96 protein-coding genes, 2 tRNA genes and 9 pseudogenes (1 of these 107 running past the window's edge) are annotated in these 115,343 nt (G+C 39.4%); 52 read left to right on the top strand and 55 right to left on the bottom strand.

The window, feature by feature from the left end; translation table 11 throughout:
- On the bottom strand, positions 1-906 hold the 5' portion of the coding sequence (locus tag ACP69Y_RS10140; protein WP_425918278.1) for a pirin family protein. 42 nt of this gene lie to the left of the window's left edge; only the first 906 of its 948 coding nucleotides appear in the window; the start codon lies at positions 904-906; the stop codon falls past the left edge of the window.
- A 330-nt stretch (positions 907-1,236) separates the two neighbouring features.
- Between ACP69Y_RS10140 and ACP69Y_RS10135 the strand changes: the two genes are divergently transcribed.
- Positions 1,237-2,505, top strand: coding sequence for a GGDEF domain-containing protein (locus ACP69Y_RS10135; protein ID WP_425918277.1), 1,269 nt, complete (start codon positions 1,237-1,239; stop codon positions 2,503-2,505).
- A gap of 80 nt (positions 2,506-2,585) precedes the next feature.
- On the top strand, positions 2,586-4,973 hold the full coding sequence (locus ACP69Y_RS10130; RefSeq protein ID WP_425918276.1) for an AAA family ATPase: 2,388 nt from the start codon (positions 2,586-2,588) through the stop codon (positions 4,971-4,973).
- A 118-nt stretch (positions 4,974-5,091) separates the two neighbouring features.
- On the opposite strand, the gene guaA is transcribed toward ACP69Y_RS10130, so the two are convergent.
- The 3 genes and pseudogenes from guaA to ACP69Y_RS10115 form a co-directional block, all read right to left on the bottom strand.
- Positions 5,092-6,660, bottom strand: coding sequence for a glutamine-hydrolyzing GMP synthase (gene guaA, locus ACP69Y_RS10125; RefSeq protein WP_131217742.1), 1,569 nt, complete (start codon positions 6,658-6,660; stop codon positions 5,092-5,094).
- A 267-nt stretch (positions 6,661-6,927) separates the two neighbouring features.
- Positions 6,928-7,326: a NirD/YgiW/YdeI family stress tolerance protein gene (locus ACP69Y_RS10120; RefSeq protein ID WP_425918275.1), complete on the bottom strand. Its 399-nt coding sequence runs from the start codon at positions 7,324-7,326 to the stop codon at positions 6,928-6,930.
- Between the two features lie 146 nt (positions 7,327-7,472).
- Positions 7,473-7,891: pseudogene (locus ACP69Y_RS10115) on the bottom strand (DoxX family protein).
- 191 nt (positions 7,892-8,082) lie between these two features.
- Here ACP69Y_RS10115 and ACP69Y_RS10110 point away from each other — a divergent pair.
- Positions 8,083-8,715, top strand: a complete 633-nt coding sequence (locus ACP69Y_RS10110; protein WP_425918274.1) for a DedA family protein — start codon at positions 8,083-8,085, stop codon at positions 8,713-8,715.
- A gap of 27 nt (positions 8,716-8,742) precedes the next feature.
- On the opposite strand, the gene ACP69Y_RS10105 is transcribed toward ACP69Y_RS10110, so the two are convergent.
- The 5 genes from ACP69Y_RS10105 to ACP69Y_RS10085 form a co-directional block, all read right to left on the bottom strand.
- Positions 8,743-9,333, bottom strand: coding sequence for a LysE family translocator (locus ACP69Y_RS10105; RefSeq protein WP_425918273.1), 591 nt, complete (start codon positions 9,331-9,333; stop codon positions 8,743-8,745).
- Positions 9,334-9,548: 215 nt separating this feature from the next.
- Entirely contained in the window at positions 9,549-9,941 is a 393-nt protein-coding gene (locus ACP69Y_RS10100; RefSeq protein ID WP_425918272.1) for a hypothetical protein, read from the bottom strand.
- 8 nt (positions 9,942-9,949) lie between these two features.
- Positions 9,950-10,792, bottom strand: coding sequence for a ParA family protein (locus ACP69Y_RS10095; RefSeq protein WP_425918271.1), 843 nt, complete (start codon positions 10,790-10,792; stop codon positions 9,950-9,952).
- 82 nt (positions 10,793-10,874) lie between these two features.
- Positions 10,875-11,267 carry a SirB2 family protein gene (locus ACP69Y_RS10090; protein WP_425918270.1) on the bottom strand — a complete coding sequence of 131 codons (393 nt, stop codon included), beginning with the start codon at positions 11,265-11,267 and terminating at the stop codon, positions 10,875-10,877.
- A 13-nt stretch (positions 11,268-11,280) separates the two neighbouring features.
- The gene (locus tag ACP69Y_RS10085; RefSeq protein WP_131217750.1) at positions 11,281-11,592 is read right to left on the bottom strand and encodes a BolA family protein; all 312 of its coding nucleotides are present in this window, start codon (positions 11,590-11,592) and stop codon (positions 11,281-11,283) included.
- Between the two features lie 235 nt (positions 11,593-11,827).
- Between ACP69Y_RS10085 and ACP69Y_RS10080 the strand changes: the two genes are divergently transcribed.
- A tRNA-Gly gene (locus tag ACP69Y_RS10080) sits at positions 11,828-11,900 on the top strand.
- Positions 11,901-11,941: 41 nt separating this feature from the next.
- A tRNA-Gly gene (locus ACP69Y_RS10075) sits at positions 11,942-12,017 on the top strand.
- A gap of 234 nt (positions 12,018-12,251) precedes the next feature.
- Here ACP69Y_RS10075 and ACP69Y_RS10070 read toward each other — a convergent pair.
- Positions 12,252-12,521 carry a helix-turn-helix domain-containing protein gene (locus tag ACP69Y_RS10070; RefSeq protein ID WP_425918325.1) on the bottom strand — a complete coding sequence of 90 codons (270 nt, stop codon included), beginning with the start codon at positions 12,519-12,521 and terminating at the stop codon, positions 12,252-12,254.
- 43 nt (positions 12,522-12,564) lie between these two features.
- Between ACP69Y_RS10070 and ACP69Y_RS10065 the strand changes: the two genes are divergently transcribed.
- Both ACP69Y_RS10065 and ACP69Y_RS10060 read left to right on the top strand, forming a co-directional pair.
- On the top strand, positions 12,565-12,696 hold the full coding sequence (locus ACP69Y_RS10065; protein ID WP_425918327.1) for a hypothetical protein: 132 nt from the start codon (positions 12,565-12,567) through the stop codon (positions 12,694-12,696).
- Positions 12,697-12,757: 61 nt separating this feature from the next.
- Positions 12,758-13,207, top strand: a pseudogene (locus ACP69Y_RS10060) (transposase); the annotation flags it as partial.
- A gap of 129 nt (positions 13,208-13,336) precedes the next feature.
- On the opposite strand, the gene acnA reads toward ACP69Y_RS10060, so the two are convergent.
- Positions 13,337-16,093 (bottom strand): aconitate hydratase AcnA, encoded by a 2,757-nt coding sequence (gene acnA, locus ACP69Y_RS10055; RefSeq protein ID WP_425918269.1) that lies wholly within the window; start codon positions 16,091-16,093, stop codon positions 13,337-13,339.
- A gap of 236 nt (positions 16,094-16,329) precedes the next feature.
- On the opposite strand from acnA, the pseudogene ACP69Y_RS10050 reads away from it, so the two are divergent.
- The 16 genes and pseudogenes from ACP69Y_RS10050 to ACP69Y_RS09975 form a co-directional block, all read left to right on the top strand.
- A pseudogene (locus ACP69Y_RS10050) lies at positions 16,330-16,799 on the top strand (HipA domain-containing protein); the annotation flags it as partial.
- Between the two features lie 630 nt (positions 16,800-17,429).
- Positions 17,430-18,545 (top strand): bifunctional 3,4-dihydroxy-2-butanone-4-phosphate synthase/GTP cyclohydrolase II, encoded by a 1,116-nt coding sequence (gene ribBA, locus ACP69Y_RS10045; protein WP_425918268.1) that lies wholly within the window; start codon positions 17,430-17,432, stop codon positions 18,543-18,545.
- 18 nt (positions 18,546-18,563) lie between these two features.
- Entirely contained in the window at positions 18,564-19,034 is a 471-nt protein-coding gene (gene ribH / locus ACP69Y_RS10040) for a 6,7-dimethyl-8-ribityllumazine synthase (RefSeq protein ID WP_004649641.1), read from the top strand.
- Between the two features lie 4 nt (positions 19,035-19,038).
- The gene (gene nusB / locus ACP69Y_RS10035) at positions 19,039-19,488 is read left to right on the top strand and encodes a transcription antitermination factor NusB (RefSeq protein ID WP_131217754.1); all 450 of its coding nucleotides are present in this window, start codon (positions 19,039-19,041) and stop codon (positions 19,486-19,488) included.
- A gap of 20 nt (positions 19,489-19,508) precedes the next feature.
- The gene (gene thiL / locus ACP69Y_RS10030; RefSeq protein WP_425918267.1) at positions 19,509-20,441 is read left to right on the top strand and encodes a thiamine-phosphate kinase; all 933 of its coding nucleotides are present in this window, start codon (positions 19,509-19,511) and stop codon (positions 20,439-20,441) included.
- Positions 20,419-20,940, top strand: a complete 522-nt coding sequence (locus ACP69Y_RS10025) for a phosphatidylglycerophosphatase A family protein (protein WP_425918266.1) — start codon at positions 20,419-20,421, stop codon at positions 20,938-20,940. Before thiL ends, ACP69Y_RS10025 begins: the two co-directional genes overlap by 23 nt.
- 22 nt (positions 20,941-20,962) lie before the next feature.
- Positions 20,963-22,327, top strand: a complete 1,365-nt coding sequence (glmU, locus tag ACP69Y_RS10020) for a bifunctional UDP-N-acetylglucosamine diphosphorylase/glucosamine-1-phosphate N-acetyltransferase GlmU (protein ID WP_425918265.1) — start codon at positions 20,963-20,965, stop codon at positions 22,325-22,327.
- A 12-nt stretch (positions 22,328-22,339) separates the two neighbouring features.
- Positions 22,340-24,178 carry a glutamine--fructose-6-phosphate transaminase (isomerizing) gene (glmS, locus tag ACP69Y_RS10015; protein ID WP_425918264.1) on the top strand — a complete coding sequence of 613 codons (1,839 nt, stop codon included), beginning with the start codon at positions 22,340-22,342 and terminating at the stop codon, positions 24,176-24,178.
- Positions 24,179-24,330: 152 nt separating this feature from the next.
- Positions 24,331-25,134, top strand: a complete 804-nt coding sequence (locus ACP69Y_RS10010; RefSeq protein ID WP_425918263.1) for a TnsA endonuclease C-terminal domain-containing protein — start codon at positions 24,331-24,333, stop codon at positions 25,132-25,134.
- Entirely contained in the window at positions 25,118-27,268 is a 2,151-nt protein-coding gene (locus ACP69Y_RS10005; protein ID WP_425918262.1) for a transposase, read from the top strand. Before ACP69Y_RS10010 ends, ACP69Y_RS10005 begins: the two co-directional genes overlap by 17 nt.
- 33 nt (positions 27,269-27,301) lie before the next feature.
- Positions 27,302-28,984: an AAA family ATPase gene (locus tag ACP69Y_RS10000; protein WP_425918261.1), complete on the top strand. Its 1,683-nt coding sequence runs from the start codon at positions 27,302-27,304 to the stop codon at positions 28,982-28,984.
- A gap of 2 nt (positions 28,985-28,986) precedes the next feature.
- Positions 28,987-30,519, top strand: coding sequence for a TnsD family Tn7-like transposition protein (locus ACP69Y_RS09995; RefSeq protein ID WP_425918324.1), 1,533 nt, complete (start codon positions 28,987-28,989; stop codon positions 30,517-30,519).
- 114 nt (positions 30,520-30,633) lie between these two features.
- Positions 30,634-32,226 carry a Tn7-like element transposition protein TnsE gene (locus tag ACP69Y_RS09990; protein ID WP_425918260.1) on the top strand — a complete coding sequence of 531 codons (1,593 nt, stop codon included), beginning with the start codon at positions 30,634-30,636 and terminating at the stop codon, positions 32,224-32,226.
- Positions 32,227-32,897: 671 nt separating this feature from the next.
- Positions 32,898-34,424 (top strand): hypothetical protein, encoded by a 1,527-nt coding sequence (locus ACP69Y_RS09985; RefSeq protein WP_425918259.1) that lies wholly within the window; start codon positions 32,898-32,900, stop codon positions 34,422-34,424.
- 68 nt (positions 34,425-34,492) lie between these two features.
- Positions 34,493-35,584: a hypothetical protein gene (locus ACP69Y_RS09980; RefSeq protein ID WP_425918258.1), complete on the top strand. Its 1,092-nt coding sequence runs from the start codon at positions 34,493-34,495 to the stop codon at positions 35,582-35,584.
- Between the two features lie 169 nt (positions 35,585-35,753).
- On the top strand, positions 35,754-37,124 hold the full coding sequence (locus tag ACP69Y_RS09975; RefSeq protein WP_425918257.1) for a phosphomannomutase CpsG: 1,371 nt from the start codon (positions 35,754-35,756) through the stop codon (positions 37,122-37,124).
- A gap of 75 nt (positions 37,125-37,199) precedes the next feature.
- Here ACP69Y_RS09975 and galE read toward each other — a convergent pair whose 3' ends face one another.
- The 23 genes from galE to tviB all read right to left on the bottom strand — a co-directional run bounded on the left by galE (position 37,200) and on the right by tviB (position 62,363).
- Positions 37,200-38,219, bottom strand: coding sequence for a UDP-glucose 4-epimerase GalE (gene galE, locus ACP69Y_RS09970; RefSeq protein ID WP_425918256.1), 1,020 nt, complete (start codon positions 38,217-38,219; stop codon positions 37,200-37,202).
- Positions 38,212-39,885, bottom strand: a complete 1,674-nt coding sequence (gene pgi, locus ACP69Y_RS09965) for a glucose-6-phosphate isomerase (protein ID WP_425918255.1) — start codon at positions 39,883-39,885, stop codon at positions 38,212-38,214. The genes galE and pgi overlap by 8 nt, the downstream gene beginning before the upstream one ends.
- Positions 39,885-41,141 (bottom strand): nucleotide sugar dehydrogenase, encoded by a 1,257-nt coding sequence (locus tag ACP69Y_RS09960; RefSeq protein WP_425918254.1) that lies wholly within the window; start codon positions 41,139-41,141, stop codon positions 39,885-39,887. The genes pgi and ACP69Y_RS09960 overlap by 1 nt, the downstream gene beginning before the upstream one ends.
- 15 nt (positions 41,142-41,156) lie before the next feature.
- Positions 41,157-42,032, bottom strand: a complete 876-nt coding sequence (gene galU, locus ACP69Y_RS09955) for a UTP--glucose-1-phosphate uridylyltransferase GalU (RefSeq protein WP_425918323.1) — start codon at positions 42,030-42,032, stop codon at positions 41,157-41,159.
- A gap of 14 nt (positions 42,033-42,046) precedes the next feature.
- The gene (locus ACP69Y_RS09950) at positions 42,047-43,921 is read right to left on the bottom strand and encodes a polysaccharide biosynthesis protein (RefSeq protein ID WP_425918253.1); all 1,875 of its coding nucleotides are present in this window, start codon (positions 43,919-43,921) and stop codon (positions 42,047-42,049) included.
- A 37-nt stretch (positions 43,922-43,958) separates the two neighbouring features.
- Positions 43,959-44,483, bottom strand: a complete 525-nt coding sequence (locus tag ACP69Y_RS09945) for an acetyltransferase (protein WP_425918252.1) — start codon at positions 44,481-44,483, stop codon at positions 43,959-43,961.
- Positions 44,476-45,489, bottom strand: coding sequence for an MraY family glycosyltransferase (locus ACP69Y_RS09940; RefSeq protein ID WP_425918251.1), 1,014 nt, complete (start codon positions 45,487-45,489; stop codon positions 44,476-44,478). Before ACP69Y_RS09940 ends, ACP69Y_RS09945 begins: the two co-directional genes overlap by 8 nt.
- 7 nt (positions 45,490-45,496) lie before the next feature.
- The gene (locus ACP69Y_RS09935) at positions 45,497-46,450 is read right to left on the bottom strand and encodes an NAD-dependent epimerase/dehydratase family protein (protein WP_425918250.1); all 954 of its coding nucleotides are present in this window, start codon (positions 46,448-46,450) and stop codon (positions 45,497-45,499) included.
- Between the two features lie 14 nt (positions 46,451-46,464).
- Positions 46,465-47,691: a glycosyltransferase family 4 protein gene (locus ACP69Y_RS09930; RefSeq protein ID WP_425918249.1), complete on the bottom strand. Its 1,227-nt coding sequence runs from the start codon at positions 47,689-47,691 to the stop codon at positions 46,465-46,467.
- 63 nt (positions 47,692-47,754) lie between these two features.
- On the bottom strand, positions 47,755-48,867 hold the full coding sequence (locus tag ACP69Y_RS09925) for a polysialyltransferase family glycosyltransferase (RefSeq protein ID WP_425918248.1): 1,113 nt from the start codon (positions 48,865-48,867) through the stop codon (positions 47,755-47,757).
- Positions 48,868-48,978: 111 nt separating this feature from the next.
- Complete coding sequence (locus ACP69Y_RS09920) at positions 48,979-50,097, bottom strand: hypothetical protein (RefSeq protein WP_425918247.1); 1,119 nt, start codon at positions 50,095-50,097, stop codon at positions 48,979-48,981.
- Positions 50,098-50,190: 93 nt separating this feature from the next.
- Entirely contained in the window at positions 50,191-50,895 is a 705-nt protein-coding gene (locus ACP69Y_RS09915; RefSeq protein ID WP_425918246.1) for a cytidylyltransferase domain-containing protein, read from the bottom strand.
- Positions 50,895-51,953 (bottom strand): nucleotidyltransferase family protein, encoded by a 1,059-nt coding sequence (locus tag ACP69Y_RS09910; RefSeq protein ID WP_425918245.1) that lies wholly within the window; start codon positions 51,951-51,953, stop codon positions 50,895-50,897. The genes ACP69Y_RS09915 and ACP69Y_RS09910 overlap by 1 nt, the downstream gene beginning before the upstream one ends.
- Entirely contained in the window at positions 51,950-52,588 is a 639-nt protein-coding gene (locus ACP69Y_RS09905) for a sugar O-acyltransferase (RefSeq protein ID WP_425918244.1), read from the bottom strand. Before ACP69Y_RS09905 ends, ACP69Y_RS09910 begins: the two co-directional genes overlap by 4 nt.
- Positions 52,589-53,683, bottom strand: coding sequence for an N-acetylneuraminate synthase family protein (locus ACP69Y_RS09900; RefSeq protein ID WP_425918243.1), 1,095 nt, complete (start codon positions 53,681-53,683; stop codon positions 52,589-52,591).
- The gene (gene neuC / locus ACP69Y_RS09895; protein ID WP_425918242.1) at positions 53,673-54,809 is read right to left on the bottom strand and encodes a UDP-N-acetylglucosamine 2-epimerase; all 1,137 of its coding nucleotides are present in this window, start codon (positions 54,807-54,809) and stop codon (positions 53,673-53,675) included. Before neuC ends, ACP69Y_RS09900 begins: the two co-directional genes overlap by 11 nt.
- A gap of 3 nt (positions 54,810-54,812) precedes the next feature.
- Positions 54,813-55,964, bottom strand: coding sequence for a LegC family aminotransferase (locus ACP69Y_RS09890; protein ID WP_425918241.1), 1,152 nt, complete (start codon positions 55,962-55,964; stop codon positions 54,813-54,815).
- The gene (locus ACP69Y_RS09885; protein WP_425918240.1) at positions 55,964-57,145 is read right to left on the bottom strand and encodes a UDP-N-acetylglucosamine 4,6-dehydratase; all 1,182 of its coding nucleotides are present in this window, start codon (positions 57,143-57,145) and stop codon (positions 55,964-55,966) included. The genes ACP69Y_RS09890 and ACP69Y_RS09885 overlap by 1 nt, the downstream gene beginning before the upstream one ends.
- Positions 57,138-58,409, bottom strand: a complete 1,272-nt coding sequence (locus tag ACP69Y_RS09880; protein ID WP_425918239.1) for a lipopolysaccharide biosynthesis protein — start codon at positions 58,407-58,409, stop codon at positions 57,138-57,140. Before ACP69Y_RS09880 ends, ACP69Y_RS09885 begins: the two co-directional genes overlap by 8 nt.
- A 4-nt stretch (positions 58,410-58,413) precedes the next feature.
- On the bottom strand, positions 58,414-59,493 hold the full coding sequence (locus tag ACP69Y_RS09875; protein ID WP_425918238.1) for a DegT/DnrJ/EryC1/StrS family aminotransferase: 1,080 nt from the start codon (positions 59,491-59,493) through the stop codon (positions 58,414-58,416).
- A gap of 2 nt (positions 59,494-59,495) precedes the next feature.
- The gene (gene wbpD / locus ACP69Y_RS09870) at positions 59,496-60,077 is read right to left on the bottom strand and encodes a UDP-2-acetamido-3-amino-2,3-dideoxy-D-glucuronate N-acetyltransferase (protein WP_425918322.1); all 582 of its coding nucleotides are present in this window, start codon (positions 60,075-60,077) and stop codon (positions 59,496-59,498) included.
- 14 nt (positions 60,078-60,091) lie between these two features.
- Positions 60,092-61,036 carry a Gfo/Idh/MocA family protein gene (locus tag ACP69Y_RS09865; RefSeq protein WP_425918237.1) on the bottom strand — a complete coding sequence of 315 codons (945 nt, stop codon included), beginning with the start codon at positions 61,034-61,036 and terminating at the stop codon, positions 60,092-60,094.
- A gap of 28 nt (positions 61,037-61,064) precedes the next feature.
- Positions 61,065-62,363 (bottom strand): Vi polysaccharide biosynthesis UDP-N-acetylglucosamine C-6 dehydrogenase TviB, encoded by a 1,299-nt coding sequence (gene tviB / locus ACP69Y_RS09860; RefSeq protein WP_425918236.1) that lies wholly within the window; start codon positions 62,361-62,363, stop codon positions 61,065-61,067.
- Between the two features lie 343 nt (positions 62,364-62,706).
- Between tviB and ACP69Y_RS09855 the strand changes: the two genes are divergently transcribed.
- The 13 genes from ACP69Y_RS09855 to ahr all read left to right on the top strand — a co-directional run bounded on the left by ACP69Y_RS09855 (position 62,707) and on the right by ahr (position 74,915).
- The gene (locus ACP69Y_RS09855) at positions 62,707-63,765 is read left to right on the top strand and encodes a polysaccharide biosynthesis/export family protein (RefSeq protein ID WP_425918321.1); all 1,059 of its coding nucleotides are present in this window, start codon (positions 62,707-62,709) and stop codon (positions 63,763-63,765) included.
- Positions 63,765-64,193 carry a low molecular weight protein-tyrosine-phosphatase gene (locus ACP69Y_RS09850; protein WP_425918235.1) on the top strand — a complete coding sequence of 143 codons (429 nt, stop codon included), beginning with the start codon at positions 63,765-63,767 and terminating at the stop codon, positions 64,191-64,193. The genes ACP69Y_RS09855 and ACP69Y_RS09850 overlap by 1 nt, the downstream gene beginning before the upstream one ends.
- 18 nt (positions 64,194-64,211) lie before the next feature.
- The gene (locus ACP69Y_RS09845; RefSeq protein ID WP_425918234.1) at positions 64,212-66,410 is read left to right on the top strand and encodes a polysaccharide biosynthesis tyrosine autokinase; all 2,199 of its coding nucleotides are present in this window, start codon (positions 64,212-64,214) and stop codon (positions 66,408-66,410) included.
- A gap of 327 nt (positions 66,411-66,737) precedes the next feature.
- The gene (locus tag ACP69Y_RS09840) at positions 66,738-67,442 is read left to right on the top strand and encodes an FKBP-type peptidyl-prolyl cis-trans isomerase (protein WP_425918233.1); all 705 of its coding nucleotides are present in this window, start codon (positions 66,738-66,740) and stop codon (positions 67,440-67,442) included.
- 136 nt (positions 67,443-67,578) lie between these two features.
- Complete coding sequence (locus ACP69Y_RS09835) at positions 67,579-68,961, top strand: RNA-guided endonuclease TnpB family protein (RefSeq protein WP_425918232.1); 1,383 nt, start codon at positions 67,579-67,581, stop codon at positions 68,959-68,961.
- 52 nt (positions 68,962-69,013) lie between these two features.
- Positions 69,014-69,715, top strand: coding sequence for an FKBP-type peptidyl-prolyl cis-trans isomerase (locus ACP69Y_RS09830; RefSeq protein ID WP_425918231.1), 702 nt, complete (start codon positions 69,014-69,016; stop codon positions 69,713-69,715).
- Between the two features lie 354 nt (positions 69,716-70,069).
- Positions 70,070-70,810 (top strand): dienelactone hydrolase family protein, encoded by a 741-nt coding sequence (locus ACP69Y_RS09825; RefSeq protein ID WP_425918230.1) that lies wholly within the window; start codon positions 70,070-70,072, stop codon positions 70,808-70,810.
- 73 nt (positions 70,811-70,883) lie between these two features.
- Positions 70,884-71,246 carry an HIT family protein gene (locus tag ACP69Y_RS09820; RefSeq protein WP_131217901.1) on the top strand — a complete coding sequence of 121 codons (363 nt, stop codon included), beginning with the start codon at positions 70,884-70,886 and terminating at the stop codon, positions 71,244-71,246.
- Positions 71,247-71,364: 118 nt separating this feature from the next.
- Entirely contained in the window at positions 71,365-72,399 is a 1,035-nt protein-coding gene (mutY, locus tag ACP69Y_RS09815; protein WP_425918229.1) for an A/G-specific adenine glycosylase, read from the top strand.
- A gap of 62 nt (positions 72,400-72,461) precedes the next feature.
- Complete coding sequence (locus ACP69Y_RS09810) at positions 72,462-73,004, top strand: M23 family metallopeptidase (protein ID WP_425918228.1); 543 nt, start codon at positions 72,462-72,464, stop codon at positions 73,002-73,004.
- Positions 73,005-73,021: 17 nt separating this feature from the next.
- Entirely contained in the window at positions 73,022-73,267 is a 246-nt protein-coding gene (locus ACP69Y_RS09805; RefSeq protein WP_425918227.1) for a hypothetical protein, read from the top strand.
- A 21-nt stretch (positions 73,268-73,288) separates the two neighbouring features.
- A complete protein-coding gene (locus tag ACP69Y_RS09800) occupies positions 73,289-73,861 on the top strand; it encodes a DNA-3-methyladenine glycosylase I (protein ID WP_425918226.1) in 573 nt (190 codons plus the stop codon).
- Positions 73,862-73,892: 31 nt separating this feature from the next.
- On the top strand, positions 73,893-74,915 hold the full coding sequence (ahr, locus tag ACP69Y_RS09795) for an NADPH-dependent aldehyde reductase Ahr (protein ID WP_425918225.1): 1,023 nt from the start codon (positions 73,893-73,895) through the stop codon (positions 74,913-74,915).
- An 83-nt stretch (positions 74,916-74,998) separates the two neighbouring features.
- Here the strand turns inward: ahr and ACP69Y_RS09790 are convergent, their stop codons facing one another.
- Complete coding sequence (locus ACP69Y_RS09790) at positions 74,999-75,889, bottom strand: LysR substrate-binding domain-containing protein (protein WP_425918224.1); 891 nt, start codon at positions 75,887-75,889, stop codon at positions 74,999-75,001.
- A 112-nt stretch (positions 75,890-76,001) separates the two neighbouring features.
- Here ACP69Y_RS09790 and dkgB point away from each other — a divergent pair.
- The 3 genes and pseudogenes from dkgB to ACP69Y_RS09775 form a co-directional block, all read left to right on the top strand.
- A pseudogene (gene dkgB, locus ACP69Y_RS09785) lies at positions 76,002-76,121 on the top strand (2,5-didehydrogluconate reductase DkgB); the annotation flags it as partial.
- Positions 76,081-76,919: pseudogene (locus ACP69Y_RS09780) on the top strand (IS4 family transposase); the annotation flags it as partial. The pseudogenes dkgB and ACP69Y_RS09780, both read left to right, overlap by 41 nt.
- 171 nt (positions 76,920-77,090) lie before the next feature.
- Positions 77,091-77,273 (top strand): hypothetical protein, encoded by a 183-nt coding sequence (locus tag ACP69Y_RS09775; protein ID WP_425918223.1) that lies wholly within the window; start codon positions 77,091-77,093, stop codon positions 77,271-77,273.
- A gap of 367 nt (positions 77,274-77,640) precedes the next feature.
- Here ACP69Y_RS09775 and ACP69Y_RS09770 read toward each other — a convergent pair whose 3' ends face one another.
- Both ACP69Y_RS09770 and dapB read right to left on the bottom strand, forming a co-directional pair.
- The gene (locus ACP69Y_RS09770) at positions 77,641-78,285 is read right to left on the bottom strand and encodes an START domain-containing protein (RefSeq protein ID WP_425918222.1); all 645 of its coding nucleotides are present in this window, start codon (positions 78,283-78,285) and stop codon (positions 77,641-77,643) included.
- Between the two features lie 57 nt (positions 78,286-78,342).
- Positions 78,343-79,164, bottom strand: a complete 822-nt coding sequence (gene dapB / locus ACP69Y_RS09765) for a 4-hydroxy-tetrahydrodipicolinate reductase (RefSeq protein WP_425918221.1) — start codon at positions 79,162-79,164, stop codon at positions 78,343-78,345.
- 84 nt (positions 79,165-79,248) lie between these two features.
- On the opposite strand from dapB, the gene ACP69Y_RS09760 reads away from it, so the two are divergent.
- The 3 genes and pseudogenes from ACP69Y_RS09760 (at position 79,249) to ACP69Y_RS09750 (ending at position 80,819) form a co-directional block, all read left to right on the top strand.
- Entirely contained in the window at positions 79,249-79,416 is a 168-nt protein-coding gene (locus ACP69Y_RS09760) for a hypothetical protein (protein WP_425918220.1), read from the top strand.
- Between the two features lie 123 nt (positions 79,417-79,539).
- Positions 79,540-80,549: pseudogene (locus tag ACP69Y_RS09755) on the top strand (RNA-guided endonuclease InsQ/TnpB family protein).
- A 21-nt stretch (positions 80,550-80,570) separates the two neighbouring features.
- Complete coding sequence (locus ACP69Y_RS09750; protein WP_425918219.1) at positions 80,571-80,819, top strand: hypothetical protein; 249 nt, start codon at positions 80,571-80,573, stop codon at positions 80,817-80,819.
- A gap of 67 nt (positions 80,820-80,886) precedes the next feature.
- On the opposite strand, the gene dnaJ is transcribed toward ACP69Y_RS09750, so the two are convergent.
- The 4 genes from dnaJ to ACP69Y_RS09730 all read right to left on the bottom strand — a co-directional run bounded on the left by dnaJ (position 80,887) and on the right by ACP69Y_RS09730 (position 86,873).
- Entirely contained in the window at positions 80,887-81,993 is a 1,107-nt protein-coding gene (dnaJ, locus tag ACP69Y_RS09745) for a molecular chaperone DnaJ (protein WP_425918218.1), read from the bottom strand.
- A gap of 107 nt (positions 81,994-82,100) precedes the next feature.
- A complete protein-coding gene (locus ACP69Y_RS09740; RefSeq protein WP_425918217.1) occupies positions 82,101-82,478 on the bottom strand; it encodes a hypothetical protein in 378 nt (125 codons plus the stop codon).
- A gap of 133 nt (positions 82,479-82,611) precedes the next feature.
- Positions 82,612-85,770, bottom strand: coding sequence for an efflux RND transporter permease subunit (locus ACP69Y_RS09735; protein WP_425918216.1), 3,159 nt, complete (start codon positions 85,768-85,770; stop codon positions 82,612-82,614).
- Positions 85,767-86,873, bottom strand: a complete 1,107-nt coding sequence (locus ACP69Y_RS09730) for an efflux RND transporter periplasmic adaptor subunit (RefSeq protein WP_425918215.1) — start codon at positions 86,871-86,873, stop codon at positions 85,767-85,769. The genes ACP69Y_RS09735 and ACP69Y_RS09730 overlap by 4 nt, the downstream gene beginning before the upstream one ends.
- 146 nt (positions 86,874-87,019) lie before the next feature.
- On the opposite strand from ACP69Y_RS09730, the gene ACP69Y_RS09725 reads away from it, so the two are divergent.
- The 4 genes and pseudogenes from ACP69Y_RS09725 to ACP69Y_RS09710 all read left to right on the top strand — a co-directional run.
- Positions 87,020-87,643, top strand: a complete 624-nt coding sequence (locus ACP69Y_RS09725; RefSeq protein WP_425918214.1) for a TetR/AcrR family transcriptional regulator — start codon at positions 87,020-87,022, stop codon at positions 87,641-87,643.
- Positions 87,644-88,108: 465 nt separating this feature from the next.
- The gene (gene ppc / locus ACP69Y_RS09720; RefSeq protein WP_425918213.1) at positions 88,109-90,793 is read left to right on the top strand and encodes a phosphoenolpyruvate carboxylase; all 2,685 of its coding nucleotides are present in this window, start codon (positions 88,109-88,111) and stop codon (positions 90,791-90,793) included.
- Between the two features lie 301 nt (positions 90,794-91,094).
- Entirely contained in the window at positions 91,095-92,396 is a 1,302-nt protein-coding gene (locus tag ACP69Y_RS09715; RefSeq protein ID WP_425918212.1) for a solute carrier family 23 protein, read from the top strand.
- Between the two features lie 104 nt (positions 92,397-92,500).
- Positions 92,501-92,830, top strand: a pseudogene (locus ACP69Y_RS09710) (LysR family transcriptional regulator); the annotation flags it as partial.
- 139 nt (positions 92,831-92,969) lie between these two features.
- Here the strand turns inward: ACP69Y_RS09710 and ACP69Y_RS09705 are convergent.
- Both ACP69Y_RS09705 and ACP69Y_RS09700 read right to left on the bottom strand, forming a co-directional pair.
- Positions 92,970-94,124 carry an RNA-guided endonuclease InsQ/TnpB family protein gene (locus tag ACP69Y_RS09705; protein WP_425918211.1) on the bottom strand — a complete coding sequence of 385 codons (1,155 nt, stop codon included), beginning with the start codon at positions 94,122-94,124 and terminating at the stop codon, positions 92,970-92,972.
- Complete coding sequence (locus ACP69Y_RS09700; protein WP_425918210.1) at positions 94,121-94,735, bottom strand: IS607 family transposase; 615 nt, start codon at positions 94,733-94,735, stop codon at positions 94,121-94,123. Before ACP69Y_RS09700 ends, ACP69Y_RS09705 begins: the two co-directional genes overlap by 4 nt.
- Positions 94,736-94,747: 12 nt before the next feature.
- Between ACP69Y_RS09700 and ACP69Y_RS09695 the strand changes: the two are divergent.
- A pseudogene (locus ACP69Y_RS09695) lies at positions 94,748-95,177 on the top strand (LysR substrate-binding domain-containing protein); the annotation flags it as partial.
- 35 nt (positions 95,178-95,212) lie between these two features.
- On the opposite strand, the gene ACP69Y_RS09690 reads toward ACP69Y_RS09695, so the two are convergent.
- Positions 95,213-95,950 carry a sulfite exporter TauE/SafE family protein gene (locus ACP69Y_RS09690; protein ID WP_425918209.1) on the bottom strand — a complete coding sequence of 246 codons (738 nt, stop codon included), beginning with the start codon at positions 95,948-95,950 and terminating at the stop codon, positions 95,213-95,215.
- 505 nt (positions 95,951-96,455) lie between these two features.
- Between ACP69Y_RS09690 and ACP69Y_RS09685 the strand changes: the two genes are divergently transcribed.
- Positions 96,456-96,947, top strand: coding sequence for a hypothetical protein (locus tag ACP69Y_RS09685; protein WP_425918208.1), 492 nt, complete (start codon positions 96,456-96,458; stop codon positions 96,945-96,947).
- Between the two features lie 79 nt (positions 96,948-97,026).
- Here ACP69Y_RS09685 and ACP69Y_RS09680 read toward each other — a convergent pair whose 3' ends face one another.
- The 4 genes from ACP69Y_RS09680 to ACP69Y_RS09665 all read right to left on the bottom strand — a co-directional run bounded on the left by ACP69Y_RS09680 (position 97,027) and on the right by ACP69Y_RS09665 (position 101,793).
- Complete coding sequence (locus ACP69Y_RS09680; protein ID WP_425918207.1) at positions 97,027-97,314, bottom strand: chorismate mutase; 288 nt, start codon at positions 97,312-97,314, stop codon at positions 97,027-97,029.
- Positions 97,295-98,605: a hypothetical protein gene (locus ACP69Y_RS09675; protein ID WP_425918206.1), complete on the bottom strand. Its 1,311-nt coding sequence runs from the start codon at positions 98,603-98,605 to the stop codon at positions 97,295-97,297. Before ACP69Y_RS09675 ends, ACP69Y_RS09680 begins: the two co-directional genes overlap by 20 nt.
- 70 nt (positions 98,606-98,675) lie before the next feature.
- On the bottom strand, positions 98,676-100,361 hold the full coding sequence (gene ilvD, locus ACP69Y_RS09670) for a dihydroxy-acid dehydratase (protein ID WP_425918205.1): 1,686 nt from the start codon (positions 100,359-100,361) through the stop codon (positions 98,676-98,678).
- Positions 100,362-100,485: 124 nt separating this feature from the next.
- The gene (locus ACP69Y_RS09665; protein ID WP_425918204.1) at positions 100,486-101,793 is read right to left on the bottom strand and encodes an RNA-guided endonuclease InsQ/TnpB family protein; all 1,308 of its coding nucleotides are present in this window, start codon (positions 101,791-101,793) and stop codon (positions 100,486-100,488) included.
- A 154-nt stretch (positions 101,794-101,947) separates the two neighbouring features.
- Between ACP69Y_RS09665 and ACP69Y_RS09660 the strand changes: the two are divergent.
- Positions 101,948-102,322 (top strand): annotated as a pseudogene (locus tag ACP69Y_RS09660) (IS4 family transposase); the annotation flags it as partial.
- 56 nt (positions 102,323-102,378) lie between these two features.
- On the opposite strand, the gene ilvD (ACP69Y_RS09655) reads toward ACP69Y_RS09660, so the two are convergent.
- Positions 102,379-104,208: a dihydroxy-acid dehydratase gene (gene ilvD / locus ACP69Y_RS09655; protein ID WP_425918203.1), complete on the bottom strand. Its 1,830-nt coding sequence runs from the start codon at positions 104,206-104,208 to the stop codon at positions 102,379-102,381.
- Positions 104,209-104,637: 429 nt separating this feature from the next.
- On the opposite strand from ilvD (ACP69Y_RS09655), the gene fmt reads away from it, so the two are divergent.
- A complete protein-coding gene (gene fmt / locus ACP69Y_RS09650) occupies positions 104,638-105,597 on the top strand; it encodes a methionyl-tRNA formyltransferase (RefSeq protein WP_425918202.1) in 960 nt (319 codons plus the stop codon).
- On the top strand, positions 105,597-106,904 hold the full coding sequence (rsmB, locus tag ACP69Y_RS09645) for a 16S rRNA (cytosine(967)-C(5))-methyltransferase RsmB (protein ID WP_425918201.1): 1,308 nt from the start codon (positions 105,597-105,599) through the stop codon (positions 106,902-106,904). Before fmt ends, rsmB begins: the two co-directional genes overlap by 1 nt.
- Before the next feature lie 78 nt (positions 106,905-106,982).
- Here the strand turns inward: rsmB and zupT are convergent, their stop codons facing one another.
- From zupT to ACP69Y_RS09625, 4 genes are all read right to left on the bottom strand, one after another.
- A complete protein-coding gene (gene zupT, locus ACP69Y_RS09640; protein ID WP_425918200.1) occupies positions 106,983-107,792 on the bottom strand; it encodes a zinc transporter ZupT in 810 nt (269 codons plus the stop codon).
- 95 nt (positions 107,793-107,887) lie between these two features.
- A complete protein-coding gene (locus ACP69Y_RS09635; protein WP_131217930.1) occupies positions 107,888-108,031 on the bottom strand; it encodes a methionine/alanine import family NSS transporter small subunit in 144 nt (47 codons plus the stop codon).
- 10 nt (positions 108,032-108,041) lie between these two features.
- Positions 108,042-109,520, bottom strand: coding sequence for a sodium-dependent transporter (locus ACP69Y_RS09630; RefSeq protein ID WP_425918199.1), 1,479 nt, complete (start codon positions 109,518-109,520; stop codon positions 108,042-108,044).
- A gap of 420 nt (positions 109,521-109,940) precedes the next feature.
- Positions 109,941-111,386 carry an aldehyde dehydrogenase family protein gene (locus ACP69Y_RS09625; RefSeq protein ID WP_425918198.1) on the bottom strand — a complete coding sequence of 482 codons (1,446 nt, stop codon included), beginning with the start codon at positions 111,384-111,386 and terminating at the stop codon, positions 109,941-109,943.
- A 146-nt stretch (positions 111,387-111,532) separates the two neighbouring features.
- On the opposite strand from ACP69Y_RS09625, the gene ACP69Y_RS09620 reads away from it, so the two are divergent.
- A complete protein-coding gene (locus ACP69Y_RS09620) occupies positions 111,533-112,225 on the top strand; it encodes a TIGR04219 family outer membrane beta-barrel protein (protein ID WP_425918197.1) in 693 nt (230 codons plus the stop codon).
- A 303-nt stretch (positions 112,226-112,528) separates the two neighbouring features.
- Here the strand turns inward: ACP69Y_RS09620 and ACP69Y_RS09615 are convergent, their stop codons facing one another.
- Both ACP69Y_RS09615 and ACP69Y_RS09610 read right to left on the bottom strand, forming a co-directional pair.
- Positions 112,529-113,890: an MFS transporter gene (locus ACP69Y_RS09615; RefSeq protein WP_425918196.1), complete on the bottom strand. Its 1,362-nt coding sequence runs from the start codon at positions 113,888-113,890 to the stop codon at positions 112,529-112,531.
- A 543-nt stretch (positions 113,891-114,433) separates the two neighbouring features.
- On the bottom strand, positions 114,434-114,757 hold the full coding sequence (locus ACP69Y_RS09610; RefSeq protein WP_425918195.1) for an ankyrin repeat domain-containing protein: 324 nt from the start codon (positions 114,755-114,757) through the stop codon (positions 114,434-114,436).
- Between the last annotated feature and the right edge of the window lie 586 nt (positions 114,758-115,343).

The following is a 115,343-nucleotide window of genomic DNA, read 5'->3' as shown; positions in this document are numbered from 1 at the left end:
CAAGCGTGGTCCTGGATAATCAGGAATATTACCAAAGCGTTCGTGTTGTTCAATCCAGTGATCACGTGCCTTGCAAAGTTCTTCCTGAGTACGGCCGACAAAGTTCCACCACAGAAGTATTGGCGACTCAAAAGGTTCACCACCCAACAACAAAATACGACTACCCTTATGCAGCTGGATTTCAATTTCAGTAACACCCGGCTCCAGAACCACCATATTGTCTTCAGTCAGTTCATGACCGTTCACTACAGCAGCCCCATCCAAAGCCATGAAGCCGTATTCAAATTTTGGATTAAGTTTAATTCGGGTAGTGGTCGATTCTTTTGCGGTTAAATCCACTCCGAGTAATTCTGTATGCACGGCTACCGGTGATCTGGTTTTTAAAAACTCACCCACCAATACAGTAAATTCGACCTGATCTTTTTCTATGACTGGAAGCTCTGGATAATGCTCAAAACAGGGTGCCATATTTATTTTATCATCTGGCAATGCAATCCAGAGCTGTGCAGCATGCATATGGATTTCAGTTTCCGGGGCAACTTCAGTATGTGAAATACCGTAACCTGCCGTCATTAAATTGACCTGCTTCGGGCGAATCAATTGTTTTGTACCCAAACTGTCAGTATGCATCATGGTGCCTTCAATCATCCAGGTGAAGGTTTGTAAACCTATATGCGGATGAGGTCCAACATCTAGGCCATCACCTTGCGGAAACGTCACGGGACCGGCATGATCTAAGAAACACCATGCCCCAATTAAGCGTTTATGGCGACTTGGCAAAGCGCGTTTAATCACGGTTCCCTGACCAATTTCCGCGCTACGTAAAGGAAATTCCTGAATAAATTGATTCACATATTTTTCACAATCGTCTGAATCCGAAAGCTCTGTATAGTTGCTATTGGTCATTTTTCTATCCTGAATCGTACGGCCTAACCGTTTTTTAATGTCCTGAATCTATTGTTATGATCATATAGGCTCTTACGGATTCAGCCTATAGCTAAATTAATACGCTGAATACTATGTAGAGGACAATATGAGTTTTGAAATTTTCCTTCATAAAACAATCCCTTCACTTTTTATATAGGTCACTATTTATCTCCTATTCATATGAATTTTATACATAAACAAAATTTTGTCACAATTGTCTGCTCTATTGATTGTTTAAGTTATATACAAAGTCTATTCCTCTCCCTATTATTCTTGCTCTATGAATCCCACACAGAAAGGGGTATCTCCATGTTGAGCGGAGATCAACAAAATTCTTATAACAATGATAAAAATCCTCATCAGATTGGGGTAAATGAGGCTCAAAATTCAAATCATGAAACTGCTTATATTCTACCAAAGCAGCTGTGTACGATTGAAAATCGAAAAGTGATAGAAAAAGAATTACAAGATCCAACCACACGCATTCCAGATCAATTTCAACAGTATTACTTGGACTATCAAAATAAACACCAACGACAATTTTTAAAATGTGTCAATTTTATTGGCCAGATTACATTTTTAAGTTATTTCTTTGTAGACTGGTTGCTCATACCGGAAATTGGCATGCTCTCAGGTATTTCGCGGCTCATTCTTGTGGTGTGTGCCCTATTAATCAACTGGCTCGCCTTCCGTTACTGCAAAAATATTAAAATTCTAGATAGCTTGCTTCCCATATACGTCGCGGCAGCAGCTGCACTGTGGTTAAGTCTTCTGGTTTTGTCACATAGTGCATTTGTAACCACATATATATATGCTGCTGTAATTTTTATTTTATTGGGCAATTTATGTGTACAAGTCTCGTTTCGAAATTCAATCTTTACTTCCTTGCTGATTAGCGCCGTCATTTTTCATGGCGTATTTCAGTTGATCAGCTTAGAAGAAATTGTTTTATTTTCGCTCATATATGCCCCTATTTTATTACTCAGCATGTATATCAGCTGGAATAATACTTTAAATTCAAAACGCAATTTTTTACGGGTTGTATTAAATGATTGGAACTACTATGCCCTAACTGAACTGGCGCATACAGATGAGTTAACACAACTCAATAATCGTCGACAGTTTTTGCAGGTTGCTGAACAAGCCATTCAGAAATGGCCAAAATATAATTTAGCCTGTTTATTGATGCTGGATATCGACTTTTTCAAAAACATTAATGATACCTATGGACATGATATAGGGGATGAAGTCCTTCGAATACTTGCTGAAATTGCTCGTAAGGAAATGCGACACACCGATGTGTTAGCACGTTTTGGTGGGGAGGAATTTATTGCATTACTGCCAAATACCACACTGGAGGATGCGGTGGCGATTGCGAATCGATTGTGCCGCACCATTGAAAGTCATCAAATCTGTATTAAAGATAAGTTCTTTTTCAATTTTAGCGTATCTATTGGAGTATCCCATTTACAGCCAAATCAAAATGATTTGAATTTACTGATTAAAAATGCAGATATTGCCCTTTATCAAGCCAAAAAAAATGGACGCAATCAGGTAGCGATTTATACGTGTGAATGATTAAAAACCAATAAAAAATTGAATAAAAATAAAACAAATCTGTATAGTTGATTTTTTTAGACTTTGTCTGCGGGAAATTAATGAAAATCAAAAGAATAAGTGAAATAAAGAACTTTTCAATTTTTAAAAATTTTGATTGGTCGCAAAGCCTTTCGCTGGGAAATAATCAATTTTATGACTTTAAAGATATCAACATCTTTTATGGTCGGAATTACTCAGGAAAAACGAGCCTTTCAAAAATTATTCGTTGTTTAGAAACACATAAGTTACCACCTAAGTATGAATCACCGAATTTTAGTATTGAGTTAAAAGCTTCATCCCCAATCACTCACAATACCCTATCTGATTTTAATCACCCAATTCATGTATATAACTCTGACTTTGTAAGGGAAAATTTAAAATTCATACATGATGATACTCAAAACATCCAATCTTTTTCAGTTACTTTAGGTGGCGAAAACCAACAAATATTGGATCGAATTAAGGAACTAGAAACTGAACTCGGTTCAAATACAGAAGATGCTGAAACTGGTATCTATTTAGCAATTAAGAATACAAAAGCAGTAGTAGAGTATGCTGAAAAAAATCTTAATTCCAAAGTTAAAGCTCTTGAGGACTGTCTTACCGATAAAGCAACGAAAAAACCAAATTCCATAAAAAATCAGCATCTCCAATTTGGTGACATTAACTATAATATTAGTAAATTAAAAAGTGACATCGCATCTGTCCAAAATCTCAAGTATGTCCCCTTAATAGATAAAGAAAAAATTGAGTTTGAATCATTAATAAAGCAGCGTGACTTACCTGATCCACCACTACCACCAACCTATAATTTAAATTTTTTAGACCTTATTCACTCCACTGATTCGACATTGAAAACAATCGTAAGTGGTTCTGAAAAAATTGAAGAATTAGTCAAAAACAATGACCTTAATACATGGGTTCAAACAGGTCATGAACTTCATCATGACCGAACTAAATGTGCTTTTTGTGACAATCAGATCTCTGATCAAAGAAAAGAAAAATTAAGAAATCACTTCGATCAGGAAACTCAGAACCTCCAAAATCGAATTTCAAAAGGTATACATTTTCTAGAAGATCAATTAGAAAATATTAGCTTGAACATCAATTTCGACCTGAATCTTTACTATGAACAACATCATGATGAACTTTCTAAACTAAAAGATGAATTAGAATTAAATCTAGCCAAACAAAAGACTTCAATTCGCCAACTGAAAGTCCTTTTAGAACAAAAGAAAGGGAAGCTTTTTACTGAGTTAAAAGTTGAATACCCTCTAGACCACTCAACTGAAATCCAATCTACTATTACTAAAATTTCTAAGATTCGAACTAGCTGTATTCAATTCACAACTGACCTGAGTGAAAAGCAAACTGAAGCAAAAAAAGCATTGCGCTTAAACGAAGTTTATCATTTCCTACAATATATTAATTTCAATATTCTAAATTCTGACATTGAAACTTTAAGACTATCAGCTACAACACCAACTCAAGACCTAACAATACTTAATGTAAAAAGGAATAAAATACTTGCAGAAATTCAAATTGAAGAAAATAAGCTCAAGACAGAAGAAGAAGCCTGCAAGCGAATTAATACTATCCTTAATCATGACTTCGGACATCAAGCTTTAAGCTTAGAACCTATTGAAAATCTACATGCACAAAATATTCATTTCGAAATTCAACGTAATGGCTGTAAAGCCTACAACTTGAGCGAAGGAGAACAAAGCCTGATTTCTTTTTGCTATTTCTTAGCAAAAATTCAAGATTCTCTCGATCAAGATAAGAAACCAATTATTTGGATTGATGATCCTATTTGTAGTTTAGATAGTAATCATATTTTCTTCATTTATACCTTAATCAATGAAAAAATATGCTTACAAGGAAATTTTTTACAGTTATTTATATCTACTCACAATTTAGACTTTCTCAAATATTTAAAAAGATTAAATACCAAAGTTAAGCGAAGCGATCAAAATATTACTTTAGAAGCTTGCAAGTATCTAATCTCAAGGACAGAAAATAATTCCCACATATCAAAAATGCCAAAATATATGAGTGAATATGCAACAGAATTTAATTACCTGTTCAATCAAATTCATACTTGTGCTACTACAAATCTAATTAGTGATCACAATTTTAGTAGTTTTTACAATTTCAGTAATAATGCTAGAAAATTTATAGAAATATATTCCTTTTATAAATTTCCTACTTATATGAAATATGATGATGACCGCCTGAAAGAGTTTTGGAATGATGATATTTATAGATTATTTATAGGAAGAATAAATAATGAATATTCACATTGTTCAGGAGTATTAGAAAGAGGTATGAGCATAATGGATGAACCTGAGATGCAACGTGCTGCCCAAGCAATTATAGAAAAAGTTCAAAAAGATACTGATCAGTATAATTCTCTGTTGGAAAGTATCGGTATCACCGCTTCATAAATAAACTCAATAAAAAAAGAGCGCCTAAGCGCTCTTTTTCAAATAGTTTTCTTCACTGCCGCGCGCAGAGCGCTTGGCGTAATTTAGGCAAGAAGCTTCGCTTCTTGAAACCCCTAAATTACTCCCATTCAATCGTTGCAGGTGGCTTAGATGAAACGTCATATACAACACGTGAAACATCTTTAATTTCGTTCATGATACGAGTCGAAATCTTATCAACCAGTTCATATGGAAGATGAGCGAAACGTGCTGTCATGAAGTCAACCGTTTCAACCGCACGAAGCGCAATTACCCATGCATAACGACGACCATCACCTACTACACCAACAGATTTAACCGGTTGGAATACAGCGAATGCTTGTGCAGTTTTGTCATACCAACCGCTGGCACGAAGTTCTTGCATGAAAATATCATCAGCTAAACGAAGGATGTCAGCATATTCCTTTTTCACTTCACCCAAAATACGCACGCCCAAACCTGGACCCGGGAATGGATGACGGTAAAGCATCTCGTGTGGCAAACCTAAAGTGGTGCCTAAACGACGTACTTCATCTTTAAACAAGTCACGAATTGGCTCAACCAATTCAAAAGCTAAATCTTCCGGTAAACCACCCACGTTGTGGTGTGATTTAATCACGTGTGCTTTACCGTTTTTAGTCGCAGCAGATTCAATTACGTCTGGGTAAATCGTACCTTGAGCCAAGAAGTTTACGCCATCTAAACCGCGTGCCTCTTCAGCGAAGACTTCAATGAATTCACGGCCAATGATTTTACGTTTTTTCTCAGGATCAACTTCACCTGCAAGCGCAGTTAAGAAACGCTCTTCAGCATCAGCACGAATCACACGGATACCCATGTTTTTCGCAAACATATCCATCACTTGCTCGCCTTCGTTCAAACGAAGCAAACCGTTGTCTACAAATACGCAAGTCAACTGATCGCCAATCGCGCGGTGTAACAGTGCAGCCACAACAGATGAATCTACGCCACCTGAAAGACCGAGCAATACTTTTTGATCGCCGATTTGAGCACGCAATTGTTCAACACGTAGGTCAATAATATTTTCAGAATTCCAAAGATTACGACATCCGCAAATGCTATGGACAAAGTTAGATAATAACTCTGCGCCTTTGGCCGTATGCGTTACTTCTGGATGAAACTGTACACCGTAGAAACGACGTTTTTCATCGCTTACCGCAGCAAATGGACAGCTTGGTGTGCTGGCAGTCACAGAAAACCCTTCTGGAATTGCACTTACTTTATCGCCATGGCTCATCCAAACATTCAGTTTGTTTTCACCATCGTTTAAATCGCCTAGAAGTTGGTCACGGACTAAAACGTCAACCGCAGCATAACCAAATTCATGCACTGTACCTGGCTCTACTTTACCGCCAAGTTGTTCAGACATGGTTTGTAAGCCATAGCAAATACCCAATACAGGTATACCCAAGTTAAATACAACTTCAGGTGCGCGTGGACTACCTTCTTCATGAACACTTTCAGGACCACCAGACAAGATGATACCGTTTGGATTAAATGCGCGAATGTCTTCTTCAGACATGTCATAGGCATACATTTCAGAATATACACCAGCTTCACGTACACGACGTGCAATAAGCTGACTGTATTGAGAACCGAAGTCCAAGATCAGGATGCGGTCTTCAGTGATTTGAGTATTGGTAGTCATGACAAACAACTATGTAAGGCAAACGAAATAAGCGCTGCATTCTATCATTTTTCATCGCATTAAGCACACTATTCGCACAAGGCTTGCATTCAATTGATTGCATTATATTTCGATCATAAAAAAGCACCCTTTCGAGTGCTTTTTCATTTTTCTATTTTAACTGCATCTATATCTGTTGGTTCATTACGATGAGTGTCAAATTTATCCCTTACTTTAACTTTATCAACTAAATTCAAGTCTATCGGTTTGAAAAACTCATCTTCCTCATCACTGCTGGTTATACCAAGTCCATTTACCAGATTGATTTTCCATTTTTCCAATTTGAACCACATCGATATCCGTCGCTTGACCAGTATTGGCATCCACTTCACCAATCACCTTAACCTTATCACCTGCTTTCAAGCCCATCGGACTCCATAAGTCAGAATCCACTTCTATACCAATTTTGCCCGAGCTATCTTTCAGTTCAAAATGATCCTTATGGGTTTTTCTAACAATTACGCCAGAGAGCGTGACCGCAGTTTCATCAGGGAGTTGTTTTGCTTCTGCAACAGTCACCATGTTTTGAGCAGCTTCAGTCATGATCACCTGATCACTTTTACCTGCCCACGATGTTGTAGAAAACATTAAACCAGAGACAAAAAGTACCAATAACATTTTCTTCATGATTGACTCCACTAGGGTAGCTTCATCAATCTTTATTGAAGCAAAATTCGAGTAATTTGTACGCAGCTTTTATGTACTGTGCATAGGTTTTATGTAATTACAAAAATAAAATAACCGGGCTAAAGTCATCTCATTTTTAGATTCGATCATGCTTTCTCAATCATGTAATCTATACTAAATTTTCCTGCGCCATGCAGCATCAGAAACAATAGTCCGCCGGTCATGGCCATGTTTTTCATAAAGTTAATCGCATCTTCAGCCCCACCATGGAACAGCAAAGCAGTGATTAAACTAAATCCGGCTAGACCCAATGCTGCAAAACGGGCCTGAAAACCCAACAACAAAGCCAAGCCTCCACCAAACTCAACCAAAATCGTTAAAGGTAACATCATCCCGGGTACACCCACCGATTCCATATAACCCACCGTGGCATTATAAGCCATGATTTTCCCCAGCCTGCCATAATAAAAATACAAGCCATAAGGACACGTGCTATCAGGCTAATCAAAGCATCACTTTGTGAGCCTTGAACCAGATTTTTTACCGCAACATTCGGATTGAACATGAGACCACCTATTCGATATTTTTTAATGCTGAATTCATACTAGGGTGATTTTATTGCCAAATAAAGCAGCAATTTATAGATACATCGTTGCAAATATAGAATGATAAAACCGGAATTTATTTACTTTTTTATACTGACTTTCCTACCTTAGACTGCTAGGATTTCAGCACATTTTCGCTGTCTGTGACCCCATGGAACTGATTGATTTTATATTACATGTTGATGACCATCTGCTCGAATTTATCACCAATTATGGCGTCTGGATTTATGCCATTCTCTTCCTCATTATTTTTGTGGAAACCGGTTTGGTGGTTATGCCATTTCTACCGGGGGATAGCTTATTATTTGCTGCGGGCGCATTAGCGGCTTCAACTGGGGCAATGGATCCTGTGGTGTTGATGATCCTGCTCTTTATTGCTGCCGTATTAGGCGACACGCTGAATTATCACATTGGTAAATTTGTCGGACCACGTGTTTTTGAAATGGAGTCGCGTTTTATTAACAAACAGCATTTAACCTATACGCAAAAATTCTTTGAAAAACATGGTGGTAAAACCATTATTTTTGCGCGCTTCGTACCTTTTGCACGTACCTTTGCTCCATTTGTGGCAGGTGCCGGCAGCATGAATTACAAATTCTTTCTGACTTATAATCTGATTGGTGCATTCTGCTGGGTGGGTTCATTTATTACTTTGGGCTATTTATTTGGCAATATGCCGATTGTAAAAGACAATTTCACTCATCTGATTTTTGGCATCATTATTATTAGCGTACTGCCCGGTATTATTGGTTTTATTCGTCAAAAGCTGAAAAAGGCAAATTAAATTAGTGTATTACAACGTTTATAAAAGTTAAAAGAAACGAATCACCACAGGTAACATACAGGTAATTAATAACATGGCCGATCCTTTATATAAAAGATCGGCTTTTATTTGCTTGGATTGGCCGGCCAAAATTGCACTTCCAAACGACATCCAGAACATTACCGTAGGTAATAACACCAAACTGAATGCTGCAAACACCAAAACAAAATTGGTTGGATTATTCCAGGTTTCAATCGGTAAAATGCCCGTGGCAAATAATAAGGCTTTAGGATTTTTAAAGGTGGAAAAGAACAGTTGTCGAGGCCGGATAGAAGGATGACGTTGATTATGCTTTTCTAAATCTGAAGCTTTCCATAGATGGAAAGCCATCCAAACCACATAAAGAGCACTAAAAAAATGCACAATGTGAATAAAGTTAGGCCAGACTGGACTACATAAATGAATCAGCAATGCCCATAAATTAATCGCATAAAAATATCCGAGCAACTCTGCTGGAATAAATAAACTGGTCTTGGCAATGCCTTGTTGATGTGCCGAGCTTGCAAGTAATGCGTTAGTTGGACCCGGGATCATCAGAACCGCAATCATTGCCAACACAAAAAGCCAACTCTCAATCATAAAGACCTGATATCACCACTAGAAGAGTGGCACACCTTATACGAAAGTCATAAAAAGTGACAAGTATTTCGATCAGAAAATCATAACCTTATACGTTTAAATTTCATTCTCAAAAAACCAAGTATTTGATATTAAAATTATTTTCTTGAAACATTTTGCTAAAATTTTATCACTCTGCTGTATCTTTAATCCACACAACAGAGTGATTATTCAAATCATTTTTGTACTTTATTACGAATAATAATCGGACAATTTTTGAATTGAGCCGCCTGAACCACAGCTTCCTGTTCGCCTAACAGACGTGATAATTCAGTTTTTTTGGTATTTGAAGACTGTCCCATATTGACTGAAACACTTGGGCCAATACCCCAGCCACCACGACTGCCCCAACCACCGCCAACACCGACACCCACGCCTACACCAGTGCGCTTCGGTGTCTGTACACCATTGTCGACATATTGCTGAATGCGGTTATATTCACTTTGTAATTGTTGACAGTTCAATGCCTGATACTGCGTTGGTGATACATAAGTCGGTTTGACCGTGGTCGCACATGCAGCTAATACAAGCGTACTACCCACTAACAGGCTTAAATACATTGTTTTCATGTAAAACCTCAAATCTTATTTTGCTCAATTTCATTGAACAATGATTGATAGGCTTGCGTCAATTTATGATCAGTAGCCAAATGAATTAAAGGCTGATTTTTAAGATGTGATTCTTTCATTAAAATTGACGGCGGCAACATACTTTCTAAAACAGGCAAACCTTCATCTTTCAATTGCTGTACCACTTCACGTGGCAATTTTGCCTGAGCTTGAAACTGATTCACCACAATGCCTTCAATTTCCAGACGGTTGTTATGATCATCTTGGGTTTCGATGACATTTTCAATCAGGGTTTTTAAAGCACGTTTCGAGAAAACATCACAATCAAAAGGAATCAGTACTCGCTCTGCGGCAATCAGTGCAGATAAAGTAAAGAAGTTGAACGCGGGTGGCGTATCAATATAAACCCGGTCATATTGTCCAGCCAACTGTTGCAAGGCATCACGTAATTTATAAATTTTATGTTTCGATTCTAAAGCATGTGCTAGTGCACCCAAGGTCGGACTGGCAGGAATCACATCCAGATTCTTAAATGGTGATTGATGAACATAGCTTTCCAGGCCTTTGGAACGATTCTTTAAAATTGAACCAATCGCATTGCTTAAAAGCCCTTTACTTTGGGTGTTGCCCAGGACTTCTTCAAAATAATTTTCAACATTCGGCTCCAATGCAGGTTTATCAACCGAGTAAGTCGCATCATCCCCCAACAAATATTGACTGGAATTGGCTTGTGGATCGAGATCAATCAGCAAAGTTTTAAAACCTTGATGTGCACTGATTGCCGCTAAATTTACGGCAATACTTGACTTGCCTACCCCACCTTTTTGATTAAAAACCACACGTGTCCGCATTGCAGCCCTCTATGCTTTATATTTATGTATTACTTACAGTTTAACCTACCCGCCTTGCTTCAAAAACAATTATGTCTAACAATTAACCGAAATTTGGCTTAATAATAACTAGGCCAATAATCCCAATCAGTGAGACCACAGCAATGGCTAAGCCTGCACGACGTTGTGCCAATAAAATACTGTCATCTTTTTTATACGCTTTGATTAAAGATGAAAACAAAACCAAGAATAAAACCACTTTGGCATAGAACCATGGTTGCACTTCAAAATTTTTAATTACTAAAGAGGTTACACCAGTCAATATAATTAAGGTCATCGACAAATGTTGAAGTGCCACCAAGAGTTTCCGTGCTACAGGATTAGGCTGATTCCCTTGAACCCCGACAAACAGAGTAAAAGCTCGAGCAATCAGCACACCAATCAGCAATGCCACAATGCTCATATGTATAATTTTAACAGTCAGCTGCATGTCCATTGTTCAATATCCCTTATTCAGATTTAGGTGCATGGGCACAGTCAGGACTCGGCGTGGCTTGTCCTTCCCATTCCGACGGAACAAAAGCGTGGATTGCCAGTGCATGAATACGGCTTGGGCTCAGTAAATCACCTGCAGCAGCATAAATTTTTTGATGACGTTGCACTAAACGTAAACCCTGAAAAATATCACTGACCACAATCACTTTAAAATGCGATTCTTTACCCGGGAAATAACCGCCATGACCTGACGATTCATTTACCACTTCTAAATGTGTCGGAGATAAATCCTGAAGGCGTTGAATCAGTTGTTGTTCTAAAGTCATAATCATATTCCCAAATTACTTAAGCGCTGGGTTGATTATAGCCTGTTCCGCTTCAATCTTTACCCTAAACCCGCTAAATCATTCAACAGTTTTAATGAGTGATCATTCTGATTTAGATTATTTTTGCTTACAAAATCATCAAAAGCCTGGAAAATGGTTTTATTTTATGCAATTGATACAAGTTTTTTCACAAAGTTATTGACCCTGTTTTTGCATACTGTATTATACACGGCATGCGGGAATAGCTCAGTTGGTAGAGCATAACCTTGCCAAGGTTGGGGTCGGGAGTTCGAGTCTCCTTTCCCGCTCAAATTTTTAAGTGTAAGTTTTTTATAAAACTGCTCAATTTGCGGAAATAGCTCAGTTGGTAGAGCATAACCTTGCCAAGGTTGGGGTCGAGAGTTCGAGTCTCTTTTTCCGCTCCAAATTCAAAAAGCCCTTATCGGAAGATAGGGGCTTTTTTTATATTGATTTTTAAGTATATTTTATATATTTCATTCAATATATCTCAGGTAACTTTATTATTTCTCATCGCAATATAATTTAGCTTTGTGACCAAATCGTGCCCAACTTTTATAAATGATCTTAAATTACATTAAATTTTCTTAAACTATTTACAAAATATCCAGTCATGTCATTTCGCTTTCTTAAAGTCTATTTTAAGCAAAAAATTGTGACCATGGCCATTTTTTTATGACCAAATAACTATTCAACACCATGATTATTAATAATTTTATCAAAAAAAATAAATCTCCGACTTGGATATCTAAATGCTCACACATACGATCAATTGTATCTAAGTCGATTCGGGTCAACTCTCCATCATAAAGTTTATGCAAAGTCGTTTTATTAATTCCAGTACCACCAATTAAATCAGCAACCCGCATTTTTCTTTCTGCCAATAAAATTGGTAATTTGCAAATAACCAATAAAAATTCTACCAATCCAATGAATTCTTACAGGAATACAATTATGACATCTACCTACCTTGCCGCCCAACAACTGGCTGAAAAAATTCAGTACGACGCTCGTACTATTCGCAACCAACTTAAAGACAGTATCTTTAATGAAGGTGTTCACTACATCCGTCCTTTTGGTGGTTAATGTGTGCTGATAAAAACATAGGCTTGAACTTGGTAAATAACCATATTCATGAGGAGTTTACATGAGCAAAAAACAAAAGATTTATAACGATCAATTCAAAGCTGAAGTCATTAAATTGATTGAACATAAAGATGACAATGTCAGTGCTACTGCACTTGAACTTGGCATCTCAATGCGGACACTTTCAAATTGGTTCAACAAGGCCAAAGCCGGAAAGCTAGCAGGGACAAAACAAGATAATCCAAATTTTATTGCCCCTATTAGAAGAAAAAAAATTGAAGAATCTGCTTAAACTTTCTGAAATGGAGCGAGAATTCTTAAAAAAAGTGGCAGCGTACTTCGCCAAAGAAAATCAGTGAGGTACGCACTAATGAAAAAGTATAAATCTTCTTTCCCGATTAGTTTCATGGCTCGTCAATTGAGTGTTTCTATTTCAGATTTCTATGAGTGGTTGCGTAACGGATTGAGCCGTCGAGCTATACGATTTAATCAAAAATCAATCCTCGTTAAATGAGTGCAGCTAGAAACTCAAGAAATTTATGGGCAATTTACTTGGCGCTATTTTACTGATTTTCTCCGCAGCCATCTTGTCTTTACAGACACAAAAAACCCGGCAGGTGTCGGGCTTTTTTCATTAAATTTAGGAAGCGAGCAAATTGCGCAAGACATAGTGCAAGATACCACCGGCCTTAAAGTATTCCACCTCATTCAAAGTATCAATGCGACACAACACTTGAAAATGGCTACACGTACCATCGGTATGTTGCACATCGACTTCCAGCATTTGATGCGGATGAATATCATCCGACAAGCCTAAAATTGACAGTGTTTCATGTCCGGTTAGGTTCAATATCTGCCGATTCTGACCCTCTACAAACTGTAAAGGTAACACCCCCATGCCGACCAGATTGGAACGGTGAATCCGCTCAAAACTTTCAGCAATCACCGCTTTCACTCCCAATAGGTTGGTGCCTTTGGCCGCCCAGTCACGTGAAGAACCGGTGCCATATTCTTTCCCGGCAATAATCACTAGCGGGGTTTGTTCTGCCTGATAGCGCATTGCCGCATCATAAATCGAGAGTTTTTCTGCACTTGGAATATGCAGGGTATTGCCACCTTCCTCCCCACCTAGCATTTCATTTTTGATGCGGATATTGGCAAAGGTGCCTCGCATCATCACCTCATGGTTGCCACGGCGGGAGCCATAAGAGTTAAAGTCTTTTGCATCAACCCCTTGTTGCTGCAAATATCGTCCGGCAGGACTATCTTTTTTGATATTGCCTGCAGGGGAAATATGGTCCGTCGTGACTGAATCGCCCAATACAGCCAAAATCCGTGCCTGTTTGATCTGCTGAACTGGTCGCACCGGCTGATCAATTTCTGCAAAAAAGGGTGGATGTCGGATATAGGTCGATTGTTCATCCCAAGCATAGGTTTGACTTTGTGGAATCTGGATCGCTTTCCACTTAGCATCGCCTTCAAACACTTCCGCATATTCTTTATGGAACATCTCGGTATTCACGTTCTGCAGTGCGGCATCGATTTCCACTTGGGTCGGCCAGATATCTTTTAAATAAACCGCTTGGCCATCAAAGCCCTCACCTATCGGCTCAGTAGTGAGATCAGTTCGAATATTCCCGACCAAACCATAGGCAACAACCAAGGGTGGAGACGCTAGCCAGTTGGTTTTCACCAATGGATGCACCCGTCCTTCAAAGTTACGGTTTCCGGAGAGCACTGAGGCTACATTCAAATCGAAACATTGCACAGCCTCTTCAACCGCTTCAGGCAAAGGTCCAGAATTACCAATACAGGTGGTACAACCATAACCAACCAGGTTATAACCCAGCCGATTCAAATAAGGCATCAACCCTGCTGCATTGAGATAATCGGTGACTACTTTGGAACCTGGAGCCAGTGAACTTTTCACCCAAGGTTTCCGCTGCAAACCTTTTTCGAGTGCTTTTTGGGCTAATAGTCCTGCTGCCAACATGACACTGGGATTCGAGGTGTTGGTACAGGAGGTAATGGCTGAAATCACCACATCGCCATGCTGCAACAGATATTTTTTATCATCAATGACACAAAAAGCACTTTCATGGGGCAGATTGGCTTGTTTCGCTTCAACAGCCATGCCTCCCCCCCCTTCATTTTCCAGACGCTCTTTTTCCTCTTTGACCGGTTTCAACGTCAGTTCCATGAAGGCATCAAAGGTTTTTGGCACTTGCGACAATAGCACACGATCCTGCGGACGTTTCGGACCCGCCAGACTGGCTTCTACCGTCGACATATCTAAAGCCAGAGTGTCTGTAAAGACTGGTTCATCCCCCGGATTGCGCCACAATCCTTGCAACTTGCTATAGGCCTCTACCAAGGCAATTCTTTCGGGCTGACGTCCAGTTAAACGTAAATAGGAAAGAGTCACCTCATCAATCGGGAAAAAGCCACAGGTAGCGCCATATTCGGGTGCCATATTGGCAATAGTGGCACGGTCAGCCAATGGCAAATCGGCCAGACCATCGCCATAAAATTCGACAAATTTTCCAACTACGCCTTTTTTGCGCAGCATCTGGGTAATAGTCAGGACCAGATCAGTTGCTGTAATACCTTCTTTGAGTTTACCGATGAGCTTAAAGCCGATCACTTCCGGAATCAGCATGGAGATCGGTTGGCCCAGCATAGCCGCTTCCGCTTCGATGCCGCCTACCCCCCAACCTAATACGCCTAAGCCATTGATCATGGTGGTATGTGAGTCAGTACCGACCAAGGTATCAGGAAAGGCAAAGTGCTGCCCCTCGACATCATTGCTCCAAACAACTTGTGCCAGATATTCCAGATTGACCTGATGGCAAATCCCGGTTCCTGGCGGTACCACGCGAAACTGATTGAGTGCCGCCTGTCCCCAACGCAGAAACTGGTAGCGCTCGCCATTGCGTTGCATCTCAATTGCGACATTCTGCTCAAAAGCTTGCGGGCTGGCAAAGTAATCAACCATCACCGAGTGATCGATGACTAAATCCACCGGTGACAACGGATTAATTTTTTCCGGATCACCACCGGCTTTGGCCACCGCTGCACGCATCGCAGCAAGATCAACCACTGCGGGAACACCGGTAAAATCCTGCATCAGCACCCGTGCCGGACGATACTGGATTTCCTGTTCTGAGGTCTGGTTGTTTAACCACTCTGCCAGCGCATGAATATGCTCGGTTTTCACCGTGAGCTGATCTTCAAAACGCAGTAAATTTTCCAGCAAGACTTTTAAAGATTTTGGCAGCCGGGACAGGTCGCCCAACTGCACTTGCAATTTGGATAGGTTGAAAATCTGATAGTGTTCTGAACCGACGGTTAATGTTTCTAAGGTATTAAAACTATTGATATCACTATACTTAGCCATCTAGTTTCCCTCCGGCTTGAGATGTTATTTTTATGATCACAGTCAACCACTTCTTTACTTACTGTATGCCAACTGCGCGGCGGGTTTGTTATTATTTATTATCGGATTGCGCTAGGCAGTTAAAATGCAGGGCTGCTAGATTGTAAAGTCTAATTAGATTTCTTTAATCTAATAGGATCTAATCAGCTAATACAGCACTTCATTACCAATCTATCCTATCAACCGGTACATTTCATGTAGCCGCCTTTACTGTGGCTGAGTTTAAATCAGCCAGAACTTTAAACTACAGTAACTTTTCTTCGCGTTGCACACTTTTGTACCAACAATGTTCGCGAAAAAGTAATTGCATTCAAGCAAGCAGTCTTCAATGTAGTTTTAATAATCGAGATGATCATTGTAAAAAGCTTTTTATTTCTGATGTCCCAAAATGGGCAATGGAAACTCGTCCCTGCCTACGATATTACTTTCTGCGAAGGCCCAAATGGATATTATGGGTGAGGCGCTGGAGATTACTCAACAAGCCATTGTCAAACTAGGCACGCAAGAGGCAAATCTTTCTGTTAAAGAAGGTGATGAAATTACTAGCTCTATTTGTGAGGTTGCAAGCCGATTCAATAAAATCACTCAAGAAAGATTACCTGAGCAGATTCGATCAGAAACCCTCCAGATGATCCAAAGCCGGATTGAAAATAAATTGGCCTTTTAACTAAAAAATAAATACCGATCATTCATCAATATTTTGATTACTTCTACTTGCGAAATTCAGTACTCAAAACCAACTTTTTACCAATCAGTAAAAACTAAAAATAGTAAAATATTTATGTTGGTAATTATTATTGGATTTATATAACTTTCAAAGTGGCCAACATTTTTTTACCCAGTCTATCCTAAATGATAAATAAGAATATTAAAAATATAACTATATGTTTTATATAGACTTAAATTAATGTCATTTTAATATATTTAATGTAATTTATGTCGGTGACTCTTGCCAAGGTTGGGGGGCGAGAGTTCGAGTCTCTTTTTCCGCTCCAAATTCAAAAAGCTCTTATCGAAAGATAGGGGCTTTTTTTATGCCGTAACAGTTTAAAATTCAATCCATCATTCCCATTTTGCATAAGCTTCTCATTATTTATGTCTTTCAATTGCTTAAAGATTAGGCATAATCAAGGCTTTTTAAAATAAAGTCCTCTTTTCAAGCATTCCACGACTGTGTATAACAATGAGCAGTTTAGGGAAATCAATAAGCATAGGCAAATGACGTCAAAACACGTTAGACTATGCAGCAATCAATGCAAGCAAAATGTCATTTGAGACAAAAAGAAGGTGAAGATTGATGCCGCTCAATACCGTTGAAGAGCTCGTAGCAGATATCCGTGCAGGAAAAATGGTCATCCTGATGGATGATGAAGATCGTGAAAATGAAGGTGATTTAGTCATTGCGGCGACACACGTACGTCCGGAAGACATCAACTTTATGATCACCCATGCACGTGGTTTAGTCTGCCTGACTTTAAGTAAGGAGCGTTGTCAACAGTTAAATCTACCCCTTATGGTCGATGCTAACGGTGCACAACACGGTACCAACTTCACACTTTCAATTGAAGCCACGAATGGCATTACTACAGGTATTTCCCCTGCAGAACGCGCACATACAATTCAAACTGCGGTTGCGGCACATGCGAAACCGGCGGATATCGTACAACCCGGTCATATTTTTCCATTGATGGCTCAACCAGGTGGGGTATTGCACCGTGCCGGTCATACTGAAGCCGGCTGTGACTTGTCTCGTTTAGCAGGTCTTGAACCCGCTTCTGTAATTTGTGAAATTATTAATGAAGATGGCACAATGGCACGCCGTCCAGACCTTGAAGTTTTCGCAGAAAAACATGGTTTAAAAATTGGTACGATTGCTGACCTAATTCACTATCGTATGACCAATGAACAAACGGTTGAACGCATTGATCAACAAACGCTAGATACCGAATACGGTACCTTTGAATTGTTCCGTTACCGTGAACTGGGTAACCCAGATATTCATTTGGCTTTGGTCAAAGGTCAGCCCAAAGAAGGTGTCACCACTGTGCGTGTCCATGGCTTCAATCCGGCACGTGACTTACTTAAACTGAATAAACAAGACGGCGAACCCGCTTGGAATTTAGATAAAGCATTGAAAACGATTGCCGATAGTGATCGCGGGATCTTGGTCTGGATTGGTCAACGCCACCTACAAGATTTAGGTCCTGCACTGGACAGCTTAACTGCACCGAAACCAAAAAAATCCAATGCTGCCCTTTCACAGCAATATCAAACCATTGGTGTTGGCGCACAAATTTTACGCGATTTGGGCGTTGAAAAAATGAAGCTGCTTAGCTCTCCATTACGTTTCAATGCACTCTCAGGCTTTAACTTAGAAGTGGTGGAATATGTCACCGCACAACAAACATCTTAAGAAATAAACGAGGTTGCTATGGCAGTTCGCCGTATTGAAGGTATGTTACATCTCGCGAGCGAAGGCCGTTACGCGATTTTAGTCGGTCGCTTTAATAGCTTTGTGGTTGAACATTTGCTAGAAGGTGCAATTGATACATTGAAACGTCATGGTGTATCAGAGGATAATATCACTGTTGTTCACGCACCTGGCGCTTGGGAACTTCCTGTCGTTGCAAAAAAACTTGCCGCTTCAGATCGTTTTGATGCGATCATTGCACTTGGCGCCGTGATTCGTGGTAGCACGCCTCACTTTGACTTTGTGGCGGGTGAATGTGCCAAAGGTTTAGGCGTTGTTGGCCTGGACACTGGCTTACCAGTCATCAACGGTGTATTAACTACGGATAGTATTGAACAAGCGATTGAACGCTCTGGAACAAAAGCAGGTAATAAAGGTGGTGAAGCTGCCCTTACTGCAATTGAAATGGTTAACTTGTTAAAGGCTATTTAACGCTATGTCGCAAACACTTCAAGCAACTTATGCAGCAAAACGTAAAGCACGCCGCTTTGCTGTACAAGGAATTTATGAATGGCAGATGAGCCACAATCCGGTACATGAGATTGAAGCACGTACGCGTGTGGAAAATGCCATGCATAAAGTGGATCTGAGCTATTATCATGAATTGTTGACTCAAGTGGTTGCCAATCATGAAGCATTGGATGCGCTCTTAATCCCAGTACTGGATCGCGAACTTTCAGCACTTGATGGTGTTGAACTTGCGACTTTACGTCTAGGTGCATATGAATTGAAAGATCATCTTGAAGTTCCTTATCGCGTCGTTTTAGATGAATCAATTGAGCTTGCTAAACACTTTGGCGGTGCAGACAGCCATAAATACATCAATGGTGTATTGGACCGTTTAGCCACCAGCTTACGTGCAGCAGAAAAGCAACAAGCCAACTAATTTTTAAGTAGATTTGTTGTATGGCTGAGTTTTCGATTATTGACACCTATTTCAATCGTCAGACTGTTACCTCTACCGATGTCAATTCTGTCGATTTAGGTATTGGTGATGACTCAGCCTTGCTTACTCCCCCACCCAACCAGCAACTGGTCATCTGTGCCGACACCTTGGTTGCGGGTCGACATTTTCCTTTAAATACCTCTGCACATGCCATCGGTTGGAAATCTGTTGCTGTCAATTTATCAGATATTGCTGCAATGGGTGCCAAACCGCATAGTATTCTTCTTGCATTGAGCCTACCCACCATTGATCATGACTGGCTGAAAGGCTTTAGTCAGGGTTTATATGAGTGTTGCGATCAATTTGGAGTCAGTTTAATTGGTGGTGATACCACTCAAAGTCCTCATTTGACCATTTCTGTCACTGCCCTGGGCTGGATTGAAACAGGCAAAGCCGTAACACGTTCTGGTGCTCAAGTAGGGGACTATGTTTGCGTAAGCGGAACAGTTGGCGATGCAGCGTACGCCTTGCAACATTTGGGACATCCTTTACAACAACGTCTCGATTACCCAACGCCACGTTGTCAGCTCGGTCAACAGTTAAAAGGCTTAGCCTCAAGCATGATTGATGTATCAGATGGCTTGGCCCAAGACTTAGGGCATATCCTTAAAGCATCGCATGTCGGTGCAACTTTGGATTTAGACCAACTACCGATTAATGCCGCTTTAAAAAAATTACAACAAGAAAAGCAATGGCAATACGCACTCGCGGGTGGCGACGACTATGAATTATGCTTTACAATAAGCCGGCAAAATTATGAAAAAATTTTGCAACAACAATTAGATGTCAACATTACCAAGATTGGACAAATTACCCAACAAAAAGGCTTAACTTTTGTGCAGAATGGCGTAGATCATTCGCTGCAATTTTATGGATACCAACACTTTGCATAAACCCAGCATTAACTTTAAAGACATGTCATGGTCAAACCGCTGCATCGTGTTTTGTGGTCTGGGATTTGGTTCCGGACTTGCCCCTAAAGCACCCGGAACATTCGGTTCCGCTTTTGCATTGCTGTTTATTCCTGCATGGTTAAGTCTGGGTTTTTTAAATAGCCTTTTTGCCATTGTCATCATGTCCTTAATTGGCATATATATTTGTGGTCAAACTGCCAAAGTCATGGGTGTTCATGATGATGGTCGTATTGTCTGGGATGAGTTTGCCGGGCAGTCTATTACCTTTTTACCTCTCATTTATTTAGGGTACATGAGCTGGCTATGGGTATTGGTGGGATTTGCCTTATTTCGTTTGTTTGATGTATGGAAACCTTGGCCTATTCGCGTAATCGATCGTCAAATCGGTGGCGGCTTTGGCATTATGTTTGACGATATTATCGCCGGCATTTGGGCTGCACTATGCATTTACATTTATTTATCTTTCATGATGGCTTAAGCTAAAAATTGTAGGATTACATATGTCTACTAGCGTTATTATTCTTGCTGCAGGTAAAGGAACACGTATGCGTTCGAATTTACCGAAAGTATTACAACCCCTTGCAGGACGTCCTTTGCTGCGCCATGTCATTGAAACGGCAAAAAAACTCAATGCAGCAAATATTATTACCATCTATGGCCATGGTGGCGATAAAGTACAGCAAACCTTCGCGCAAGAACAAGTTCAATGGGTCGAACAAGCAGAACAACTCGGTACAGGCCATGCCGTTAAAGTCACTTTACCTGTTCTTCCTACTGATGGCGTTTCAGTGATTCTTTCAGGCGATGTGCCTTGCATTACCCAAGAAACTTTAGAAAAGCTGTTAGCTGTTTCACGTGAAACAGGCATTGGTCTTGTCACATTAACCTTGAATGACGCAACAGGTTATGGTCGTATTGTGCGTGAAAATGGGCAAATTCAAGCCATTGTCGAACATAAAGACGCTTCTGAAGAACAACACCAAATCAAAGAAATTAATACTGGTATTTACTGTGTCAGCAATGCAAAACTGCATCAATGGTTACCCAAGCTTTCCAATGAAAATGCGCAAGGTGAGTATTATCTGACTGATATTGTCGCTATGGCAATTGCTGATGGTCTTGAGGTGGCTTCTGTTGAACCGGAACTTGCTTTTGAAGTTGAAGGGGTCAATGACCGTGTACAACTGGCAGCCTTGGAACGTGAATTCCAAAGTTATCAGGCAAAAAAATTAATGCAGCAAGGTGTGCATTTGATCGACCCTGCTCGTTTTGACTTACGTGGTAACTTAAGCGTTGGTCAGGACGTTCGTATTGACATCAATGTGATCATTGAAGGTGATTGTGAATTTGGTGATCATGTTGAAATTGGTGCAGGCTGTATTATCAAAAATACCGTGATTGCATCAGGTACCAAAGTTCAACCGTATAGCATCTTTGATCATGCTGTGGTGGGTAGCGATGCTCAAATTGGGCCATTTGCACGCTTACGTCCAGGTGCAAAATTGGCAAATGAAGTGCATATTGGTAACTTTGTTGAAGTTAAAAATTCAAGTATCGGTCTTGGGTCTAAAGCCAATCACTTCACTTATTTAGGTGATGCTGAAGTGGGTGCAGGTTCAAATATTGGTGCGGGCACCATTACCTGTAACTACGATGGTGCAAATAAATATAAAACTATTATTGGCGATGCTGCTTTTATTGGTTCAAATAGCTCACTGGTTGCTCCTATAAGTATTGGAAATGGGGCAACAATTGGCGCAGGCTCTGTAATTACTCGTGATGTTGCCGAGAATAGCCTGGCTTTTGAACGCTCCAAACAACTGGTTAAAGAAAACTATCAACGCCCCCAAAAACTGAAAAAATAAGAGGATTTAAATATGTGCGGAATTGTCGGTGGCGTTGCTGAACGTAATATTAGCAATATTTTAATTGAAGGCCTAAAACGTCTTGAGTACCGTGGTTATGATTCAGCCGGTGTTGCGCTGATTAATGGTGGCCATGTACTCCGTGAACGTCGTGTCGGTAAAGTAGTTAATTTAGAACAAGCGGTAAATGAGGCTGAGATTCAAGGTTCACTCGGTATTGCACACACCCGTTGGGCAACCCATGGCAAACCGACTGAAAATAATGCTCATCCGCATATTTCAGGTACTGTTGCCGTTGTTCATAACGGAATCATCGAGAACTACCAGGAACTTAAAGATGATCTTGAAGCTTTAGGTTATGTGTTTACCTCACAGACAGATACCGAGGTAGTTGCACATTTAGTCAATGATGCCTTGAAATCGACTTCTAGCCTGTTAAGTGCAGTACAACAAGTGGTTCCGCAGCTCAAAGGGGCTTATGCACTCGGAATTGTACATACAGATTACCCGGATGAACTGATTACCGTTCGTGAAGGTTCACCTTTAGTGATTGGTGTCGGGATTGGCGAAAATTTTATCAGTTCGGATCAACTGGCTTTACTTCCAATTACCAACCGCTTTATTTACCTTGAAGAAGGGGATATTGCGCGTTTAACCCGTACCAGTATTGAAGTATTTGTAAATAATCAATTGGTTGAGCGTCCTGTTAAAGAACTGGATGCGACTGTAAGTAATGCTTCTAAAGGTGAATACAAACACTACATGCTCAAAGAAATTTATGAGCAACCAGAAGCGATTCAACAAACCATCTCCCAAGCCTTAAACGGAAATATTTTACGTGAAGATTTCTTAAAAGAGGCTGTGGTTGATTTTGAAAAAATTAAACAAATACAAATAATTGCCTGCGGTACAAGTTACCATGCCGGTATGATCGCAAAATACTGGTTCGAGCAACTGATTGACCTGCCTTGCCAAGTTGAAATTGCCAGTGAATTCCGCTATCGCACCCCAGTAATTGTAAATAACACCCTCTATGTGTGTATTTCTCAATCAGGTGAAACAGCTGATACTTTGGCTGCGCTTCGTGATACACAAAAACGCGCTGCTGCAAAAAATTTAAAAATTGCAACCCTGACCATTTGCAACGTGGCAACCTCTTCAATGGTTCGTGAAACCGACCATAGTTTACTCACTTTGGCGGGGCCAGAAATTGGGGTGGCATCGACCAAAGCCTTTACCACGCAACTTGCCGCACTAATGTTGTTGGTTTTAAAAATTGGGCAAGTGAAGCAAAGTATTACTGCTGAGAAAACCACGGCGATTATTACTGATTTATGGCATGCCCCCAAAGTAATTTTAGATACCCTGCAAAAAGATAAGGATATTTTGCGTTTATCTGAACTCTTTGTAGAAAAACAACACTGCCTCTTCCTCGGTCGTGGCACTGAGTTTCCTATCGCACTTGAAGGTGCTTTGAAACTGAAAGAAATCTCTTATATTCATGCTGAAGGTTATGCTGCAGGTGAACTCAAACATGGTCCACTCGCACTGGTGGATAATGACATGCCTGTCGTCATTCTTGCCCCTAAAGATGACATGCTGGATAAACTCAAATCCAATATGGAAGAAGTTCAAGCCCGCGGTGGTGAGCTGTTTGTCTTTGCCGATGAAAACAGTGGAATTAAAGGAAAAGACCGTCAACATGTAGTACATGTTCCAAGTATCAGCCCGATCCTTGCTCCAATTGTTTACAGTATTCCTGTGCAACTATTGTCTTACCATGTAGCAGTATTACGTGGTACAGATGTCGATCAACCTCGAAATCTGGCAAAATCCGTTACAGTCGAATAAAACAATGAATAAAGGCTGGTTTATGTATTTAGGTAATAAAGTATCACCCTAGGTAATATAATTTCATCCTGAGTAATAAAGTATCATCCTATATTGCTTATATATTAATCGCCTGCTATTCTCAATTAATAAGGAATAGCGGGCGATTTGTTATGGCAACAGAACATCAGCAGAAACGCTGGATCAAAGAAGGACGCGGTCAAGGCTATTTAAAAGATTATAAGCCATGGATTACTGTACGAGATGTTAGTTCAAAAGGTCGTTCTCACCGAGTTTTTGGTCATACAACAAAACGTACACATCATTTATTATCCGATTTGGAACTTGCAATTTTTCTACTTCTAGACTGGAATCCGTTAATTACTGATATTAGAGAGCTATTTCCCTTGCCTCTCAATGCTACGCTCGAAATTTCAGAACAAGCTCAAATCTCTCACCCTAAAGTTAGAGATACTCTACAAACTATAAGTTCAAGTTTTTATGTAAATAGTCAAAGTACTAACCAACCAAATTTTGTCATCCGAACTAAATACACAAATGACTTACAGAATGAGAGAATCATTGAAAAACTAGAAATTGAGCGTAGATATTGGAAAAGTACAAAAACACCTTGGTACCTCCTTACAGAAAAAGAAATTCCTTCAGTTGTTTTGAATAACATCAAATGGCTTTATCCAGCCATGAGAAAATCTAGTACTGAAATGTACGACCGCTTAAATGATTATATTCATATATTTACACAATATCCTGAACTCGATTTAATTGCTTTAAGTAAAAAAATAGATCAAGCATATAATTTAACGATTGGTACGTCTTTAGCTGAGCTCCGAGAACTGCTCGCTCAACGTTATTTTATTTTCGATATAACCAAGGACTATAAAAAGATTAAAGCTTCTGAGATTAAGTTAGGCAATTTTGAAATATGGGAGGAAATTCGCCATGTTTCGAATCAATGATGTATATAAATTTCAAGGAAAAGATTACCGTCTTCTTAAAATTACTCCTTATCATATTGCATGGATTGATTTAAACAATCCAAATGCAAATCCCTTTTTAATTGAAAAAAAAGAATTTATTGCAGCCATAGAAGCTGGTGAAGCAGAAATAATTGAAGATCCTTTTGCCAATATTGCCTTGATTAATGTTGCAGAAGGAAGTGTACAGCAAGAAAAACGTGATACAGGAATGAGAATCATAGAGTTACTCATCTCTCATGAACATTTCTATGATCCATCTATTCGTTTTAGCCTTGTTAAAATAATTATTGAACAGCATAAAACAACCCATCAAACTATTTATAGATTAGCACGTCGATACTGGCAACGAGGTCAAACGCCGAATGCGCTTATTCCAAGTTATAAGAATTCCGGTGCTAAGGGTGTTAAGCGTATTGCAACAGATAAAAAACTGGGTAGACCAAGAAAATATGCTGAAGGTATTGGTGCATTAATTGATAAAAACATAGAACGGCTATTTAGAATTAATATCAATAAATATATGTTAACGAAGGATAAAAATTCTTTGAGTTATGCCCATCGTAAATTTTCTACGATGTATCATTCATTATTTCCTGATGTTCCTGATAGCGAAATTCCGACAATCTGGCAGTTTAAATATTTTTATGAGCGTGAATTCACGAAAGTAGCTCAACTTACTGCTCGAACTAATCCAATCATCTATGCAAAAGACATTCGAGAGCTCTATTCAACTGTCAACACCCAAGTCCTAGGGCCAGGTTCTCGCTATGAAATTGATGCAACCATTGCTGATATTTATCTTGTATCAGATTCTGATCGTGCCTGTATTGTTGGACGGCCGACTATTTATCTAGTTGCTGACGTATTTAGTAGAATGGTGGTTGGTTTCTATATTGGATTTGAAAATGCTTCCTATGTAACTGCAATGCAAGCTCTACAAGTTGCCATGACGGATAAAGTTGAGTTGTGCAAACAATATGGTTATGAAATTACACATGATGACTGGCCATGTATTGGATTACCCGATGCTATTTTAGCAGATCGGGGTGAATTATTGGGACATCAGATTGAAGCTTTGGAATATAACTTTTCTATTCGTATCGAAAATACCGCACCTTACCGTGGAGATTTAAAACCCATTGTTGAGCGTTATTTCAGAACTATTCAGGCAAAATTTAAGCCTTTTGCTTCTGGTGTAGTACAACAGGTTAAAGAAAAAAAACGTGGGGGCTCTGACTACCGATTAGATGCAACCCTTACAATAACTGAATTTAAGCAAATCATTATTGGTTCAATCCTCACACATAATTCGTCACATCAATTAACAACTTATGATCGTGATATAGATTTGCCTTTAGTTCCTATTCATTTATGGAATTGGGGAATACAACATCGCGTAGGTCGATTAAAACAAGTTTCTGAAAAAGCGTTGCATATTGCTTTATTACCTAAAGTTAAAGCAACCTTATCTGATCTTGGATTAAAGATGTTTGGAGTGTTTTATCATTGCACTGAAATATACGAACAAGGCTGGATGCATCGTAAAAAATCTATTTCTCGTCCAGAATCACTTCAAGTAGCTTATGATCCAAGCAATGCAGAAATGATTTATGTATTTTATGAGGAGCATAGTTTAAATTATTGGGAAGCTATCCTTTCTCCAAGATCAAGAGAATTTACGGGGTGTAGTTTTTGGGAAGTTTGGCAGGTTCAACACGAACAAAAGAAAATGAAAGCCGCTCAAAATCTGAAAACCAATAGGTCTCAAGCATATCTTGAAGAACATATTGAATCAATTATTGCTCAGGCAGATGCCAAAAAACCTTCTTTAACATCCAGTAAAAAAGTACGTTTGACTAATCTTCGGGAAAATAAACAAGCCGAAAAAGATCGTGAAAGATTGAAACAGAAAAACCATAGTCAAAAATCATCAAAAAGTGCATTGAATGTTCTAGAACACCCTGAACCGCCATTAGAAACAGTAAATAATATTATTCACATGCCTAAGTCTAGACAATCCATAGATTTAGACAATGATGAGGATTACAAACTACGTTTTGGTATTTATCAAGATTTGCTGGATGATCTTGAAGATTCTAACGATGAAAATTGATATTAATGAGATTTAAGTAGGCAGGATAAGATTATGACTAATAAAAATTACCATGCAGTGTATACCGTAAGTCCTGTTTCTGATTATCAGGGAAATCCTTTTATCGAGGCATTACCATCAATTTTTGAGGCAAATGATACTATCCAAGCCATTAAGGGTACTATCGAATTTAAATTGTCGGATCGACAACTTCCCAGTAATACTCGCGCTCATATTATATCGCAGTTATTAAATAATTTTTTCCACCCTATTAAACGGCATTTAACATTAGAACAAAAAATTTCTATTATGCTAAGAAAAGGGTATGTAGGGCGAAATATTGCTACGGGAGATTTAAATCGACATTTACAGAATAGTTTTGAACATATTAAAAGCAATGATGTTAATGCTTCTCGCCATACCGATTTAATATCAACAGCACAAAGTCTAGTGTTTATTGGGTTCTCTGGGAGTGGCAAAACAACTACGTTAAATCGTACTCTTAAGAATTACCCACAAAAAATTTACCATCCTGAATATAATTTCACTCAACTAGTCTATCTAAAAATAGACTGTCCATATAATGGCTCACTTAAATCTCTATATTTAAATTTCTTTAGTGCCGTTGACCGCGCTCTAGGAACTAACTACGAACAGCAATATACTGAAAAAAGACATAATGAACAAAAGCTATTGCAACTTATGGGACACATTGCCCATCTTCATGCAATCGGCCTTTTGGTGATTGATGAAATTCAGCACCTCATGGCAAACCGATCTAAAAATTCTGATGAAATGTTAAATTTCTTTGTGACCTTAGTAAATGTTTATAGCTTGCCAATCATTATGGTAGGAACACCCAAAGCAAGTAACATATTTGAGCGTGATTTACGTTCATCACGTAGAGCGGTAGGTTTTGGTTCAATTCACTGGGAACCCATAAAAAATGAACCCGCAATCAAAACCCCAGATGGAAAAGTGCGAAAATCCGAGTGGATGACATTTACAGATGCTCTTTGGAAATATCAGTGGTTAAGAAAAACTGATCCCCTACTATCCGATGAGTTACGACAATGCTGGTTTGATCTAACTCAAGGTATTTTAGATATTACTGTTAAGCTTTTTGTCCTTGCACAAATACGCGCAATTGAGTCTGGTTTGGAACGAATCACTGTTAAATTGCTCAAAACCACCTATCAGGAAGATTTTAAACCAATTCATCAAATTATAGATGCCCTACGTTCAGGTGATGCTCGACGCATTGCACAATATCCTGATTTGATTACACCTGAAATTGACAGACAACTGTTAAAACTTTTTTCAAAAATCGAAGAAAGCGCAATTGAGCAAGAAGATGAGCTTGCTGAATATCAAGGACATGCCGAATCCATCCGTTTACATACTCTGTTGCTTGAGCTAGGTTATGACACCAATCTTTTGATACCGCTAGTTAAAAAAGTATTTATTAAGCATCCTGATAAACACTTGACCGAGCTACTCCCCATTATTATGGACTGGTTAAAGCAGGATGTAGATCCAACAAAGAGTCCCTCATTATCCAAACCTAAAACATCCAAACCTAAACTGCTTAAATATGATCAATGGCATACATTGGATTCAGTTGACTTACGTTTTCAATTTTCACAAAAAGAGAGTGATCAAAGCTTTTATGATCATTTAAAAGCCCAAACAGATTTGATCTTTGATATATCTCATTGGATAAAACAAGTGAGTTAGGTATGCTAAATTTTCCTATGCCTTATGAACATGAGTTGATTTATAGTACAGTGGCTCGTGCTGGAATTCGTTTAGCATTTGAAAGCCCAAAGCAATTACTTGATGCAGTGTTTCAAAATAGAAAGGTTATTGCTACGGTTGATTTACCCTGTCATCTTAATTCTATTGTTAATCAGTATACTGAGGAACAATTGAGTCTACAAAATATAGTATATAGACATACATTATTTCCTATATATGCACCTTTTGTACCTGAAACAAGGCGACAACAATGTTTCAAATGGATGGCTAATATTTCACAAGGCTCGGTACACCTTTCTTTGGGAATTAATGCTTCACGAGTCCCTGTTATTCATAAACTACGTTACTGCCCACAATGTTTGAAAGAGCAAGCGCTTCAAAAAGGCGAATTCTACTGGCTACGTTTATGGCAAATACAGGGAGCTTGCTGTCCGCAACATGGCAGGCTCGTAGAATCAACAATAGATTTAAGATCATTACATCGTCATGATTTCATAGTACCTTCAGATGTTTTTTGTACTGAATGGAATCAGGTGCCAGCAACAAGTGATGAACTTTTCATTAGCTCAAAATTAATAGAATTGTTATCTACACCACCTTTTGTATCACCGAGTTACGAACAGTGGACGATGTTTTATAATGAATTAGCCAGAAGAAATAACTGTATTCGTGGGCAAAACCAAATTGCTTTCGATCAAATTTTAGAAAAAATATCGTTACGGTGGCCACAAAAATTTCTTAGACAATATCATTTGGATGACTTAGCTTCTGAAACCAGTTGGCTACGACATATTTTTAGAAAGCATCGTAAAAGCTTTAGTTATCTGGAACATATTATTGTAATTGAAGCTTTTCTAAATGCCGACTGGTCTTTTGCAGATATATTTACTCAAGTTGAGTCTTTCCAGAAAGTACAAACTCAACAGAATAATCAAAAAAGACAACAGGATACTAATTTTGAAATAACTAGAGCTGAGAATCGTGAGAAATGGTTAGATCTAGTACAAAACCATGGTGTTAAACCAGCTCGTCACCTGCAGGCAGCTCTTTATGCATGGTTATATCGAAATGATAAAGACTGGCTATTACAGACAAACCAAAATTTTCATCAGAAGTTTATTCCACAAGGGACTAAAATTGATTGGCACAAACGCGATCTTTTGTATATAAAGCAACTTATCCAGCTTAAGAATACTTTAATCTGGGATTTAGATAGTCCAAGACGTTCTGTGAAATGGTGGTTAAAACAGACATCTACTTCAAATACATTAGAGAAAAATTTACATAGACTACCTCTAATTAGACACTTTCTAGAGCGATATTGTGAAGATATTAGCTGTTATCAAATCAGGCGCCTAACAAAAGTTTTTATAGATAGTAATATCAACAAACAACCACTCCCTCAGTGGCGCATTCTACGAAAAGCTGGATTAAGTGAGGAGCGTATGACCTCTGAAACGAAAAATTTTTTAGAATACATCGTTCATGAATTCCCTAATTTTATTCAAAATTAATTGAATTGAATCCGTACCTTTATGAAATAATTTTTTAAAATTGTAATAAAATAAGTCTCAATATGTATGATAAATTTTAGTCAACCAATCAACGATTAAAATGGTAAAGTACTGATGATAAAAATTAAAAAATTTCCTGAAAATGCGAGAATTACTTTTTTAGGTTCTATTTTTAAAGACATAAAGAATAGGGAATGGAATATCACTGTTGGATTAGAAAATGATAAATATTCAACAAAAGATCAGAAATATATATTGAACCATGCTCGTTTTTCTAATATGCCATTACTGGCACGAAATCGCCGATTCAATCAGAATAAAAAATTTACTCCTTTTAATGAATCTACTATCACTATTAAAATAGAGGATTTGCAAAAATGGGATGTTATAATTAATCAATCAAATCAGTACCAGTTTAGTCATATTGTTAGCGATATTCATGCAAAACTAACTGATATCGAAATCGTTTTACCCCAAATCGAACTCGCTAGAGTATTATTCTTGCATAATGCCTATCTATCTCGTGCTGCATTGGATCAAGGATGTCTTTCTCGGGAATTTGATATCATAAAGGAAGACCATCAAACTCTTATCAATATTCCTGAATTCTGTAACTTCCCAATATCCCAATTTAATAATATCGGGATGCGTCGCTTGCTTGCATGGATATTACTTGATACACAGATACGAACATCCTTTGAAAGCATCTCCAAGAATTTTTTAAGTGAGAAATTGCAGACAAAATTCCGAGAATTCTGGAACTTCAATTTTGTCCCACCGTCATTAAAAGGTGCTGAAATCACATTAAAAGTATATTTTAGTGCGCAGAAAAATAAATATTATGTAAATGAAATTCTAGCAATATCAAACTTACCTACTGAAATTAATCATACAGTCATTTTTTGTAGTCCAAAATTTACTGTTAAAAATACTCAAGTAAGTTCTGAAGGTTCTTCCGGAGGCAGTAAACCTCCAAGAAATGAAGATCCTATAATTGATAATGAGAAAGAAGCTAATAGTGATAAGCCAACAGTAATCATTGATTCACCCAAAATTATAATGGCACTCTCATCACCTTTTGAAACAAAAAAAGCAGTAATTAAACGTTCTGGTAAAAAGGGTAGACTTAATAGCGATGATATAACTACTTTATCTGAACCTGATGTAAGTACAGGTGAATCTAGTATTTTTGGGGAAATTGGTCGAGGGGAGTTTGAAAATTGTCAGGATGAAAGTGATGACCTTGAGCTGTTCATGAAACGATTTGAAGCGTTTAAAATCATGATTGAGCAATTCACATCACAGCATAATATTCTGCCAAGAATTACCATTTCTAAACTTCCCGCTGTTAATCGATCTAGATTACATCTCACTGATGATGGCAACTTTCGATGTATCGTTGAAGTAAAACTAGAATTTCAAGATCAACCATTTATCATTTTAGAAATTGATACTAGTGACAATCACAAATCGCTTTCTACATTAATTGTTAAAGTTGAAAATTTGGAAGCATGGGAGCAACATTTTCAAAGTTTTAAAGAAGACATTATTAAACGCTCTTTGCGTTGGCCTACTGCAGAATCATTAAAAGGTATGGGCATTCCCAAAGGCCTTAATCATCCAAAAAATAAATTTGAGATGACTAGATCTGATCAAGAGTTTAAAGATTGGATAAAACGATTTACAGAAGTTTTAAAATCTAATTAATAGATTTTTTCATAGTATAAGCAGTTGATAAAATTATCTTTTATTTTTTGAGTATTTCTTAGTTTTATAGGAATGAGTCTTTTAACTATCTGCAATCTTAGAGGCGTAATTGCTTTAGTCTTTGAATTGTAGTTACTTATATTTAGGATGACACTTTATTACTAATTTTTTTATAGAGTTGAGGATATATCATGATCTACGATGATACTTTATTTTTTTAAAAATAAATTCCAAACAATGAAATCAATTAGTTATCATAAATTTAGGGTGAAACTTTATTACTAACCTACAATTGAGACATTTTTTTGAGCATTGGACAGTATCGTATCTTGGAATAATGGCTATTCAGCGATTAGCGGCTACAAAGCCTTAGTTGACAGACAGGAAAATAAGCAAGCGTATTCATTTCTTTTAATAAATATCTCATCTAGAAGTCTTTTAAAAATGAAAGTTTAGATGATGTCTGAATTTCTGTTGAAGTTAAAAAAATCAAATATGTCGTTACATATTACAAAGTTAAAATGAACACTTTTCACCCAATTTTATTTATAATCTTTTAGTATTAACATCAACATAATTAATGTTTTAATCATTCACTTATCATATAATTTGATCTAAAATCGTATTATTTTTATACCATACCAAAACTACAATTTATTTTGAGGCAAAATATGTCAAATCATTCACTTAAACTCACGGCTCTTGCAGCCGCAACTTCTTTATTACTCACGGCATGTGGTGGTGGCAGTAGTGATGGTGATCAATCTGCTCCATTTGTACCAAAGACTGTACAAGGTGTAGCGGTTGACTTCTATGTTGGTGGCGCCACTGTATCTTTCGATGATTGTAACGGATTAACCACCATCACTGATGATGAAGGTAAATTTAATTTTACAACTACCCCTACATGTAATGAGTCTGCGATTACAGTTATGGGTGGAACAGATCTTGTGACTGGATTGCCATTTACTGGAACACTTAAGCTTAAAAAAACAAATTTACAAAATCTTGCTGCTTCTGCCATTCTTGTTGCCAGCCCATTAACAACACTTCAATATTATGTAACCTCTCCCCAAGAGCTACAAACAATCCTGACAAATTTGGGTATTAGCAGTGCTAACGCTAACAATCTTTCTACTTTTGACCCTACCCAGTCAGCATCTGCCAAAGAAATGGCAGCCGTATTTGTCCTGCAACAGTTAATCACTCAAATTGAGGATAACTTGCAAGCTCTTCCAAATAGTGAGGGCAATGCAGCACTTACTCTAGAAGAGGCAACTGCCTTAGCTGTAAATGCGGTTGTTGAAACCCTGAATACTCCAAATCAACCTCTCTTTGATCCATCAACTGGTGCTATACAACCTACTCTGGTAACAGCAATTTTGAATACTGCTGTTGAAAATGCCAATCAAACACTTGAAGCAAATGGAGAAAATGTTTCTGTTCCTCAAGAATTAACTACCCAAATTCAGGCTAATATTGTAACTGTTGCTGATGTATTAAGTGACTTAGTGCAAACAGGCGGAACTGCAGCAAACTTAGTCACAGCTATTGAAAATAACAACACTGCACTTGAACAAATCCAAGATGCTGTAAAAACGCCTGTTATTAACAACTTCACCCTTGCTTCTTATTCTTTACAACAAATCAAAGCTTCTACTACAGCATCTCCATTAATCGTAAATCGTGCCGATATCAATAATACAGCCCGTATTACTTTTACGATGGCGAATATTAGCGCAAGTGTTAATGAGAGTACTGAAGTTGGCTTTAAAGTGGTTGCGACGCGTGGTGCAGTGACAGAAACTTTAGACTTGTATTTAGACAAGTTAAATATTGTATTTAATGCGGATGGCACCATCCAATCGGCGACTATTCCAGCAGGTGCAACCTTCAAAATTGCGTCTTCCTTAGGAAATATTACCAATGGAACATTTGAAGCGGATTCAAGTATTTCAATAGGTTCAAATGGTTCAATTTCTTTATATGACCTGGTACAGAACAATAGCGCTCTAGCTGGTTACTATAGTCAGTATTTCAATTTGCTAGCTGTAGGTGACAATATTGCGATAACAGCTGTTGTATCACCACGTATGTATGTGATTGCACCAGACTTAGGGTTAAGCAGCGGCTCTGTTACGATTAGTGATACTACATTAAATGGTAGTGCGTTAACCGGTCACTTTAAACTGAACTAATCTGAATTGATTAAAGCCAGTGTTTTCGCTGGCTTTAATTATTTAACTTTATTAAAGTGATTGAATTGATGAAATATGTTTTTACAACTCTAGGACTGGGACTATTTGCTTCCTTTTCCGCTTGGGCTGCACCGAATGATCTGTATTTACAAGCCAATACGTTTACAAAAAATGATACTGCTCTAAGCCTCGGTGTAGATGCGGTCAATGACACCATTGATTTCTTAGAGATCAGAGAAAGCGAAGGCGTTTCAGGGTCTGCAGGTGATTACACCGGTGCACATGTTCATCTTACCCATAAACTTTCTCCTGCTTGGGAACTTGAAGGAAATTATTGGCATCGAGAAATTGATTACGCGAAAGATACCAATACTATTTCCAGCCCTCTCATTGCAGTGCGTTATACACCTGACTTTAATCTCGAAAAAAATGATGCTTTAACATTCCGGCTCAGCGCTTGGGGCAATTTTTCTGATGAAATCAAAAAATCCACCCCGACTCAGCTTCAAAATCGTACCTTAGAAAAAATTGTTGTTCAAGATGCTAAAGATTGGCAACTACAACTGGACAGTATCTTCACCCGAAAAATCGATCATATGAATATGGTCAATTTTTTTACCACGGTTGGTTATAGCAAAGTCGAAGTAGATCAATTAAACCTTCAAGGAAAGGTTAATGGTTGTTTAATGGATCTGCAGATTCAGTCCAATAATAAGTACACTGGTCAATTAAGCCAACCCTGTCAGCTTGGTAATTTACTTATTAAAGAGCTAAATGCTTCCGGTGATGCCAATGAGTTTGGTATTGATATTCAGAAAGACCTGAATTATGACGCTTTTTATGCGGGATTTGGGGGTTCATGGAATTGGCGCTATCGCCAGTTTGAAAGCCAACTGGCTTATCAATATCAACGTTTATGGCGTAAAGATATTGATGACCGTATCAGCAATTTCGGTGCTTCACCGATTAAAGATAACCATAGCTTAGGTCTTAAATTAAATTATGATTTTACTCCTCGAGTGAGAGGTTTTATAAAAGGTGAAATATATCAACATAACTTAGTTGGTTATGTTCCTTTTTTATACAATGGCGTAACAGCTTCTCGTTTGGATAAAAAATACGGTTTAGCTTCTTTAGGAGTCACCTTTCACGGTTTCTAAACTCACTCTCTGAAGCTGAAGCAATATGCTTACTACTAAGCTCAAGTGATTCATAACCCCCTGTAATTTTTTATTGGGGGTTATTGTTTTATAACACTCCAAGTTTATCTCTATAATGTTTAAATACCTTATAAGTTCAGCATTATTTTCAGGAATATCGAGAGATCACATGACAAAACTCACCTGTTTTAAAGCCTATGACATTCGTGGCAAACTTGGTACAGAACTGAATGAAGACATTGCCTATAAAATTGGGCGTGCTTATGGTCAAATTTATCAACCAAAATCAGTCGTCATTGGCTGTGATATCCGCTTAAGCAGTGAAGCATTAAAACAAGCGACGATCAAAGGATTAAATGATGCGGGTGTCAATGTACTGGATTTAGGCATGACCGGAACGGAAGAGGTCTATTTCGGTGCATTCCATCTCGATGTTCAAGGTGGAATTGAAATTACCGCCAGCCATAATCCGATGGATTATAATGGCATGAAACTGGTGCGTGAAAATGCACGCCCTATTAGTACTGACACAGGACTTAAAGAAATTCAAGCTTTGGCAGAAGCAGAAAACTTTATTGAAGCTTCAAAAAAAGGCAGTACGGAAAAATACAATATATTGCCTGAATTTATTGAACACCTCATGACTTACATTGATGTTTCAAAAATTCGTCCAATGAAATTGGTGATGAATGCCGGTAATGGTGCAGCAGGCCATGTTGTAGATGCTATTGAAGAAAAATTTAAGCACCTGAATGTACCGATTGAATTTATCAAAATCAACAACGAAGCTGATGGTACTTTCCCGAATGGGATTCCTAACCCGATTTTAATTGAAAATCGTGATAGTACCCGGAATGCTGTGATTCAGCATCAGGCCGATATGGGGATTGCCTGGGATGGTGACTTTGACCGTTGTTTCCTCTTCGATCAGGAAGGTCAATTCATTGAAGGTTATTACATTGTGGGTCTGCTTGCTCAAGCGTTCTTGCTAAAACAATCGGGTGAGAAAATTGTTCATGATCCCCGTCTAATCTGGAATACATTAGCTGTTGTTGATGAGCATCAAGGTATTGCTGTGCAATCCAAATCCGGACATGCTTTTATTAAAGATGTGATGCGTGAACACAATGCAGTGTATGGCGGTGAAATGAGTGCGCATCATTATTTCCGTGATTTCGCGTATTGCGATAGCGGCATGATCCCTTGGTTATTGGCGGTTGTGGTGTTGTCTGAAACCAAACGATCATTATCAAACCTAGTCGAAGAGATGATTACGAAATTCCCTTGTTCAGGTGAAATCAACTTTAAAGTTGCTGATACTCAAACGACGATTCAAAAGATTTTTGATCATTATGCTGATCAAAAACCTGTGACTGATTATACAGATGGTGTGAGTTTAGATTTTGGCGTATGGCGTTTTAATGTAAGAGCTTCCAATACTGAGCCTTTGTTGCGTCTCAATATTGAAAGTCGCCGTGACAAAAATCCAAAACCAATGCAAGACTATATTGATGAGTTAACACAACTGATTCAGGCTTAAGCTTCGGTATTATAAATAGCAATAAAAATGGGGGCAGTTCATTCAGTTGCTCCCATTTTTTATCTTTTAGACCAATTAATTTTTATAACCAGTGGGATTTTGCTTTTGCCAATTCCAGCTATCCGCCAGCATATCTTCTAAAGCATATTGGGGTGTCCAACCGAGTTCAGCCACTGCACGACTATTATCTGCAAAAGAGGTGGCTACATCCCCTTCACGCCGTGGAGCAAATTCAAATGCAACCGGCACACCATTTACTTTTTCAAAAGTATTTTTAACTTGAAGCACCGATGAACCATTGCCTGTACCAATATTCCAGGCACGACAACCTTGAGCATTTAAACGATTATTCAAGGCACATAAATGCGCATTGGCCAAATCGACTACATGGATATAATCACGTACTCCGGTACCATCAACGGTATTGTAATCATTACCATAAATGGCTAGTTTCTCACGACGACCTACTGCCACCTGAGTGACAAAAGGCATCAAGTTATTTGGAATGCCTTGTGGATCTTCACCAATCTGTCCACTTTTATGCGCACCGACCGGGTTAAAATAACGAAGTAGTGCAATCGACCAACGTTCATCGGCAGCGGAAAGTTTTTGTAACAGTTGCTCAACAATCAGTTTGGTGTAACCATAATTATTACTCGGCATCCCTGTCGGCATATTCTCGTTAAGTGGAGATATATTCGCTTCGTCATAAACAGTTGCAGAGGAACTAAAAACCAAATTAAAGACATCTGCACGTTGCATTGCTTGAACCAGGCTAATTGAACCTGCAATATTATTGTCAAAATAGGTTAATGGAATTTGCTGACTTTCACCCACAGCCTTTAAACCGGCAAAATGAATCACCGCATCAATAGCATGTTGCTGAAATACTTGATCCAGCATCTGTACATCACGAATATCACCTTTAACAAAGGTCAAAGTTTTACCGGTCAGCTGTTGCACACGGTTAAGAGACTCTTCTGAACTATTGCAAAGATTATCCAGAACCACCACCTCATGTCCTGAATTCAACAGTTCAATACAGGTATGCGAACCAATATAACCTGCTCCGCCGGTTACCAAAATTTTAGCCATGTGTTTTTCCCAGTAATATTTGGATTAACCCTTGAGTAGATGCATCTAAACTCGAAATATCTTCCACTTCACCATTTAAAATCGGTAAAAGCTGATTGGCAATTTCTTTGCCTTTTTCTACGCCCCACTGATCGAATGGATTGATGTTCCACAGCACCGACTGTACAAACACTTTATGTTCATACATCGCGATTAGCATGCCGAGAGTATAAGGATTCAATTCTTGCAACAAGATCGTGGTGCTCGGCTGATTGCCGGTATATTGTTGATACAGCGGCAAAGATTCTAGTTCAGCTTGATCTAAAGCTTGATTACCAAATGCCAATAAGCGTGACTGCGCCAAGCAATTCGATAATGCTAAATGGTGCTGCTCAATCAAGGCCTCAGCATTTTCTGCATAGGTAAACTGATTGGAATTATAACGTTGCACCGGAGCAATAAAGTCACAACTTACCGCCTGTGTACCTTGATGTAACAACTGATAAAAGGCATGCTGGGCATTCGGCCCCACTTCACCCCAGACAATCGGGCAGGTATCTAATTGTACTTTTTTACCACTGCGCTGAATCGACTTACCATTTGATTCCATTTCCAGCTGCTGCAGGTAAGAGGCAAAATATTTCAGGCGGCCATCATAAGGCAGCACTGCATGGGTTTGAATATCAAGAAAGTTGTTGTTCCAAACGCCAAGCAAGCCCATCAGTACCGGAATATTCTGATTTAAAGGTGCTGTTTGGAAATGTTGATCAAGAGCATGCGCACCGGCAAGCAACTGCTTAAAACCCTCTACACCAATGGTTAAAGCGATTGGCAAGCCAATACAGGACCAAAGAGAGTAACGACCCCCAACCCAATCCCACAGTAAAAACTGATTTTCTTCGGCAATTCCCCATTCGGTCATTTTTTCAGGTTTGGTCGAAACACCGACAAAATGATGTTTCAGCATCTGACTATGTTGACCAAAGGCTTTTTCGAGCCATAAACGCGCAGTTTGTGCATTCGATAAGGTATCGATGGTGCCAAAGGACTTGGAAGAAATAATAAATAAAGTCGTTTCTGGACGCAGCTTGTGCAAGAGTTCGGATAACTGACTGCCATCAATCGTTGAAACAAAATGGACATCCAGTGATTTTACAGTCGCCTGCTTAAAATCAGATAAAGCCTGGGACACCATCAGGGGGCCCAAATCTGATCCACCGACCCCAATATTCACCACATCCTGAATCACTTCACCGGTTGCACCACGACATTGTCCGGCATGGATTTTTTCCACCAGGCTAAACATGCGTTGTAATTGATCATGCACCTGAGCTGAAAGTTGTGAATGTACTGGATCATTTTCAGGCAGACGCAGCGCCCAATGCATGGCTGCGCGCTGTTCAGTGTAATTAATGTGCTGCTCGGAAAAAAGTTTCTTAATCCATTGCCCTAAGTTTTGGGTTTCAGCAAACTCAATCAAATGCTCTAGTACACTTTGATCAATACGATGTTTACTAAAATCAACTACAAGCTGTTCAAATACGACTGAGAATTTTTCGAAACGCTGCTCATCTTGTGCAAACAGGTTATTTAAATGTAGTTTCTGAAATTGTTGTTTTAAATGTTCAAGCGTCGTCAAAATAGGCTGCTCTTCATTGAGAGCAAAAGACTGAATTGGCTGAGTCATTAGCGTCCTACTCCCATATAAGCAAAGCCTTGTGCCTTCACATAAGCCGGATCAAAAATATTACGCCCATCTAAAATTAATGGATGCTGCATGGTATGTAATAATTTTCTGTAGTCTGGACTCCAATATTGTTTCCAGGCCGTTAATAAACACAATGCATGTGCATTTTGCACCGCTTTATACTGATCATTACATAAGATCAGATCATCCCGCTGCCCATACAAGGCTTCTATTTCAGCCAATGCTTGTGGGTCATGCAGCTGAACCATCACGCCTTGTGCCCATAAGGCTTCCAGCATAATATGGATTGGAGATTGCTGAATCCGTGAAGTATTTTCTTTAAACGATGCGCCCCAAATAGCAACAGTTTTGCCTTTTAGATCACCTTGGAAATAATTCCATAATTTTCTGAACAACAGCTCTTTTTGTTGCTGATTAATTTCCCACACTTGCGCCAAAAGCTGACTTTTTACCCCACTCCCAGACACGGTATGAGATAAAGTCAAAATATCATGCGAGAAATTTTCGCCACCAAAACCGGAACCCGGACTTAAATATGACAGGCCAATGCGACTGTCTGCGCCCATCCCCTGACGGACATGCTCAATATCGATGCCTAATTTTTCTGCGACAATGGCTAAATCATTAATATAGCTAATACGTGTGGCCAACATGCCGGAAATACTCAGCTTGGTAAATTCAGCATCCAGAATTGGCATAAATAAATAGTTTTGCTCTAGGGGAAATAAAGGACGCATTAATTCCTTAATTTTTAAGCGGGCAGAGTCTTGGGTTAAACCGACAATCAGCTGTTTCGCTTGAGTCAAACTGACCAAAGCATTGCCTTCCTGTACTGTATCCGGCAAATAGACCCATTCATCTTGAGGCAGAATCTGCTGGAATTTCTCTGTGCTGTGTAGTCCCAAAGTAGAGGCATTGATCATTAACTTTGGATGAATAATCGCACGCTGTTGTAATTGCGCTAAAAGCTCTAATCCTGCCGGTTCTTCGGTCGGGCTAAAACTGAATAAATAAGCATCGACATCTAAGGGCAGATCAATAAATTCACAAAATTTTAAAAATCCGCTGCGTACTTGTTTTTCTAATAGATGATTAACTGATTCATCTTGAAAGTAATGGGCCTGTTGGCGCAAATCTGGACAGCTATCGCACCAATATACTTGATGTCCACATTCAGCCAATAAGGCGGCCATCACACCGGCATATAATGTTTTTCCAAATACTGAGACCTTCATAATCGCGTTCTTTTTTTAAAGTAAGAGTTCTTGGATAAGGAATTTAAAATCTGCACCGAGTTGCGGATGCTCAACCCCATAATGCAACACTGCTTTGAGATAGCCGAGCTTGCTGCCACAATCAAAAGTTTGACCTTTCATACGATAAGCTTCAACCAAGTCGGTTTTTTGCAACTCTGCTATCGCATCGGTCAACTGGATTTCATTACCCGCACCTTTCGGCGTATTTTCAAGCAGCTGCATAATTTTTGCAGGTAAAACATAGCGACCCACGACAGATAGATTGGACGGTGCCGTACCCACTGCCGGTTTTTCAACAATGCCCTGCATTACCATGCTTTCACCTTCATTCGGTGAATGTTTAACATCGACAATGCCATATTGATTAACCAAATGATCAGGCACTGCTTCCACCATAATTTGTGCAGCTTGTGACACATTGAAACGTTGAATCATCAGACTTAGATCATTGACTGGATCATGATCTTTAACCAATACATCTGGCAATAAAACAGCAAAGGGTTCATTACCAATCACGGATTTAGCACATAATACTGCATGCCCCAGGCCTAATGGCTGTGGCTGACGTACACTCACCACACTGACATGGGGAGGTAAAATTTCAGTAATTTCTTTGAGCAAATCAAATTTTTTTTTATGCTCGAGTATTGTTTCCAGCTCAAAATTACGGTCAAAATAATTTTCAATTGAAGACTTGGACGAATGGGTGACCAGAATAATTTGTTCAATGCCGGCCGCTACTGCTTCACGGACTACATATTCGATCGCAGGACGATCAACCACTGTCACCATTTCTTTGGGAATGGATTTACTGGCAGGCAAGAAACGAGTACCTAGACCTGCAACCGGGAGAATGGCTTTTTTGATCATCATCATACCTAACTTTAATTTACTTTAATTTCTTTACCGCGATGATAGCCATCAACATAATGCTCTAACTGTGTTAATGCCCAATTTATATCGGCATCAATAGCGGTAAGTGTATTAATTTTTTCAAAAATTTCAATTAACTCATCTAAAGGATAATGCTTTTCAAAAGATCTTAAAATACGAGTATGTTGCGTAATTTCAGTATCTTCGTGATCAATGAGTAATTCTTCGTATAGTTTTTCACCAGGACGCAAACCGGAATACTGAATTTCAATATCGCCATTTTGAGAACCTGTTTCACGCACTTTTAGACCACTCAAGGCAATCATCTGGCGGGCCAAGTCCTGAATACGAACCGGCTCTCCCATATCCAACAAAAATACATCACCGCCCTGCCCCAAAGCACCCGCCTGAATCACCAGCTGTGAAGCCTCTGGAATAGTCATAAAATATCGGGTTACATCCGAATGGGTCACCGTGATGGGGCCGCCTTTGGCAATTTGTTGCTTAAATAAAGGAACGACCGAACCGGATGAACCCAGAACATTACCAAAACGGACAATACTGACCTGAGTCTGATTTTGCGCCACAGCCATGGCTTGACAATACAATTCAGCCATACGTTTGGATGCGCCCATAACATTGGTGGGACGCACGGCTTTATCGGTTGAAATCAGGACAAAGGTTTCTACACCTTTTTTTACAGCCGCATTTAAGCTAAAGGCCGTACCAATCGAGTTATTTTTGAGTCCCGCAAGTGGATTACATTCAACTAAAGGGACATGTTTATAAGCCGCGGCATGATAAACAGTTTGTACTTGATATTGTTCAATGATTCTTTCTAATTTCGCCTGATCAAGCACCGTGCCCAAAATAGGAATAATTTCAATTTCAGCGTGTAAATTTAATTCTTTATCAATACTGTACAGCGCAAATTCTGTCAGTTCATAAATTACTAATTTTTTAGGCTGATTTTTAATAATTTGACGACAAAGTTCAGAACCAATTGAACCACCCGCACCTGTCACCATGACCACCTTATTCTGAATATTTTTTGCTAAAAGCTCAGGAATAGGCGGTACCGGATCGCGTCCTAATAAATCAATAATATCAATTTCTTGAATATCTGAAATACGGATTTCACCATCGACCAACTTGGTTAAGCCTGGAATTTCGGTAATTTTAAGATGCGCAGGTTCCAAAAATTTAACGATTTCATTTTTACGGATACGGCCCACTGAAGGTAAAGCAATTAAAATTTCATCAATTTTTTGTTTGCTCATGAGCTTTAAAGCCGTTTGGGAATCATAGACTTTCAACCGACCTAACTGCTGTCCGCTTAAAGAGCGTTTATCATCAATAAATAACACAGGTAAATGTTCATTGGACCGATACAGAGCCGCCGCTACTTGCTGTCCAGCATTGCCTGCCCCATAAATCGCCACCCGCTTTTTTTGAATATCAGCCTGTAAATAGGAACGGATAATAAAACGGATAATCCCGCGGCTAAACCAGACCCAAGCAAACATCATGAAGCCAAACATCAAGGGAATGGAGGTGGGGATAAATGCTGGCGTAAAATAGGCCAAGGCATACAGGCTAGCAACAGTTAATGCAGTCGCCAGCCCCATTTTAATCATAAACACTTCATTGTAGGTTCGCACAATAAAGCGATAGACTCCACATAAAAAGAGCAATATGACCGCAATCACGCTCACCCAGAGTGTACCAAAAGCTAGATTCGGCACGACTTCTGTACCCAGGTTAAATAGGCGAATAGCATAGCAGAGCCAGATCAGGACAGGAAAAGCACAAAAATCGAGAAGTATTAAAAATACGAGTTTTGCTGCTCGTGGTGATTCTACAAAGGGCGTAATGATAGATTTCATATTTACACTATTATTAAATTTTAAAATGTTATAAAAATTAATGAGGGATACAAGTTCCCACTTCTAGGAATGAGTTTTGGACTATTCTTTTACCGCCCGCCACTTTGACTCCCACACTTAGATGGGCAAATGCTTCAATGCTGACATCATGATCCAATAATGTGCCAATATTTAAAATCACGCCTTCCTTGATAATGTTATTCGTTCCAATCACACATCCAGCCATAATACTTACACCTTGACCAATCTGAGCTGTAGGACTAACTACAGCCCGTGGATGAATGACGGATGCAATTATAATGCCTAATTCAGCTAATAAAGATTGCCATGTTTGTCTTAAAGAGTTATTACCTACTGCTACAATCGCTCGTAGATTACTAGAAGTCAGGTGTTGTAAGTTAGCAATATTAGATACAATTTTGTATGCCCCAACTTGCTGGATTTCAGGCCATCGATCATCAGCAAATACAATTTCATCCCACTGCCCAGTTAGTTCAGCCGCTTCTGCAACGGCCAAGCCATAACCGCCTGCGCCTAAAATAAGTAATTTTTTTTCAGGCATTCGGATTTCCTGCTCTTAATTTAATAGCGATGAATATTAAAGGTAAATAAGCAATGAGTACTGCAATTTCTGGATATGTCCACTGTTGAGTTAAGGTCATATACGCAATGGGGAATAACCACAATAAGTTAATCGCTGCTACTGCCAAGGTTACAGGGGTATGACTCCTCCATTTACGCGATAAAATTTGATAACTATGACTACAATGTGCATCATACATTTTGTAGCCCTTCAGTACGCGCTTAATCAGGGTATAAGTTGCATCGACTATAAATACACCCAGGCAAATAATCCATGCACAAAATAGTGCTAAATTTTCTTTTAGGGCAATTAAAGCTAACACCCCCAATGTCAGACCTAAGAAGCCACTACAGGCATCACCCATAAAAATTTTGGCTTTGGGAAAATTCCACAATAAAAAACCCAATACACACGCAGCAAGCAAAAATAGAATTTGATTATTCAATGCTACGTTTAACAGTAGATATAGCACAGCCATACTTACCGTAACAGTAATCGCTTCAATACTTGCTATACCATTAATACCATCCATAAAGTTATAAAGGTTAAGCAGCCAAACTAAAAATAATACTGCAATAATATTGGCGATAAAACCAAGCTGCATACCGTTAAATACCGTAACTTCAGCAAACCCACCTAAACTAATCACTACCCCGATCGCAACTAGAAAATGGATTGCGAGACGCAGCATCGAGTTGATGTGTCCGTGATCATCTAAAAAGCCGAGTAATGCAATGGAAAAACCCGCAGCAATCAGGGTGAATCCTATATTTAACTCTAATTGTTGGCTATACATTAAAGCGACTAAAGCTAATAAGTAACTGCATACCACAGCGACCCCACCACCACGTGGAGTTGGTACACTGTGGGAGCTGCGCTCATTTGGGCTATCGATTATGTTTTTCTTTAGGGCGTAATGACGCATATAACTTGTAACTAGTAATGTCAGTATAAAAAATACGATGCTCAGTGCAAAAATTGACATACGTGAATTACTCTTTCATTTTCAAATAGTGTTGACCTGTTTGTAACATGGCTTGTTTTGCACTATAAGGTGCTGTCCAACCCAATAGCTTTTTAGCCTTGTTGGTATCTACTTCAAGGGATTCAAATAACTGTTCATAGAGTTTTGATTTACCCAAACATGCTGCACCAAGTTTCATTAGAGGCTGTGGAATATAAATAAAATGAGGTTTTTTTTGCATTCCTTGTTTTAAATATTGCACCAGCTCACGGGTAGAAAGACTTTCATTGTCTGCTACTAAAAAGGTCTGATTTGCTGCATTTGGATGCTCAATACAAGTTTGAATAAAGTCGACTAAATTATCGAGTGCAACAAAGGTTCTTTTATTCTTCGTTCCCGCGAATGGTAAGGGTAAGTTGGTCATTACCAATTTTAACAGTCGAGCAAAGTTACCAGGTGCGTGCGCAGCATAAACCAGTGGTGGACGAATAATAACTAATTCTGTTTCGGAATCTTTAAATAAAGCTGTGAGTGCTTCTTCGGCTTCAAGTTTTGAAACGGCATAGTCTGCATGCGGTTGAGGTAATGAGCTTTCCGTAAATGGCTCATTTTCAGTGGTTGAGCCATTGACTCCAATAGAACTCATAAAAATAAAGCGTTTCACTTTTTTTTCTAAAGCCTGATGTGCCAGCTGTAACGTACCCTCGACATTCACTTCGCGAAATGCTATTAAAGGATTACTACTTTGATCATTTAACATATGGGCACGACCCGCTAAATGAATAATGACATCAATATTTTCAGGTATTGGTTCAGCAAAAGTTTGCTCTGGCTGCCTACTGATCACTTGCTTTATATGATCTGGCGATTGATCATTCATTTTTCTAGATAATAATACTAAGGAATAAATTCTGTTTTCAGAAAGTTTACGGACTAAAGTTTTCCCAACAAAACCCGTTGCACCTGTGATTAAAATTTTCATGCTTAAAGTCCAAATTATTCGATAATATTTACAATTTTTTTAGCAATCTTTTTATAGGTTAAATTTTCAATTACAAAATTTTGTCCATTTTCACCTAATTTTTCACGTTGAGTATTTGTTAAATTATAAATATTCATTATACCCTCTGCTATTGCCTTAGGATTTTCTGCCTCTACTATAATCCCTGCATTTGCCTGTGTCACTAAATCACCTTTACCTGAAAAGGCATGAATAATTGGTTTTTTTGAATACAAGTATTCTGGTAATTTATTTGGTGCTATTCCAAAACGATATAATGAGTTTTTTTTCCATCCGATATAACATATATCAAATAAAGCTAATATAGATTGAATTTGCTTCTTTGGAATTGAATCTATAAAAGTTATATTATCTAAATTCAAAGATTTCGCTTGACGGATAAGTATTTCTTTCTCTTTTCCTGAGCCAACTATTACAAAATGGATATTATTGTTAATGGGTATAATATTTGCTGCTTCAATTAAATCATCCATAGCATTTGCTACACCCAAAGTACCCGTATAGCCAATAATAAATTTATTTTTAGGAATTTTTTCTAAAATATCTATCTCTAAATCTTCTTTATCTGATACCTCTGCTAAGGAAATACCATTAGGTATCCAATGAAATTTTTCTGAAGAAAACCCTCTGCTCTTTAAGTGCTCTACAGCATTAAAAAGGTTTGAAAATACATATTTAGATTTTTTATATGCTCTATCTTCAATCCATTGCATAAACCTAATAAAAGGATGATTTTCTGAATAACCGCCCAACTCAACTAAAGTTAATGGCCAAATATCGCGAACCTCGAAAATAAAAGGAACTTTAAAATATTTAGAAAGATAAGTTGCTCCTAAAGACCCTATAGGAGAAGGAGAAGAAAATAGAATGACATCTGGTTTTTCTTTAATGAACGAAGATATTTTTTTAACTTTATGTGAAAATCTGAACCAATTTAATACTCTTTTTTTACTATGAGCTTCTTCATATTTTAAAGTATTCACCCATACAAAAGAAAAATTATCATTAATATTTTCTATTAAATATTCAGAATCTAAAAGCTTAGGTAATCTTAATAGATGGTGGTTACTGGCTGCTATTAAATAAACCTTAAAACCTAATTTAGATAGTTCGTCAGACAGATAATAACTTCTTCCTGCTATACCCGTTTCAGGAGTAGAGGAATACTGATTAATAATCCAAATTGTTCTATTAGTATTCATATACGATATCTCAAATTTCAAAATCTGTTTTATTAAATTAAGTGAATAAAAATAAATAACATACTATAATTTACTAAAAAAAATTTCAGCTTTTTCCTGCATAATATACATAGGTGGTAATTTTACTAGATCATTGATCACAATAACGGGGAAATCCTTTTGTTTTAACTTTTTATTTATGTAAACCTGGAACAAAACTGTAGAATAATTACTGACTACAATTTTAGCCATTTTTACAGCATCCTCAAATGGTATGTTTAAAATTTCATCATTCTTAAAAACAATGTTAAGATCTGAATTTGGATATCTAGGATGAGGCTTTACAAAAATATTCCCACTATATAACTCTGATAGTTTATTCATTTTTTTATGAATAACTTCCAAATCTGCTATATCTTCAAATCCTTGAAGAAAGAAAATAATATCTCCCTCATTTTGGCTTAACTCTAGATCTAAAGCCGAACATGAAGACACTATAAATTTTGCTTGTACATCCATTTCCCTTAATACTTTTATATAGAAATCGTCCCACACATAAAATTTATCATAGGTAGAAAAACAATCTCTTAAACATAAAACTTTTTCGCCATGCATACAATTTGAACATATTTTACCATATGAATTAATATATTTTGTTAATATAGAAGAAGTAAAAGAATACTCATTAGAAACTAAAATTTCTTTTGCACAAGTTTTAACTATCCCACTATAAGATAATACTATATATAGACACTTTAACCAAAAATAAGGAAAGAACAAGTATTTAAATATAAATGTATAACAAAAAATAAGATCTTTAAAATTGAAATTCCTTTTATAAGATTTTTCCACCCAAAAGACTTCTTTATTATCAAAAACTTTAGGAAGAAATTTAGACTCAGGTAAAACTGCTATAATTTTACTATCAGATTGTTTTAATTTTTTTTTATTAAAAATAATTAATAAAATTACTGGGATTAAAATAAATATAGGAATTAATAAAACTATCAATAAATTAATAATTTTTTTTTCATCTTTTATTTGGCATTTATATTGCAAAAATGATCTACCCAAATAATCGTTTTTTTTAGTATTTATTTTTAAACTCTCAAAAAAATAATAATCAAAGCCTTCTCTAAAATTAAAAATACTCTTACTATTTTTTTTTCTACTTAAATATAAAAGAAACTTATTCATATACCTACCTGCTCATCATTCAAATCAATATAAGATATTTTAAATTTCTTAAAATTCAATATCAAAAGTTTAAAAACCCTATAAATTAATTTAACATAGCCAGTGTAAAGCCTACACTTTAAAGCTTTCACTTACCCCCCTATTTTTATTATTCATTCTTTCAATATAAATATAAATAATAGAGGCAATCACAATATCGTAAAAGGAAATACCCCATAAAAAACCATACTGAAAAATTGAAAAAACAATTATAGGTAATACAATTATCGTTTTTCTACCAAATATAAAAAGCCAACCTATAACAAAAAATATTGAGACTAAGAACCCATTAGAAGCTAGAAACTCTAAATAGCTATTATGTGAATGCCATATTGACCCCGATGCATTCCACCATAATTTAGTTCCTAAATTTCCGAAAAATAAATTTTCAGTCCAAAAACTATAAAAATAGTTAAAAATCTCATCTCTACCTGATAAATCTACCTCTCCACGCCCTCTAGTTAATTGCTCTATTATAGACTCCCATTTTAGAATAGAAATAACAATAATAGGAACTATTATAAGAACTAGATTCTTAATTTTAAAACCAAATAATAAAAATATACTAATCAATATTGATATAATTGCTGTACGATTAAAAGTAATAAATAAGCCGACTAATATGAAAGGTAAAATCACTTTCTCCCATAAAGATATTTTATTGCTTGTTTTCAAGAGCATAATTGATATAGTTGCTAAATAAACAATTTTAGTTGCTAAGTTGCTTGAATTACCACTAAAACCGAAAACTCGATTTTGATACAATATTCCACTATCATTTAGCTCACTTACAGTAGTATTATTTCTAAAGAAAGTAGGAGTGCCTGCTATATACTCTAAAACACCTATAATTACTTCAATTAAAATAAAAAATTGAATAAGCCTCAGGTCCTTAAGAGTTAAAAATTTACCAATTAAAAATGCTAATATTAGAAATATTATGTATGGAAAATCACCCAACACGCTACTATCATTAATATTTGATAAAACAGCTCCGAAAAAAATATTTAAGTAAATAATTATTAAGGCAGCAATACTTATAATTATATATCCCCAAAATTCTAATTTACTAAAAACTATTTTTTTATCAGTAAAAAATAATTCCCTAATAAAAATTAGTGGAATTATTGTTAAAACAATATATATTGGAAAAAATACTGTAGTAGATAAAAACAATATTAATGAAATCACTTTATTTATCCAATATAATTAAAAAGAGAAAATTACTATACTCAAGTAAAAATTCTACAACCTTATATTAACTATAGAAAAATTTAAATATATCTATATTATAGAATATTGAATAATAGCTTCTGCAATTAAAAAATCCACCTCAGTATCTATATCAATTGCTGTTTTTTGTGGCGTCTCAAATCCATATACATTCTCATCATAAAAAATTTGATTCTTTACTAAAAGTTCTTCTGTTTTATAAATATAAATGGAACCATTTAATCTATAAAATTTAGGTAAATCTTGACTTCGCCTCCCCTGCACTTCTGGACGGGTAAAGTCAGACATTGATAAATTTTCCGGTAATGTATTTGACCATAAAGGACTATGTTCTGTTTCTGAAACAGATACCACGCCCTGAGCTGCTTTTTCAAGAAAAAACTCTAATGCCTGATTTAACTCATCAATTGTTCGCAACGGCGATGTCGGTTGTAACAAAACAATTAAATGATTGGGTTTTGCTATATTCAGAAACTCAATCGCATGCTTAATGACATCAAAACTCGTTGCAGTATCGTGAGATAAATAGTCAGGACGTATAAATGGAACTTCTGCACCAAAATTTTTAGAAATTTCTTTAATTTCAATATCATCTGTAGAAACAATAATATTGTCTATGTATTTAGAAGCTTTTGCAGTTTCAATGCTCCATGCAATTAATGGCTTTCCAGCAAGAGATTTTACATTTTTTCTGGGTAATCGTTTACTACCACCACGGGCAGGAATAAGTGCAGTTACATGATATTGATTCAACATTAATATTTACCAAAATCCAAATTGATAATATCGCGTTGTGCTCTGTTGTAATCTTCCATCTGACCAATATCTAACCAATACTCATGCAAAGGATAACTTGCAACTTTTTTAGATTTATTAATTTGTTGTTCAAGTATAGTAGGCATACCAATAAATTGTGCTTCAACTTGTTCCAATAATTCGGGAGAAATCACATAAATTCCTGTATTAATATCAAAATAATAACTTGGTTTTTCTGTCATACTTTGAATATTACTTTGTTCAGAATTAACTACACCATAAGGTATTTGGTATTGGAATTCACGAACACACATTGTTGCAATCGCTTCATGACTTTTATGGAAATCGAGTAGTTTAGTAAAATTCATATTTGTTAGAACATCTCCATTGATCACAATAAATGGTAAATTAATGTCTTGACGTGGCAACAGACTTAATGCGCCACCCGTACCTAACGGCTCATTTTCATGTACGTATTGAATCTGAATATTAAACTTTCCACCATTTCCAAAATGATTTTGAATAATTTCAGGCAAATAATGAGTCGAAATATAAAACTTATAAAAACCTTGTTCTTTTAAACTTAAGATAATTGTTTCTAATAATGGTTTGCCACCTATAGGAAGCATGGGTTTCGGACATTTGTCTGTTAGTGGGCGTAACCTTGTACCAAAACCACCCGCCATAATAAAAACTGGATTTTCTTTTCTTTTGGTACGAATCAAATCATCTAAAGTAATAATATTAGCCAATTGACCATTTTTGATAATAGGCAAAGCTAAATAACGTTTTTCTCGCATAATTTCAAAAATTTGACGATCTGTTAAGCTACCTTCATCAATTGAATATGGTGTAGTGTGCATAATGCTTTCAACTGGAGCATGCAAATCTTGCCCTTTCAATAAACCACGGCGAATATCACCATCCGTGATACTACCAAGCAAATGATTATTTTCATCTACAACAAGTACAATTCTTAAAGCATACAAATCCAGTAACTCTAAAGCTTTCAGAATTGTGTCTTTTTTATTTAAAACAATATTTTTAATATCACTCATAACTTTTTTAGTTCCTTAGCAGGCGCACCAATATATGTGGTATTAGCCAAAGTATTTTTTACTACAACTGCCCCTGCGCCAATCATTGAATACGCGCCCAATATTTTAGGCTTATCTAAATTGCCAGGTAAAATAGTCGCATTTGTGCCTATATAAACGCCTGCTTCGAGTTTTACACAGCCCGATATATTCACGCCAGGCATAATAGAGACATAATCATCAAGCTTACAATCATGTCCAACGGTACTATTGAAACTTATAATGATAAAATCACCGAATTGGCATGAGTTTGTAACTCTTGCACCTGCAGCAACAATTACCCCTTGACTATTCTCTAGTCTTTCTTTAATACCGTAACCCAATGAAGTCTGAGAGTGAACCAAATTGGGATAATGTAAATTAGGATAAAAATCATGGATTTTTTTACGTATTTTAGGATCAGCAATCCCAATTACAAAATCTACTTCTGACTGAGTCACAACTACAGATTCAGCCAAAATCGGAAATCCTAAAAAAGATTGCTCATGATATTTCTCTTTTTCCAAGAAACAAATATCAATATACCCTTGATCTATTGCTAAATCTAAAAGTTCTTTAGCAAAACCACCTATGCCAAAAATTGCGAGTTTATTCATTTAAATTTCTATAAAATCATTCTTTTTAAAGGCACGTTTTGCTGTTGTATCTAAAACATCCCAATATTTATTTGGCTCTAAACACACATGCCCCGCTCGTTTTGTAGTGATATTCTCTGAAGTCAGTAACTCACCTTCATCAATATCGCAACTCGCAACAATACTACGTCGTACCAAGTAGTAATTATCACTTTCTTGCTCTAACATAAATTTAATGCCATCACCAAGCGCAGCATGCGTTTTATGCAAAATTTCAACATAATATTTAAATTCTTCTGCTTCCATAGAGGCTGCATGGTCTGGGCCTTCCATAGTTTTATCAAGCGTAATATGTTTCTCAAAAATTCGAGCGCCTAAGCTTAAGCTAATAATTGCTGCATATTCATCTAGAGTATGGTCTGAATAACCTGTAGTTAAACCAAATACATTTTTGATGGTTTCTATTGCACGTAAGTTCGTTTGTTCAAAAATTGCTGGATATTGCGTCACACAGTGTAAAATTGAAATATGTTCTTTTAACTTCTTACGCACATCAAACTTGGAATAAGATTCTCTAAATAACTGTTGTGATGGGCGAATTTCAGTTCCTTTATCTAAAACAAAGGCAAAGACTGAAAGTGCCTGCTCAATATCACCTAAACTGGCAGTACCCGTTGATAAAATTACATGTTTACCAGTACAAGCCAATTCATATAAAAATGGTAAATTCGAAATATCTGCAGAAGATACCTTTAAGAAAGGAACATCTAGTTCATTCACTAAGAATTTTAAACTTTCAGAATCAAATGGTGTCGAAATAAATGTTATCTGCTCAGCCTTACAAAAAGCTTGTATTTCTTTCGTTTGTTCATAGGTTAGCTCAAGACTTTTTACCAACTCCAGTTGGCTTTGTGTTGAACCTGTATTTTCTTTTTGATATGCCGCCATTTCAGTCTGATCAGACAGCAAACTATCCGCTTTAAACGTCTGAAATTTGACTGCATTTGCACCACACTTTTTCGCTTTCAGAATGAGTTCTTTTGCTAATTCAACAGAACCATTGTGATTTACACCAATTTCTGCAATCACATATACTTCTTCTGGATTAAAAATCATAAAATGGTGCCTTCTTTTTAAAATCAGTAGTCTTAATTAAATTGATTATTTTTTCAGAGGTATTACCTAGGCCAAGTGGAGGTATTACATGACTTAACTCTTCTTTAGAAAAATGAATTGCTTTCTCTAGGGCTGCATGAATTTCTTCTTCATTCAATGCTACATCAATAATCGACTCACATCTTAACCGACCTTTTTGACGATCACCGATATTTACTGTTGGAACTTGTAAAGCAGGTGCCTCAGATAATCCACTTGAAGAGTTACCAACCATTGCTAAAGAATATTTTAAAACACTTAAATAATTTTGAATTCCAAAGTTTTTTACCAATAAAACGCGGTTAGGAATTTCTTCTTTTAAAGCTAACATTGCTTTTACAATTTCAGTATTACCATTGTCTGCATTTGGATAACTAAAGACAAAATTAATCTCAGAATACTGTCTTAAGGCATTAAACAAGGGATTTACATTTTCATCTTTTAGATTAGTTTCAGGGTGATAGGTAATTAAAAAATAGGGTTTTGAAAAATCAAACTCATATATTTTATTTAATTCTTTAATACTTCGAAATTCAGTTCGTTGTATATGATCTAAACCCACCGCACCTACATTAAATACTTGACTGGGTTGTTCGCCCAATTGAATGATACGATTTTTATAAACCTCTGCTGCTGCAAAATGGATATTTGACATTTTACTAATTGCATGTCGAATGGATTCATCATAAGCACCTTCTGTAATTTCACCACCATGCAAGTGCGCAACGGGAATCTGCATAATCAGTGCTGCTTGTGTCACAGCAAGTGCTTCAAAACGATCACCTAAAACAACCAGTAAATCAGGTTGCATGCGTTTAAGTGCATCTGCAAACCCGATTAATCCAACCCCCATAGATTTTATAACCGCACTTGAACTGTCCGATGACAGTAACATTTCTACCGATTCAGTAATCTCGAAACCATCATTTACGATTACTTTCCAGGTCTCTCCATGTTCAGGTGAATAATGCATAGCTGTAGCAAGAATTTGTAACTCAAGATCAGGATCGTTTTGAATATCCTTCATGAGCCAATACAACAATCCATATTCAGCACGTGTACCCGTAAATACAGCTATTTTTTGCATTTATTATGACTCCAATGGAACTGAACTAGGAATATTTACTACCCGCTCTTCTAGCCATTTGGAGTGTGTCAAATTATCTTGTAAGGCATTTTCATACATTGGCAAGTTAGTCATCAACGTCCAAATCGGGCGAGTCATGACTTGATTTGTATTTGTTTTATTAAGGATGACGTCCCGATGTGCTTTATCTGAACAAATAATAGCATTTAACCAATAATTTGAACGACAATCTTTTGGTTCAACCACAAATTGTACCTCGGTATTGGCAAAGAACTCTTGATACTGGCGCGCCAATTGACGCTTCTTCAAAAGAAAGCTATCTAAGTTTTCTATTTGCGCGCACCCCAAAGCAGCATTTAAATTTGGCATGCGATAGTTAAAACCATTTTCATCATGGTAAAACTCATAGGGATGGGGAATTTTTGCAGTCGTGGTTAGATGTTTAGTTCTTATTCCTAACTCTTCATCTTGACATAACACCATCCCCCCCCCCCCTGTAGTAATAATTTTATTGCCATTAAAACTTATTGCAGAAATCGGTCCTAAAGTGCCTGTATGCTGTTCTTTATAATATGAGCCTAAGCTTTCAGCTGCATCTTCTACTAAAACAAGACGCCATTTTTGTGCCAAAACAAGTAATTCATCTAATTCAACTGGATGACCAAAAGTATGCATTGGCACCACAGCAGAAATACGTTTATTTGATCCTTTATGACGGCAAATACTTTCATCATCAATAAATGCATACTCTTCTAAATACTGATCTAAAGCTTTTGGACACAAACCCATTGTTGCTAGAGAGACATCAATAAATAACGGTTCTGCACCAATATAAGCAAGTGCATTACATGTCGCAACAAATGTAAGTGCTTGCGTAATAACGATATCATCTCGTTTCACCCCTGCCATTAATAAAGCGATATGTAATGCTGCTGTTCCATTTACCGTCGCAACTGCGCGTTTACAACCTGTAAACTCTTGAATTTTTTCTTCAAAGTTCGTAACAAAAGCGCCAACACTAGAGACAAACGTACTTTCAATTGTATCTAATACATATTTTTTTTCATTACCTAAAAATCTAGGCTCATGTAATGGAATAAATTGATTTGTATTATAGATATCACGCACAAATTGATTAAATTTCAAACTATCCATTACATTTTTCCATCTAAATACAAACCTGTTTCTTTGTGACCAAAGTTAGGCATCATATAGTTGAACAGATCAACTACTTCTTCTTTATTCCACTGTTTAGAAGACATCATGTATTGAATTTTTTCTTCAAATGCTTTTAGTTTATCTTCCTCAACATTCAGTGCATTTTTAATCACACCTAAATTATTAAAACGCTGCATATCCAATACTTCGTTTTCAGTGAAAAATTCTTCAAAATCTTTTTCACCTGTAGTATTGCTGCCTGCAAACAAGCATGGCCATTTTCCTTGTTGAGGTAAGGTTTTAATTAACTCACGTGCTTCATCTTCAGATGTACATAAATAAGGTTCATAACCCAAATTATTTAAATATTTTACGGCAATATCTGCGAAAGTGATTAAATGCAAATGCTCACTTAACTTAGGAAAGAAAATATCTCTATTCTCGCCCAACAAACAAGACATTAAACACAATTCACCAGACTCTTTAGGTGTCACAAAATAGCGTCGAATATCATTTGGTGCTGCAATAGGTTGATTTTTTTGAATTCGCTGATTAAAACCATGCAATAGCGAACCATCAGAAAAAGCAACATTCGCAAAACGTGCTGTAGAAATATTAATATGCTGACTCTGGCGCATAAGAAACATCTCCATGATACGTTTAGAGCCGCCCATCATATTGACAGGATTCGCAGCTTTATCTGTAGAAACACAAAAATACTTCTTCACACCTTTTTCAATAGATTGTTGAATTGTTTTTTCGGTATTTAAAATATTGACATGAATCATACGCATGAGCGTAAAAGGGTCTTTTTCACTACGCACATGTTTTAATGCTGAAAGATTCAATACATAATCAAAATCACCATCATTTTGAATAAATGCATCATATTCAACTGAACCAATATCGAGTGCAAATGTTTGAAAATCGCCCTCAATATAACCAAACGAGCTACGAATATCACGCACAACTTCAGTTAGATTATTTTCAGAAATATCGACAACGTGAAGCTTCTTAGGATTCCTTTTAAAAACTTCTTTCACAACAGCTTGACCAATTGAACCTGCGCCACCTAATATAAGAAATTTAGATTTAGAAACAATTTCAACTAAGCAATTATTCCACTTCTGAATATCGTCAAAAAAAAGCTCTTGGGTCCGACCTATTAAATTAAGCATTTTTCTTACCTTTAATAAAAAATAACCATGGCATTGGGTAAACTTTAGCGGATAGATACCATACAGACATAAAGAATAAGACTTGCACACATAAGAATGAGTATGCAGCTCCCTCTATTCCATAATATTTTACTAGCATATACGTAAGAGGGATATTAATTAAACCCGACGTAAAAGTAATCATCGCTAGCAATTTAGTTTTTTTAGTGAAAAATATATAATTTGTCACCAAGTAATATAAACCTTGTAATGAGAACCCAAGACAGATTATCCAAATAATAGGTTTCGCTTCTTGAAATTTACTACCGACGATATAGGGTAAGAAATAGGTCGCTATAACCGCCCAAATCATTCCCATACATAAAATAAAAAACATTGATAAATATGTTTTTTTAACCATAGCTAGCTTATCAATATCTTCATTTGACAATGATCTCATTAACCAAGGAGAAAAGACTTTATTGAATGAGTCCGCAAATAACCCCATTGCTTGACCAAGTTGCACTCCAACCATATATATGCCTACTGCAACAGTACCCAAAAAATTTGTAATGATTACCCGATCCATACTATAAATCGCAAAAGCACCTATAACATGTGGGATTAAGGGCAATCCAAATTTTAAGGCATCTTGCATATCAAGTTTGAGTGTTGAGGGTTTTTTAAATAAATTTTGCTTATAAAGCAGAAAAACTGAAAGCAATCCAAAAATTGAAATTGCTATCGCTTGCCCTAACAACCTTCCTTCCCAAAGCATGCCAATAATAAAAATAAAAAATAAGGATAGGAATGCATTAAGAGCTGTATTTGAAATTTGTAAAGCGCCATATTTTATAGCTTCACCTTTTACAACCCAGACTGTTAACTGTAATTTAATCAAAAATTGGAAAAAAGAAATAGCGACTGCAATTAAAATCCATTTATAAGGAATACCTAGAAGTTCTTCTAACCATACGTCTGAAAAACTCAAAATCGCAAATACACCTAGAGCACTTAAAACCAATAATAAAATACAACTTGTAATATATTCTGCAAATTTCTTAGAATCCAATTTGAAAAAATTAACGTTAACTGCACCTTGCACGCTTAAGCCCACAAAGGCGTTGGTTAAAGTTAATAAAATTGTAAACATGGCAATAACGCCATAATCTTCAGGAGAGAGTACTCTTGTCAAAATAGGCAATAATAAAAATGGAATAGAAGCATTGACCATATTCGAAATCAGGTAAATGCTTCCAGTACTCAAAAGTGTTTTATTTAACATTTTATCAAACTAAAGAGTAAACGACTTTTTTTAAAGTTTCTTCTGGAAGATAAGGATGCATTGGCAAACTCATCACTTTTTCTGCAATTGCATCACCTACAGGTAAACTCACATTCGCATTTTCAACCGCAGGTTGTTTATTCAAAGGAATAGGATAATGCACTGCTGTAGGTATACCCTCAGCTTTAAGCTTTGCCTGTACCTGATCACGATTTTCTACCTGAATGGTATATTGTGCCCAAGCACTTTGGTTATGTGATTCAATAAATGGTGTCGTCGAAATACCCGCCTCATTAAATAACTTGGTATAAGTCTCTGCAACACGTTGACGTGCTTGCATTTCATCATCCAAAATCTCAAGTTTTGGCAATAAAATCGCAGCCTGCAAAGTATCTAAACGGCTATTCATACCCACACGCACGTGATGATAACGACGATCTTGCCCATGACGTGCAATTTGACGAATGACTTTTGCAAGCTCTTCATCATTGGTGAAAATAGCACCACCATCTCCATAACAGCCCAAAGGCTTGCTTGGGAAAAAGCTTGTACAAGCCACTGTTGTTAAATTACAACTTTTACGACCTTTGTATGTTGCACCAAAACTTTGTGCAGCATCTTCAATTACTGGAATATTATATTTGGCGGCTATGGCATTAATAGCATCAAAGTCAGCACATTGACCATACAAACTTACAGGAATAATGGCTTTGGTGCGTGGTGTAATCGCCGCTTCTAATTGCTCTATATCCAAGTTATAAGTTTTCGGGTCTACATCTACATACACCGGTGTTGCACCTAATATTGCTACGGTTTCCGCAGTTGCAATATAAGTAAAGCCTGGGGTAATTACTTCATCTCCTGGCCCAATACCAAAAGCCATTTGGGCAATTTGCAACGCATCTGTACCATTGGCACAGGTAATGCAATATTTGGCACCTACATAAGCTGCCAGTTTTTCTTCTAACCCTTTAACTTCAGGCCCTAAAATATACTGACCATGTTTTAATACGTTTTGAATTCCTGACTCAATTTTATCTTTCAGGCGCGCTTGTTGCGCTTTTAAATCAATAAACTCAATCATATTTATGCCTGTTGTTTGGTAACTGTATGACCATCTAAACGATAAATTGCACCCGTATGTGAACATACAGTTTCAGCTTCACCGCTCAATGGTAAATCTAACTGTTCACCAAACTCACTCATCCAACCAATTTGTTTTGCAGGAACACCTACCATTAGTGCGTATGCAGGAACATCTTTATTGACTACCGCCCCGGCACCCACAAAAGAATATGCTCCGATGGTGACACCGCAGACAATGGTACAATTTGCACCTAATGTGGCACCCTTTTTGACCAATGTATTCAAATACTGATCTTTACGCTCAATTAATGAACGTGGATTGTATACATTTGTGAAAACCATACTTGGCCCACAAAATACACCTTCTTCCAAAGTTACGTTGTCGTATACCGAGACATTATTTTGTACTTTACAGTGGTCACCAATAACAACTTTATTACCGACAAAAACATTTTGACCTAAAGATACACCCTGCCCAATTTTGGCACCGCCACAGACGTGGACAAAATGCCAAACACGAGAGTTCTCACCAATTTGAGCACCCTCATCCACAATTGCACTTTCATGTTGATAAAAACTCATCATGTTCTCCCTTATTATTTGACTTTAGATAGTAAAGGATGCGGATTTGCTGGATTTTCAACTAAAGGTGCAACACGAATCACCTCAACAGTTTCAATCGCAGCACGGTTTTCTTCTATACCATAACCTTTACCATCAAGAATGCGTTGATAGCTTTGAGTATGAAGATCGGTAAAGCCACCTGAAAATTCAAGTTCTTCATTTTCAATGGTAATACTGCGGTAAGTCAGTTTCTCACCTTTAACCGCATTGGATGGCAAGTTATTCGCATCAATAGACAAGAACCAGCGTACGCGCGCACGTTCATATTCTAGATAACCCGAAGCAGTTTTTTCATCACGAAAATGGACTTCATTTTTAACAATTTTGCCAAAAACAAAATGCAGCATGTCATAAAAATGCACACCAATATTGGTCGCCACACCGCCAGATTTTTTATCTACACCTTTCCATGACTTTAAGTACCATTTACCACGAGAAGTTAAATAAGTCAGATCCACATCAAAAATTTTATCAGCGGGTGCAGCCTGAACTTTATCACGCAAAGCAATAATAGAAGGGTGTAAACGCAGTTGCAGAATCGAATTTACTTTTGCACCATATTGTTTTTCGTATTCTGACAATAAATTTAAATCATCGGAACTTAAAACTAGAGGCTTCTCACAAATGACATCAATACCATTTTTTAATGCGTATTTCATGTGGGGTGCATGCAAATAGTTTGGTGAGCAAATAGCCACATAGTCGAGTTTTTCACCTTTAAGCTTTTGATCTTCTACATAGGCTTCAAATTCTTCAAACTCGGTAAAGAACTCTGCTTCAGGAAAATGGCTGTCCATAATTCCAACTGAGTCATTGACATCCATTGCTACAGCTAAAGTATTGCCTGTTTCTTTAATCGCTTTAAGGTGACGAGGCGCGATATAACCTGCAGCACCAATCAGGGCAAATTTTTTCATATCATCTACTTCTTTTTAAATCTATAAATTAAAGACGGAAAACTGTAAAACCTTGCTCAGTCATTTCAGATCGTTTAAATAGGCTCTTAACATCTGCCAAGACAGGTTTTTCACCACGTACATATCCACGTAATTCCTGTGCCGAAAGATGACGAAACTCATTATGCCCCACCGCAACTACTACGCTATCGACAGGATACTCAGCATTTACAAGACCAAGCTCAATTCCGTACTCATCTTTGACTTCTTTAGCATCCGCCCATGGATCGCAGACAACAACACGTACACCCCATTGCTTAAACTCTTCAATCACATCAGCAATTTTACTATTACGTATATCAGGACAATTCTCTTTAAAAGTTACCCCTAAAATTCCCACTGTGGCAGTTGTGACATCAATTCCGTTCTTTACCATATGCTTAATGGTCGATTGAGCCACATATTGAGCCATATTGTCATTAATACGACGTCCAGCCAAAATCACTTGTGGGTTATAACCCACTTCTTCTGCTTTATGGGTTAAGTAGTACGGGTCTACACCAATACAATGTCCACCCACTAAACCTGGGCGGAACGGTAAGAAATTCCACTTACTCCCTGCAGCCTCTAATACATCTACAGTATCAATACCAATACGGTCGAAAATAACAGATAGCTCGTTTACAAGTGCAATATTCAAATCACGTTGCGTGTTTTCAATCACCTTTGCAGCTTCGGCCACTTTTATACTGGTCGCTTTGTAGGTGCCTGCAGTAATAATACTGGCATAAACAGCATCTACAATATTTGCAATTTCAGCTGTACTACCACTCGTAATCTTTTTAATTTTAGTCAGTGTATTAACTTTGTCACCTGGGTTAATACGTTCAGGACTATAACCAACAAAGAAATCTTGATTAAACTTTAAACCCGATACCTTTTCTAATACAGGAACACAGACTTCCTCCGTCGCGCCTGGGTAAACGGTAGATTCATAAACAACAATATCGTTTTTCTTTAAAACTTTACCAATGGTTTCACTGGCCTTTTGCAAAGGCGTTAAATCAGGACGATTAACGTGGTCAATAGGTGTAGGAACTGTAACAATAAAGAAATTACAGTCTTTTAAATCATCCAAATTTGCTGAATAAGTTAAATGAGCCGATTGTACTAATTCTTCTGGTGATACTTCTAAGGTATGATCTTGACCACTTTTTAACTCATCAATCCGTTTTTGATGAATATCAAAACCCACGACTGGTACTTTTTTTCCAAATTCAACCGCTAAAGGTAAACCAACATATCCTAGACCAATTACGGCAATCTTGAGTTCTGACAAAGTGAGCATTTTTGAGCCTTGCTTATTTATATAATCTAAGAGGTGAATAAAAACGTTAAGAACTATATCAGAAAATCAAGTATTTTTTGTTGCTAATTTATATAAGAATCAATCAAAAAAGCTTATTAAATATTTTTTAAAAGATGGGTTTTTATTGAATTTATAATATATTTATCTGCTTTCATTTAACACCTTTCATCTATTTATAAACAGTAAACAGCTTACAATTTGTTATATTTTTTTCGTAATTAGAAAGGTAGAATAACTTAAGTTAAAGTTTTTAATAATTTTTAAAACAGGATTTAGAGTGAGAAAAATTCAATATACTGCTTTATTGGTTTTAAGTTGTGCCATGACGGGTTGTGCAATTACTTCTGGTTTACAAACTTATGATTTACCAAGTGAAGGAGTTTACCAAACGGATTTAGGCACTCAGGTGAATGTCATCAGACTCACTCAAGAATCTTTATTTGCGGTACAACCTGCCGAAATTAATCTTCGCCAAGATTATGCACATTTGTTTAATGCTTCCCATAAAAATTATAAATTAAGTTCAGGCGATATTCTCTCTATCTATCTTTGGGCGTATCCAGATATTACTCCACCCACCACAACTATTAATAATGAACAATCTGTTCAGGCCAATGGCTATCAAATTGACCAAAATGGCTATATCCAGTTTCCCATGATTGGCCGTTATAAGGCAGCAGGAAAGTCTTTAACTCAGGTCAATCAGGAGTTGCGTAGTCAGCTTTCTCGTTATTTAAAAACCCCTGACGTGATTGCTCGGGTATTGTCTTATCAGGGACAGCGCTTTTCTGTACAAGGTAATGTCACCAAAGGCGGACAGTTTGCACTGAGCGATCAACCTGTCAGTGTGTATACGGCTTTAGGCATGGCGGGTGGTGTGAATTCTCAACAGGGTGACAATGCCTCTATTACTTTGGTCAGACAAGGCCGTACTTATCAACTCAATACGATTGAGCTGGAAAAAGCTGGACTTTCTTTACATAACTTATTGATACAGCCGAATGATACCCTGTATGTCAATTCACGTGAAAACCAGAAAGTTTATGTGATGGGTGAGTCGGGTAAAAACCAGTCTTTGCCTATGCGTGACCAAGGTATGAGTCTGAGTGATGTGTTAGGTGAAAGTTTAGGTTTAAATCCACTCTCTGCCAGCCGCAGCAAAATTTATGTCGTTCGTAGCAATGCTGTTGATACTTCTACAGAAGTGTATCAATTAGATTTAACCAGCATTGCCGATTTTGGTTTAGCCAATAAGTTCAAAATGCGCAGCAATGATATCGTCTATGTCGATGCTTCAGGCTTGGCACGTTGGCAGCGTATCGTGAACCAGGTTATTCCGTTTTCAAACGCACTTTATAATCTGGATCGCTTGGGGCAATAATGCAAATTCAGAATATTCTTGTGGTTTGCGTAGGTAATATCTGTCGTAGTCCAATGGCTGAATATTTATTAAAACGGCAGTATCCGCAACTTCATATCGTGTCGGCAGGTATCTCCGGTTTAACCGGTCATGCTGCTGATGAAAAAGCCATACTCTGTATGCAGCGTTTAGGTATCGATATGAACCCTCATATTGCCCAAAAGTTGAATACCGAGCTGATTAAAAAAGCCGATTTAATTTTGGTCATGAGTCAAAATCAACAAAAGTATTTAGAGCAGACCTGGCCTTTTTCGAAAGGAAAAACTTTCCGACTAGGACATTGGCGAGACAGAAATGTGGCTGACCCTTATCAGCATGAGCAATTGGTCTTCAATGAAACCAGTCAGTTAATACAAGATTGTATTAGCGACTGGACACAACATATTTAACTTTTTGATAGCAAAATTATGAGCCAAAGTACCAATACTGAAGATACAATTGATTTAAAAGAGCTGTTTTTCTCACTCATTGCTCAATGGAAACTCATTGCGCTTTGTGTAATTTTAAGTTTGGTCTGTGCGTTGTTATATTTAAGAACCACACCCGATACTTATGCGGTCGATGCATTAGTACAAGTCGAAGAAAGTAAAGGCACCTCTGCTGCGTTATTGGGCGATCTCTCCAGCATGATTGAGCAAAAACAACCCGCTCAAGCCGAAATTGAACTGCTTAAATCACGTTTAGTCCTGGGTTCTGTCATTAAACACTTGAACCTGGATGTAAAAATTTCCGGTACCGAAACCAGTTTCTTTAACCGTTTACTTAGCCCCCATGATTATCAAACTCAATATCAAGCCAAATCAGTTTTATTCCAAGACGATGCTAAATCTTTTGATGTTCGAAAATTTGAAGTTCCAGCTTATTATTTAGACAAGAATTTGCTACTTAATTTTAATGCAAACAAATTTACTTTAACGGATGCTCAGACTAAACAAATTGTTTTTAGTGCCCCAATCAATCAAGAGAGTTTACACACTGCAGAACATGGCACGTGGAAAGTCGCTATTTATACTCAAGATCAATTCAAACACACTTATAATATTCAAAAAATGTCTTTGCCTGCAGCTATGGCGTCCATTACACAGAATTATTCTGTGGCTGAAAAAGGCAAACTTACCGGTATTTTAGGACTGAATTATCAAGGTCAAGATAAACAACATATCACCAACGTGCTGAATGCTATTCTGGTGGCTTATAGCCAGCAAAATATTGAACGTCGTTCTGCAGAAACAGCACAAACGCTAAAATTCCTAGATGAACAATTACCTGAGTTAAAACAGCAGCTTGATGTGGCAGAACGTGAATTTAATAAATTCCGTCAACAATATAATACGGTTGATGTCACCAAAGAATCTGAATTGTATTTGACTCAAAGCATTACCTTAGAGACGCAAAAATCACAGCTGGAACAGCAACAAGCTGAAATGGCGGCAAAATATACCAATGAACACCCAGTGATGCAGCAAATGAATGCACAGTTGGGAGCAATTAATAAAAAAATAGCGGAGTTGAATGGCACATTAAAACAACTGCCTGATTTACAACGTCGCTATTTACAGTTGTATCGTGAGGTTGAGGTTAAAACCCAGCTTTATACGGCATTACTGAATTCTTATCAGCAACTCCGTATTGCCAAAGCAGGTGAAATTGGTAATGTGCGTATTGTAGATACAGCCGTTGAGCCAATTAAACCCATTGCGCCGAAAAAATTACAGATTCTTATTTTAGCCCTCTTCCTGGGTGGTTTCCTCGGAACCTTGCTAGCCCTGCTGCGCAATATGCTGCGCTCTGGCATTAAAGACGCAAGTCAAATTGAAAATGAACTGGATTTACCGGTTTATGCAACAGTTCCACGCTCATCTATTCAAGAGAGCCGCATTAAACTGCTGAAAAAGAAAAAACATATTCCTATTTTAGCCATTAAAAATGGTGACGATATTGCAATTGAAAGCTTACGCAGCATGCGTACTGCAATTCACTTTGCAATGAGTCAGGCCAAAAATAATATCATTATGATTTCGGGCCCTGCACCCGAGGTAGGAAAATCCTTTATTTCTACAAACCTAGCAACCATTTTGGCGCAAAGTAATAAACGCGTATTGATCATCGACGGGGATATGCGTCGTGGTTATTTACATAAATATTTCAATTCTGACACCCAGCCTGGTTTGGCTGAATATTTAAATACTCAGCAAACATTAGAAAGTATTATTAAACCTACTGAAGTTGACAATTTAGATGTCATCACTCGTGGTAAGAGTCCGGTGAACCCTTCCGAACTTTTAAGTTCGGCAAAGCTATCAGAACTTTTAGATCAAGTTTCACCTCTGTATGATCATATTATTATTGATACCCCTCCTGTGCTTGCCGTGACGGATGGAATTATCATCTCACAGTATGCCGGTGTGAATTTAGTGATTGCACGTTATGCAAAATCACAGATGAAAGAACTTGAATTAACAATTAACCGCTTTGAACAAGTCGGTGTTAAGGTCAATGGTTTCATTCTGAATGATATACAACGCGCTACTGGCGGTTATGGTTATGGTTATGGTTATGGTTATAACTATGCCTATGGCTATAAAGCTTCAAAGGACAATGATTAAACGGATTTGATCTTAATCCATTAAATGTGTTTATTGTAAAAGCCAGTCAAGACTGGCTTTTTCTTTTTAAGAGTATTTTCATCTAAAATGATCTGGCTTAGAAAGACAGTACCAAAGAAAATAATTTATAATTGACTATCGAAGTAGATAAAAATTAATATTTAATTGTATTAAAAATGTTTTATATATTCAGCCTATTATAGAATAACATGCTTGATAAGAATATATTGGATTTCTGTACAATACGGCTTCCTCGAAACGTGTTGAATAGAAAAGTCTGCTAAAATTAATGCAACTTTTGAATATAAAATGAATTTGAGAAAACCTATGAGTAAAGCCTTACCCATCGCTGTCGCTGTTCTTTTAGGCGGTGCTGCACTTGTACCTGTTTATTATGCAACTCAAAACCCGGCTACTGTGACATCAAAAGCATCAAAGAATGCATCTGCTGTCGAGAAAATCAGTTATGCACTTGGCTATGAAGTTGCACATCAAACACCACCTGAATTAAATATCAATAGTTTCGTTACAGGTGTACGTGAAGGCCACGCTCGAAATAAACCCGCTTATACAGAACAAGAACTGCAACAAGCCTATGAGCAATTCCAGAAGGAAATTCAACAGAAGCAAGTTCAGCAAGCACAGCAAGTTCAAACCGCCAGCGACTCTTTCTTAGCTGAAAATGCGAAAAAACCAGGTGTAAAAACTACCGCTTCTGGCTTACAGTATAAAATTATTAAGGAAGGTACAGGCAAGCAACCTGCTGCCAACTCTATGGTGACCGTACATTACAAAGGCCAGCTGGTTGACGGTAAAGTATTTGATAGCTCAATTGAACGTGGTGAACCGATTGAGTTTCCATTAAATCAAGTTATTCCGGGTTGGACTGAAGGTCTTCAATTGATGAAAGAAGGGGGTAAAGCAACCCTTTATATCCCTTCTCAATTGGGCTACGGTGAACAAGGCGTTCCGGGAATGATTCCTGCAAACAGTACCCTGATTTTTGATGTTGAACTGATCAAAGTAAAATAAAAAATTTTAGGAGAGTAAATTACTGCAACCAATAATATAGATAAATATACATATAAGTGTATAATATGTATATATATTTAACTAAATCATAAGTGTAATAAAGTTAAAGGATTGGTTAAGACCAGGAAATTATATTTTGAAATTAACACGCATTCATCACTGCAAAAATCTGAATCGAGAAAAGTATAAGCAACTTGAAAAACAAGCTACTTTGCTTGGTCGTGTTCGCAGTGATGTTTGGTGTAAATACGGTGCTGTTTCGGGCTTGAATGTCAGTGACAGAACAATTCGCGATGCCTGGATGAGTGAAGGTCGTGCATTTAATGTTTCAGCTAATGCATGGAAAGAAACCCTACGTGACTGTATTAGTGATATTAAAGCCTATCGTGAAGCTGCCAAGGAAAAGGTAAAACAAGCCATTCGCAAACGTGCTAGTTGCGACAATGAATGGAAAAGACTTTATACACTGCTAAAAAAAGATGCCTGGATGGAAGATAACTTTCTTCACCGCCAGATGCGTAAACATTTTAGACATGGGGTAAACCATACTCACAATCAAATTATCGTCCGTGCCGATATGTGCAAGACCTTTGAGTTAAATGGTCAGTGTTGGCTTAAAGTGCCGAGTTTAGTCCCTCGGCAAACCATTAAGATTCCGCTAAACACCACTATGGAATTTGCTCCTCAAGGCACACTCAGGATCATTCTGAGAAATGGCAATGTTGAAGTTCATTCGACTTATGATGCGATTGAAACTAAAGATTGTGGCAAAGCAACCATAGGCGTTGATAAGGGTTATTCCGAAGCTTTTGTAGATTCGGATGGTGATGCGTATGGTCAAGGTTTAGGTAAGTTGATTTCAAGTGAATCAGATTACCTGAATCGGAAATACAAGAACAGAAATAAGCTGAGAGCAATTGCTAAAACGAAGCCACATAAGCGACAGGCAATTGAACAGAATAATTTGGGTCGAAAGAAGCTAGATAAGCGACAAGACACCCAAAAATCCAAACTAAAAACGCTGATCTATACAGCGACACACCGATTAGTTGATAAAGCAGGATTAATTGTTGCGGAGGATTTGACTTCACCAATCCAAAGTAAACGTAGCTATGGGAAAAAGACCAATAGACGCTTAAATACATGGGTCAAAGGCATGTTAGCCGATGCCCTAACAATTGTATCTCACCGCAGAGGTTCTGTGGTGCATCTCGTTAATGCTGCGTACACTTCGCAAATTGACTCTTTATTACATGGCCTATTAATAGGTACACGTAAAGGAGATCAGTTTCACCGATTTAATGGGGAAGTTGTGCAAGCTGATTGGAATGCTGCGAGAAACGTACTTGCAAGATTAAACGACCCTGAGATAAGTCGTTACACACCTTACCGAGAGGTAAAGCGTGTTTTGCAAGAACGGACTGACCGCTACAAGTCGGAACTGACCGATTTAGGCTCTAGTTACATGCTTGGAAACAAGACATTAACAGAGTGCGAATTAGTCCTTGACTATGTTTGACTACATATTAAGGAACAGCTTTTGCTCTCCTTATTTATCTTGGGATAAAAGAATGAAAACACCTATAACATTGCTTTGTTTCTGTCTTTTGAGCACGGCTGGCTTTGCAAAACCCGTGACCAACAGCAGTAGTTTAAATGAACAGGTCGGCTACAGCTTTGGCTATCTCATGGGGCGTAGCAATGCTGAATCTGTCAGAGATTTGGACCTGGATGCTTTCATGCTCGGTTTAAAAACCGCAGCTCAAGGCGGTAAATCTTCTCTTACCGACGAAGAAATGGCACGTGTTCTGACCCAATATAAAAAGCTCAGTGATGCCAAACAACTGATTGAAGTTAAACAAAAAGCCGATAGCAATGCCAAAATTGGGACAGCGTTTTTAAAAGCCAATGCTAAAAAAGACGGTGTCCAAACCACAAAATCTGGTTTGCAGTATCAAATATTAAAACCGGGTACAGGAAAATCACCTCAAGCCAATTCAGTGGTTAAAGTCAATTATGAAGGTCGTTTAATAGACGGTACAGTGTTTGACAGCTCAATTGCCCGGAATCAACCTGCTGAATTTCAGGTCAGTCAAGTCATTCAGGGTTGGACTGAAGGTTTACAATTGATGAAGGAAGGTGCTCAGTATCGCTTCTTTATTCCTGCACAACTTGGCTATGGTCAAATTGGCTCTGGTGATGCGATCGAACCCAATAGCACTTTAATTTTTGATGTAGAACTTCTTGAAGTGCTGACTAAGTCATCTAAATAACCCATATTTACTCTGTATTAAAAAGTAGCGGGTAGATCAATCTGAGCGCAGATCGTACTCATTCCCTACCCGCTATGTTTTATGATTTAATCACTCTATTTTCTTCAATATTGGCTTTAAATCTAAGAGTATCTCTTCTTTTTCAAAAGATATATATTAAGCTGTTCAACGAACACAATAAAATTTATATTTATTAGACTGTTATAATTTTAAATAGCTGTAGTTAATAGCATGTTGCAATTTATTGATAATAATATACAGTCAAAATAAATCGATCTTGTACAATCACTAAAGACATTTATTTTCATATTTTAATCAAAAATATCTTCTTTACTCATTACAAGGATTGAATCCATGGCTCTAACAATCAAAACTCGCGAAATTCAGTACACTGCTGCAGATGGAACACCTTTGATTGGATACTTTGCAGCACCTGAATCAGAAACACCCGTCGCGGGCGTGATTGTAGCACCTGAATGGTGGGGACGTAATGAATACACCGAACAGCGTGCCCGTGAACTCGCTGAACATGGTTATGCTGCATTTGCCATTGATATGTATGGCGATAAAAAAGTCACCACTGCCGTACCAGAAGCCAGTCAATGGATGATGCAAACCTTTGAAGATCCTGAAACAATTGTGACTCGTGCGTCTGCAGGTTTAGCGATATTAGCAGCGCAAGATGAAGTAAATGCAGATAAACTGGCTGCTGTAGGCTTCTGTTATGGCGGTAAAGTGGTGCTTGATCTGGCACGTTCTGGTGCACCTTTACAAGCAGTGGTGACATTTCATGGCACGTTGACACCGAAAGCGCCTGCACAACCCGGACAGGTTAAAGCTGAAATTTTGGTGTTGCACGGAGAACTCGACAGCATGGTCAGCCTGGACGATGTGGCACGCTTTAAGGAAGAAATGCATGCGGCTCAAGTTGAGCATGAGGTAATCATCTTTGAAGATGCCAAACATGGTTTTAGTAATCAGCTTGCAGACGAACGTGCTAAACAGAATGGCGTTGATCTGGGCTATAACGCTGAAGCTGAACAAAAAGGGCTATCTGCCATGTACGAATTATTAAAAACTCGACTGGGTGCATAAAATTTAGGATAAATATGACAGGGATTATATTTACCCGTCCAATGACACGGATATTTTTAAAGAGGATATAACAATGACTGAAAACAACTGCCCATATTGCAACTTTGATGAATATGACATCATTGATAAAAATGACTTTGGGGTGATTCTACCTGAGCCAAATGCATTATCCAAAGGTCACTCTGTCATTATTCCGCTACGCCATGTCAGCTCTTTTTTTGATGTTACCGACAAAGAGCGTAAAAGCTTGATGTCTTTGCTTGAGCTTGCCCGTAATGAACTTCAGCTGCGTCATCATCCATCAGGCTTCCATATTGGTTTTAATGACGGCACTGTATTTGGTGAAGCATCTGAGCACTTACACATTCATATTATTCCACGCTATGAAGGTCAAACCTTAAAACTGGATGAACGCTGGGGCATGAGCAGCGAGTAAGTAACAGTTTCAAGTAATTTAAAAATGATGCTTCGGCATCATTTTTTATGTCCTGTCTTAACCGCAATGCCGCACAGTTTTCGCTATACTAATCACCTATTCCAAATACGCGGTTCGCATGTCACAGTTTTCTTTTTCCGATGCCCTTCTTTCCTGGTTCGATGTCCATGGTCGTCATGATTTGCCGTGGCAAGTTGCCGATGATCCCTATAAGGTTTGGGTATCTGAAATTATGTTACAGCAGACCCAAGTTAAAACTGTATTGCAATATTTTGATCGCTTTATTGCACGCTTTCCCACGGTAAAGGATTTAGGCCTCGCCAACTGGGATGATGTTGCGCCTTATTGGGCTGGGCTGGGTTACTACGCACGCGCACGAAATTTACATAAAGCTGCTGGAATGGTGGCTCGTCAAGGTCATTTTCCCGCTACATTAGAACAATGGATCGAGCTTCCCGGAATTGGTCCTTCGACTGCCGGCGCACTTATGTCGCTGGGTTTACGTCAATACGGCGTCATTATGGACGGCAATGTAAAACGGGTATTGGCGCGTTTTTTTGCCATTGAAGATGATCTGTCTAAACCGGTTCATGAACGCGCGATGTGGCAACTGGCAGAACAACTGTGCCCTGTTAAGCGTAATCATGACTATACTCAAGCGATTATGGACTTGGGTGCAACCGTATGTACCCCGAAAAAACCACTGTGTTTATATTGCCCGATGCAGCCGCACTGCAAAGCCCATCAGCAAGGTTTAGAAACTGAACTGCCCTTTAAAAAGCCGAAAAAAGCCGTGCCAGTCAAATCTGCACAGGTTCTAGTGATTCAGTCGAATGATCAATGGTTATGGCAACAACGCCCAAATAGCGGTTTATGGGGTGGTCTATGGTGCTTACCAGTTATTGAAAATCCAATAGAATTTGAAACTCTGTGCCAGACTTTGGGACTCAAAAAAGTCATTCAACGCGCTGAGATCACGCATAGCTTTACCCATTTCACATGGCAACTTGAAGCCATCTGTTTTGAGGTGGACGCGGAGCAGCAAGAACATCTTTCGATTGAACTGAATGGCACATGGTTAGCTACACAAATTGCAACAGAAATGGGCCTTCCCACTGCAATGAAAAAATTGATCTCTGTCATCAATTTATGACATAGTCAGGCACTATCATTCAAAGAATTTTCACATAGATTAGAATGAAAAAGGGATGAACTGTGCTTCGTTTTATTTATGCATTATTACTGGGTTTTAGTGTGCTATGGATTGCTGCATGTACCTCAAGCCCTAAAAAGCCTTCCTCTACTCCGCTTCCGCCTGCTCAGGTTCAAAAGCTGAAAAATATGCAATTGAAGTCCTCCCTGCCTATCCCAGTGCAAAATATAAAAGCCAAACAGTTACGTGATACCTGGGCAGCTTCGCGCAGTAACGGACGCACGCATGAAGGTATTGATATCATGGCTCCACGTGGAACAAAAGTGCTGAGTGCCACAGAAGGTTTAATTGCCGACTTACGCAATAACAATTTGGGTGGTAAAGTGGTTTGGATTATGGGGCCTGGCGGAACCTGGCATTATTATGCCCATCTGGATGAGCATAAACGCGGCCTAAATGTTGGCGATTATGTCAAAAAAGGTGATCTGATTGGTTATGTCGGCAATAGCGGCAATGCCCGTCATACCGCACCGCATTTACACTATGGAATTTATCTGGAGGGTAAAGGCCGTGGTGTGGTGAATCCCTATCCTTATTTACGTTAATTTTTTAGGAACTATTCATGTCAGAAGTGCTGATCAATCGTTTGGTCGAATTTGCTGAATCCGGCAATCAACAAAAAATTGTTTTGGCTGGACAAAGCCATCAGGGCTGGGTGATGGAAATCACGGAAGAAGCGCTTTTGATTAGTACCGGTTTTGCCGAAAAAACGGGACAAGACATGTGGATTCAATTTGCCGACTTGCCCCAGGCAGAACTGTATTACTGGGATAACCAACACGATGAGTGGGCTGAATTCAAGCTTTAAGCCGCTTCAGGAGCATCAGAAATGTCGATTCAACGCTGTGATTGGTGCTCGAATGATCCTGTTTATATCGCTTATCATGATCATGAATGGGGCAAAGCCAGTCATGATGAAGCGCATTTATTTGAAATGCTGTGTCTGGAAGGACAACAAGCAGGTTTGTCCTGGATTACCGTGCTGAAAAAGCGCGACAGCTATCGACAGCATTTCTTTCAATTTTCAATTGAAACCATTGCCTCCTTTAAAGATGAACAACTTCAGCTGAAATGTGAAGATGCTAGCCTGATACGGCATATCGGCAAGCTCAAAGCCATTCGTGACAATGCGATTGCCTGGCAACATTTAACCCAAGAATTAAAACCTCAACAGCTGAATGTCAGTGAATGGTTATGGCGTTTTGTTACAGATCAAACTCTACACAATGATGTTCCAGATTATCGTCAGGCCCCCGCTCAAACCGAAATCAGTATTGCGCTTGCCAAAGCTTTAAAAAAGAAGGGCTTTAAATTTGTTGGCCCCACCACCTGTTATGCTTTTATGCAGGCAGTCGGTATGGTCGATGATCATGAAAACCATTGCTCTTTTAAATCATTTTAAAACATCCACAAGATAATAAAAGGATTCTCTCATGAGTAACAATATCATCCATGCCTATGCCGCAATGAAAGCGGGTGCAGAACTTGAACCCTATCAATTCGATGCCGGAGAATTACAAGCGCATCAGGTTGAAGTCAAAGTTGAATATTGCGGTTTATGCCATTCTGATGTTTCTGTAATTAATAATGAGTGGCGCTCTTCGGTTTATCCGGTAGTTGCAGGTCATGAAATTATTGGCACCATTACCAAGCTGGGTTCAGAAGCCAAAGGCTTGAAAGTGGGTCAACGCGTTGGCATTGGCTGGACAGCAGAAAGTTGCCAACATTGTGACCCATGTATATCTGGGCAGCAAGTGTTATGCACCGGCGGACAAACAGCGACCATTGTCGGACATGCCGGTGGTTTTGCCGACAAAGTCCGCGCCGGCTGGCAATGGATCATCCCACTCCCTGAAGATTTAGATCCTGAAAGTGCGGGTCCACTTCTTTGTGGGGGTATTACCGTATTTGATCCACTTCTTAAACATCAAATTCAGGCCATTCATCATGTTGGGGTGATCGGGATTGGCGGTTTAGGTCATATGGCGATTAAACTGCTAAAAGCCTGGGGCTGTGAAATTACGGCATTTACCTCCAGCTTAGACAAGACTGAAGAACTCAAAGCCATGGGTGCAGACCATGTGGTAAATAGTCGAGATTCGGCTGCACTTAAAGCCCAGCGTGGTAAATTCGATTTGTTACTCTGTACCGTCAATGTCAGTTTAGATTGGCCTGCTTATTTAGGCAGTCTGGCACCACATGGTACGATCCATATGTTGGGTTTGGTTTTAGAGCCAATGCAAATTCCCGCTGGCATGCTGATTGGTGGTGCAAAATCGGTCACAGGTTCGCCTACCGGCTCCCCTGCTGCACTGCGTCAATTACTAAAATTTGCAGCGCGTAAAAATATTGCGCCACAAATTGAAGTCTTCCCGATGTCCCAGCTCAATGTTGCGATTGAGCACCTGCATTCAGGCAAAGCCCGTTACCGTATAGTGTTAAAAGCGGATTTCTAATTTTTCTTTGATCTTGCTAAATTCAAATCAGCCCAACCGCTATGGTTGGGCTGATTTTCTTGGAAACTTCATAATTAAATCACTTATAAATATACGGCAAGCTTCTGTGCTAAAAACTCGATAAATAAACGCACGCGTTTCGGCAGGTGCTCTTGTCGATAATAAACTGCATGGATTTTTTGATAATGCAGTTCAATTTGATCTTCAAATAAGGCTTTCAGGCGACCGGCTTGTAAATCCTCTTCCACCAGAAACCGTGACAAACAGGTAACTCCTACCCCTTGTAAAGCTAGTTGCCTCACCGTTTCACCATTAGAGGCTTTAATTTTGGGATGTGCCGTAAACGCTTCACCATTGAACTGAATCGGCCAGATATTTAAATGGGTCGGATGGCTAAAACCCAGTAAAGCATGGTGAGATAAATCCTCTGGAGCTTGCGGTGCTCCGTTTTGTTCCAAGTAGGCCGGACTGGCCACAATATACAAGCGACTGCGGCACAATAACTTGGCATGCAGGCTTGAATCATGCAACTCACCGAAACGGATCGCAACATCAGTTTTATGTTCGAGTAAATCAATCACCTGATCATGATTATTCAGTTCAATTTCGATATTGGGATATTGCTGCATAAATTCCTGAATTAAAGGCACGATCACATGCAATATAAAGGGTGTGGCAGAATCGACCCGAATCAGTCCAGAGGTATCACTATCCGACTTCAGTAAAGCATCTTCTGCTTCGGCTAAGTCATTTAAAATTTTGCGGGCTTTTTCAAGAAACAATTGCCCTTCCTGGGTCAACTTCAGCTTACGTGTAGTGCGTTCCAACAAGGTCACATTCAGCTTATTTTCAAGCCGTTGCAAAGCGCGACTCACCCCAGATGTGGTTTGCCCTAAACGTTCTGCGGCCATTACAATTGAGCCACTGTCGACGATAGTGACAAAGGCATGGAGTTCCTCGATGGTCGATTTCATCTTCCACTCATTTATTGACTTTTAATCAACAATATTTTGCAAATTAACGTATTTTTAGCAACAATAAATACAGCAAAATAGCTATTATGTTAAAAATTTAAAGATTGAAGATATAAAAATTATTCCGCAACTTGGTCTGGATACCTTTCGTTTATCTGGTCAAACGGTTATTGATTCCGTCAAGACCGCACTTGAAGTCGGTTATCGCGCTGTTGATACCGCACAAATTTACACTGGTCGATGCACAGATCAGTCCCTATCGGCGGGGTGAGATTCCTTTGGCTGCAAAGTTTATCGCCCAGTTTCCCAATAACTCGATCACCTTGTTTGATAAGGATTTTTGGAGTGCGAACTTATTACTGTCACTCTCAATGCAAGGCAAAGGTCGTCACTGGCTAATTCCGAAGCGAAAGAATCTGAAAGGTGAGCTGATCGAGACGTATGGAGAAGGTGACGTGCGAGTGAGTTTGAAAGTTTCGCCTCAAGCGAGAAAGAAAAACCCAACGCTCCCTGAATACTGGGAGGCGAGGAAAGTCAATTATGCTGTATGGGATAGAATCATCAAGACAGTTCTAACCTCACTGCCCGCCAATCATTATAGTGCAGAGGATATAGCTGCTCTACCAGGAACGCTGGGAAATCGAACTGAGCTTTCGGGATATCAAAAGCTCGATGCAGCATAATGCAATCACACTCCGCAGCAAGACGGTAGAGTTGGTCTATCAGGAGCTGTGGGGGTTGCTGCTAACCTACAATATTATCCGGTGCGAAGCGGCGTGTGCAGCGGTAACCTTTGGACGTTCACCTTCGGATATCCGTTTCAAGCCTGCATGCCAACACATATCCGTTCAGTTGATTGTGATGGCGAATGTCAACCCTTTATCGGGGGACTGGCAGGCGGCTATCCGAGCTTAGATCAGGGATAGGTAATTTGTTTTTGAAAAGGCTTTCGAGGACTACAACGCCTCAAACGGTTAACATGTCAAAAACCCGTTATCCAATAGAGCACAATGCTGCTCCTCTTAAGTGAACAGCATTGCCACAACATCTAGAATGCGAGGGGCTTTATGTGCCTTAATACATCCGGCCAGGAAGAAAACTCATTTAAGTTGTACTAAAAATGTAACTTTTTGCTTAAATAAGACTAAAATATTTTGATACATTCATCATACTTCATCTTAATAAAATAAAGAGATACACAGTGAAACGTATCATTTATGTAATAATTTTAATTTTATTAGTAATGCTAAGCCTAATAAGCTTTGGGTTAGGAATTTATTCAAAAGACATATTCTTTATTGCTATTGGAACATTACTTTTTGCCACAACAGTTTTAATCTTTGGGGAAATAAGAAAAATAGACAACGATCCCTTTGATCATTAACATCAAGAATCAAAAACCTCCATTTTGTAAGCCCTACTCCTTCTCTTTCAACAATCCCGACACACCTTGATTTCTTCATCGTGAATCGTGTAATCAATTTCGGTTGCACCATGAAGACCGAATAAACACATTAGAAATTGGAGCATTTTTTTCTCCTTAATTTTAGTCAAAAAAAAGCCTGCGTCTTGGGGAAGGCGCAGACCGAAACTAGGAATTAGTTTTACTGGAGAATATCTACTATTTTACTAGGTTTTTTTTCAGAGTAATTAGCAATACATTCCAATAAAAAGCTCATCATTTGGCGCAATACTGTTCACTTAAGAGGAGCATCATTGCGCATCATACGGACTTTTTTTAATTTTATTGATTAACGCAAAGCTTCGGGCAAGGCAGCAACACTGGATGGTTTGCCGAGTTCCGTTTTCATTTTTTGCAGCATCTGATAGGGTTGCTGCTGTACAAACATATTCACAAAGCTTAAAGGAATGGCGCCTTCAGGATTGGCATAACCATAAGTGGAAACTTTAGTTTTATTATTGGCGAGTTTTTGAAAGGTCCAGTCCCCTTCATAATGAGTGAGACGTACATAATCGGGATTTTTGGCATAGCCTTTATCGACTGCTTTATTTTTAATCGTGATGATACCTTGGGCATCTTTCATGATTTTGCCTTGTACCACTAAATCACGATTTTTGAGCGGGAAAGGAAAATCCAGCACCATATACAATAAAAATTCGCCTTTTTTGTCATCCCGCGAAAGGACTTTGATACTCCCCATATATGGCACCCATTGCACTGCATGGTCAATATCTAAAATCAAATTAACCGCTTTTTCTAAAGGGCTATCGTAAGTGGTTTCAGCTTTGTATAAAAACACGGGGTTTTGACTATTTTGAAAGGTCCAGACTTTAATATTATTTTTATTAATACTGAGCTTGGCATTATCTACCGGTTTAGCTTGTACTGTAGCCAACATTGCCACAGCACAAGCCATCAATATCACTTTTTTCATTCCGTTGAGCTTCTTATTTTAATTTTGCTGTATTGTTATAAATGATTTTGACGATTTTTACACCTGAATATCGTTAAATCCAAGTACATCTTTCATGTCATATTTACGCGCCTCACGGCCCACCACCCAAGCTGCAGCACGGATTGCACCTGAAGCAAAGTTCATACGATTAGTCGCTTTATGGGTAATTTCAACACGTTCACCATCAGCAATAAACATGGCGGTATGCTCACCCACAATATCGCCACCACGAATCGTCTGGAAGCCAATGCTTTTACGCTCACGCGGACCAGTATGACCTTCACGGCAATATACCGCATCTTCTTTTAAGTCACGCCCTAAAGCACCTGCAATTGCCTCACCCATCATCAGGGCTGTACCCGATGGCGCATCTACTTTATGGCGGTGATGTGCTTCAATTACTTCAATATCGACCGTGTCACCAAATACTTTTGACGCAAGTTCCAACAGTTTGATTGAAACATTGACACCGACAGAATAGTTCGCGGCATAGACCACCGGGGTTTGGGTTGCGCTTTCATCAAGAAAGACTTTTTGTTCATCGTTCATGCCGGTCGTACCAATCACAATCGCCACGCCCGCTTCACGGCACAATTTTAAATGCTGGGCAGTTGCAAGCGGTGCAGTGAAATCTACCACCACGTCGCAGTCTTTTAATACGTCTTGCAGATTGCCAACAATCTTCACTCCTACTGCACCAATACCGGCAACCTCGCCTGCATCTGCACCAATCAAGCTGCTTTCAGGACGCTCAACCGCTGCGGCAAGCTGATAACCTGCTTCTTTAACGGCTTGAACAAGGATGCGTCCCATACGACCGCCTGCACCCAATACACCAATGCGTGGAGCTGCTGACATAACATATTCCTAATGTTGATTCTAAATTGCTCTTACTATAGCAAAACTCTGTACCGAGACTAAGTTTAAGCCTGAAATTTTTTATTGAAAAAAGAAAAACCGGTCATGGGGAATGCTTATGCCAAAGCACGATGCAATGGCTCAGCCCCGGCCGGTTCCTGTATTGAACATTCAGCATTAAAAATAAATGATTTTGCTGCTGATTTTCATCTCCCTGTAAACATCACTGCGCAGACTACGCGACACGAATGATAAATTATCAAATAGAGCGTAAAACCTAGCCGTTCAGGGCTAGGATGTAAGCGACACGACATGAAGTGTCGTTTAATACTCACATCCAATACTTCTGAATCGATAGAATGTTAATATAAGCACATGAAAACCCTTAAATTACGCATAAAAGACAAACATTTCAAGATGCTAGACCAATTAGCATCTGAGGTGAATTTTTCAGTGCCTATGATATTGCCAAGTACACCAAAGGCACATCAAAAGAATGCAATTTGCATAGCCAAACGATTCAGGCTATCACGGAAGAATTGGTCACACGTAGAAAGCAATTCAAAAAAGTAAAACTCAAATGGCGTGTCAGTAACAAGAAATCAGCAAGACGATCTTTAGGATGAATACCCTTTAAGAAAGTCGCCATCAAGTATGCTGATGGATACATCCAATATGGAAAGCACCACTTCAAGCTATGGGATAGCTACGGTTTAAGCCAATACAGCGTTAAAACAGGCTCATTTGTAGAGGATAGTCGTGGACGTTGGTACGTTTGTTTGGTTGTGGATAGTCCCAAAGCTGAGAAAACAACAGCAACCAAAACCATAGGTATTGATTTGGGGTTAAAAGATATTGCCACTTGTTCAGATGGCACAGTGATTTCTAATCCTAAATTCTATCGACAATATGAACAGAAATTAGGGATTGCTCAACGAGCAGGAAATAAAAAACGTGTACGTGCATTACACGCCACGATTGCAAATTGTCGTAAAGATCATTTGCACAAAGCAAGCAGGATGCTTGTTAAAGAAAATGCACTGATTGTCGTTGGTGATCTAAGTGCCAAGAAACTTGTAAAAACCAAAATGGCGAAATCTGTATTGGATACAGGTTTTTCCGCATTAAAAACAATGCTTCGATATAAATGCGAGAACGCAGGGGTATTGTTTGAAGAAGTGAATGAGAGTTTCACAACCCAAATGTGTTCGTGCTGTGGTGAGATCACCACAAGCAGTCCGAAAGGTAGAGTAGATTTGCGAATAAGAGTATGGGAGTGTGAATGCGGAAGCATCAATCAACGTGATTTAAATTCCGCTAAGAACATACTTGCGCTTGGGCATAAGCGTCTAGCAGTAGGAATCACCTCCGTTTTAGGGATGTGAGGATGTCAAAAGGAGATCAGCATGCATTCGAAAAAAATCGCATTAACCGTTTTTATAGCCACCATTGTCAGCACAGCGTGGGCAGAACTTGCAATCCAGGCAGGGGATACTTTAGAAAGCTTATCGCAAGTCAAAATAAATATCCGTACCCATAGCGCTATACCGGCTCAAGCTGCAAATAGTCAGGCAGCTGCCAAACAAGAAGCGACTAGCGAACTCGCAGCGCAATTGGTAGATGTCGATGCGATTGACAAACCAATCATCGAATAAGCACTTAAATGGCTATAAAAAGGGGGGAATATTGAATATTCCCCCCTTTTTCAAACTGTATCTGAAATTAATCAAACAGACCGAAGAACGATTTTTTCTTTGGAGATGATTTACTGTCTTCACCATCCATCGTTTCTTGCAATTCTTTTAACAGCTCACGTTGACGAGCGGTTAGATTCACCGGTGTTTCTACTACTACGCGGCAGAGTAAGTCACCTTGCATACTGGTACGTACCGGTTTAACCCCTTTTCCACGTAAGCGGAACATTTTGCCGGTTTGAGTTCCTTCAGGAATTTTCAAACTTACACGACCATCCAGGGTTGGAATCTCAATTTCTTTACCCAACGCAGCATCAGCAATGCTGACTGGCACATCCATATACAGATCTGCACCATCACGCTGAAAAATTTCGTGTTCGCGAACCACAACTTCTACGTATAAGTCGCCTGACTGACCGTCACGGATGGCTTCACCTTTACCGGTTAAGCGTACGCGATCGCCATTGTCTACGCCTGCAGGAATAGTGACTTCAAGGGTTTGTTGACGATCCGACACACCAGAACCATGACATTTATTACATGGATTCTTGATGATGGTGCCTTGACCACGACAGGTGCTACAGGTTTGCTGAACAGAGAAGAAACCCTGTTGCATACGCACTTGACCTGCACCATGGCAGGTTTTACAGGTTTCAACATCGTTTGGATTTTTCGAGCCTTTACCATCACAGGCATCACATGGTGCAGGTGCAGTAAAGGTAATGGTTTTTTTGATGCCCTTGACCGCTTCTTCAAGGGTCAATTCCATCACGTAGCGAAGGTCTGATCCACGACGTGCGCGTTGTTGTTGACGACGACCACCAAAAGTGCCACCAAAAATATCGCCAAACTGGCTAAAGATATCTTCTGCATTGAAACCACCACCAAAACCGCCGCCGCCCATACCACCTTCAAAGGCATTGTGCCCCATACGGTCATACATGCTGCGTTTTTCGCCATCGGATAAAATTTCATAAGCTTCAGCAGCTTCTTTAAATTTATCTTCAGCTTCAGGGTTGTCTGGATTGCGGTCTGGATGATATTTCATCGCCAACTTACGGTAGGCTTTTTTAATTTCATCATCACTAGCGGTTTTAGCGACGCCCAAAACCTCATAATAATCACGTTTAGCCATGTCTGGCGATGCTCCTCACGGAATTTGATTTAATGCTTAACTGTGGACTGAAATTGGGGGTCAATCTAAATTTTACAAGGGGAAGGCTGGAAAAAAATTTAGCCAGCTTAGAAAACAGCTTTATTTTTGAAAAATCGAGAGAGCCCTTTCAGCCAAGCATTTAATAAAAATAAAAAGGCGATGGTCGCGAATACCACACCGGCAACGGTACAACCTGTCACCCACAATGCACTATCCCAATAAAAGAAAATGAGTGGAATAAACCATAGGGCGGCAAAGCAAATCAAAACAGAATAAATCACAATATTTCGCATCACCCAAAGCGCTTGCGCTTCAAGCCAGACTTCTGCACTGTCTAATTGTGTGACTTTACGCGCAAACCAGTAAGCAAATATGCCGCCAATCACAGTAAATAAAGCTAAAAACATGAAGACATAAGAGATCGCAATAGAACGGCGAAGTCGGCTTAAATTGTCTTGCTTCATGTGCTTTTTAACCCCATTTACTGCACGCTTAGTTTTTTAATATGCAGTAAATTGCTTTATAGAAATGTATGCAAATATTAGGCGCTACTATATTGAAATTTTCAATATTTCGCACCTCATTATTATCAAATAATTATGTACTTTGCCTATTTTTTTTAACTTTAAAGCATTGTGCATACAATGCAGGTAAAAAGAACAGTGTCAGCAGGGTAGCCACAATCAATCCGCCCATAATGGCAACCGCCATCGGACCAAAGAAAATACTGCGCGATAAAGGAATCATCGCCAGTACCGCGGCCAATGCCGTCAATACAATCGGACGACAACGGCGCATGGTCGCATCCACAATGGCTGACCAGGGATCATGTCCTTCCTGAATATCCTGTTCAATCTGATCAATCAAGATTAAAGAATTTCGCATGATCATGCCGGAAAGTGCAATCGTGCCTAACATCGCTACAAAACCAAAAGGTTTATTAAACAATAACAGGAATAACACCACCCCGATTAAGCCCAAAGGTGCGGTTAACAAAACAATGAGTGCACGTGACATACTCTTGAGCTGAATCATCAACAAGGTCATGACTACAGCCAGGAAAAATGGCATGCCGGCATTGACCGAGTTTTGTCCGCGTGCGGACTCTTCTACGGTTCCACCCACTTCAACCAGATAACCACTTGGCAATCCAGCCCGCAGTTGATCCATTTTTTCAGCCAGTTCGCCCACCACTGTGGCGGGCTGTAATTTACTGCGGATATCGGCCCGCACGGTAATGGTCGGCAAACGGTTACGATGCCAGATCAGGCCATCTTCAAAGTCATATTCAATTTTTGCAATTTGCGCCAGCGGTACGGAACCCCCATTGGCGGTGGGTACGGCCAGACTGGACAACGCCTCGACATCAACCCGTTCAGCCTGATCACCACGCAGACGAATTTCAATCAATTCACGTTTTTCACGATATTGATTAATGGTTGCACCACTGACGGAACTGTTTAAAAAATTGGCTAAATCCAAGCTCGATACGCCCATTTGACGAGCGCGATCCTGATCGATATTTAAATGAATGACTTTGCTTGGTTCGCCCCAATCCAGATGCACATTGCTGGTATTGGGATTATCCCCCACAACAGCGGCAACCTGGTGCGCCCACTGACGGACCAGATGCAAGTCTTCACCTGAAACACGATATTGCAGTGGATAACCGACGGGCGGGCCATTTTCCAATAACGATACGCGGGTACGCACATCTGGCAATAATTTACGAATTTCCTGGTCTAAAGATTGACGAATCTCATCCCGGTCATCTAGTGATGAAGCCAAGACGACAAACTGGGCAAAACTGGCTTGTGGCAACTGTTGGTCTAAAGGTAAATAAAAACGGGTTGAACCTGTGCCGACATAGGCCACATAGTTATCAATACCCGCTTTGGTCGATAAGAACTTTTCGACTTTTTTCACCGCATTTTCAGTTGAAGTGAGCGATGCCCCTTCTTCCAGTTTTAAATCCACCAAAATTTCGGCACGATTTGAAGGCGGAAAGAACTGTTGCGGTACCAGTTTAAACATCAACACCGATAACACAAAAATTCCTACCGTCGCTGCAATCACCGTTTTACGGTAAGTCAGGCAAGTATCTACCCAGGCTCTAAACTTTTGATAGAACTTGGTTTGATAGGGATCATAATGTTCATCGGCATGATGCTGCACTGGTTGTGGTTCAGGTTGCTTGCGTAAACGTGCCCAAAGACGCTGATACCAGGGTGCTTTTTGTGGCAAATTGGCGAAATCCGGCAGCAGTTTATCGCCCAAGTACGGTACAAAAAGCACTGCGGCAAACCAGGACACAATCAGTGCAATGGTCACTACCTGAAAAATGGAACGGGTATATTCACCGGTACTGGATGCTGCGGTTGCAATCGGCAAGAAACCTGCAGCGGTAATCAAGGTTCCGGTCAGCATGGGGAAAGCTGTGGTCTTCCAGGTAAAACCTGCGGCCTCAAGCCGGCTATAGCCCTGCTCCATTTTAATCGCCATCATCTCGACCGCAATAATGGCATCATCAACCAATAAACCGAGTGCTAAAATCAGTGCACCCAATGAAATCTTATGCAGTCCGACATCAAATAGGTTCATACCGGCAAAGGTCATCGCCAAAACCAGTGGAATCGAAAATGCCACCACCAGTCCGGTACGGAAGCCGAGTGAGAAAAAGCTGACCAGTAACACGATAATCACTGCTTCAGCCAACACTTTCATAAATTCATTCACGCTGCGTTTTACCGCAACTGGTTGATCGGAAACTTTTTGCAGCTGCATGCCTAAAGGCAAAGATTTTTGCAATTGCGCAAATTCAGTTTCCAGATTTTTACCTAGCGCCAGAATATCGCCGCCTTTACGCATGGATACTGCAATACCAATTCCGTTTTCACCCATAAAGCGCATACGTGGTTGAGCAGGTTCACTAAAGCCGCGATAGACCTCAGCGACATCGCCCAGTTGAATGGTTTTACCTGCCACCAACAGCGGCATCTGTTTGAGTTCATCGACATTTTGCAACTGACCACTGACCCGCATCTGAATACGGTCGGTGCCTGTTTCAAAGAAGCCGGCACTGGCCACGGTATTTTGTTGTTGTAGCGCTTGTTGAATGGCTGTGACCGGAATACCGAGTTGGGCAGCTTTGGTATTGGAGAGTTCAATCCAGACTTTCTGGTCTTGCAAACCGACCAGATTGACCTTGCCGACATCTTTGACCCGTTGCAATTGCAGTTGCAAGCGGTCGGCATATTCTTTCAACACCCCATAGTCAAAATCATTGCCGGTAAGGACATAAATATTTCCGAAGGTATCGCCAAACTCATCGTTAAAGAACGGCCCTTGTACCCCGCTAGGTAGCTGCTGCTTGATATCACCGACTTTTTTTCGGACTTGATACCATACATCGGGAATTTGGTTTGAGCGTAACGAGTCCTTGGCCACAAAAGTCACCATGGACTCGCCCGGACGTGAAAATGCCATGATGCGTTCATACTTGCCGGTGCTCATCAGTTCTTTTTCAATACGGTCAGTGACCTGTAATGAAACTTCTTCAGCGGTTGCGCCGGGCCAATAGATTTGAATCACCATCACCTTAAAGGTAAACGGCGGATCTTCACTTTGCGCCAGTTTGGAATAGGAAACGATTCCGACTATGCCTAACAGCAGCATAAAATAAAGGATTAAACCTTTATTTTTCAGTGCCCATTCAGACAGGTTATAACGTGATCCAGAATTCCGGTCTTGTTTCATGATGCAGTCCCTGCCTGAATTTTCACGGCACGGTTTTCACGGTCAATCGGCTGAATTTTTTGTTTTTCACGCAATAGATGCACCCCGCCAATCACCACATAATCATTGGCATTTAAACCAGATAATACCGGCACGCTGTCACGACCGTATGCCCCCAAAATGACTGACACTTTACGAATGGTTTGATCAGGTTTCACCACCCAGACATACGCCTGCTGGTCGTTGGCAGAGACACTGGATAAAGGCACGCTCAATACATTATGCTCAGTCTTGTTAAAAAAAACCCGCGCACTTTGACCCAGTTGAATGGCAGCATTGCCTTCACGTAACGCAACTTTCACGCTAAAGGTTCGGGATTGATCGGCTGCAGGTGAAATTTCACGCACATAGGCTGCAAATTTATCTTCTGGTTTAGACCATAAGGTCACCCATGCCGTCTGACCCACTTTAATCTCTGAAATGGCCTGTTCAGGAACCCCAATTACCACTTCACGATCACCGGCAATCGCCATCTGATAGGCTGCCTGACCTGCAGCAACCACCTGCCCGACTTCAATATTACGTGCAGTAATCACCCCATTTTTATTGGCCAGCAACTGGTTATAGCCGGTTTGGTTACTGCTGACCTGATAGTTGGATTGGGCTTGTTTTAAGGCAGACATTGCCGATTTATACTGGTTTTCCACCGCATCGTATTGCGAACGGCTGACTGCATTCATCGGTAGCAATTGTTTAAAACGTTTCAGTTCATCTTCAGCAATCTGTGCCGCCGACTGCGCACTTTCAAGTTGTGCCTGTGCTGCATTCAGTTGCAACTGTGCATCCTTAACATCCAGTTTTGCCAGTACCTGACCGACTTTGACCTGATCACCGACATCGACATAACGTTCGGTAATCTGTCCCCCAACCCGAAATGCCAAAGCGGTTTGCTGACGTGCTTGCACATCCCCGGCATAACTTTTTTGTTCATTATGGGTGGTATTCGGTTGGGTCACCATCACAAATGGCACTTGTTCTGTTTCGGTTGCATCCGTGCTGCACCCCAATAAGGTCACACTGCAAACGATGATCATGCTGGCAACTGCAATCTTGATTGTGCTCATGAAGTTCGCTCTTATTTAAAAATGATTTTTAGGGCAAAATAAGGACTATCTTAAATTGATTGTTTTTTAATTAATATACTGGCTGGTACATTAATTATAACTGTCCGGTCAAAGCAATGACCTTTTTGATTTTTTTGGAAAAAATTGTGCAAATAAATGTAGGTCGTCCGAAGGATTTAGAAAAACGTCAGCAAATTTTAAATGCTGCGAGAAACCTATTTTTAAAATGTGGTTATCATGGTTCCAGCATGAATCAAATCGCACACGAAGCAGGCGTGACCAAACTGACCGTCTACAATCACTTTCAGGATAAAGCCAATTTATTCGTCTGCGCCATTGTGGTGACCTGTGAGGAACTGATCAGTGCTCGTCCACTAAATTTGCAGGCAGATAGTGATTTTAATAAAGAATTTATCCATGCCTGCGACTTGGCACTGAATATTATTAATTTGCCAGAAGCCATTAAGCTGGAACTGTTGTTACTGGAACTGGCGGCTGAACAAAATCCACTGGCGCAGAAATTTTATAATGCTTCACATCTGCGTATGAATGCGGTGTGGGAAAACTTTTTTCAGCAGGCAATTGATCTGGGTTTTATTCAAGCGGAAGAATTAAAAACACTAACAATGCTGATTGTGTCCTTATTACTCGGCATGCGTCATCATGAAGTCTTGCTTGGTATGCGTGCCATCCCCACTGCCGAAGAAAAACAGCAGATCATTTTAAGCAGCATTGAATTGTTTATGCTGAAATATCAAAAAAAGGCTTAAACAGCGCTATTTTCCCATCATTTGATTTAAGCAAAGTTTAGGTATAGGAGTGTGGCAGGGATGTCACACGTTACCCCATAACAAGGATGTTGTGTGTGGATAACAAAGGCTTGGCTTGCAAACTCAAAACATATTTTGAGTTCTCATTTTGGCATCTCAACAGTAAGATTTCGCCTACACAAACACCTTTTCAATTTTATTGAAAATTTTCGGCAGTGAAAGCATCTACCCCCAAGAAGAGGATTTCAATTTTAAAGTCACTCTTTTCAGAAAATAAAAGTGTTTGGCATAACGATAATAGGATAGTAGTGACCTAAACCTTTTTCTTTTATTTTCCTCGCTGCTGCAACGGCAGATCAATTGCGAGTTTTATCAGCAATAGATTACATACTTTTGTCTGTCCCTACTTGGAATGTCATCGAATCGCGGTATATTCAGAACAGAAGCCTAGGGAGAATGAAAAAAATGATTCAACAAATTGATGCTCCATTGCGTGAGGACGTACGCTTACTTGGGAATTTACTTGGAGAGACCCTCAAGGAACATGCAGGTCAAGATTTGTTTAATCAGGTCGAACAAATTCGTGCGCTATCTAAAGGTGCACGTGATGGTCAGGTTGAAGCAGAAAAACAACTCGAACAGCTGTTCCTCAGTCTGGAAGATGAAGAAATTCTTCCTCTGACGCGTGCATTTACCCACTTTCTGAACTTTGCCAATATTGCCGAACAATACAATGTGGTTCGAAGTCGTCGTAAAAGTGAATTTGATGAACACGCGCCTTCACCGAATCCACTGGATCATCTGTTCCAAAAATTCAAAGACAATGAAATTTCATCAGATACACTATTTCAGCAAATTTGTGAACTGAACATTGAACTGGTGCTCACCGCGCATCCAACAGAAATCAGCCGCCGAACTTTAATTCAAAAATACGACGGTATTAATGACTGCTTATTCAAAGCGGACCAACAAAAACTGACCCCGCGTGAACGCAAAACAGTCCTCGAAGAACTCAAACAACTGATTTGTTCCGCCTGGCAGACCGATGAAATTCGTCAGCACCGCCCAACCCCTGTCGATGAAGCGAAATGGGGCTTTACCACCATTGAACAGACCCTGTGGAATGCGGTACCCAAATTTGTTCGTGAACTGGATGAAATGGTCCAAGATCACTGCGGTCAGCGTTTGCCTTTAACTATTGCCCCCGTTCGTTTTGCTTCATGGATGGGCGGTGACCGTGATGGCAACCCGAATGTTACGCATAACATTACCCAAGAAGTGCTTTGGCTTTCGCGCTGGAAAGCGGCGGATTTATACCTACGCGATATTGAAGACCTGCGTTGGGAATTGTCGATTCAAAACGCAAGCGATGAACTGATGCAGGCACTGGCTCAGCCGCACCCCGAACCGTACCGTGAATATCTGCGAGATACCCGTGAACGTCTCAAAGCGACCCGTCACTGGTTGGCGCAAAAGCTGCAAGGACAAGAGGCGGATGACAGTCTGGTCATTAAAAGCAAAGATGAATTATTACAGCCACTCCTACTTTGCTACCGTTCACTGATTGCCTGCAACCTGCCTGAAATTGCCAATGGCAAACTGCTCGATTTTATTCATCGCGTGAACTGCTTTGGCATTGAACTGCTCAAACTGGATATCCGTCAGGAATCTGGGCGTCATCGCCAAGCCATTTCCGCGATTACCGAATATTTAGGTTTAGGCAATTTTGAAACCTGGACCGAACAGGCGCGTCAAAATTTCTTATTGCAAGAATTACAAAGCAAACGTCCATTATTGCCTAAACATTTGAATGAACCTGAACAAAGTCTGATTGAACATCCGGATGTACAAGAAGTCTTTGCCACCATGCGGACTTTAGCCCAGCAACCGAGCGAAAGTTTAGGCGCTTATATTATCTCGATGGCTGAATATCCAAGCGATGTATTGGCAGTTTTACTGCTACAAAAAGAAGCAGGCATTAAACAGCCCTTACGTGTCGTTCCCTTGTTTGAAACACTCAAAGATTTAGATGGTGCAGCCGACACTATGAATACCCTGTTCAATATGCATTGGTACAAACAGCATATTCAGGGCAAACATGAAGTCATGATTGGCTATTCGGATTCTGCCAAAGATGCCGGCTTTATGTCTGCCAACTGGGCACAATACCGTGCGCAGGAAGAACTGACTGCGATTGCACAAAAGCATGCGGTGCAACTGACTCTGTTCCATGGCCGTGGTGGTTCCATCAGCCGTGGTGGTGCACCGACCCAGCAAGCGCTATTTTCACAGCCACCGGGTTCTATCTCTGGAGCAATTCGGGTTACCGAACAAGGCGAGATGATCCGGTTTAAGTTTGGTCTGGAAGGCATTGCATTACAGAATTTAGAGATTTATACCGCGGCAACACTGGAAGCAACCTTGTTGCCACCACCGGTGCCGAAAGATGAATGGCGTCAGTTGATGCACAGCATGACCGACTTATCGGTACAGGTATACCGTGAAACAGTACGTGAAAATCCGCATTTTGTGAAATATCTACGTACTGTTACCCCAGAACTTGAACTGCAAATGTTGCCTTTGGGTTCACGCCCGGCAAAACGCAAAGTTAGCGGTGGCATAGAATCCTTACGTGCCATTCCGTGGGTGTTTGCATGGACCCAAATTCGCTTGATGCTGCCTGCTTGGCTGGGTACAGGCGCTGCGATTAATCAGGTGATTGATCAAGGACAAAAACAGTTGCTGGATGAGATGTTGCAACAATGGCCGTATTTCCAGACCCTGATTGATATGCTGGAAATGGTACTCTCTAAAGCCGACAGTCATGTGGCCTTATATTACGAATCGCATTTAACCGATGATGAAGATTTAAAAATCTTGGGTGAACAACTGCGCCAACGCTTAAAAGATGCGGTACAAACCCTATTGGCTTTAAAAGGTGAATCGCAACTGCTCAGCAGTAATGAGGTACTGGATCAGTCCATGAAAGTACGTAAACCGTATTTACTTCCACTGCATTTATTACAGGCCGAACTGATGAAACGCCGTCGTCACTATTTGGCGGAATATCCGGCTGAACATACCCCGGTCGATCATGCTTTGATGGTCAGTATTGCCGGAATTGCCGCAGGTTTACGCAATACCGGTTAAGTATTTCATCTGCACAGTAAAGCACATCTTCCTGATGTGCTTTTTTTTTGAGCATCAATTAGCAGAAAATATCATATGGTTTATCAGTAATAATAAGTAGGGTTATAAATAATAAGCAGTCGGCATTCATCAATTAATTGGCTGATTTAATGCTAATTTTCTAATAATAAAATTTTTACCATACGGTAAAAAAACTAGAAAACTCAGTACATTAATTTGAACAAATATATTGTCAAAACAATTAAATCTTCTAAAAAACAAGAGTATGATGTGCACAATTTATCTTTTGAGTGCTCATTTTATGTCCAGCTGGTTTCCCAAATGGCGTCCTTATTCAGGTCAAATCGATGCACGTCCAGTCGGTACCAATGAGTATCTTCCCCCTGCTCAAAGCGTAGTCTTAGGGGTGCAACATGCTTTTGCCATGTTTGGCGCAACGGTTCTTGCACCTTTTTTGATGGGTTTTGATCCGAACCTGGCCATTTTAATGTCAGGGATTTGTACCATTCTGTTTTTTCTCATCACAGGTGGTCGCGTACCGAGTTATTTAGGTTCAAGTTTTGCTTTTATTGGTGTGGTGATTGCTGCTACCGGTTATGCCGCGTCTGGTACAGGCGCACCCAATGCCAACTTAGCCATAGCTGCTGGCGGCATCATGGCCTGTGGTGTGTTATATGCCATTTTTGGTTTTATTGTCATGGCAACCGGCACCAACTGGATTGAAAAACTGATGCCTCCAGTCGTTACCGGTGCTGTGGTCATGATTATTGGTTTAAACCTTGCACCCGTTACGGTGAAAGGTGTAGCAGGCAATAACTTTAACATGTGGATGTCACTGGTGACTGTACTGTGCATGGGCTCGATTGCAGTATTCACCAAAGGGTTGTTGCAACGTTTGTTGTTATTGATTGGATTGCTGCTTGCTTATCTGACATATTACATTGTTTCCAATGTCATGGGCTACGGTACACCCATTAACTTTACCCCGATTCAACAGGCAGACTGGTTTGGTGTCCCAACTTTCCATTCGCCTGTATTTGATATCAATGCCATGCTGATTATTGCCCCGATTGCTTTAATTTTAGTGGCAGAAAACTTGGGTCATATTAAAGCTGTGGGTGCAATGACCGGTGAAAACCTTGATCCGCATATTGGTAAAGCCTTTGTGGCTGATGGGATTGCCACGACCTTATCGGGTGGTGTCGGTGGTCCCGGAATGACCACGTATGGCGAAAACATTGGCGTGATGGCTGTAACCCGTGTCTATTCCACCATCATCTTTGTATTTGCCGGTTTATTTGCAGTATTTTTAGGTTTATCTCCTAAGTTTGGTGCAATTATTCATACCATTCCGACTGCCATTTTAACCGGTGCATCGATTGTGGTATTCGGTTTGATTACCATTGCCGGGGCTAAAATCTGGATTGAAAACAAAGTTGATTTCTCTAAAAACAAAAACCTGATGGTGGCTGCGGTGACCATTATTTTAGGGACAGGTGACTTTGCACTGCAATTCGGCAACTTTAACCTCGGGGGTATTGGTACGGCTACATTTTCAGCCTTGATACTCAACTGGTTCTTTAGCTTGGGCGAAAAATCATAAATATAAATAGATATTTTTAGGCAGCCGAAAGGCTGCTTTTTTTGTGTCTAATGCCAACAAAATTTTAGTATGATGAGCTGACTTTCACTTAAATGACACAGCACATGCGACTGGACTTTTTTGATCTACAGCTATTTTTAAATATTGTAGATACTGGCAGTTTAACCAAAGATGCTGAGCGCTCTTCTATTTCCTTACAAGCCGCCAGTGAGCGGATTAAAAAAATAGAACAACAGTTCGCAGTGCATTTATTTACCCGACATGCTGCTGGGGTCAAACTGACTATCGCTGGGCAAACGTTTGCGGAGCAGGCACAGTTGCTGATCCAGCAAAGCAGACACCTGCAACAGGTTATGGCAGCGTTTGCCGAAGGCTTAAATTCGCAAATGACCTTATGGTGTAATTCTTCTGCACAAAGTGAATACCTTCCGTTATTTAAAACCTACTTAAACCTACTCAAGTGGGTTTAATGTTTAATTCCTACTTCACCATTAAGAACCAATTGCATTTGCGCTTGGGATTACCTCAATTCGATAGGCTGTCACGGTGTAACTCACCGCCATAATGATTGCTTCAAGCAACCATTAATTCTTTATCTGCATGTTTCAGAATATTAATTGCAGCATTTTCGTCCCTATTATGCGTAGCATTGCACGAACATTGCCATTGACGCATTGAAAGCATGAGATTTTGATTTAATTCACCACAATGAGAACACATCTTGCTACTTGGAAAGAATCTTCCAACCGAAAGCACCGATTTGCCATTTTGTTGTGCTTTGTAGATCAATTGTCGCTTGAACTCATAGAACCCCATATCCGATATGGCTCTTGAAAGCTTGCGGTTTCGTACCATACCTTTGACATTTAAATCCTCAATTGCAATCACATCAAATCGTTTAACTAAATCAGATGTGACTTGGTGAAGATTGTTTTTTCTTAGGCATGATATTTTGTAGTGCAAACGAGAGAGCTTGGTTTTCGCTTTTTCTCTGTTTTGACTACCTTTCTTTTTACGGCTAAAAGACTTGTTTAGTCGTCTTAGTTTGGCAAGCTGTCTTTTTAGTGGCGCATTGGATGGAATAACCTCACCACTAGACAGGGTGGCGAGATTGGAAACACCTAAATCCACGCCAATAGACAAACCTGTTTTGGGTTTTAATTTTTCAACCGGATTTAATTCGGTGGCAATGGATGCAAACCACTTACCGCCTTGTTTAAAGATTTTTGCTGATAATATTTTCCCCTGAAAGCGTAGGGTTTCAGTCATCCTCACCCAACCTAAATTTGGGATTCTGATTTTTTTATCTTTAATTTCAAATTGGTCATTAGATAATGAAAAACGATCATCTACACCTTTTTTTCTAGGAGTTGGGTGCTTTGATTGACCAGTAAAAAAGCGATCAAAGGAATTACCCAATTGCTTAATGGCAAGTTGTGGCGAGCATTTGGTCACTTTAAGCATAAATGGATATTTGTCACGCTTGAAAGAGTTTAGATGTTTTCTTATTTTGGATTCGGATGGTTTATTTAGAAGTTTTTTATCCACCTGAACGCCATAATATTCACACTGATCTCTATATTCCTGATCTGCTTTATATTGACGTTGCCATTCCTTTAAAGCCCAATTATACGATAAACGGGCAACGCCACACGCTTGAGCGAAATGGCTTGCTTGCTTATTGTTTGGCAGTAATTGAATTACATGCCCTCGTATAAATCGGCTCATAGTGCGTCTTTGACCGCCTGAATTAGTTTTTGATTTTTCTTGCTGCGACTGCCATACAGTCTTGCTGAAAATACGGTAATGATCTCTAAAACATCTTGTGCAAGTTCTTCTTCAAAGCATAGATTTTCACCCTTATTAAGAATGACAATCTCTACACTTTTAGCTTCGCATAGTGCAAAAACCAATTCAGCACCAAATCGTAATAAGCGGTCTTTATGTGTTAAAACCAAGCGACCAATCTCATCATTCATGATCGCTTCAAGTAACTTATTTAAGCCTTTTTTCTTATAGTTCATGCCCGAACCAAGATCAGATATTAATTCAAACGTCCAACCTTGATTCGCACAATACATTTCAAGAACTTGTTGCTGTCTGACTAAATCTTCTTTTTGGTCATGACTAGATACCCTTGCATATGCAATGGTTTTTCTGTTGGATTGGCTGTCAAGCTTATGTATTTGCTCAGGCGTGATCTTACTCAGATCATATCGTCTGTGGTTTTTCGGGGTTCTATCTGCAACTAAAGTGCCTTCTTCATCCCAACGTCTTAATGTTTGAATGGAAACACCTAATGTCTTAGCTGCAACGCTAATGCTTACATAATTACTCATAATGTATATAATAGTATAGAAATGAGTAGATTTCAATTAGTAGTTACAAACCCCATGAATCATGAACTAAAAGATAAATCAGCACTGCACTTAGGCGATGTGCTGCATTATCCCTTTGTCGGTTTAATGCAATATCATTCCCTGCAACAATCTATTGAAACACAGGCTAAATTACTCGGCTGCGCAATTCAGTACCGTTTACGCTTACCCAATTTTGCAGCGATTGCACAAGTGGTTGCCAATGGGGGTCGGCATTGCGATTATGCCGAAACGCGCTGCCAGTCGCTTAAAGACGGTTTATGCATTTCATCATATTGAACTGACCGGAGACTGGGCCAATCGCAAACTACTCTTGGCGGCAAAAAAATTTGACCAATTGTCCGTATCCTATCAACATTTCAGTCAGTTTTTACTTTCCCAAAAGTCCAAATTATTGATTTAATTTCCACTATGGCATATTGCGTTGCAAGCCGGTTTTCAGATGATTCCAAACTGATGCAGCACCATATAGCCACCAAAAATCACCAGACCACAGAAGAACACTTTACGGAATTTTTGTTCCGGAATGCGATAGCGAATTTTTGTGCCTAGCCACATTCCGACCAGAGCAGGTAATAATGCAATCAATGACATTTTATAGTCGATAGGAATATCCTCGACAGGATTCTGATGCAGAAATACAGCCAGGCAAATGGTAGAGATGGTAAATGCCAAACCTAAGGCCTGCACCAGCTCATCACGTTTTAAATGCAGTGACTGCAAGTAAGGCACCACCGGAATCACCACCACGCCGGTTGCTACCGTCAACGCACCGCCCAGATAGCCAATAATCGGAGATAAGCATTTTTCATGTGGTGCAAGATTCGGCATATTTTTCGAAAATAAACCGTACAACCCATACAGTGCCAACATTCCACCGAGTAAAGCTTCACTTTGAAATTCGCTATGTCCGAGTGTCGGGAAAATGCTCCAGATTGAACCGACAATAATACCAAGCAATAAGGGCCAAAAACGGCGAACCAATTTGAGCACATGACCTTCTGCAAACAGTTGCCAAAAGTTGGTCACCATAGAGGGCACAATAAGCAAAGTTGCAGCTTGAAACGGACTGATAAAAATGGTCAGCAAGCCCATGGAAACAGCAGGTAAACCCAGACCAATGGTGCCTTTAATCATGCCGGCAATAGCAAATACTGCAATGACAAACCCAACCATGCTGGGTACTCTTCAAATCGTAGCACTATGCTAGATGAATAGTAAAAATTGAAAAATCATTGTTTTTTGGACTAAGCCTCAATGATATATTGAGGTCTATTTAAACAGGTACAGATATGGATCATTTTTTATTTTAAATATGACAAAATGTTAAAATTAGATTAAAAATTAATCAAATAATTACGTGATTACATAAAAATTTCAACAATTCACCCCTTATTTTTAAGCTGTACTTAAATATCTGATTTATAAATTATCCTTTCTCCTTTTCCCGCTTATATATCTCCAATTTGGGGCTTCTATATCACTTTATCTGCTTTGTTGATTTCTAAAACGGGTGGATTTTTGATCAAAAACTATTTAAAGTACGCGCTTCCGATAAATGTACGCAATGTAATAACATATCGTTTAAATGAGTTTGAGGAAAAAATATTGGTATTTCAGTTCTGATAAATACTGTCTATTTTTTTCTAAAAGCGATTGAAGATAAGGTAGAGATTTAAGAATGATTTATGATGCACATCATAGCAATATGATTAATGCTGCAAACCAGAACACTGCAGTAATCTCCCAGAAATATCAAGATAATCAAGCGGGTTTAAGAGCCAAAAATCCACAGAAGAATAAAGGCATCCCCTATCTTGATTTACGTAAATTCACACAGAAGTTACATAGTATTTCCTCAGCCACCAGTACTGCAAAATGTGCCCGAAGCATTCGTATTGCACTACAGTCAGCAGGGGCTAGAATTTTAAACCATCCTGTGGCAGCTGCAGATTGGGGTCATACGCTCCAGACCATTGGCTACAAGCAGATCAAACCTTCGTTTGATCAACCGCGGCAAGGCGATATCTATATTATCGATCGAACCCAAAAACATGTGTATGGTCATATTGCCGCCTATACTGGCCGCCAATGGATTTCTGATTTCCGACAAAACAGCCATGCGGTTTATAAGAATGATAAAGTGACTTATACCTATTACCGACTTGTGTAAATAGATTGATCGTACAATTCGAATAGACACCTTAATAGGTGTCTTTTTTATAGCAGGCTGGGCATGAGTTGAAATCAAATTAGGGTCTAATCTCTTTCAACTCTCGTTGAATAAAGCGTTGAATCATTTCTCTATACAGGTGTTCAACCAAATCCGGATCGGTTCCCAATTCAATTGCTTGCGTACGCACTTTGCTAATCACTTGCTCAACCCGTTCCGGTGACTGCACATCCTGCACAGTACGTTTAAAGCGCACCGATTGCTCGACATAAAATTGACGCGTCGCAATCATTTCAATCAATGCGGTATCAATGGCATCAATCTTTTCACGGACTTGTTCTAAAGACTCACATTTTTCTTTCTTCATCTTTTCTATCATCGTTTTCACTTTTATATTGGTCTTCTAAAACATTAGAAAAAATGCTTTCAATCATCCAGACACGGTACAGGCTATTAAACACATAACTTTGACCGTCAATGCGAAGTTCAAGCACAGGAAAATCAGGCTGTGATTTCATTTCACAGAGTATGTCATTTTCTTTCAGTTTGGCAGTGATATCTTCTTGGGTTAATTCATTGATTTCTAAATCACGCTGCATCTGATCAAAATGTGATTTAAATGACAGATCTTTGCCTTTGGTCCATACCGCCTGCAAAATGTTATACATCGCATCAACACGCTGCTCTTCAGGCACACTGTAAAACAGTTGCGCCATCTCAAAAGTGGCAGACTGTGTGGGACGGCAAAATGGGGTAAATTTCACGTCTGTGCGTTTTGAAAGACGAGTCGCCAAACTCCAGTCAAATAGATCGCGTCCATGATAAGAAAGCGGATAGACATTGAGGTGAATATTATAATAATTCGCCAGTTCTTCTTTAATATAAGCCAATAATAACCACGAGATCGGGTCTTCAAGTGCAATATACAAATCCAGTTCTGGATCTAGCGCCTGAATTTCATTCAGTTCTTCTGCATCACTAATCAAATGTTCGCGCCAATCAATATGATTAATCAGGAAGATGGGATTTCCGGTCAGCAGTTTTTGTTGTTTTAAACGACGCATCAGCCGAAGTAAGTCATCTACCGCATGGTATTTACGCTCACCAAATTCAAAATAACTGGCAAGCACTTCGTCATCATTAAAAATACGTTCTGGAAACGCTTGAACACTATGATGTCGGCTGGCCATGGCATGCAATGTACGTAATTTTCCATACTGTTTTTGCCACAGCATATGGAATACGTCTTCGAGTAAATAGAGAAAATCTTGACCGCGTAATGGGGTATTGCGAAGGATGGTTTCTGCTTGTTTTATGGCATCGAGGGGCGGTTGTTCTGGGGTTTCATGGAAACTAAAGCGATGCTGTTTAGATAGAATTTTGGCATCGTTCAAGCAGTAATTTTGCCACTCGATTGCAGACATACGATTGGGGGGTTGTGCCGTTCGGCTGGAGATAATCACTTTTAAAGGTTTCAGTTCATCACTCAAAATTTCTTCAAGTTCAGGTAACTGCTGCACAGCCAAATAACTGTACACATCATCCAGACGTAAATGGATACTTAAACCCTGTTCCGTAGATAACACCACTTTACGAGTCGGCTTTTGGTAAAACCAACGCGATCGAAGTGGATCAAACCAACGGCGCAACAGTGACATGAGATAAGCCTCGAAAAAAAACCCTTGTAGTGCTACAAGGGTTTATAACAATTTGTTAGGGAATGATCAATTATACATCTAAATTTAAATCCGTAACTGCCCCTTTTTCAGCCCCTGTGGTCAATTTGGCAAACTTCGCCAAAGCACCATAAGTATAATTGGGTTTGGGTTTCACCCAAGCGGCCTTGCGTGCAGCCATTTCTTCATCGGAAATATGCAATGTCATTTCTCGGGTTTCAGCATTAATGGAAATTCTGTCGCCATTTTTAACCAAGCCGATCGGACCGCCTTCATAGGCTTCAGGGGTCACATGACCAATCACAAAACCATGACTCCCCCCAGAGAAACGACCATCCGTAAGTAAGGCAACAGATTTCCCTAAACCTTTACCAATAATAGCCGAAGTCGGTTTCAGCATTTCTGGCATCCCCGGACCACCTTTCGGTCCTTCGCCACGAATGACCACCACTTCGCCTTCTTGTACTTCACCGTCCAGAATACCACGCATTGCACCGATTTCACCTTCGAATACCCGTGCCGGCCCTTCAAAATACAGACCTTCTTTACCGGTGATTTTTGCCACGGCACCCGTTGGTGACAAGTTGCCTTTTAAGATCACAAGATGCGAGTCTTTTTTGATCGGTGCATCAAATGGCAGAATAATCTGCTGCCCTTCAGGATAGTCTTCAACATCTGCCAAATTTTCAGCCAAAGTTTTACCGGTGACGGTCAAGCAAGAACCATCTAGCATGCCTGCATCTAACATACGTTTCATTAACGGCTGAATACCACCAATCGCAATCAGTTCAGACATCAGGTATTTACCTGATGGACGCACGTCTGCAACCACAGGAATGTCCTGACCAATCCTTACAAAATCATCCAGTGCCAATTCCACACCTGCAGTATGTGCCATCGCAAGCAAATGCAGCACGCCATTGGTAGATCCACCCAGTGCAATCAGCACTTTAATCGAGTTTTCAAATGCCGATTTGGTCATAATGTCGCGGGGTTTAATGTCTAAACGTAGCAAGTTCATTACCGCTTCACCGGCACGCAGACAGTCAATTTTCTTCTCTTCTGAAACCGCTTCCTGAGCCGATGAACCGGGCAAGCTCATACCTAAGGCTTCAATCGCAGAAGCCATCGAGTTTGCGGTGTACATGCCGCCACAAGAACCCGGACCCGGCAAAGATACTTCTTCAATATGCTTGACCTGAATCGCGTTGATTTCACCTTTGGCATACTGACCCACAGCTTCAAATACAGAGATCATGTCAGTATGGCCCGCGCCCGGTTTAATCGTTCCACCATAAATAAACAAACCCGGACGATTTAAGCGCGCAAGCCCCATAATGCAACCCGGCATGTTTTTGTCGCAGCCACCAATCGCAATCACGCCATCATAAGCCTGACAGCCGACAACAGCTTCAATCGAATCCGCAATAATCTCACGTGAAACCAGTGAGTATTTCATGCCTTCAGTACCATTGGAGATTCCGTCAGAAATAGTAATGGTGTTAAAGATAATCCCTTTACCATTTGCAGCATTGACGCCTTTTTCTACTTCACGTGCCAACCCATCAATATGCATATTACATGGCGTGACATTAGCCCAGGTTGAGGCAATACCAATAAATGGACGGGTAAAGTCTGCATCTTTAAACCCTGTGGCACGCATCATTGAACGTGCCGGTGCATTTTCAATCCCTTCATAAACCGGTGCTGAATGCTCGCGGATATTGTCTTTACTCATTATTTTATTCCTTGGCAATGACCGATTTTAAGCTTCAGTCTGTAGCAATTTATCCTAAGATCATTGTTTGACATACTCCCCACTTTCACTTTGTTTAAGTAGGGGATTCTAAAAGCAAAAGCATTTAGGTGACTTCCTCGCGGATTTCACTTGTTTTCTGCTTCTTAGGGTGACCTTTACCGCATCCTCCCTCCACAGACAGTACGGCATGTCCTGCCGCTAGAATGTTACGTGCAGCATTAAAGTCTGCATTGGTAACATACCCACACTCGACACACTCAAACTTCGACTGAGTATGTCGATTTTCTTTGGCTACGTGACCACAATGATTGCAGGTTTGGCTTGTGTAATGTGGATTGACCTTAATCAGTAATCCACCTCGCCATCGCTGCTTGTATTTGAGCATTTCTACCATCATTGACCAACCCTGATCAAGGATAGCTTTGTTCAAGCCTGATTTGGCTTTCACATTTGTACCTTTCTGCTCTAGTGTGCCACTGGCCGATTTCGACATATTGGCTACTTTTAAATCCTCAACAACTATCATGGCGTGGTTTTTGCTGATGTGAGTGCTGATCTTGTGCAGGTAGTCCTTACGGATATTCGCAATATGGTGATATAACTTTTGAAGCTTTCGATTCTGCTTTTTCCAGTTTTCACTGAATTTAACTTTCTTGCACAGTTGTCGCTGCAACTTGGCTAATTTAGGCTGATTTTTTTTAAAGCTGTTCTTGGGTGCGATATATAAACCCTGTGAGGTGGCAAGCAGTTTCTTGATTCCCATATCCAAACCGATAGATGTTTTCGATGGATGGATGAAAGAATCAACAATTTCCTGTTCTGTGCAAAAGGCGATATACCATTGACCTGAAAGCTTAGATACGGTGACATTCTTAATTTCACCTTGTATCTCTCTCGATTTTATAAATTTCACCAAACCAATGTTGTTAGGCAGCTTAACTTTATTCCCTTCAATTCGACAGTATTTATGAAACTGAACCAAACGCAATGAATCATAATAATCATTCTTACGTTTGAATTTCGGCATAAGAGGGTGTAATTGCAGTTCAGTACCATCGGATAATTTAAAGAACTTCAACTCTTTAGGCTTACGCTTGTTCTGTTGCAAACGTGCATGTTCTTTAGGATTAAAAAATTTAGTCCATGCTGATGCTAAATCTCTCGCCTTTTGTTGCAAACTGACCGCATTGGAGTGGTTGGAGAGAAAAGCGAAATCAGGGTTGGATTTGACTAATGGTATTTTATTAACAAGATTTACTGCATTGATGTGTTCTTTAGCATGAAACATCTCAAATGACAGTGCTAAAAGTTGATTCCAAATAAAGCGCGTACAGCCAACAAGGTTATTTAAAATCACCTCCTGTTCTGCATTTGGCTCAAGTCGAAACTTATACGCTTTATTGATTTTCATAAATTAATTATGTTATTGAATTACAATAATATTATAAACGTAAAGCTAGATATTTTACAGTGGTTTTAGGTTTAGTTTTAGACAAAATTTGCAAAATCCGCCTCCTGAGAAGCGCTGCTTCGTAAGATCGGGTGGAGTCCTCTTTTGCTTTTATATAGAAAAGTGTTACTTGGAAATAAAAAGTGATTTACAAGATGGAAGGCTTTTAAGGAGCAAGCAACCTGATTTAGTTTATCTGGAATTATGGGGGTATTGATTGCGTATAACATGCTGAGAAGACAAATGAAATATGGCTAAACGCATAAAAGTGAGTCCATTGAGAATCAGCTTTTATCTTGCATCTATAGGTATTCTCAATGTATTAAGACATACCTATTTAGAATCCGCAGGAAATTTACCTAAACATTTAGAACACTTGTTGAAACAAGCCAAGATGTTTGTCTTACCAAAGAAAAGAAAAAGAAATGGTCCTAGGGTTGTGAAGATAAAACCACAGAAATATCCAAGAAAATGCCAGTCAATTTCTTAACTGACTGGCATTACTTATCTGGAATGCTTTTTTCAATTTGTAAAAGGAATTATAAATTAGATTTCACGTACCGCGCCTTTTGCAGCACTCGTAGTATGCATGGCATATGCTTTCAGTGCTTTTGAAATTTTACGTGGACGTTCCTCAACTGGATACCAGCCTTTTTGCTCTTGAACTTCACGACGCGCCGCCATGGTTGCATCATCCACTGCCAGGTGAATAGTACGATTTGGAATATCAATTTCGATACGATCGCCATCTTCAACCAGACCAATTGCACCGCCTTCGGCTGCTTCAGGTGATACGTGACCGATTGACAGACCAGATGAACCCCCAGAGAAACGACCATCTGTTAATAAGGCACATTCTTTACCCAAACCTTTCGATTTCAAATAACTGGTTGGATATAACATTTCCTGCATACCCGGACCACCACGTGGACCTTCGTAGCGAATGACAACCACATCACCGGCTTTAATGACACCACCTAATACTGCATCTACAGCTGCATCCTGACTTTCAAAGACACGTGCCGTACCGTTGAATTTCAAAATCGATTCATCTACACCGGCAGTTTTTACAATACAGCCATCAAGCGCGATATTGCCGTAAAGCACAGCCAAACCACCGTCTTTCGAGAAGGCATGTTCTGCATTACGAATGACACCGGTTTCACGGTTACCATCTAAAGTTTGATAATAGCGATCTTGCGAGAATGCAGTTTGAGTTGGTACGCCACCTGGTGCTGAACGGAAGAATTGATACACGTCCGGATCTTCAGTACGGATGATGTCCCATTTATCCAAAGCATCTTTTAAAGTCTTTTCATGAACCGTTGGAACATCGGTGATTAACAGACCTGCGCGGTCAAGCTCACCCAAAATTGACATGATCCCGCCGGCACGATGCACGTCTTCCATATGCACATCTTGTTTTGCAGGCGCTACTTTACACAGTACTGGTACTTTACGAGATAAACGGTCAATGTCATCCATGGTAAAGTCAACACCGGCTTCGTTTGCAGCGGCTAACAAATGCAGAACCGTATTGGTTGAACCACCCATCGCGATGTCTAAAGTCATGGCATTTTCATACGATGCTTTGGTGGCAATTGAACGTGGCAGAACGCTGTAATCGTCTTGTTCATAATGACGTTTAGTAATCTCAACAATCAATTGACCTGCGCGCTCGAATAACTTTTTACGGTTGGCATGGGTTGCAAGCGTAGAACCATTACCCGGTAAAGATAAACCTAAAGCTTCAGTCAAACAGTTCATTGAGTTTGCAGTGAACATGCCTGAACATGAGCCACAAGTTGGACATGCCGAACGTTCGTATTCTGCCACTTCTTCATCGGTATAGCTGTCATCTGCAGCAACAATCATCGCGTCGATCAAATCAATGGCTTTCTCATTACCACGAATTTTCACTTTACCGGCTTCCATTGGACCGCCAGACACAAACACCACCGGAATGTTCAGGCGCATTGCCGTCATTAACATTCCCGGGGTAATTTTGTCACAGTTGGAAATACACACCATCGCATCGGCACAATGCGCATTAACCATATATTCTACAGAGTCCGCAATCAGGTCACGTGAAGGCAATGAATACAGCATGCCGTCATGACCCATGGCGATACCGTCATCCACCGCAATGGTATTGAATTCTTTGGCTACACCGCCTGAGGCTTCAATTTGACGTGCCACAAGCTGACCTAAGTCTTTCAAATGGACGTGACCCGGTACAAACTGAGTGAAGGAGTTGACCACCGCAATAATCGGTTTACCAAAATCTTCATCTTTCATGCCGGTTGCACGCCATAAGCCACGTGCGCCAGCCATATTTCTTCCGTGTGTCGATGTTTTTGAACGATAGTCAGGCATTGTGTATTTCCAACAAAGTTTGTGCTCGAAATGAATCCTAGAATTCACTCTGGCTGAATGATACTGATATATAACGCTAAATCAGTCGAAATATAGACATATCTTACTACAGGTTGCGGTGAAGCAAAGTCCTATAAGCATGATCTTTTATGAGAGAAATCTATTGATCTTTCGACGATTCATATAAAATAAACTGATACTGAAAGCTAATATAACGCTATAACACTGAATTAAATACAAAACTTTCATGAATAATTTTTTAATTTTGCATTACTTTATTTTATTATTAATTACGTTTAAATAAAGCGATATCTTCAAAAACTTGAGATAAGTATCTTAGTTTCAGTAGCTTGTGAGTTCATGTACACGACCTTAGGTCTCGCTCTGGTTTTGCCTTATAATACGTTAAGTTTATTTGGAATTTCATGTGTGAAAATCATCTTTGCGGGTACACCAGAATTTGCAGCAGTCGCCTTAGACGCGCTCTTGAAAACAGAACATGAAATTGTTGCGGTATATACCCAACCTGACCGCAAAGCAGGTCGCGGGCAAAAACTTCACGCATCGGCAGTCAAACAATTGGCTTTAGAACACAACATTCCGGTTTATCAACCGCTACATTTCAAATCATCGACTGAAGAAGGTCTGGCAGCGCAACAACAATTGGCTGCCTTGGGCGCTGATATTATGGTGGTGGCAGCATATGGCTTGATCTTGCCGCAAGTGGTTCTAGACACGCCTAAATACGGCTGCCTCAATATTCATGGCTCTTTATTGCCACGCTGGCGCGGTGCAGCACCGATTCAACGTGCCATTGCCACAGGTGATAACGAAACAGGCGTGACCATTATGAAAATGGCCGCCGGTCTGGACACGGGTGACATGATGTATAAAACCCTCTGCCCAATTGAAGCCACAGATACTTCTGCCAGCCTGCATGACAAATTAGCCGAACAAGGTGCAACAGCCATTGCCGCTGTTTTAGAGTCGACAGAAAAACTGCAACACTATTTAGAAATGCGTGAAGTTCAAGATGAAGCTTTGACCGTCTATGCGCACAAACTGTCAAAAGCTGAAGCTCAAATTGACTGGACAATCGATGCGTTACAAATCGACCGTAATATTCGCGCTTTTAACCCATGGCCCGTAGCATTTATCGTACTCGATGAGAAAAACAACCTGCGTGTCTGGAACTCCCAGTTATCTAATGTCACTGCTGAAAATGCTCAACCGGGTGAAATCATTGCAATTGATAAACACGGCGTCCATGTTGCCTGTGCAAATAACACTGTAATCACGCTAACTGCTTTACAATGGCCCGGTGGCAAACCGCTGAATGCCGTACAAATTTTACAAACTCAAAAACTGAATATCGGACAAATTTTATAATGAGACAATCTCCCCACGCCTCTGGTAAGACTTTAAACTTACGTGCTCAGGTTGTTAAAACGTTATTGGCTGTCCAAAATGGTCAATCACTGGCATCAGTGTTAAATCAGCACATGAATATCGTGTCAGACAAAGACCGCGCGTTGTATCACGAATTGGTTCTTGGCTGTCTACGCCAGTGGCACGCACTGAAACAGGTGACTTTACCGCTTCTTTCTGTACCGCTTGAAAATGCAGTGGTTGAAACCTGTTTATATGTCGGTTTATATCAATTGCTATGTACCCGTGTGGCTGCACATGCCGCAATTTCTGAAACGGTAGAAGCCAGCAAACAATTGGGTATGGAAAGTTTAAGTGGCGTGGTGAATGCCATTTTACGCCGTGCAACGCGTGAAACCGAACAGTTCTACGATGTCCTGGAACAGGCATCGAATTTGCCAAGCTGGTTATCAAAACGTTTAAAGAAAGACTGGGGCGAACAACTGGCTGAAATCAGCTACGAGCTTAAACAGGTTGCACCACTGACTTTACGTGTCAATACCCGCCAAGTCAGCCGTGAAGAATACCTTGATATTCTTGAAGATGAAGGCATCGATGCACATCGTTGTGAACTCTCGGATGTCGGTATTGTACTGGATGAAAGTATTCATGTACCGAGCCTGCCTGGTTTTGAAGCCGGCGGTTTTTCAGTACAAGACGAACATGCTCAGCTTTGCGCAAGCTTAGTACCTAATCTAGACGGTAAATTTGTGATTGATGCCTGTGCAGCACCTGGTGGTAAGACGGCGCATCTTTTAGAGAAATATCAGCCGAAAAAACTGATTGCACTTGACCAAGATGAAAAACGTCTTAAACGTGTGTCTGAAAATTTGGAGCGCCTCATTCTCGACGGCAAACACGTTGAAATTATTACGGCAGATGCAGTGAAATGGACTGCGCCTGAACTTGCGGATTGTATCGTACTGGATGCACCCTGTTCAGCGATTGGTGTGATCCGTCGCCATCCAGACATTCGTTTATTGCGTCAGTCGGGTGATATTGCCAAAACCGTTGAGTTGCAAAAACAGATTCTTGAAAATATGTGGCAACAATTGAAAGTCGGTGGAACCTTGCTTTACATCACCTGCTCGATTTTAAAAGCTGAAAATGAACAGCAAATGGTCGATTTCTTCGCCAATCATGCCGATGCACAAGAACAAAAAATTGATGCTGACTGGGGAATTGAACAAATTCACGGTCGCCAATTACTGCCACAAGTGGGTCGTGGCGATGGGTTCTTCTATTGCCGTATCCAGAAAACTGCATAACTACATAACGGCGATGCGATTAAAAAAGGTGGCTTTTGAGCCACCTTTTTTGTGGCTATGTTTTTAACTATATATTTTTTAACTGACAAATTTAAAAATCACTAAACTAAGCGCTAGAGATGCCATCCCAATGACCAGTCCATACACCGTTTCATGACCTTGGGCGTATCGTTTTGCCGTGGGTAATAATTCATCCAGTGCCAAAAATACCATCACTCCGCCAATCACGCCAAATACCGCACCATAAACACTAAAACTCATAAAAGGTGCCAAAATAAAGTAACCGAGTGCCGCACCCAATGGTTCTGCCAAAGCAGAAACAAAACTGGCACCTAAAGCCAAAGCTCTACGCCCTGTCGCCATATAGACCGGCAAGGCAATTGCTATACCTTCAGGAATATTATGAATCGCAATTGCCACAGCTAATGGAGCACCCAAGGTCGGACTTTCCAAAGTTGCAAAAAAGGTGGCTAAACCTTCGGGGAAATTGTGTGCCGTAATGGCGAACAAGGTCAGTAAACCGGTGCGCTTTAATTGTCGTTGTTCGATCTCGGCGGCATTGTTCGGTTCAATGGTTTCATGCGGATTCGGAATGAAACGATCCAGTAACAAGACTAAAATCACCCCGAATAAAAAGGCAAAGGTGCCAAAAGCAAAGCCATAATCCGCACTATAAGCTTGGCTGAATGAAGCAATCGATTTATTTAAAATTTCAGTCAGTGAAACATAAACCATGGCGCCAGCAGAAAAAGCCAAGCCGAAAGATAACAAGCGATAGCTAGGCTGCTTAAAAAATAAAACCAATGCTCCACCAATCACGGTGGCCAATCCTGCAAGAAAGGTCACTGCAAATGCAATCCAGATTTGGTGCGGCAAAATGGTGTGCATCGCCATGCTCCACTTCAGAAACAAGAAAGTCATTATCATAAATGATAATGACTTTCATTTGCATGTATTGTCAGTGATGACTGATTTTTTTTGACTTAGAGGGTGTGCTGATCTTTCACTTCTTCAAGCACATCGTCTAACTCTTCAGGGTTTTTCATCAAGTGAAGAATCGACAAGGCCAATCCGCCCCATAAAAACACCATCGAGATAATCATCATCACAATTGCGGAAGTATTCATGTTTTCTCTCCTAGCGGTCTTTAACGCGAGCCAAAATAAAGGCAATGGCTGCACAGAAAATGACGCTGCCCCAGCCAAATAACCACTGCAGACTTACACTATAATCACCATAACCTTTTAATAACAAGTTAAAGATGGTCATTCCTAAAGTAACCAGCAAAATCAAAGAGGTAATCACGGTTAAAGTGAAATCCCAGCCTTTGCCCAATTGCACGGTGGAAATGGCATTGACGTGATTTCGGATCTCAACCAGAGCTGAACGCTTGAACCAGGCAATACTGATAATTGAAATCAACGCACCGCCGATAATGCCAATGTTATTGATGAAATGGTCAATAATATCGACCAGTTTAATCGAGTTAACACTTGAGAATAAAACGATAGAAACCAGTGCACTGCCCCCACCGACAATCGTGACTGCTTTTTTACGGCTCCATTTCAGCTTGTCCATCATGGCTGCAATTGGAACTTCCAAAATACTCACCATCGATGAAATACCGGCAACAAACAATGAGGTAAAGAATAAGATCCCGAATAAATCCGCACCAGCACCTAGGCTAGAAATGATTTTAGGGAATGCAATAAATGCCAGTCCAATACCACCACTCACTACGTCTTGCACATTGCTATTTGCGGTATAGGCCATGAACCCAAGCGCAGCAAAAATACCAATACCGGCTAAAATTTCAGTTGAAGCATTGGCAAAGCCCACAATTAAGCCTGAACCGGTTAAATTGGTTTTTGGCTTTAAGTAAGACGCATAGGTTACCATGATCCCGAAACCTACAGAAAGCGAGAAGAAAGTATGACCATAAGCCGCCAGCCAAACTTTATAGTCCATCATCGCAGACCAGTTCGGGGTAAAGAAGGCATTTAAACCCTCCACCGCGCCCGGTAAACGAAGTGCCTGAATCACTAAAAGGGTAAATAAAACAAATAATAATGGCATGAAAATCTTGTTGGAAAGCTCCACACCTTTTTTCACCCCACCATATAAAATAATTAAAGTGAGTGCCCAGATACCTGCCAGCGGCCAGAAAATATGGCTGACAAAACGCGGGTCAAAACCGGTTGCATCCGAAGTCTGCAAATAGGTTTTAAAGAAGAAAGCTTCTGGGTCACTGCCCCACATTTGACCGATAGAGAAGTAGACATAACTGCCTGCCCAAGTCAAAACACTGGCATAGTACAAACCAATGATGATACATACGCACACTTGCCACCATCCGAGGGTTTCACCACCACGGAATAGTTTTCGGTAAGCTTTGGGAGGTGAACTGTTACTTCTATGCCCCACCGCATAATCTAGAAATAAAAGTGGTAAACCTGCAGTAATGAGAGCAATAAGATAAGGGATTAAAAACGCACCACCGCCATTTTCATAAGCAATGTAGGGAAAGCGCCAAATATTACCTAAACCGACAGCCGATCCAACTGCTGCAATAATAAAGCCCGATCGTGATGTCCAGTTTTCACGAGAATCTGTCATAAAACACCTAAACCTTAGGCATCTTTAGCTGCTGCTTGTTGTTGGGTTATCTCGCGAGCAAAAAAAGTACCATTCAAAAATTAATCTTTTTATGTCTGAAGTTAGTTCTACGCCTTTTGAGCATTCTGTTCTAAATTACAAACAGGCCGTCATCACAAAATCTTGCTTAAAGTCTTTTGCTTCTTTTTGCCTTTCAATGAGTGAACAATACCCATTTTCCCGACATTTTTCTTTAGTTTTTGCGGAAATTATTTAATTTTATAATCTATAAATTATGAATTGATCAAAATATAGCTCATTTAATGCGTTGTTTAACTCAGGCCGCTCTTTTTAAAGCATGAGCTGATTTTTTATTTTGCTTAGATCTGCTTAGTTCAATGGCAATCAGCATATTTTAATCCACTGATTGCCGAAAATTTTTTACTTTTTAATCGCTAAAATACGCTCTTCCTGCATATCACGAATCGCATATTGCACACCTTCACGTCCCAGACCTGAGTCTTTTACACCGCCATAAGGCATGTTATCGACCCGAAAAGAGGGAATATCATTAATAATCACGCCACCGACATGTAAATGATCCCAGGCATACAGCATTTTATTCAAGTTCTGGGTATACACTCCTGCTTGCAAACCAAAACGGCTGCTATTGATTCGATCTATGCCTTGTTCAAAGCTCTTATATTTCTCCATAATCGCCACCGGTCCAAATGCTTCATCTTTGTAAATTTCTAGGGAAGCATCGACATTTTCAAGTAAAGTCGGTTCAAACATCACCCCATTCAGCTCACCACCAACAAGCAATTTTGCACCTTTTTTCACGGCTTTATCGACCCATTTTTTCAGACGCAAGGCTTCTGATTCTTTAATCATCGGACCAACCAGCGTACTATCTAGCCTCGGATCAGCGGCTTTAATTTTTTTCAGTTTGGCCACCAGTTTTTTCTTCAGTTCAGCATAGATATCTGCATGCACTAAAATGCGTTGTACACTAATACACACCTGTCCCGCGTGGTTATAGGCACCGCCAATCAAACGATCCACCAAAGCATCGGTAATTTCAGTATCCGCATCAATCATCACTGCAGCATTACCACCCAGCTCCAAGATCACTTTCTTACGTCCGGCACGTGCTTTCATGTCCCAACCAACCACATCAGAACCGGTAAAGCTGAGCAGTTTAAAACGGTCATCGGTGACCAGTACATCGGCATGTTCACGCGGACAGGGTAAAATCGAAAATGCGCCCTTGGGCAAATCTGTCTCGGCAAGAACCTCGGCAATTCTCAACGCTGAAATAGGCGTTAAACTGGCCGGTTTAAGCACAAATGGACAACCTGCTGCAATTGCAGGGGCAATTTTATGTGCAGTTAAATTTAATGGAAAATTAAACGGACTAATTAAGGAGACTGCACCAATCGGGGCATATTTCATCATGCCTTGATAACCCGATGCTGCCGCTGTAACAGCCAAAGGAATCATGCGTCCATCATCCAATTGAGTTACCGCATCGGCTGCAATTTGAAAGGTATTAATTAAACGTTCTACTTCAGCAGCAGCTGCCTTGCGTGGTTTTCCTCCTTCTGCAATCAGAATTTCGGTCAACTCCGCTCGCATTTCATTAAAGCGTTTCACACAATGCAATAAGATTTTTTGTTTTTGAAAAGGTTCTAAAGCCGCCATTTCTTTTTCGGCTTTTACTGCAGATTGAATCGCTTTCTCAATAGTTTTTTCATTTGCCAAAGCCACCCGTGCATAAACTTCATGCGTATATTTATGTTCTACTTCAAGCCATTGCTCTGTTTTAACCGCTTTACCTGCAACATATAGAGGATAATCAATCACGTTTACAGCTTTGTCTACCATGTAAAAATTTCCTTTTATTTTCTAGAAATAACAGCAATGCAATTTTCTTTCATTCACTATATGATGCGCTGAGTTGGGCAGTAGTTCATTATATTTAAGTAACAACATTATTTTCTAAAATAACAAATCACATCTTTAGGACATCCATGCAATCACTCAAATTATTTTGCTTCATCCTTGGACTTAGTGCTTTCAGCTCTGCCCAAGCCGATTTCATTGGGGTTAAAGCCAGCATTGATTACTGGAAATACAGTACAGATTTAAGCAATCCAGCATCAGCCCTTCCCCAGCCACAACTTGAAGATGATCACGCGATGTCATTTTCCGTAGCCCTAGAGCATCCTGTACCCTTTTTGCCCAATGCAAAAATTAAACATACTAATTTGCAGGCTGAAAATGATCAGAGTTTTGCAGGGGTGAAAAGCTATCAGGTCGATCTCGATTATTCAGACTTTATTCTGTATTACGAAATACTCGATAATGTTGTGTCTGCCGATATTGGTTTCGGTGCCAAATTACTAGATGGAGATATCCAGCAGAACTTTACCCAAAATGCAAAGGTCAGTGAAACGTTACCGATGATCTATGCAGAAGCAGGGATAAAACTGCCCTTTACCGGTTTAAGTGCTAAAGCAGAAGCCAGTTTTGCCAAGTTAACGGATACACAAGTCACGGACGCTCAGGTAGAACTGAAATATAATTTTGTGGAGAGTGTACTGGTAGATGTTGGTGCTAAAGCCGGTTATCGCATTTTGGATATCCAGCTTGAAGAAGGTTCAGAACAGGAAGCCAAATTGAAATTTAAAGGACCTTATATTGGTCTAGAAGCGCATTTCTAAAACACTGTTGTACGCTTTAGCTTACATGAACTGCAGAAAACGACAGCTATTCATGCTGTCTGATTCAGCCTATATTTAACTCATCAGGAAATAGGACGTTTCCAAAACTAAAAACAACAATAATCAGTTTGAGCACCAGGATGTGAGGTACGACAGGAGTTATACCTAAGTCACCAATACGAGAAAGCCCTATCAGGATGGTGGGGCTTTTTTCTTGCCTAAAATTAATTTTATCGAAACAAAAAAACCTCCCGAAGGAGGTTTAAGTTTTAATATTATTAATATTCAGTAATCTTAGAGGCGTTAAGAACGGCTAGGGTTTGCAGATGCTAAAACTGTTTGTTCAGCTTTTAATTTATCCGTTTTTGCTGGACGGATAAAGAACACAGCAATTGCACCAATAATCCCAGGAATAGCAACAGCGATAAAATTCCATTTATGCGGCAGTTCCATACCCAAAAGCATACCGATCACGATTGGACCGACAATCGCACCCGTACGACCCACGGCCGATGCCCAGCCAATACCCGTTGACCGGACTGCAACCGGATAATACTGTGCAACATAACTGTACAGTAAAATGCTGCTGCCAATTGAGGATGCGCCTGCCAGACTCACCAGTAAATAAATAACCGGCTGCGGAGAATTAAAACCTAATCCAACTAAGGAAAGTATTCCTACAATTAACATACTGATCAGAACGCGTTTAAAGTCAAAGCGGTCAGCTAACACCCCGCCACTAATTGTTCCAATGACTGCTCCAACATTCAATGCCAGTAAAAACATTAAGCTGCTGCCTAAAGAATAACCCGCTGCCATCATCAGTTTTGGCAACCAGCTGCCCAATGCATAAAGCATTAATAGACACATAAAAAATGCAAGCCAAAATAAGAATGTTCCTACAGCACGATTTTCAGTAAACAATGTTTTTACGGATGTACTTCCCGTTTGATCATTCGAAGCTAAAACCAATTGCGTATTGGCGGATATTTGCGCTGCTGGCTCAACTTTTTGTAAAAAATAACGCGCCTGATCATTTTTCTTTACTTTAACCAAAAATATTAAAGATTCCGGCAGGAATTTCCAAAATAATGGAACAAACAGTAAAGGAATAACTGCAATATAGAACATGATTTGCCAGCCATAATCCGCGGTAAACCATGATCCACATAAGGCTGCCATAATTCCGCCCATGGCATAGCCGCTGAACATGGTGGTAACTAAAGTACTGCGCACACGTTGCGGTGCATATTCTGAAGTTAAAGCCACTAAATTTGGCAATACCCCACCAATACCTAAACCTGCAACAAAGCGTAATATTCCAAATTCTGTTGGATTAGTGGCAAATCCGCCTAAAAAAGTAAACAGACTGAACAATGAAACACAAATTAAAATCACTTTTTTGCGGCCAATTTTATCCGCCAGCATGCCAAAGCCCATCGCACCAAACATCATGCCTGCTAAAGCAGTACTTGCCAACATGCCTGCCTGCACGGCACTCATACCCCACTCTTGCATCAGTAAGGGCAAAACGACTCCATTAATTGCTAAATCATAGCCATCAAATAAGACGATAAATAGGCACCACAGCACAAGTTTCAAATGAAACGATTTAAACTTAGCTTGATCCACTACAGCATTTACATTAATTGTTGTCGCTGTCATGAGTACTCACCTCCAATGTGAGACTTAAATTTCAATCTACAATGAGTTTCTGGCGGAATTTTGTCCACAACTTGAAAAGCATAAACTTATACCCTGAAGGTATAAAAAATCTGTTCTGGAATAAAATGTTAGGACAAAATGACTTATAAATAAGGATTTTTGTTACATATTTTGTTGTGAACTATAGTTCACACTTGTTTTTAATAACAAAAACAATATGTTGAAAAATTAAATTTTTTCACCCGACTAAAGAGGATTTGATTAGAAGATTGTCAGAGTTTGCCGACTAAAAATCGTAAAATGATAAGTATTTAGACTTTGAAATGAGCTATTAAAGATTGGTCGAAATTACAGAATTTTTATTATTGAGCTAGAAATCCTTCAAGATAAATGTCGTATTTTAATTTCATAAGCAAATAGAACACTTATCACACTAAAAAGAGCAAGAAATTTGAGCAGCTGGATGAGGGGCTATAATAGAAGTTATACTGAAGTAACTTATATAAAAAAGCCCTATCAAGGTAGGGCTTCATTTTTAGTGTATTAATGCAGGCTTTCTAAGCTTTTTAGGTAAGCCACAATTTCTTGGTTATCCGCCATTTCTGCGAGTTCTAAGGCAGTGTATGTACTACGATGATCAAGATCCGCACCTTTACTGATAAGTAATTTCACCACGTCCAAATGATTATTTTCAGCAGCGGCATGTAAAGCGCTATAACCTTCATCATCGGCAGAATTAGGGTCAATGCCCTGCTGTAAGGTTTCACTCACTTGTTCAATATCGCCCAGTGAAGCCCAGTACACAAGTTCAGGAAGATGAAGCTCGTCATCATCTTCAGGGACTGGGGAAAATGAGTTCAGTTTCATATAAATTTCCTAACTTTCAAAAATTAAATTACCAATTATTAAAAGGTATCTTAGATTGTGAAATTTTTACATGCCTCATTTCGTAATTTAATAAGAGTTTTTCAACTGAAGCCATGCATCTAACATTTTTTGGATTGGGACTTACTATTATTTCCTCAATTATATTCCTTTTTTCTTTAGCTAAAGCTTGCTCAATATAGGGAACTATATCGGACTTAAATTCTCTAAATTTTAACGAACTTGATAAATTTCTTATCACTATTCTCTATTGTAACAGGAGCTAAATAATCATCATCCATAAATATTTCTGTAGTTTGTAAAGCTAAGAAACCTATTGTCTCATGATGATATTCTTGAAAATCATTTAAATAGTCACAATGACTAGCCTACAAAGATTGTGAAGCTATATGCCAATTAATTGATGAAGACTATTATAGTGATAAAGCATAAGTAATTATTTTTATTATAAATATGATTGCACAATTATAGATCGTTATTATCTTTGGCATATAAAAAAAGCCCCGCTATTTAAGCGGGGCTTTTTAGGAATAATGAGCTGGCGATGACTTACTCTCACATGGGTAAC

This window comes from Acinetobacter sp. TSRC1-2 (genome assembly GCF_049895885.1).
Lineage (GTDB): Bacteria > Pseudomonadota > Gammaproteobacteria > Pseudomonadales > Moraxellaceae > Acinetobacter.
The sequence above is the reverse complement of the archived record's forward strand: the minus strand, read 5'-3'. Positions and strand labels throughout refer to the sequence as shown.

Excerpts from the sequence above, each read along its gene's own strand:
- ACP69Y_RS10135 (WP_425918277.1), top strand. The coding sequence starts at position 1,237 with ATGTTGAGCGGAGATCAACAAAATTCTTATAACAATGATAAAAATCCT.
- ACP69Y_RS10130 (WP_425918276.1), top strand. The coding sequence starts at position 2,586 with ATGAAAATCAAAAGAATAAGTGAAATAAAGAACTTTTCAATTTTTAAA.
- guaA (WP_131217742.1), bottom strand. The coding sequence starts at position 6,660 with ATGACTACCAATACTCAAATCACTGAAGACCGCATCCTGATCTTGGAC.
- ACP69Y_RS10120 (WP_425918275.1), bottom strand. The coding sequence starts at position 7,326 with ATGAAGAAAATGTTATTGGTACTTTTTGTCTCTGGTTTAATGTTTTCT.
- ACP69Y_RS10110 (WP_425918274.1), top strand. The coding sequence starts at position 8,083 with ATGGAACTGATTGATTTTATATTACATGTTGATGACCATCTGCTCGAA.
- ACP69Y_RS10105 (WP_425918273.1), bottom strand. The coding sequence starts at position 9,333 with ATGATTGAGAGTTGGCTTTTTGTGTTGGCAATGATTGCGGTTCTGATG.
- ACP69Y_RS10100 (WP_425918272.1), bottom strand. The coding sequence starts at position 9,941 with ATGAAAACAATGTATTTAAGCCTGTTAGTGGGTAGTACGCTTGTATTA.
- ACP69Y_RS10095 (WP_425918271.1), bottom strand. The coding sequence starts at position 10,792 with ATGCGGACACGTGTGGTTTTTAATCAAAAAGGTGGGGTAGGCAAGTCA.
- ACP69Y_RS10090 (WP_425918270.1), bottom strand. The coding sequence starts at position 11,267 with ATGGACATGCAGCTGACTGTTAAAATTATACATATGAGCATTGTGGCA.
- ACP69Y_RS10085 (WP_131217750.1), bottom strand. The coding sequence starts at position 11,592 with ATGACTTTAGAACAACAACTGATTCAACGCCTTCAGGATTTATCTCCG.
- ACP69Y_RS10065 (WP_425918327.1), top strand. The coding sequence starts at position 12,565 with ATGACATCTACCTACCTTGCCGCCCAACAACTGGCTGAAAAAATTCAG.
- acnA (WP_425918269.1), bottom strand. The coding sequence starts at position 16,093 with ATGGCTAAGTATAGTGATATCAATAGTTTTAATACCTTAGAAACATTA.
- ribBA (WP_425918268.1), top strand. The coding sequence starts at position 17,430 with ATGCCGCTCAATACCGTTGAAGAGCTCGTAGCAGATATCCGTGCAGGA.
- ribH (WP_004649641.1), top strand. The coding sequence starts at position 18,564 with ATGGCAGTTCGCCGTATTGAAGGTATGTTACATCTCGCGAGCGAAGGC.
- nusB (WP_131217754.1), top strand. The coding sequence starts at position 19,039 with ATGTCGCAAACACTTCAAGCAACTTATGCAGCAAAACGTAAAGCACGC.
- thiL (WP_425918267.1), top strand. The coding sequence starts at position 19,509 with ATGGCTGAGTTTTCGATTATTGACACCTATTTCAATCGTCAGACTGTT.
- ACP69Y_RS10025 (WP_425918266.1), top strand. The coding sequence starts at position 20,419 with ATGGATACCAACACTTTGCATAAACCCAGCATTAACTTTAAAGACATG.
- glmU (WP_425918265.1), top strand. The coding sequence starts at position 20,963 with ATGTCTACTAGCGTTATTATTCTTGCTGCAGGTAAAGGAACACGTATG.
- glmS (WP_425918264.1), top strand. The coding sequence starts at position 22,340 with ATGTGCGGAATTGTCGGTGGCGTTGCTGAACGTAATATTAGCAATATT.
- ACP69Y_RS10010 (WP_425918263.1), top strand. The coding sequence starts at position 24,331 with ATGGCAACAGAACATCAGCAGAAACGCTGGATCAAAGAAGGACGCGGT.
- ACP69Y_RS10005 (WP_425918262.1), top strand. The coding sequence starts at position 25,118 with ATGTTTCGAATCAATGATGTATATAAATTTCAAGGAAAAGATTACCGT.
- ACP69Y_RS10000 (WP_425918261.1), top strand. The coding sequence starts at position 27,302 with ATGACTAATAAAAATTACCATGCAGTGTATACCGTAAGTCCTGTTTCT.
- ACP69Y_RS09995 (WP_425918324.1), top strand. The coding sequence starts at position 28,987 with ATGCTAAATTTTCCTATGCCTTATGAACATGAGTTGATTTATAGTACA.
- ACP69Y_RS09990 (WP_425918260.1), top strand. The coding sequence starts at position 30,634 with ATGATAAAAATTAAAAAATTTCCTGAAAATGCGAGAATTACTTTTTTA.
- ACP69Y_RS09985 (WP_425918259.1), top strand. The coding sequence starts at position 32,898 with ATGTCAAATCATTCACTTAAACTCACGGCTCTTGCAGCCGCAACTTCT.
- ACP69Y_RS09980 (WP_425918258.1), top strand. The coding sequence starts at position 34,493 with ATGAAATATGTTTTTACAACTCTAGGACTGGGACTATTTGCTTCCTTT.
- ACP69Y_RS09975 (WP_425918257.1), top strand. The coding sequence starts at position 35,754 with ATGACAAAACTCACCTGTTTTAAAGCCTATGACATTCGTGGCAAACTT.
- galE (WP_425918256.1), bottom strand. The coding sequence starts at position 38,219 with ATGGCTAAAATTTTGGTAACCGGCGGAGCAGGTTATATTGGTTCGCAT.
- pgi (WP_425918255.1), bottom strand. The coding sequence starts at position 39,885 with ATGACTCAGCCAATTCAGTCTTTTGCTCTCAATGAAGAGCAGCCTATT.
- ACP69Y_RS09960 (WP_425918254.1), bottom strand. The coding sequence starts at position 41,141 with ATGAAGGTCTCAGTATTTGGAAAAACATTATATGCCGGTGTGATGGCC.
- galU (WP_425918323.1), bottom strand. The coding sequence starts at position 42,032 with ATGATCAAAAAAGCCATTCTCCCGGTTGCAGGTCTAGGTACTCGTTTC.
- ACP69Y_RS09950 (WP_425918253.1), bottom strand. The coding sequence starts at position 43,921 with ATGAAATCTATCATTACGCCCTTTGTAGAATCACCACGAGCAGCAAAA.
- ACP69Y_RS09945 (WP_425918252.1), bottom strand. The coding sequence starts at position 44,483 with ATGCCTGAAAAAAAATTACTTATTTTAGGCGCAGGCGGTTATGGCTTG.
- ACP69Y_RS09940 (WP_425918251.1), bottom strand. The coding sequence starts at position 45,489 with ATGTCAATTTTTGCACTGAGCATCGTATTTTTTATACTGACATTACTA.
- ACP69Y_RS09935 (WP_425918250.1), bottom strand. The coding sequence starts at position 46,450 with ATGAAAATTTTAATCACAGGTGCAACGGGTTTTGTTGGGAAAACTTTA.
- ACP69Y_RS09930 (WP_425918249.1), bottom strand. The coding sequence starts at position 47,691 with ATGAATACTAATAGAACAATTTGGATTATTAATCAGTATTCCTCTACT.
- ACP69Y_RS09925 (WP_425918248.1), bottom strand. The coding sequence starts at position 48,867 with ATGAATAAGTTTCTTTTATATTTAAGTAGAAAAAAAAATAGTAAGAGT.
- ACP69Y_RS09915 (WP_425918246.1), bottom strand. The coding sequence starts at position 50,895 with ATGTTGAATCAATATCATGTAACTGCACTTATTCCTGCCCGTGGTGGT.
- ACP69Y_RS09910 (WP_425918245.1), bottom strand. The coding sequence starts at position 51,953 with ATGAGTGATATTAAAAATATTGTTTTAAATAAAAAAGACACAATTCTG.
- ACP69Y_RS09905 (WP_425918244.1), bottom strand. The coding sequence starts at position 52,588 with ATGAATAAACTCGCAATTTTTGGCATAGGTGGTTTTGCTAAAGAACTT.
- ACP69Y_RS09900 (WP_425918243.1), bottom strand. The coding sequence starts at position 53,683 with ATGATTTTTAATCCAGAAGAAGTATATGTGATTGCAGAAATTGGTGTA.
- neuC (WP_425918242.1), bottom strand. The coding sequence starts at position 54,809 with ATGCAAAAAATAGCTGTATTTACGGGTACACGTGCTGAATATGGATTG.
- ACP69Y_RS09890 (WP_425918241.1), bottom strand. The coding sequence starts at position 55,964 with ATGGATAGTTTGAAATTTAATCAATTTGTGCGTGATATCTATAATACA.
- ACP69Y_RS09885 (WP_425918240.1), bottom strand. The coding sequence starts at position 57,145 with ATGCTTAATTTAATAGGTCGGACCCAAGAGCTTTTTTTTGACGATATT.
- ACP69Y_RS09880 (WP_425918239.1), bottom strand. The coding sequence starts at position 58,409 with ATGTTAAATAAAACACTTTTGAGTACTGGAAGCATTTACCTGATTTCG.
- ACP69Y_RS09875 (WP_425918238.1), bottom strand. The coding sequence starts at position 59,493 with ATGATTGAGTTTATTGATTTAAAAGCGCAACAAGCGCGCCTGAAAGAT.
- wbpD (WP_425918322.1), bottom strand. The coding sequence starts at position 60,077 with ATGAGTTTTTATCAACATGAAAGTGCAATTGTGGATGAGGGTGCTCAA.
- ACP69Y_RS09865 (WP_425918237.1), bottom strand. The coding sequence starts at position 61,036 with ATGAAAAAATTTGCCCTGATTGGTGCTGCAGGTTATATCGCGCCTCGT.
- tviB (WP_425918236.1), bottom strand. The coding sequence starts at position 62,363 with ATGCTCACTTTGTCAGAACTCAAGATTGCCGTAATTGGTCTAGGATAT.
- ACP69Y_RS09855 (WP_425918321.1), top strand. The coding sequence starts at position 62,707 with ATGACGGGTTGTGCAATTACTTCTGGTTTACAAACTTATGATTTACCA.
- ACP69Y_RS09850 (WP_425918235.1), top strand. The coding sequence starts at position 63,765 with ATGCAAATTCAGAATATTCTTGTGGTTTGCGTAGGTAATATCTGTCGT.
- ACP69Y_RS09845 (WP_425918234.1), top strand. The coding sequence starts at position 64,212 with ATGAGCCAAAGTACCAATACTGAAGATACAATTGATTTAAAAGAGCTG.
- ACP69Y_RS09840 (WP_425918233.1), top strand. The coding sequence starts at position 66,738 with ATGAGTAAAGCCTTACCCATCGCTGTCGCTGTTCTTTTAGGCGGTGCT.
- ACP69Y_RS09830 (WP_425918231.1), top strand. The coding sequence starts at position 69,014 with ATGAAAACACCTATAACATTGCTTTGTTTCTGTCTTTTGAGCACGGCT.
- ACP69Y_RS09825 (WP_425918230.1), top strand. The coding sequence starts at position 70,070 with ATGGCTCTAACAATCAAAACTCGCGAAATTCAGTACACTGCTGCAGAT.
- ACP69Y_RS09820 (WP_131217901.1), top strand. The coding sequence starts at position 70,884 with ATGACTGAAAACAACTGCCCATATTGCAACTTTGATGAATATGACATC.
- mutY (WP_425918229.1), top strand. The coding sequence starts at position 71,365 with ATGTCACAGTTTTCTTTTTCCGATGCCCTTCTTTCCTGGTTCGATGTC.
- ACP69Y_RS09805 (WP_425918227.1), top strand. The coding sequence starts at position 73,022 with ATGTCAGAAGTGCTGATCAATCGTTTGGTCGAATTTGCTGAATCCGGC.
- ACP69Y_RS09800 (WP_425918226.1), top strand. The coding sequence starts at position 73,289 with ATGTCGATTCAACGCTGTGATTGGTGCTCGAATGATCCTGTTTATATC.
- ahr (WP_425918225.1), top strand. The coding sequence starts at position 73,893 with ATGAGTAACAATATCATCCATGCCTATGCCGCAATGAAAGCGGGTGCA.
- ACP69Y_RS09790 (WP_425918224.1), bottom strand. The coding sequence starts at position 75,889 with ATGAAATCGACCATCGAGGAACTCCATGCCTTTGTCACTATCGTCGAC.
- ACP69Y_RS09770 (WP_425918222.1), bottom strand. The coding sequence starts at position 78,285 with ATGAAAAAAGTGATATTGATGGCTTGTGCTGTGGCAATGTTGGCTACA.
- dapB (WP_425918221.1), bottom strand. The coding sequence starts at position 79,164 with ATGTCAGCAGCTCCACGCATTGGTGTATTGGGTGCAGGCGGTCGTATG.
- ACP69Y_RS09750 (WP_425918219.1), top strand. The coding sequence starts at position 80,571 with ATGCATTCGAAAAAAATCGCATTAACCGTTTTTATAGCCACCATTGTC.
- dnaJ (WP_425918218.1), bottom strand. The coding sequence starts at position 81,993 with ATGGCTAAACGTGATTATTATGAGGTTTTGGGCGTCGCTAAAACCGCT.
- ACP69Y_RS09740 (WP_425918217.1), bottom strand. The coding sequence starts at position 82,478 with ATGAAGCAAGACAATTTAAGCCGACTTCGCCGTTCTATTGCGATCTCT.
- ACP69Y_RS09735 (WP_425918216.1), bottom strand. The coding sequence starts at position 85,770 with ATGAAACAAGACCGGAATTCTGGATCACGTTATAACCTGTCTGAATGG.
- ACP69Y_RS09730 (WP_425918215.1), bottom strand. The coding sequence starts at position 86,873 with ATGAGCACAATCAAGATTGCAGTTGCCAGCATGATCATCGTTTGCAGT.
- ppc (WP_425918213.1), top strand. The coding sequence starts at position 88,109 with ATGATTCAACAAATTGATGCTCCATTGCGTGAGGACGTACGCTTACTT.
- ACP69Y_RS09715 (WP_425918212.1), top strand. The coding sequence starts at position 91,095 with ATGTCCAGCTGGTTTCCCAAATGGCGTCCTTATTCAGGTCAAATCGAT.
- ACP69Y_RS09705 (WP_425918211.1), bottom strand. The coding sequence starts at position 94,124 with ATGAGCCGATTTATACGAGGGCATGTAATTCAATTACTGCCAAACAAT.
- ACP69Y_RS09700 (WP_425918210.1), bottom strand. The coding sequence starts at position 94,735 with ATGAGTAATTATGTAAGCATTAGCGTTGCAGCTAAGACATTAGGTGTT.
- ACP69Y_RS09690 (WP_425918209.1), bottom strand. The coding sequence starts at position 95,950 with ATGGTTGGGTTTGTCATTGCAGTATTTGCTATTGCCGGCATGATTAAA.
- ACP69Y_RS09685 (WP_425918208.1), top strand. The coding sequence starts at position 96,456 with ATGATTTATGATGCACATCATAGCAATATGATTAATGCTGCAAACCAG.
- ACP69Y_RS09680 (WP_425918207.1), bottom strand. The coding sequence starts at position 97,314 with ATGAAGAAAGAAAAATGTGAGTCTTTAGAACAAGTCCGTGAAAAGATT.
- ACP69Y_RS09675 (WP_425918206.1), bottom strand. The coding sequence starts at position 98,605 with ATGTCACTGTTGCGCCGTTGGTTTGATCCACTTCGATCGCGTTGGTTT.
- ilvD (WP_425918205.1), bottom strand. The coding sequence starts at position 100,361 with ATGAGTAAAGACAATATCCGCGAGCATTCAGCACCGGTTTATGAAGGG.
- ACP69Y_RS09665 (WP_425918204.1), bottom strand. The coding sequence starts at position 101,793 with ATGAAAATCAATAAAGCGTATAAGTTTCGACTTGAGCCAAATGCAGAA.
- ilvD (WP_425918203.1), bottom strand. The coding sequence starts at position 104,208 with ATGCCTGACTATCGTTCAAAAACATCGACACACGGAAGAAATATGGCT.
- rsmB (WP_425918201.1), top strand. The coding sequence starts at position 105,597 with ATGAGACAATCTCCCCACGCCTCTGGTAAGACTTTAAACTTACGTGCT.
- zupT (WP_425918200.1), bottom strand. The coding sequence starts at position 107,792 with ATGCACACCATTTTGCCGCACCAAATCTGGATTGCATTTGCAGTGACC.
- ACP69Y_RS09635 (WP_131217930.1), bottom strand. The coding sequence starts at position 108,031 with ATGAATACTTCCGCAATTGTGATGATGATTATCTCGATGGTGTTTTTA.
- ACP69Y_RS09630 (WP_425918199.1), bottom strand. The coding sequence starts at position 109,520 with ATGACAGATTCTCGTGAAAACTGGACATCACGATCGGGCTTTATTATT.
- ACP69Y_RS09625 (WP_425918198.1), bottom strand. The coding sequence starts at position 111,386 with ATGGTAGACAAAGCTGTAAACGTGATTGATTATCCTCTATATGTTGCA.
- ACP69Y_RS09620 (WP_425918197.1), top strand. The coding sequence starts at position 111,533 with ATGCAATCACTCAAATTATTTTGCTTCATCCTTGGACTTAGTGCTTTC.
- ACP69Y_RS09615 (WP_425918196.1), bottom strand. The coding sequence starts at position 113,890 with ATGACAGCGACAACAATTAATGTAAATGCTGTAGTGGATCAAGCTAAG.
- ACP69Y_RS09610 (WP_425918195.1), bottom strand. The coding sequence starts at position 114,757 with ATGAAACTGAACTCATTTTCCCCAGTCCCTGAAGATGATGACGAGCTT.